Raw genomic sequence first — 115,343 nt, forward strand, 5'->3', positions numbered from 1 at the left:
ACTATTATCCGTTGCACCATCCCCTGTAACTAAACTATAAGTAAAGGTATTTCCTGTATCTGGGTCTGTGCTACTGAGATTACCAACCACTGTACCAATAACTTGATTTTCCGTAACTGTGCTATTAGAGAGTGTTAAGTCGGTAGGAGTTTCGTTAACGTTACTGACACCAATGGTTAATTGTTTCTCAAAGGATAACCCATCTTGGTCTGTTGTCCTCAGTCGAACGCTGTAACTGTTTTTAGTTTCAAAGTCAAATACAGAGTTGGTTTTGAGTTGATTATTGGTAATAGTGAATAAACTATTATCCGTTGCACCATCCCCTGTAACTAAACTATAAGTAAAGGTATTTCCTGTGTCTGGGTCTGTGGTGGTTAAATTACCGACTGTTGTTTGACCTTCATCAATTGTGGTGGTGTCAAGCGACAGGTCTGTGGGTGGGTTATTAAGAGTAGTAAATAGCTTAGTGATGAAAGCATCATCACCACCATTGTTAGTCTGCCCATCCAAGTCTCCTTCAGTATTACCACTGACATAGATTGCCCCATCACTACCTATGGTTAGGGATCTGGCAACGTCGTCAACGCCTGTTCCTAACAGCTTTGTCCAGACTTTGGTGCCATCAGCATTATATTTGGTGATGAAAGCATCATCACCACCATTGTTAGTCTGCCCGTCCAGGTTTCCTCTAGTATTACCACTGACATAGATTGCCCCATCACTACCTATGGTTAGGGATCTGGCAACGTCGTCACCGCCTGTTCCTAACAGCTTTGTCCAGACTTTGGTGCCATCAGCATTATATTTGGTGATGAAAGCATCATCACCACCATTATTAGTCTGCCCGTCCAGGTTTCCTCTAGTATTACCACTGACATAGATTGCCCCATCACTACCTATGGTTAGGGATCTGGCAACGTCGTCAACGCCTGTTCCTAACAGCTTTGTCCAGACTTTGGTGCCATCAGCATTATATTTGGTGATGAAAGCATCATCACCACCATTGTTAGTCTGCCCGTCCAGGTTTCCTCTAGTATTACCACTGACATAGATTGCCCCGTCACTACCTGTGGTTATGGATCTGGCAACGTCGTTATCGCTGGTTTCTAACAGCTTTGTCCAGACTTGACTCCCATCAGCATTATATTTAGTGACAAAAACATCGGTAATAATAGTAGTATTACTACTACTACTATTAATCAGTCCGGAAAGAATATCTATGGCAGAACCACTGGCAATATTACCACTGATATAAATAGACCCGTCACTACCTGTACTTAGGGCTGTGGCAATTTTGTTGTCAGTGGTCTCTAACTGCTTTGTCCAGATTTCGGTGCCATCGGCATTATACTTGGTAACGAAAGCATTAATAACACTGCTATTAGTCAGTAAGCCCAGGATGTCTATAGTAGAACCACTGATATAAATAGACCCGTCACTACCCGTACTTAGAGATGTAGCAACTTTGTTATCGGTGGTTCCTAACTGCTTTGTCCAGACTTGAGTGCCATCCGCATTATACTTGGTGATGAAAGCACTAACAACACTGCCATTAATCAATGCAGAGATTGGATCAGAAGCACTGATAGTATTAACACTGGCGTATATTGCCCCATCGCTGCCTGTAGTCAAGGCGGTGGCAATGTCGTTATCGCTGACTCCCAACAGCCTTGTCCAAGCTGTTGTGGCTGATAGTTCTACTGGGATTAACAGACCGGGTTGAGTAGCCATAATTCCTTTTGGTATAGAGTCTAAAATCAATTTTATGTGACAAACTTTTATCTATTTAGTATTTTTAGCTTCAAAGTAAAAATACTACTAATTTATGTTTTTATCAAGGCAAGCTGAAACAATCCTACCATTTTAAATAGGACTTACGCAAGTGTTACACTAAAAATCTATTGTAGGGGACATCAGATATCAACAATCCGTTTATTTGCCGGATTTGTGCGTTAGTCATGCACCTTACCAATGTGCCAGATGCGTAAGTCCTGTTGGTTTTTAATTTCTAATTTCTAATTTCTAATTTCTAATTCTCTTTTCCCTGTTCCCTGCTATAAATATAGTTTTTATATATTTTGATTTTTTGTCAATTATCGGGGAGTGAAGTTAATGAAGATATTAGTGCTGAGTTGGGAATTTCCACCCAGGATAGTCGGGGGAATTGCTCGTCACGTCGCTGAGTTGTACCCGGAACTGATCAAGTTAGGCCATGACATTCACCTCATTACCCCTGAATTTGGTCAAGCAGCCCTTTATGAAGTAGTGGAAGGGATTCATATTCATCGTGTCCATGTGGCTGCTAGTAACGATTTTTTTCACTGGGTGGTGAATTTAAATGAGAGTATGGGCGCTTATGGTGGTAAGTTGTTGAGGGAAAAGGGGCCATTTGATTTGATTCATGCCCATGATTGGTTAGTTGGTGATGCAGCGATCGCTCTTAAGTATATCTTTAAAATTCCCTTAATTGCCACCATTCACGCCACGGAACATGGACGTTACAATGGTATTCACAATGATACCCAACGCTATATTCATGATAAAGAATATGCACTGGCTGAAAATGCTTGGCGGGTAATCGTTTGTAGTGAATATATGCGTCGAGAAATCGGGCGATCGCTTTCTGTCCTTAGTGATAAAATTGACGTAATATATAATGGTATTCGCCCAGAAAAGAAACAACATGACAAAGATTTTCATCCTCAAGATTTTCGGCGACAATTTGCCAGAGATGATGAAAAAATTGTTTATTATCTTGGTCGCATGACCTACGAAAAAGGTGTACCTGTGTTACTTAATGCTGCTCCCAAGGTGCTTTGGGAAATGGGCGGTAATGTTAAATTTATCATAGTCGGTGGTGGTAATACTGAACATCTGAAACGTCAAGCTTGGGATTTAGGAATTTGGCACAAGTGTTACTTTACTGGGTTTCTCTCTGATGAATACTTAGATAGATTTCAAACTATCGCCGACTGTGCGGTTTTCCCCAGTCTTTATGAACCCTTTGGTATTGTTGCTTTGGAAAGTTTTGCCTCTCGCGTACCAGTCATAGTTTCCGATACTGGTGGTTTTCCTGAAGTAGTTCAACATACAAAAACGGGAATTACTACCTGGGTAAATGATCCTGACTCTGTAGCTTGGGGAATTTTAGAAGTTTTGAGAAACCCAGATTATTGTCAATGGTTAGTAAATAATGCCTATGCAGATTTAGAAACAAGATTTAGCTGGCCAAAATTAGGTAAGCAAACAGAAATGGTTTACGAAAGAACAGTCAAAGAACGAGGAGAAATTGTCTGGTAGTGATAAAAAACGGCATCAAACTCTAAATGAGAATTAAAGACTACTCTGATTATTAGCCGTAAAAAAACAGTACAAACCCTGTACGCTGGGAATTTAGCTCCTCAAATGCGAGAGTTAGAAATGATTGCTGTTTGCTTGACAAGATTTGAATATGACAAAAGCATTCCCAAATATATCGAGGCATTTGCAGAATGCAAAAAACAGCTTGTTGAGGGTGGTAAACCAAATTATCGGCCGTCTGACAGCACAGTTAAAGCAGTTCCTCAAGGATATCATTGCTGATCACCAAACTCCTGCCCCTGAACCTATTTATCAATTACCTAAATTAGCCGGTCCTGTTCATAACTTAGGTGGTGGTGGTACTGATGTTGATGATGCCATTCAATGGATGATTAATCAAGTCAGGGGAGGTAGTAACAGCGATATTAAAGTTAATGTTTTAGTGATTCGGGCTGCTGGTAAGGATGATTACAATCAGTTAATTTATTCCATGAAAGGTGTCAAATATGTAGAAACTCTCATCATTCGTAACCGCCAAGAAGCGAACAGAACGGATATTTTTGATAAAGTCAGAAATGCTGGAGTAATTTTCTTTGCTGGAGGTGATCAATGTGAATATATTCGTCACTGGAAAAACACTAAATTAGAAGTTGCTATCAAGTCAGTTTACGATAAAGGTGGTGCTATTGGTGGTACAAGTGCCGGCGCAATGATTCAAAGTGAATATGTTTATGATTCTTGCGCTTGTGTAGATAGCATTGAAACTTACGAAGCCCTTGATGACCCTTACAGAAATATTACCTTTACCTATAACTTTTTTCAGTGGAAGCATTTGCGAGGAACTATTATTGATACCCATTTTAATGAACGCAAAAGAATGGGGAGAATTATGGTTTTTATTGCTAGACAAATTCAAGATGGTGTATCTTCAACTGCTTTAGGGATAGCAATTAGTGAAGAAACTTCTGTATTGATTGATCAATATGGTATTGCTAAAGTTATGGGTAAAGGTGCAGCCTATTTTGTGTTAGGAGATCATCCCCCAGAAGTTTGTGAAAAAGGTACTCCTCTCACTTATCACGACTATAAAATTTGGCGAGTTTCTAGAGGTAACACTTTCGATTTAAATAAACTACCGTCACGAGGTTATTATCTCAGAAGTGTCAAGCGGGGAAGATTTGATTTAGATCCTTATTAGATATGAAGTTGCTAGTTATCTAGTTGAGGCTGGTAATGGGTAATGGGTAATGGGTAATTGGTGAGTAATTTTCTGTTTTCATCCTGTTCATCCTTTAATCTTGGATATCCTGATTATGACATTTTCCCTAACTAGCAACTTACGTTATTAGATATCAAGTAAATTTAGGTGTGTAAGTTAAAACGCACCTAATTTCTATATTGTATAATGCAAGAGGTTTTTAGCGATTTTACAGCAAGTAGCTTTGAGTGAGGTACACCTTGTGCGGGCAAGATGCCCGCACCACAAGAGTTTTATTATTAATATCTGTACTTTGTGAATATCGGAAACTGCTGTATATTTTTTTATATTTTTTTATATTTTTTACAGGGCTTGGTTTTTTCATGTCAACACATCTATTCATCATCGAGGTTTATTAGAATTACCTTGGATTTATTTGGGTAGTTTTTTAGCGAAATAGGTGGGAATTATGTTAAACAAATTTTTTCAGGTTCTTTCAGGGATTGAAACCAGCGCCGGCGATGATAAATCCCATCTACACAAGCAAAACCCGCCAGTACGGGTTGGAAATTTATCATTTATTTAGTCCACTTTCTGCGGACTTTGTTTGTGTAGCCGCGAATTCCATTCCCTGGGACTGGGACTATCTTCATCATTCTTTATTCTTTAAATAACGTAAGTTGCTAGTTAGGTAAATTGTCAAAATCAGGATATCCAGGATTAAAGGATGAACAGGATGAAAACCAGATATTTTATTACCAATTACCAATCACCAGCCCCAACTAGATAACTAGCAACTTGAGTTTGATACTCCCCATATACCTAATCTCCCAATCTCTGATTTTAATATTTACCTGTAAATATTCGTTCTGCAGGACCTGTCATGTAAATCCGGTTGTCAATTTCTGACCATTCAATTTCTAAGAGTCCACCCGGTAGTTCAATTGTGACAGTGTGATCGCATAAATCATTCAATACCCCTGCTACCAAGGATGCACAAGCACCTGTTCCACAAGCGAGGGTAATTCCTGCACCTCTTTCCCAGACTCGCATTTTCAAATAGTTACGATTTACTACTTGAATAAATTCAGTATTGGTTTTGTTAGGAAATACTGGATGCTGTTCAAATTGAGAACCAATGTTTTCTAAATTAATTGCAGCAACATCTTCCACAAATGTGATACAGTGGGGATTACCCATGCTGACGCAGGTAACATTCCAAATTTTCCCAGCTACTTGCAAGGGATGATTAATGACTTGAAGTTCATGAGATACTAAAGTTGTAGGAATTTTCCCCGCTAATAATGTAGGTTGACCCATATCTACTTTAACTTGACCACAATCTGTAAGTTGAGGTGTGATTACACCTGCTAAAGTATGAATATGATATTTATCTTTAGTCCGGTCAATACCTTCTAATTCTGTGATAAATGCGGCTAAACAGCGAATACCGTTCCCACACATTTCTGGTTCTGAACCGTCGGAGTTAAAAATCCGCATGGTGTAGTCAGTACCATTTTGTCCAGGAAGTGCGAAAATAATACCATCTGCCCCGATACCAAAATGACGGTCACACCACTGTACTGCTTTTTCTGGTGTCAGTACTGGTGTCAATGAGGAACGGTTATCAATGAGAATAAAATCATTACCGAGTCCGTGATACTTAGTAAATTCGATTGCCATTCTGCCTTCTGTAGATAATTTATCGGATATTCACTTATAATATATGCCTTATGTGAGTTGAGAAACAGGATGCTGTTCAAAAGTAAGAACATCAATAACAAAACGCTGATGCAGAAAAATCCGCAGAGTATGACTGGTCATTTTAGCGACAACATGGACGCAGAGACGGTCAACCTTCTTTCTCAGTAAAGGAAAGATCACAATAGTCTTAGATCATAGTCTTGGTCGCATAGGTGGGTATTTTTTAGTAGAAGAATTAGCTAAAATTTCACAAGTTTGTATTTATGATAGAGCCGGATAAAGACTTGATTATTAATTATAATATCCTGAAGATTATTGACTAACATTTGTCAATAATTACTTTTTTATTCATGTCCTTTACAGTTTAATACTTTTACTATGTCTACTCAACGCATAATTCAAATTATATACACAGATGGTGCTTGTACAGGTAATCCCGGCCCTGGCGGTTGGGGTACAGTAGTCTATTTTGATGATGGTTCAGTTCATGAAATGGGTGATTCATCCCAACATACCACTAATAATAAAATGGAAATGCAAGCGGCGATCGCGGCATTGGAATTTTTTAAATCATCTGGACAAACTCAACCTATTACCCTGTACACTGATAGTGAATATCTGATTAATTCTATTACTAAATGGATGCCAGGTTGGAAAAGGAAAGGCTGGAAAAAATCAGATGGTAATCCTGTCCAAAATCAAGACCTTTTGGAAATCCTTGATCAACTTAATAGCCGACTGATACAATGGCAACACGTCCGGGGACATTCTGGTAATATTGGTAATGAACGCTGTGATGCGATCGCTCGCTGCTTCGCTAACGGTAAAACCCCTAACCTCCAACAGTTATTCCCCAACTCTGTTTACGAAACTTTACCTAAAATCAGTGAAATGAGTGAATCACTAGTATCTGATTATCCGATCAACTCTACAATAATAATTAATCAAAATACACTGGAAAGCAGTTCATCTGTATCAGATATAACCATTATGGAACCTTCTACTGCCCCAACCGCGACTACAACCAACGAACAACCCATTGAAATCAGGGTTTCACAACTTCGTAACTTAGTGGAAACTTTGCGTATTGCGGACGAAATTGCCGAAAAAGGCTACCTAATCACCAGTTCAGAATTAGCAGACTTAATGAGTGTTCACTCTAGCGCCGTTACCAGCAGAGGTGATGAATGGCGCTGGCGAAATTGGATAGTTTCACGGGTAAGACGTGAAGGTAATCAAATTCTTTGGGAACTGGAACGTGGAGACAAAATAGAAACCGAAATAGAATGAACAATGAAGAGGGAATAGAGTCGCCAGTTTTTCGGTGTATACTTTTTTAAGTAAATTTTGTATCTCATTCAACAATACCCTGGCCAAATTAAAAAAGTCTTGATTCCTAGGTGGGGTTGAGGTTTGTTTAACCCCACCTCCAAAAAAATATTGATTCAGTTGTTGTTAAGTTCCTAACATTTGCAAATTGTGCAAAGTAGCATAAAATCCCTCTTGTTGCAACAATTCTTCATGACTACCCTGTTCAATCAATTCTCCCCGCTTCAACACAAAAATCCGGTCTACATTACGAATCGTAGACAAACGGTGAGCAATAATAATTGCTGTACGCCTTATCAGCAACTCATTTAAAGCCTCTTGAACTAAAGCCTCAGTCCCCACGTCCAAACTAGCTGTAGCTTCGTCTAGCACCAAAATTTCCGGGTTACGAATAGCAGCCCGCGCAAAGGCTAAAAGTTGTTTTTGACCACTAGAAATATTTGTCGCCCGTTCTCGCAATTGAGTATCATAACCCTGGGGTAGTTGATTAATAAACGCTGCGACATTGGTTTTCACCGCTGCTTGTTCAATTTCTGCAAAACTGTAATCATCACCTAAAGTAATGTTACTTTTCACATCACCCGCAAACAAAAACGCCTCCTGCAAAATTACTGTCATATAACTTCGCAGTTCCCTTTGGGGAATTTCGCGGATATCCACACCGTCAATTAGAATACGTCCTTGAGTTGGTTCATAAAGACGACACAACAAGCGAATAATCGAACTTTTCCCCGCACCTGTCGGACCGACTAAAGCGACTTTTTCCCCTGGGTAAATAGTAAAGTCTAAATTTTTAATCACATAATCATCATCATTATAAGCAAAGGAAACATTTTCAAACTTAATTTCCCCCAAGGGGGGAATAGGTGTAAAATCTTGAGTTTCTAACTTAGAGATGATCTGATCAATGTAACCAAATTCCAAATTTTTAATTGCACTTTCAGAACCTGGGTAATCTTTAATTTCAATGGGTTCATCTAAAATATCAATTACTCGTTCAATGGACGTAAAACCAGATTGAATCACGGTAAATTTTTCGGCAAAATTCCGCAAGGGTTCAAAGAATTGTTGGGCATATAAAATAAATGCTGATAAAATCCCAAAGGTGATTTGTTGATTTAACAATAACCCCCCACCTAACCATAATACCCCAGCAATAGCAATTAAAGCAACCCATTCTAGGGTGGCAGAAACCGCTGAATCAAACCAAATACTAGTATCTACTTCTTTAACATAACGTTGATTAGCAGCCCGAAATAACTCCAAATTAACTTTTTCTCGGCGGAATAATTGGACTACATTAATACCAACAATATTTTCTTGGAGTTGAGAATTGAGTCGAGAAAGTTCTTCTCTGCTTTTATAATTAGCTGCCCGATATTGCTGTTGAAAATAAATTATTAACCAAGTGACTGGGAAAAGAATAAATATCAACAAACAAGCAAGTTGCCATTGAATTGAAAACATCAATCCAACAATCACTACCATAGATAATAAATCAGAAATAATACCTATAGCCCCAGTGGAAAAAACATCTCCTAAACTTTCTACATCACTAGTAAGTCTAGTAATTAATTTACCTACGGGTGTACTATCAAAAAAACGTACAGCTAAAGATGTCACATGATCAAATAAATCCTCACGAATAGCCGCTGTGATTTTTTGTCCTAATTTCTGAACTAAATAACCTTGTACACCTATTAATACTAAGCGGGTAGCCGTTGCTATCAGTAACATCCCAATGAGAATATTTAAACCCTGCCATAGGGGCATATTTTGCAAAAATTGATATGTACTCGGTTCTTTGCGAATTAAAGAAACCGCTTGTCCGACTAACATGGGTTTAATAGCACTAGCAACAGCAATAGGAATTAGCAGTAACATAGATACCGCCAATAATTTGCCATAACGACGACCATAGGGTACTAAGCGCAAAAATAACCGCCAGTCATTTTCTCGAGGGCGGTATACCGTATCCGATTTAACTTGAGATGGGTAGATGCTCATAAATAGGAAATAGGGAATTGAAAACCGTTGAAACTTGCAAAAGTGAATTTATAACTGAATGCTAACTAATTTTTTTCAAAAATTAAACCATTGATTTCTTGACACTTGATCTCTGCGGCTTGATAGGCCAGCAAATATTCTTGGCCACCCAACATAACATCACCATAATAATCATAAGGCGCTTCACCATAAATAGGTAAAGGATCATCCTCTGGATAATCTTCCTGAGATTCTTCAATTACGGCTTTTAACTTCTTAACGCTGAGACTTTGAGCCGGAAAATAATAAAGTTCTTGGGGCTTTTTTTGGAGAAAAGGAAGTGTAGGATCAATAATCACATCATTAACTTCAATCCAACCATGTTCAACGGGTTTATATGGCTTACCCGCAAATACTAAAAAGCCTTGTACATACTTTGCCCCCTCAGTCACTAAAACCGCTTTATAAGCATTATCAAAAGGTTTTTTGGCTTTACTTTTGATCGTGTTTGCAACTTGATGAGACAGAGTTTCATCTAATACTTTATTCATTGGATAAATCCTCCTTTAATTATGCCGGCAATTATCTGTTAATTTTTGGTTTAGCATTAAGTAATTTTAGCAAATTTGGGATCATTTTTACTTTTTTTGGGTAAATTTAATATTTTATTTGTTGTTTCTGTCCCAGTTATTTCATATTCAGGAACAAAAACAGAAAAAACAGAAATTAGGGGTAATTCCTGGATTACCCCTATAATCAGGCCATTAGCCATATCCTAATAATAAATTCCCTGACCTTCAACAGGATATTTTAAAAGTATCATCAGGAATAAATAAACCTAATTTGAATTATTTTTATTTGGGTTTTTATTTGGGTTTTTATTGGGGGTTTTTTGTGGTGCAGGAGTTACCGCTGCTGGTTTAGAAACTTCTTGCTTGTAAAAGCGAACCACCTGCTGCACATAACCAGCCGTAAAGCCCTTATCGCAGCCAGTATAGTTACCAGTCATCCACCAACAAGCAACACCACGCACAGCAGCATTCTCATCGTTTTTAGTGGCTGCAAATTGCTTATTTAACTCACGGGTGGTGATACAAGAAACAACTTGACGGGCTACCTTGGGATCATTTTCAAACTGAGTTGGTGTTAATTCTTTTTTCAGACAATTTCTCGTCCAACCTTTGAGAGTGTCCGGTTTAACTTGCCATTCACTATAATATCCATCATTGCGCTTTTTCGTTTTCGGTGCAGCTAGTCGCAAAGCTTCTACCATGGCTGCGACTTGGGTATCAGAAGCAGGAGGTTTCGCTTGCGCTAAAGACGGTAAAAATCCCAAACCAATAATCATAGTGCTAAACATCAATGCTATCGGGTTTTTCTTCATGACTCAATTTCTGATTCAAAACATCAAAATATAGCATATAACAACAGTAGATAATTCAGTCAAGAATTTTCTTCACTCCGTGTCCTCTGTGTCTGGAGTGGTTAGTTCAAAAAAGAATTTTAAGGCTAAACCAGAGACAAAGAGAGAGTTTAAAAGTATCAATCATCTACAAATTTCTTTTCTGCTATTCTCAACTTAGCAGAACGAGAACGGGGGTTTTCTTTTATTTCCGCTTCCGTAGCCATAATTGGTTTTTTTGTTAAAATTCGCAAGAAGGGTAAGTTTCTTAAACCGTGTTTAACTATTCTATCTTCTAAGCTGTGAAAACTGATAATTGCTATTTTTCCACCGGGAATAAGGGCTGTTGGTGCTTTTTGTATTAAGGTTTCTAAGACATTTAATTCATCATTGACTGCTATTCGCAGGGCTTGGAAAACACGGGTGGCAGGGTGTATTCTTCCGTAGCGATATTTAGGAGGAACAGAGTAGGCGATCGCATTTGCTAATTCTGTAGTAGTATTAAATGGGCGATTTTCTACTATTCTTCTAGCTATTTTTCTGGAAAGTCTCTCTTCACCATATTTAAAGAAAATATCTGCCAATTCTTTCTCGTCCCATTCATTGATAATATCTCCAGCGGTGAGAGATTGTTGTTGGTTCATACGCATATCTAAATTAGCAGTATTTCTAAAACTAAAACCTCGTTCTGGATGATCTAAATGATAGGAACTTACTCCCAAATCTGCTAAAATTCCATGATAGGTATTTTCTAGAAATTGGTAATTTGCAAAATTGCTATGAATAAAATTCACTCTATTTCCAAATTCCGCTAAATTCTCTTTGGCTGCATTTAAAGCATCTAAATCTTGGTCAACGGCGGTAATTTTCACATCTTCAGCAGTTGCTAAGATTAAGCGACTGTGACCTCCACCACCAACGGTTAAATCTAAATAATGTCCACCAGGTTGGATATTTAAACCTGTGATTACTTCTTGACTGAGAACGGGAATATGGGAAAATGTAATTTCTTCTAAATTTAGGGGTGTTTGTAAATCTGATTTGCTCATTAATTTATTTGATTAATTTATGAAAATGTAACTGCTTTTTGCTTTTTAATGACAGAATGAAAATCAATTCCTTTCCAATCTTTAAATAGTTCCGCAATTTGTTCTAATGTGGTAAAATTGTCTGTAAAATATTCAAATTGGCAACGATCAAGATTGAGAAAAAAACTCAAAAAGCTACAATGATCTTTTACACCAAAACCAAGGGGACAATCAACACGCCAATTATCTATACTTGTGCCATATTCATGAATAACTTCGCATATTTTTTCAATCCTACCAGAATATTTTTGACATAATTCTAATAATTCAAGAGGATTTTTACCGATATCACAAAATAACTCTATTGCTTGATAGGTTAAATTGGTAAGACGATATTTAAAATCAATTAATGATTGACAAATATCTAAGGCTTCTAAAAATTTTTGTTCAGATGTTTTGTTCATTTTTGCTTATCTGCTTTAGTTATCATTTAGTTATCATTATAGACCAAGGGTATTTATTTTGAGCTATTTTATGAGCATCTAATTGATTCATACCTTGATTAATTACCAAATCTGATTCAAGAATTTCATGCTTTAGTAAAACCTCATCACTATCAATTTCTTCTCCTAGTGTCATTCTTTCCCAACTTTCAGCCATACGCAAATCAGGGATAAATTGATATTGTAACACTCCCCTACCAAAAGCATACTGTTTAGCTCGTTCAATATCCTCACAATTTAATTGATACCGATTGGCTATTTTGAGAATATCGTCTTTTGATTCTATAATTTTATCATAAGCTTTCATAGCTTCTTTGAGATATTTTTTCTCATATTGATTAAGATAAGACCATCTATCATTAAGAGAGATTTCACCATTTGCTTGATTGGGGTTAGATGCTGGAATATTAGACAATTTCTTAATCTTTATAGCTGAAAATGAACACCTTTTTTATTTCATTCTAACGGAAAACCGCCATATTTGTCAATGATTTGATCAATATGTTCCATAATCTTAATAGTCTCCGATATGATGGAAATAATATTTTGATAATGACTAATATCATCAAAATTTAATTGTCTTCCTTTTCTGTCTTTCAACCATTTTTGACAAACTTGATAACCACCAATATAAAAATTCCAGATTTGTTGCGGAACTTGATCAAAATACTGTTCAGCATTTATCCAGATTTGTTGATGATTTTCATGATATTTGACTTGTTCGACCATATCAGAACCAGGAATAGGATAGGTAGAAATTTCTGTTCCTGTTTCTTTCATTAAATGGTATTTGACTAGTTTATCACCTTTGATCACTAATTCCCAAAAAAGTGCAGCATTGGCGGTTAAAGGAACACGAGGAAAATCAATCTTTAAAAATTCGGCGTAACGTTGACGGTAAATAGGAGCATGAAAGATAGCGTAAATGTAATTAAAAATGTCCTCTGGTCCAAAGGTTTTAGTTTTATCTCCTTTTCCATCAGAAATAAATTCTAAATCTAGTTTTTGAGAAAATTGTGTAATAAATTCTGGGGATAAATTCGGTTTACGTTCATGAGAATGATTAATGACATTATTATCAAGAGTAGGCTTATTAGTTGGGTAAAGGTAAAGAGGAAAAATTTGATTACCCTCACGACTCGTAGTAGAAACAACACAAGATTCAGGAACGTGCATAGAAACCCAACAATGTCTATAACCTAAAGTTGCTTGTTGTCTTGAAGATAACAAACATAAATTATATTTTCTAAAAACATGATCGAGTAATTCTCGTCTAGGATAATCCATTGTCGCATAACTAAAATAACAGTAACGCCAATCAAAAGGACGATATAAACAAGTAATTATTTTAGCTTTCCATTGATTATCAGAACGAATTAATTTACGAGATTTATCTAATTGCCAATCTCGATTATCTTTGATATTATATTTATCAGCATATTCTTGATTAGATAAATTATTCTCTCGTAATTCCTGAATTTTTTTAGTCATACTTTCTTCATCAAAATCAATAGCAAAATGGTCTCTATGAGTTTGAAAACCTAAAACATTAACACTCATTATTTCGTTAATTTTCCACATTTGCTCATATTCACTTCTTAAATCAATATTTTGAGGCTTAAATAAATAAAATGGTGTATTTGGTGCTAATTGTTCCCAATTAGTAGAATTAATATCATTTTCCCCTAACCAATGATACTTACCACCAACTAACTCTTTATTTTCATAAACTTCTCTAGAACCCCATAAATCAGCATGATAAACTGTTGCTAATTGTTTCTGACTATTTTGTTCTTTATTTTGATATTTAATAAAAAATCCAATTGCTACCCCTTGCTGAATATCAAAAACATTTTGATCTGCTGAACCGTCAGGACAAACTTCTTTCTTCTTACTATTACCATGTAGATCTAAAACATAAATCTCATCAAAAGTTTCCATTAAACTTTGACGCATACCCCGAAAAGTGGGGTTATCTAAATAACCATGATTGGTAATAAAAGCTAAAATTCCGTAACCTGTTTTTTCAATTCTCCATTGACTAAACCGGATAAATTTTACATAATCATCATTTAACCATTTAGGATTTTTTTCACCTAAAGGTTTTCCGTCAACTTCAAAATAATTTCCTGTTTCACAATTATAAATACTATCTTCACCCTTCAAAAGATTTTTGATCCAATCACCTGTGTTTACAGAGTGTCCAGAATAAGGAGGATTTCCCAAAATTACCATAACTGGATTTTCTTGTTTAATAAGCTTTGCTGCTTCTGCTTCTTGTTTAATTCGATAACCAAAACTAACCATTTGATCTTCTAACTGAAAAGCCTCTTGTAAAGTATTAGTTAAATAAATCCTTAACCGTTCCTCAGAACTAAAATCATAACCCAATTCTTGCAACTGTAAAACTAATTTTATATGTGCTACAGTATAGGGAGCCATTAATAACTCAAAACCAAATAATCGCGGTAATAAATGTTGACTAACATAACTTGACCACATTCCCCTTTGATTTTTAAACTTATCATAAATAAAATCAATGACATTGTGAATAAAAGTTCCCGTTCCCACCGCAGGATCTAAAATCAAAACTTGATGGGTTTCGATAGTTCCCTCACCCTTGGGATTAGGAACTTTAATCTTTTTAGAATCTGCTAAACCCTTACTAATATTAAACTTATGTTTGAGAATATAATCTACACTTTTGACAATATAATTAACTACAGGTTCAGGAGTATAATAAACCCCTCTTGATTCTCGCATTTTAGGGTCATATTCCGCCAAAAACGTTTCATAAAAATGGACAACAGGGTCTTCTGTGCGAGTCCGTTTACCAAAATTTTTGAGAATTTCCGCCATTTCCGTTTGTTGGAGAATAAGCGCTAAATTATCTACAGCCCAACTAATTCTATCATCTAAATCAGGTCCGGCTATTTGTCCAAAAATACTTCTTAAAAATGGGTTAGTTTTCGGTAATTTAAACGCTGCTGTTTCCCGTGAAAAAGTCTGAACATTATCAGTATTACACCGCGCTGCAAATAAACCATAACAAATGGTTTGGGCGTACATATCCGCAAATTGTTCAACGGTTAAATCCTTAATTAATACTCGTTGAAATGATTCCAACTGTTCCCGTAAAGTTCCCCCTTTATCCACATCATGCAACGCTGTTTTAATAGCATCTCTCATCAATTGAGCTAAACTAGCCATACGTTTAGCTAAATCCTTGGGTGTCGTGATTTGGGGAACTTTAGCTAATAAAAATTGCTGCAAAAGTTGGTCAACTTCCTGCATTCCTTCCTGATCAACTTTGATTTTTTTGTTTTTATCAATAGTTCCCAAAGCAGCAGATAGTTTTAACTCTCCTTGGACATACCAACGAAACTCTAAATAATCAGTTAAAATCAAATTACCCAAAGCCTGAAAATAACGCCCCATTTGAGCAGTTTTTTCCGCTTTTTTCAGAGAAACACCAATATCTTTAGCCTCCATATAACCAACATCTAAAACACCATTTTTGATCACAAAATCCGGCGCACCACAAGCGATTCTTTTCGGTTCATTAATAGCTTGAATACCAGAATCTAAAGACTCCATTAACTTCTTCAAAGCTGGACGATAACTATGCTCAGTAGCATTTTGTCCATGATAAACTTGAGTAACTTCCTGAAAATAAACTTGCAAATACTTCATAACTGAATCATACCCCTTAAAAAACTCTGCTTCTCCAACTTTGCACCTCTGGGTGAGCTAAAAAAAATTAGCCATAGATAGCCATAGATACTAATTAGGGTAATTATAAATTAAATCTATCTTGCTAGGAGTCAAAAACCAGCAAAACTACCCAAATATTGATATAATTGTCAAGAACTCAATACCAATCATCATCTGATACATGAAAAAAGTCAAAACTCTTAATCCCCTATATATCAAGCTTCCCTATAATAATTGAAGTACAAGTTAATCTTAGCGGGTCAATTGACAACATCCACAACGGGAGAACAGCAAAATCTATGAGTAGAATAGAAACCCGCACCGAACCGATGGTGCTAAATATGGGTCCTCATCACCCATCAATGCACGGAGTTTTGCGCTTAATCATGACCTTAGATGGTGAAGATGTCGTTGACTGTGAACCAGTTATAGGCTATTTACACCGGGGGATGGAGAAAATTGCCGAAAACCGTTCTACAATCATGTATGTCCCCTACGTTAGCCGTTGGGACTACGCTGCGGGGATGTTTAATGAAGCGGTGACAGTCAACGCACCGGAAAAATTAGCGGGTATTACCGTACCCAAACGCGCCAGCTATATCCGTGTGATCATGCTGGAACTCAACCGCATTGCTAACCACCTCTTATGGTTTGGTCCATTCTTAGCTGACGTTGGCGCCCAAACACCCTTTTTCTACCAATTCCGGGAACGGGAAATGATTTATGATCTGTGGGAAGCCGCCACAGGCTACCGCATGGTTAATCATAACTATTTCCGTGTTGGTGGTGTGGCCGTTGACTTACCCTATGGTTGGGTAGATAAGTGTTTAGATTTTTGTGATTACTTTATCCCCAAAGTTGATGAGTATGAACGCTTAGTTACCAATAATCCCATTTTCCGCCGCCGTATTGAAGGTCTGGGAACTATTACCCGTGAAGAAGCTATTAATTGGGGGCTTTCTGGTCCGATGTTACGCGCTTCTGGGGTAAAATGGGATTTACGGAAGGTTGACCACTATGAATGTTACGATGATTTTGATTGGGATGTTCAGTGGGAAACTGTAGGCGATTGTCTTGCTCGTTACATGGTACGGATGCGAGAAATGCGCGAATCTGTAAAAATCATTCGCCAAGCTATTGCAGGATTACCCGGAGGACCCTACGAAAACCTGGAAGCGAAACGGTTAATGGCTGGAAAAAAATCTGAATGGGATGGTTTTGATTACCAGTTCGTGGCTAAAAAAGTTGCTCCTACTTTTAAAGTTCCTAAAGGTGAAATTTACTCCCGTGTTGAAAGTGGTAAGGGAGAATTGGGAATTTACCTAGTTGGTGATAATAATGTTTTCCCCTGGCGCTGGAAAATTCGCGCCGCAGATTTCAACAACCTACAAATTCTTCCCCATTTACTCCGAGGAATGAAGGTAGCGGATATTGTTGTTATTCTCGGTAGTATTGACGTAATTATGGGTTCTGTTGATAGATAATCAATAGGAAACAACCAAATTTAGTAGGGACGTTTCCTGGAACGTCTCTACATTTCTAATGTTTAAGTTGAAATTGTTGACTATGATTTTGGAATAAAGGACGAACAATTATATACCCAGCTGCAAAACCAGTAATCATAATTAATACAATGGTGATTAATAAATTCCAGCCGCTTAACTCCTTTGTATTAGACATGGTAGGACGAGAAAAGCGTACCTTTTTTTCTTCTATAAATACCCTTTGTGACCCTGTAGCATTAATATTCGTACCAGATACGGCTGCACCCTGGTGATGGTTTTGAGAATGTGTATTTTTTATGACTGCTTTTTTTTGGGGTTTAGTCTCTTGACGTGGAGGTGCTGCGGTAACTTTCGGCTTATTTATAGGCTTATTTGTAGGCTTATTTGTATATCTTACCTCATGGTTATTACTGATTGGAGGTTGAATTTGAGTTGAAGATTTGACTCGTTTATTAGGCTCAGGTGCTACGGGAAAACTAGGTGCTGAAGCATCAACTAACCTTTGTAGTTCTAAGCAAGACTCAATTACTTTGGTAATTTCTTGACGCAGTTGTTGATTTTCTTGGGCTAGTTTTTGATTGTGATTTGTGACTACATCCAACTTTGATTGTACTGCTTGTAACTCCACTGTCAATTCCCGATAAACATACAGAGGGACAGAGGGAGGGTAGCTGATAGGTGGTTGGCTATAGTTAGAAGCTGTAGATGTTTTCATGGATATTTTAGTATCAAAATCCGGTAATTAGAGTCCAACTAGAATAAGAATATAGTTATTTATGAGATTATGCCTAAGAATAATGTAAAATTACACAAAAGGCAAAAATTTCCAATTAACTAATTACAACTCCTAGTATGTTGCTAATTATATGTTATTAATAAAACTTATTTAAAACCGTCAATCAATTAGATAGAATATGTCCTATGTCCAATCAATTAAGCTTAGATTTTTCTAAAAGCATTGAATTACAGCAGTTTTCCATACCTGACGCGGAACTGATTCTTTATCCTTTTTGCTTCCCAAAACAGGAAAGTGATGTCATTTTCCAGACTTTATTAACGGAAGTTGAATGGCGACAAGATAAGATAAAATTATACGGTAAAGAGACCAATATACCTAGACTGACGGCATGGTATGGGGATCTCGGTAGATCTTATACATATTCAAATATTACCATGAATCCTATACCTTGGACACCTGTTTTATTTTCTATTAAGAATAGAGTTGAAGAAATAGTTAAAATATCCTTTAATAGTGTATTGATTAATCTTTATCGTTATGGTAAAGATGGTGTTGCATGGCATTCTGATGATGAACCAGAATTAGGGAAAAATCCAATTATTGCCTCTGTGAGTTTTGGGGGTGAAAGAAAATTTCAACTTCGACATAGATTTAACAAAGCATTAGAAAAAGTAGCATTTAATTTGACCCATGGTAGCTTGTTAATTATGAAAGGTAAAACCCAGGAATATTGGCAACATCAAATCCCTAAGACTGCAAAGCCTGTAATGGCGAGAATAAATCTCACCTTTAGGACTATAAAATGAATTTGTTTGCAGAATTTCTCACACACCACATATTTAGACTAAGTTCTTGATTTCTCTTTGTCCATGTATGGCCTCTACCTAAGACAAAAAAGATGTCGTTTATGATTGTAAATTCCTTAATGTTCTTTGCAAAAATTTACCCCATTCTGCGGCCAGGGGAACTTCTGTAAAAGGAACACAAATTGATTTAGAACTAGTTAATAAAAACTGCAATTCAATTTTTCTACCTTTTTGGGGAGGATTTTCTAGATCTACCGCATTACCATTCACTAAAAAGCGAATTTCCTTAACATCTAATAAAGAAAAAGTTTCTAATGCAATTGGTCCTTTAGTTGTTGGTTTTCCCCAAGTAATATAATTACCTTTTTGAGCTAATACAGCATAAATATCATATTTAGCTCGTTCAAATTCTTCAGCCCAAATCCGATAAGCTTCAAGTTTCTGATATTCCTGTGAACCTTGCCACGCTAACCAGAAAAATGCTACCAATAAAGGCAACCATAAAAGACCACGTTCCATATCTTGTATTTATCTGTGTTTATCTGTGTTTATCTGCGGTTAATTTTCATAACCGTATGCACCAAAACGAGAAACATTCCACCGTCACCTGTCAGCGACTATAGCCTAAATTTTCCCAAAAATACCATAATATAAGTTATTGTAGTGAACAAACTGACAAGAAGCGGTGATAAGCGGATATGAAAAAACTTATATTATTGTGCTTGTTCGTTGTGGGACTGACTACTGCGGTGTTTGGATTTCTACATTTTCAGGGACTTGCAGTTAAAGGTGAATTTGAGACAATTTTGCTGGATTTTCGGGAAGATATGGCAGAAAATGCCATTCAAAAGGATTTACAAGCGATCGCTCAACAATATCATGTTACACCTCAATTGGATAATAAATATTCAGCGGCGGATCATGTATATATTATCAAAGGCGATCGTCAAAGAATCACAGATTTAAAAAAATCCCCATTGGCCAAAGTTACGGAATTTATTGAACCCAATTACATTTACAAAACTGTACCGACAGGAAAATCCACCTGGTTGGGGGAAATTTTAGCACCAGAAAACGACAAAGAAGCAAATTCCTCTTTAATTGGTCCTAATGACCAGTATTATAGCAAACAGTGGAATTTGCACAAAATCGGTATAGAATCTGCTTGGACACGCACTAAAGGCGGTGGTATCACTGTTGCTGTCATTGATACTGGTATTACTAAAGTCCGTGATTTATATGAAACCAAATTTGTCAAAGGCTATGATTTTGTGAATGATACAGAACAAGCTAAAGACGATAATGGACATGGTACTCATGTCGCTGGTACAGTTGCCCAAGCTACTAATAACAGTTATGGTGTAGCTGGAGTAGCTTACGAAGCAAATCTTATGCCCCTAAAAGTATTAAATGCTGACGGTGCAGGGACAGTAGCCGATATTGCTGAAGCAATCAAATTTGCCGCTGATAATGGTGCAGATATAATTAATATGAGCTTAGGTGGTGGTGGAGAAAGCCAACTTATGGCCGAGGCGATTAATTACGCCCATAATAAAGGTGTAACTATTATAGCCGCCGCTGGGAATGAAAACACTAATGGCGTTAGTTATCCTGCCCGTTATCCTCATGTTATCGGTGTTGCGGCCTTTGGTCCTGACGGTGAAAGAGCATCTTATTCTAATTATGGTGCAGGTGTGGACATTTCCGCCCCTGGTGGTAGTGAAACTGGGACAATTCTCCAAGAAACTATTAACGAAGAAGGTGAGGGTCTATTTCTCGGACTACAAGGAACAAGTATGGCTTCTCCCCACGTTGCGGGTGTAGCTGCATTAATTAAAGCTTTGGGAATTAAAGAACCCAATGAAATTTTACAGGTTCTCCAGCAGTCAGCCAGAGTTATTCAAGATGATGGTTTAAACTATTATGGGGCTGGACAACTTAACGCCGAAGCAGCGGTTAAATTAGCTAGTGATGGTATAATTAGTGTTCCTGACTTTTTCCGGTGGTTGCGAGAAAACGGCTATCTAAATCCTGGTTTTTGGATAGATGGCGGTGCGATCGCTTTATTGCCTAAAATACTCATGGTGATAGGTTCTTATCTCCTGGCTTGGTTTTTACGGGTTTATTTTCCCTTCGCTTGGAGTTGGTCTTTATCTAGCGGTTTGATTTTTGGTAGTTCTGGCTTATTTTTCCTCAAAGGAATTTATATCTTTGACCTTCCCCAATGGCCTTTCCGGCTTTTAGGTAGTTCCATTCCCGAACTAGGAAACACTTTACAGGGAACAGACGCATTAAATCCTCTTTTTGCCAGTGTCTTAATTCCCTTTGTTTTGATAGCCTTATTTTTAGGACATCCTATTGGGAAATGGTTTGCTATTGGTTCAACTTTAGGCATAACAGCTTTCTTAACAGTTAGTGCTATTTATAGTCCTACTGTTTGGGGTTTAGCAAATAGCAACCTATCACGAATCTTCCTTCTTGTCAATGCCCTACTTTGTTATGGACTAGCCCGTTTAGCTGTGAAGAAGGACTGTTGACTGTTCCCTAAGCTCTAGTTAGTTCTTTGCTGTAAAGCTTTTTGTGCTTCTTCTCTGTCGTCAAAGTGGATTTTCTCAGTTCCCATAATTTGATAGTCTTCATGGCCTTTTCCGGCCAATAATACACCGTCTCCGGGTTGAGCTTGGAGAATTGCTGTATGAATTGCGGTAGCGCGATCGCTGATAACTATTGGTTGTAATATATCAGGAATACCTGCCAATATGTCCTGTAATATCTTTTCTGGATCTTCTGTGCGGGGATTATCTGATGTCACCACAACTAAATCAGCCAGTTCTGCCGCTATTTTACCCATTTTTGGACGTTTAGTGCGATCTCTGTCTCCACCACAACCAAACACACAAATCATTTTACCAGGAATAAACGGCCGAGCAGCTTTGAGCAAATTTTCCAGACTATCGGGAGTATGGGCATAATCCACAATCACGCTAATATCTTGTTGTGGATTAAGTACCCGTTCCATGCGTCCAGGAACGCCGGGAAACTCAGGAATGGTATTTGCTACCAAATCTAAATTTAACCCTAAATGGAGAGCCGCAGCGACCGCAGCCAAGAGATTTTCGAGATTATATTGACCAACTAAAGGGGAACTAAAAGCTGTATTTCCTTGAGGAGTATGTAAAATTCCACTGACACCATTTGGTTGATAATTTAAATCACTCATCCAAAAATTGGCGGTATTATTGTTAACGCTATAACTCCAAACCTGGTCGGATTTTGTGGACGTAATTAAGCGTTGACAGTAGGCATCATCGGCGTTAAGAATTGCTTTTCCTTGGAGATAGTCTGGACTAAATAGCAATGCTTTCGCGGCGAAATAGTCTTCCATATCCCTATGATAATCTAAATGGTCTTGAGTGAGATTAGTAAAGACTCCGACCTCAAAATCACAATTTAACACTCTACCCTGGGCTAAAGCGTGAGAACTAACTTCCATAACGACGGTTTCACAACCAGCATTAAGAGCATTGGCTAATTGCTGTTGTAAATCCACAGCAAAGGGAGTAGTATTCACAGATTTTTGTTCAAAACCAGGCCAACGGGTGTAAAGAGTGCCAATTAAAGCCGTCGGTAAACTAGATTTTGTGAGAAAATACTCAATTAAGTGGGTAGTGGTCGTTTTCCCGTTTGTCCCCGTTACACCCACCATTTTGAGTTTTTGTCCGGGATAACCATAAAAAGCTGCGGCTATTTGAGCGCAGGTTTTAGTCATATTATCGCTACTAATGACTAGAGAATTTGGTGAAGGGGGAGTTTTAAGAATTGCTGCGGAGGAAACAATGGCCGCTACCGCACCAGCAGCTAAAGCACTTGGCCAAAACTCCCCACCATCTACTCTAGTTCCTGGCATTCCCAAAAACAAATCTCCGGTCGTACAAGCATGAGAATTTGTTTTCAGCCCCTGAATATCAATATCCGGTATATTTACAGGAGTTCCAATTCCATCTACAGTCGCTAATAATTCCCGTAATTTCATCTGTACCAACCTCGCCACAAGCTTGTCTTGGGCTTATTTAAACATGATTTTGTAGTTTATGGGGAAATTTTATGATCAAGGTGTTTTCGTTTTACTTGATGCTTGACCAATTCTACCGCCAATTGGATTGCTGCTTTCATACTTGTTGCGTCAGCAATACCCTTTCCCGCAATATCAAAAGCTGTTCCGTGGTCTGGTGAAGTCCGTACATAAGGTAAACCAATGGTAGTATTTACAGCCCGATCAAAAGCCATTAATTTAACAGGAATTAAACCTTGGTCGTGATAAAGTGCTAAATAAGCATCAGCGGGATTTTTGACCTCACCATTTCCATACCAAGCCAGACCAGGTTTTACCCACATTGTATCTGGAGGTATTGGTCCTTCTAACTGATTTAGGGAGTTTTTGGCGCGGTGTTTTTGGCGTTCTGACTCCAACCAGGGAATTAACCAGTCTATTTCTTCCGTTCCCAATTGTCCCATTTCTCCACTGTGGGGATTTAAACCGGAGATCACAATTCTCCAATTTTTCAGCCCAAAATCATTTTCCAAACACTCTACCAGCAAATCTAGTTTTTTTGTTAATAATTCTGGCGTTAATGTATTGGCTACTTGACATAAGGGAATATGTGTGGTAGCAAGTAAAGTACGGAGTGTCCAACCGGTCAAGGGAGATTGTGCCACAAACAACATTCCAAACCGGTCTTTGGAGATATTAAAGCCAGCCCTAGCGGCTAAAAGTTCCGTTTGTCCCGGATAGTTGTAACCTGCGGCTTTCCAGGCTGATTTAGCGATAGGTCCTGTGACAATTCCATCAAATTCACCCGCCAAAGTTTGAGATATGGCATATTCCATATAAGCAAAACTCGCCGCACCACTGGCCGCATTACCCACACCCGTGACAATTTCACCAACAGTAGGTAGGTCAATAATAGACAAATCAGCGGGATTTGCCAAAATTAGATCATTATCAATATTTTTACTGATATTTTCATAAGTTATAGTTATTAAATTTTTGTTACCTACTACCGTCAGATCACAATTTTGGGTCACTTGTGGATCTGCTAAAGCCTTCAAAATTACTTCTGGTCCGATACCAGCCGGATCTCCTAGCGTTAATACCAACCGTGGGCGTTTATTTTCATTGGTCATGTTGGGTAATGGGTAATGGGTAATGGGTAATGGGTAATTGGTAATGGGTAATTGGTAATGGGTAATTGGTAATGGGTAATGGGTAATTGGTAATGGGTAATGGGTAATGGGTAATGGGTAATTGGTAATTGGTAATGGTAATAACTCTACCTCCTCAACTGTTCCCTGTCACCTGTAACCTGTCCCCTGTTCCCTGTAACCTGTCCCCTGTTCCCTGTAACCTGTCCCCTGTTCCCTGTAACCTGTCCCCTGTTCCCTGTAACCTGTCCCCTGTTCCCTGTTCCCTGTTCCCTGTTCCCTGTTCCCAAATTGGTTTAGAATAATTAAAAAGGTCTAACTCAATAAATAGTTCTAATAGACTGAGTTGAACCGACACACAGGAAAGATAAATCTAATCATCCACAAAGGAGAATTGCAGCAAATGAGCGGTGAAATGTTAAATGCAGCTATATTACCTTTTAGTCTCATCTTCGTAGGTTGGGCTATCGGTGCTTTGTTACTGAAAATTCAAGGTGCGGAAGAATAAAGCCAATTCAAGATATTTGTGAGATTATGGTGCGTTCGCAACGCACCCTACAAAACAAAAAATGTCAATCTTGAGTTTTCATTTTCCAACCTGGTTTGACTACCTGACGACTACGTGCAATTACTAAGGCATCATCGGCGATATCTTCTGTAACCGTTGAACCTGCGGCGATGTAGACATCATTCCCGATAGTAATAGGTGCAACTAGAACACTATTAGAACCGGTTTTGGTGCGATCGCCGATAATTGTTCTATGCTTATTCACACCGTCATAATTAGCAGTAATTGTCCCCGCACCGACATTTACCTGAGTTCCGGCGGTCGTATCACCTAAATATGAGAGATGTGACACATTAGTGCGATCGCCCAATTGAGTGTTTTTCAACTCGACAAAATTACCAATTCTACAACCTACACCCACATGAGCATGACCGCGTAAATGGGCATAGGGACCAATGCGGGTATTATTCTGAATAATACTATCCGTGACTACAGAATATAGGACAGTGACATTTTCACCCAAGTCGCTATTTTCAATTAAACTTCCCGGTCCAATGCGACTACCAGACTTAATTACCGTCTTCCCACGCAAATGGGTTTGAGGTTCAATAATCACATCTGGCTGTAATTCCACAGTTTCATCAATAGTAATACTAGCCGGGTTAATTAACGTCACACCTGCTAATAACCATTTTGCCTGAATGCGTCTTTGGAAAATATCATTAGCAGCCGCCAATTGTAATCTATCATTAATTCCCAAAATTTCTTGGTAATCTTGAACATCTACCGCCATTACCTTACCCACCTGAGTTACAGCATCAGTGAGGTAATATTCTTTTTGGGCATTATTAGCTTGTAAATGTGGTAAAATGTTAGCCAAATCTGGCCAACGAAAGCAGTAAATACCAGCATTTACTCGGTCATTTTCTCTTTGATTAGGAGTGCAATCTTTATCCTCAATTATTTTTTGGACAATACCTTCACTATCACGAAAAACCCTACCATAACCTTGAGGATTTGCCAATTGTGCAGTCAGAATAGTACAGGAATTATGATTTTCTTGGTGAGTTTGTAAGAGAGTTTTTAAAGTTTCAGTTCGCAACAAAGGGACATCACCATTTAAAATTAATAAATCCCCAGTATAATCTTGTAAATAGGGAAGTAATTGTTGGATAGCATGACCCGTACCTAATTGTACAGTTTGTTCCACAAACTCCACGCCATGAATGGAATCAATAGCCGTTTTTACTTCCTGAGACTGATAACCAACAATCACTAATTTGCGTGAAGGTGAAAGAGGTTCAGCACTTTCAATAACGCGTTCCACCAAAGATTTTCCACCCAAAGAATGTAAAACTTTAGGCAGATTAGATTTCATTCTTGTTCCTTTTCCTGCCGCGAGAATTGCTACAACAACCATAATTAACTATCAGTAAATTTGCGATAAATGCTTTTTTGATTTGCTCCCTTCCAGATGATAAGATGTTACGCAACTTGGGTTAATATTTTATAGCTTAGAATCCTTGCAGTAAGGCTTTTGGGCAAAAAAGTAAATGCGTAACATATCATATCAGTTAATCATGGGTATTGGAAGTTTCGTGAAGACCAAATTCCCCCCAGACCACAAATTTTCGATAATTTCTAATGGTATTCTATCAAATTCTTGTGAGGTAAGCATTTTGTCCACCCTAATTATGCAGATTAAATTATGACATATTTATAATACCCCATAAGATTATATAGCGATCCTACAGCAGTTTTCATCTATTTAAACCAGACTTTGATTACCTTCTTCCTTTGCGCCTTCCTTACTTTGCGCCTACCCTTCGGGATCTCTAAGAGAGATTGCGCGAAACAAAGACCGTGGTTCATTTCCCTGAAATTCGCTGTAAATAAGACGTGAATACCTCTTTTTTTTCTACCTCTGTGTCCTCTGTGTCCTAGTAGGTTCGTCCAAAAAATCCCTTTACAACCGACTGAGGATAGTTTTTAGGTAAATTTTGTATCTCATTCAACTGGATACCACCATATCAGTTACCGATTTTACCATTTTCTGATATTTTTCCTGCACTCACAGATAAAACCTGGGAATATTTTAACCATTGAGAATCAAAAGCACCTAAATGAGTAGTAGTAATCAAAGTTTGAAATCGGTCTTGAATAGCATCAAGTAATTGACCTTGACGAGATGGATCTAATTCAGCTAAAACATCATCTAATAATAACAAAGGTGGTTCATTAATCACTTCCTCAATTAATTGTAATTCGGCTAATTTCAAAGCTAACACTAAAGTTCTTTGTTGACCTTGAGAACCATATTTTCGCGCCGGAGTTTGATTAATAATTAATTCTATTTCATCGCGGTGTGGTCCAACTAAAGTTATGCCTCGATGTAATTCAGGAATCGCTCTTTGTTGTAGTTTAGCAAAAAAAGCAGCTTGTAATTCATGGGGAGAATTTCTTTCTAAAGGAACATTAGCAGCATATTTAATTTCTAGATTTTCTGATGCTCCACTAATACTATTATGCCATGCAGAAGCTAGAGGAGACAATCTTTGAATGGCTCTATCTCGTCTTAAAATTACCCTTGTCCCAGCGGTAACTAATTGTGCATTCCAGATAGCTAATTCTGATTGTAGAGACTTTTCTTGTGTATTGATATAGCGTTTTAAGAAAGCATTACGTTGGCGTAAAGTTTGGTTATATTGATGTAAAATATGGGCATAAACTGGTTCTAATTGAATTAATAATGTATCCAACCAATGACGACGACTATCGGGACTACCTCGTACTAATTCTAAATCTAAACTAGAAAATTCTACTGCATTGAGAACACCTAAAAAGTTCATTTGTTTGGGAATTATTTCCCCATTAATAGCGACAGTGCGACGGCCTTGACGACGGAGAGTGAGGGTTAAATCACTATTGCTATGAATCCTTTGTAAATTAGCACTAATTTGGGCTGTAGATTCACCTTCTTTAATTAAATCATGATCTCGTGCCATGCGGTGCGATCGCAATGTTGCTAATAATTCTACAGCTTCCAATAAATTTGATTTTCCTTGAGCATTATTACCCACCAAAATAGTTTTAGCAGCGGTAAATTCAACTTTTTGATTTTGATAATTACGAAATTGTTTCAGATGTAAAGTTTTTAAATACATATATATAACATATATAGAACTCCTATTTGATTTTTGATAGCTTGCGTCGCGTAGCTATACAAGACTCAGTAGGTATCAATTCTGTCTTTCTTCCTGTGTTCCCAGTTAAGAGTTCCCTATTCCCTGTAACCTGTAACCTATTCCCTGTTCCCTGTTCCCTCGTCATAACGACAATTTTTAACGCCAACCTACTTAAGGTACTGTTACCAAATCTAATTGGTACTTTTGAGAATCGCTGTCAATGCGTATAAATTCATTTTCCGGGTTATAGGTTTCAAATTTTCTCACATTGTCCTCTTTGTTGATAGCATTTTCTAAATAAGCTGAGGCTAATGTTGAAGTTACATAAATATTTCCATGTTGTTTGAATGCTTGTATTAGTTCAGATTCCTCTGGATAATCTTTGACTAAATGTTCCGCTAGAAATCCTTTTAAAATTATTCCTCTCAAGCCGGTTTTGTTGTATCCTGCCTTGGCGATCATCAATGATATATTATCAGAATTAAGATCAGGTAAATTATCGTAATCTTCAAAAAATGGGCAAAAAACTTTCATCAGATTTTTGACAGGATTTTTAACTTTTCCGTAATTGGGATCTTGTTGTTTTCTACGTTTTGATTCACCCATGATATCTATTTCCTACTATTTCCTAATTAATGTGAGAATTGTACACAAAATACAGATATTTATGATTAATATTCCTGTAGAGTATACAAAATTAAGGGATAAACAGGAATGAAAAAAACACAAATATCATCAAATGCTTGGTAATTTTCAAATCCTGTAAATCCTGATCTGGCTACGTTATCAGACAATTTACTTATTAAACATTTTTTTGGCCCCTAAAGCGGAAAAATAATTTCTCACCTTCAATCCAGACAAACATTAAAGCACTAAATGCAATACAAATTCCTAGTTCTTGTAAACTGAGTGCATGAGTACCAAAGAAACTTCGCAGGGGGGGAACATAAATTAACATTAATTGCAAAATTGTCGTCACAATTACCGCCCCCAATACAAAGATATTAGAGAAAGGATTCATTTCAATGGTAAGTCTATTATTAGAACGAATGGCGATCGCATGACCCATTTGTGCTAGACATAATGAGGTAAATACCATTGTTTTCCAAGTATCTTCATGTCCCTGATATCCAGGTGCGTGAGAATGTTGATAAGCCCACTGCATGAGAATAATGGTAATAATGGCGAAAACAATCCCAATGCGAATCATGTAAGCACCCAAACCCCTAGCAAAAATACTTTCACGGGGACTAAAGGGGGGACGCTGCATCACATCAGGTTCAGGGGGTTCTACAGCCAATGCTAAAGCTGGTAAACCGTCTGTAACCAAATTCATCCAGAGAATTTGCAAAGGACTCAAGGGAACACCGCCCAAACCTAACAAGGGTGCGGCCGCAATGGTGAGAACTTCACCAATATTACTACCAAGAATATACTTAATAAACCTGCGAATATTAGTATAAACAACTCTACCTTCCTTAGTGGCAGCGACTATAGTGGCAAAATTGTCATCTAGCAGGATCATGTCGCTGGCTTCCTTGCTCACATCTGTACCTGTGATGCCCATGGCAATGCCTATATCGGCTTGTTTGAGGGCGGGAGCATCATTCACGCCATCGCCCGTCATAGCCACAAATCGCCCACGACGTTGCAATGCTTGGACAATTCTTAATTTGTGTTCTGGGGAGACCCTGGCGTAAATACTCACTAAGTCTACCTGTGCTTCTAATTCCTGGTCACTTAGTAGTTGCAATTCCTTACCAGTAAGAACTCTATCACCTTTTTGGGCGATTCCTAAATCAATAGCGATCGCCTGGGCGGTTAATTGATGGTCGCCAGTGATCATTACCGGACGAATACCAGCGTGGCGACATTCTTCGACAGCAGCCCGCACTTCTGGCCGAGGCGCGTCTAACATTCCCACCAGTCCCAACCAAACTAAATCTACCTCAGAAGTGTCTTCTGAACCATCAGCAGGAACTTCCGTCAGGGGTTTATAAGCAAAACCTAAGACCCGCAAACCTTGACCCGCCATTTGGTCATTAGCTACTAGAATTTGGCTGCGTTGTTCGGCGTTGATAATAACCGCCCTATCACCTAAATGGATTTTTGTACACCTTTCCAGAGTTAATTCTGGTGAACCCTTGGTGAACATGAGATATTTTTCCGATTCGACAAAACCAGTAATAGCAGGGTCAATGGCTGTTAAGGAAGATTCGCCAGTAGCCACAGCTTCTATTTGACAAATCACACTCATGCGTTTTCGTTCAGAGGAAAAGGGAAATTCTGCCACACGAGGTAATTTACTATACCATTGGTCTTGCTCAATTCCTGCTTTTCCGGCCAAAGTAACTAAAGCCCCTTCCGTGGGGTCGCCTAAAATCGCCCATTGTCCTTGTTGTTGTTGCAAAACAGCATCATTACAAACAGCACAGGGAACAAGCAGGGCAGAAATTTCTGGAAATTCATCTAAACTGGCTTTTTTACCATGTAACTGAAAATCACCAATGGGGGTGTAACCTTCTCCAGTAACGCGAAAGGTAGAATTATTGGTGTATACCGACTGTACCACCATTTTATTTTGAGTCAGAGTTCCGGTTTTATCAGAACAAATAGTAGTTACAGAACCGAGTGTTTCTACTGCTGGGAGTTTGCGAATTAAAGCATTATGTTTGACCATGCGCTGAGTTCCCAAAGCCAGAGTAACGGTAATTACAGCCGGTAAACCTTCGGGAACTACCGCCACAGCCATACTTAAAGAAACTTCCACTAAATCTTGTAAATTTTTCCAGCCTCTTCCTTGAGTTAGATCATGGATAAGTCCACCACCAACTACTATGGCTACAAGAATTAAAGAACCGCTGACCAGGACATTACCCAGTTGGGTCATGCGTTGCTGTAGGGGTGTAGGTTCACCGTCCACAGACTGTAACATGGTGGCGATTTTACCTAATTCCGTAGTCATTCCCGTGTTAGTTACCAACACCTTAGCGCGGCCTTGGACAACTTCCGTACCTTGAAAAACTGAATTAAGGCGATCGCCTAAAGGTGCATCTTCTGGTAATGTGATTATAGCTTGCTTATTAACAGCCTCAGCTTCACCAGTTAAAGCAGACTCACGCACTTGTAAATTAGATTGTTCTATTAAGCGACCATCAGCGGCTATTTGCACTCCCGCTTCTAGTAGCATGATATCCCCTGGGACTAGATCCTTGGCTGCTATATCCCCCAGTTTACCGTCACGCAGGACTCGCACCGAGGGAGAAGATAGTTTTTTCAAGGCTGCTAGAGCTTTTTCAGCCCGGCTTTCTTGGACATAGCCCAAAATACCGTTCAGGATAACGATGGCCATAATGGCAATTGTATCCTTAAATGGCACTTCACCGGGTTTTAATGCCCCCCTAGACAAAGCCATCAAATCCAAAAAACCAGAAATGAAGGCAACTGCAATCAACATCAATAACATGATATTGGTAAACTGATCGAGGAGAATTTGCCAAGGGCTACGACCTCCATTTTCTTCTAGTTCATTTGTTCCATATTTTTGACGACGCTGTTCAACTTCTTGGGACGTTAAGCCGTTGTTTGCGTCACTATCTAGCATTTCTAGGGCTTTATCAACTGCCAAACCATGCCAGTGTTTGGTAGCTTCAGGTAAAGAATGAGCAGACATTGTGTAAGTTACAGGAAATGGTTGCAAAATTCGATCATAATTTAGTGATGTCAGAAAATGTGGAATTGGGTAATTGGGTAATTGGGTAATTGGGTAATTGGGTAATTGGGTAATGGGTAATTAGGAAAGATTCTCCCTTCCTCTTCGCTATTCCCCAGGACTTACGCGCAGGTTAGGAAATAATGAAATACGTATCTAAGCAAACGAAAGCAGCGCCAACGCAAAGCGTCCCTAGAAGGAGGGAAGATCATGAATAAGGGAGGCTTTGGGAGATATTTTGCGTAAGTCCTATTCCCTAAATAACAACTGACGTTAAAAAGTAATAATTTATGACTACTATGCTCAATAACACGAGTTTCCCACTACCCAGTTTGACAGTGAACCAAAATTTTGAACAGCAAAGAATTATCAGGCCAATTACTGCTGCTACCCTGCACGGGATTGCTTTTGCCGAAAATAGACTCATTGCTATTGATACAATTAAAGGTCATTTATTAGAAATTGACCCCCTCAGCGATAACAGCAAAATTATCAATCCCCACCAAGTCCGTGAATTTAAGGAAGTTACCGGATTGGCTATGTCGCAAGGTTATCTTTGGGTAACTCGTGGTAATAGTGTCTACTCTTGCAAATTCCCCTCTTTAGGTTTAGAACATTTTGTGACTTTACCCTATACCGCTGACGGCGTTGCTGTTTGGGAATCTACCGTTTATGTCAGTTGTCAAAGACTTGGCTATATTTTAATTTTTGACCGTGATACCCGCAGGGAAATCACTAAATTTTACGCCCCTGGTGTCGGCATAGAAAATTTAGCGGTGACAAAAGAAACTCTGTGGATATGCGATCGCACGGAACAAACTGTTTACTCTATGGATAGGGCAACCGGGGAAGTCCGTTTCAGTGTTCTTACTCCTTTTGATTCTCCAACAGGTATCGCTGTTTATGGACAGGATGAGACAGGTAAAGATCGTCTTTATGTGGCATACTCCAGTGAAGAACCTTACATCCGGGATAATCCTAATGCTGATCCCTGTTATGAGTTAACATACCGCGATCGCACATTCATTCATCCTCTACAATATCATTACCAGGAGGATAAACGCTACGCCCTTTCTAATGGTTATCTCATAGAAATGTCCTATCTTGAGGAAATTTCCCCCCTTGATGAGGTTTATTTAACTGATATAGAATGGCGTATTGCCCTACCCTCAGAAACGGAACGGCAAAAAGTTAAGCAAGTTGAAGCGATTGGCTTACCCTTCACAGAAGAAATCATTGACGGACAAAGGGTAGCCGTTTTTAAATTTGACACCCTCACTCCCGGAGAACGCCATATATTTGGCTGGAAAGCACTTGTGGAAGTATGGAGTATTAAATATCGCATTACTCCCAGAGACGTGGAAAAGTTACCAGAACTGTCACCAGAATTAAAAACTCGCTATCTGGTAGATGATGATGATTTAGCAATGGATACGGATATTGTTATCCGTGCGGCCAAGACAGCTATCGGTTCAGAAACTAACTTGTTACGGAAAATGTACAGTATCCGCAACTACGTCTATGATCAATTATCCTATGGTATTAAACCCCATATTGATTCGCCAGATGTGGTTTTAGAGCGTGGTGTTGGTTCCTGTGGAGAATATGTGGGTGTATTGCTGGCACTTTGTCGCTTGAATGGTATTCCTTGTCGCACTGTTGGTAGATACAAATGTCCAGTTTATGCTGAACATCAGGGAGTTCCCCTCCAACCCGATTTTAATCATGTTTGGTTAGAATTTTATATTCCCGGTATGGGTTGGTTGCCCATGGAATCTAATCCTGATGATCTCGAAGAAGGTGGACCCTATCCTACACGCTTTTTCATGGGTTTATGCTGGTATCATGTCGAAATTGGTAAAGGTATATCCTTTGAAACTTTAAGCCAGAATGGAGTCCGCTTGACTAAAGAAGATATTTCGCTGGGTGATTTAGCTATTAACCATATTCGGTTTACAATCCTGAAAGAATTACCGCCCTTTTAAGGTTATTTCTCCTTTCTTCCAGTCTCCAGACTGGAAGAGACTGGGAGTCCACCGGGAGATTCTCAGCTATCATGCTTATGCTCTGGGTGGGAATGCAAATCCAGGAAAATAGAGCAGGTAAGCTGTACTGCATTTAATTTGTATAATTATAGCGGGCAGGATGTCCACACCACAAAATTTGGCCATATTAGGATTGTACAATTTAGCTGCGTAACGGTTGACATTAGGACTGTTAAGTGAGAGAAATTACTTTGGGGATACTTGCAGCTTAGTGGCTGTTCCACAGCTTTGCGGCATATTTCCTGATAGTAAATAGTAATAATGATGCACGGGAGAGAGTGGTAATATGAGCAACCCTAGCAATTCCGGTAAGATAAAATTTGGTACTGATGGATGGCGCGGAATTATTGCTGATGATTTTACGTTTCCAAATGTGCGGAAAGTAACCAGGGCAATAGCTGGTTATTTGGAAACTGCTTATACTAAGGACAAACCAGTTTTAATCGCCTATGATACCAGGTTTTTAGCTGACGAGTTCGCCCAAACATCTGCCGCAGTTTTAGCAGATTTGGGTTGGAATGTACAAATTACTGACCGGGATTGTCCCACCCCAGTAATTGCCTACAATGCCCGTATTCTCAATTCCGCAGGGGCTTTGATGTTCACTGCTAGTCATAATCCTGCACCTTATTGTGGGATTAAATATATACCCGATTACGCGGGTCCTGCAACTCCAGAAATTACTGATACTATTGTCGCCAATATAGAAACGGCATCCGATGAATTACCTGGAAGTAACCCGTCTGGTACAATTTCTACTTTTGATCCCAAACCAGATTATTTGCATTTTATCTACACCTTGTTGGATGTGGAAAAAATTAAAAGTGCAAATTTAAAGGTCAAATATGATGCCCTTTATTCTACCTCCCGTGGTTATTTGGATGAAGTTTTGCAACACTGTGGTTGTCAATTAGAAAGTTTCCACACCTGGCGAGATGTGCTTTTTGGGGGTGGTATGCCTGAACCCAAAGGGGAACAGTTAGTTGAGTTGGTGGCCGCTGTTAAGGCTGATCATGCGGATTTGGGTTTGGCTACCGATGGTGATAGCGATCGCTTTGGTATCGTTGATGAACAAGGTAATGTCCTCACTCCCAATACAGTGTTGTTAGTCCTAGCACGACATTTGATTAAAAACAAGGGTAAAAGCGGTGCGATCGTTCGGACTGTGGCAACTACGCACTTATTAGATAATTTTGCGGCTAAGTATGGGCTGGAAATTTATGAAACTGCGGTGGGTTTTAAATACATTGGTGAGAAAATGCGGGAAACCGCCGTTTTGATTGGTGGGGAAGAATCCGGTGGTTTAAGTATCATTGGCCATATTCCTGAAAAAGATGGGGTTTTAGCAGATATGCTAGTGGCTGAAGCGATCGCTTATGAAGGTAAGCCTTTAAGTCAGTTGGTACAGGAAGCTATAGCCGAAGCGGATGGTCCTTTGTATAACAATCGCTTGGATTTACACCTCACAGAAGCTCATAAGATCGCTGTGATTAATAGTTACACTCAAAATCCCCCCTCAGAAGTGGCAGGAATTAAGGTCAAAGAGGTGGGAAGGAAAGATGGTATCAAACTCTATTTAGAAGAGGGTAGCTGGGTGTTACTGCGTCCTTCTGGTACAGAACCTTTGGTGAGGGTGTACATGGAAACTAACTCACCAGAAAAACTTAGTCAGATTGCTAAATTCATGGAAGGTGAAATTGCTAAGTTAGCATAGAACCCCACCCCTAACCCCTCCCCGCAAGCGAGGAGGGGGATGATATTTATTTAAAGATTTAAGTTATGATTTTGAAAATATTGGCCAATTTTTTAATATTACTAATTATAGCTGTTTGGGTAGTAGCGATCGCTCTCATTTCTGTCCAAAATGCTACTCCTGTATCTTTAAAGTTTTTGGTTTTTCAATCAATACAAATTCCCTTCGGGTTAATGTTAGCTTTTAGTGTGGCGGTCGGCTTGTTAGCTACAGCCGTTTTACAGCCTCTTTGGGAGTTGGGAGAATCTCAATCTGGAATAGATGAAGATGCCGAGTTTTTTGTTGATGACGAGGATTTTTAAAAGTTTCTCAATAAATAAGTAGGGCTTGCTGAATAAGTTATCTGTGAGGGCAGGGAACAGGGAACAGGGAACAGGGAACAGGGAACAGTTTTAACTGTCTGGATATCCTCTTGCCTGTCGGCAGACACGGCAATTTTCCAAATCCGACAAAGAAAAATGCACCTAGATAAATATTACTAAAAAATAGGGTATCTATTCTTTAGTGCTAAAATATTAGTAAAGTAAACAACTAACTAATTTAAAGTTATGGTTACTCAACCTCTAACCCTAAGTACATCAGAGGTCATCTACCCAGACAGTGATGGACAACCAATGGCTAATAATACAGAACAGTTTCGTTGGATATTAGTTATTCAACAAAATTTAGATTGGTTATTTGCAGATAAACCTGATGTTTTTGTGGCTGGTGATTTATTTTGGTATCCCATTGAAGGGAAAAATTATATAGTCAATGCACCAGACGTTATGGTTGTATTTGGACGACCAAAAAGTAAACGCGGTTCTTATTTACAATGGCAAGAAAATAATATTGCCCCCCAGGTAGTTTTTGAAATTCTTTCTCCTAGTAATTCCCAAACCGAAATGGAGAGGAAATTGATATTTTATGAAAGACATGGAGTAGAAGAATATTATATTTACAATCCTCAAAACAATCAGTTGAGAGGATGGTTAAAAACGGAAGATGGTTTAGATGTCATTTCGGAAATAGAAAATTGGGTTAGTCCCAGGTTAGGAATTAAGTTTGATTTATCAGGGGAAGAATTACAAATTTATCGTCCCGATGGTCATAAATTTTCTTCATATCTGGAAATTTCCCAACTTCTAGAACAGGAAAAACAACATGCTGAACAAGCAGAAACAGCATTAGCCGCAGAAAGGAGAAAAACGCAACTTTTAGCTGAAAAATTAAAGGCTTTAGGTGTGAATCCTGATGAACTAGAGTAATACTAAAAAACAAAAATAGTCGGTTAAAACCGACTTTTACTTTTAGTTATTCTGGATAGCGTTTTGATGTATGCAGTATTCGCAGAACTTCTACAGATTCACCTGATGTTTTTGTTGATAGGTTGATAGTGGGAAATACACGACATCAATATCAAGTAATTACAATATGGGAAGAAGACAGCAAAACACTTTTAAAGTCTCCTGCTTTATTACCTTTGGCAGTTTTAGCCAAGACAGATGAACCAAATAAGTTACTTCAGCAAGTTGCTTTAGAAATAGATAAAATAGAAGAACAAGCGCAACAAAATACTATAGCAGCTTGTGTGGAATTATTGGCTGGTTTAAAGTTTGAGAAACAGTTGATTAAACAATATTTTCGGGAGGAAACTATGGAAGAATCTGTGATTTATCAAGAGATTATTAACCGTGGGAAGTTAGAGCTTATTTCCCGTTTGTTGAAACGTCGTATTGGCGAGATTTCCGCAAAATTGGAGTCACAAATTAAAGAGTTATCTGGTGAAAAGTTAGATGAGCTTTCGGAAGCTATTTTGGATTTTTCACAACCTGATGATTTGGTAAATTGGATGGCGAATCAAAGTTAAAATATTTTCTCACGCAAAGAGGAAAAGATATTTTTTATGAGTCGGTTTTCACCGACTTTCGCTTTTAGACTCTTAATTTATTCCCTGGATATCAGAAATGTTTAATTTTGTTACGCTATCTTGTGCTATTTATACAAGATTATTGTATACTAAAAGCATAACTATTTAGTAAATCAGGCTACATTAAAAATGCAAGCATCAGAAACTAAGCTTAGGGAGATTATTCAAGGCGATAAACAATATATTGTACCTTTATTTCAACGTCCGTACAGTTGGAAAAAATCCCAGTGGGAAGCATTATGGAATGATATTTTAGAATTATGTAATACGGAAAATCCTCGTCCTCATTTTATGGGTTCTATTGTGACTATACCAGTTTCTGGATTGCCAGAAGGAGTCAGCAAATATTTATTAATTGATGGACAACAAAGATTAACTACTATTTTTATTCTGTTTTCGGCTTTGCGAGATCAAGTTAAAGATACTAATAAGCAATTAGCAGAAGAATTACATAATAAATTCCTTATTAATCAATATCAGCAAGATCCTGAAATTTATAAATTACAACCTACTCAAGTAGACAGACAATCATTTTATAGTTTGATCAATTCACTAGATAATTCAGTACATAATATTGATAAAAATGCCCCAATTATTAAACAATGCTATTTATTTTTTGATAGGAAAATTAGACAAAGTAATCTGGAATTTGGGAGAATAAAGCAAGTAATTTCTAGTTATTTATCTATTGTGAGCGTTGTTTTAAGCACAGAAGATAATCCTTATTTAGTCTTTGAAAGTCTCAATGCTAAGGGTGAACCTTTAACACAAGCTGATTTAATTCGTAACTATTTCTTCATGAGAATTAATACAGATAATCAAGACAATGCTTATAAAAAATATTGGCTACCAATGCAAGAAACTCTAAATGATAATGATAATTTAACAGAGTTTATCAGGCATTACTTAACAAAAGATGGTGTGGAAATTAAGAAAGATGAAGTTTATTTTGAAATTAAAGAAAGAATGAGTAAAAGTGAAGCTCTTTCTTATTTACAAAATTTATATAAATTTTCAGAATATTATGCAAAACTTTTACATCCAGTCAAAGAGGATAATTTAAAAATTCGTCGGTTTCTAGAAAGAGTCAACCGTTTAGAAATAGCTACTGTTTATCCTTTTTTACTTAATTGTTATCATGATTATGAAGAAAATAAACTTTCAGAAGCAGATTTTATTTCTGTTTTGCAGATTTTAGAAAATTTCATTATTCGCCGATTTGTTTGTAATGTTCAAACCAGGGGATTAAATAGAATCTTTTCTGTACTGTATTCTCAAGTTAGCAAAGCAAGTAATTTAGCTCATGCTGATTTTGTGGAAAGATTAAAACTAGATTTACAAAATCGTGATTATCCCAAAGATACAGAATTTCAGAAAAGTTTATTGGATGTTAAATTATACGGTACTGGACGTTCTAAAAAAGGTAAATTAATTTTAAAATCTATTGAAGAATCTTTTAATCATAAAGAACAGGTCATTTTGGATGGTCTGGAGATTGAACATATTATGCCACAAACTATAAATAAATGGTGGCAAGAACATTTAGGGGAACATTGGGGGATAACTCATGATTTACTACTTCATTCTTTGGGTAATTTAACTATTACAGCTTACAATGGTGAATTATATAATTTGGAATTTGTTGATAAAAAAGAAATATTGATTAATAGTCATTTAGAAATCAATAAATACTTTGAAAATCAAGAAACTTGGAAAAGAGAGGATATAGAAAAAAGAAGTTTAGATTTATCTGAGATAGTTTTACAAATTTGGCCTTACTTTGGTAATGAAAATCTTATCATTCCATCCAAAAGTAAATTAACTGGTACAACTCCCAAACAACTAAGAATTTTTGGTAAGGAATATCCTGTCAAAAGTTGGCGAGATGTTTTAGAAACAACTTTAAATGTGATCGCTGATTTAGAACCAGATACATTTAAAGATATTATGGAACAATTTCCCCGTTTTATTAGTAGAGATGGAAAAGAATTTCGGGATACAAGAAAATTAGAAAATGGTGTGTTCATTAATGTAAATTTATCAGCTAGGGATATTAATGCTTTTTGTATTAAAGCTATCGAAACCGCAGCACTTTCTACAGAAGAATGGGAAGTAGAAACCACAAGTTAATTTATGTTATGTATCATTTCCCAAAACCCTTATTTTCCTATTTTGTTCCTTAGCACCTTTGCATGAAACAAAAAAAGAGCGATATCTGATGTATGTAATTACCTGCATTTTACACAAAGACCAGATTCCAGATCATTAGTTTTCGCCAAACAACAATAACAGATTTTAAAATAGTCTGTATGTCCTTCTAAAATTTCCCCCGGATTACAATCATCTTCATAACGAGCTAGTTTGACAATTTCTTCAATCAGATTTTGCTTTTTTTCTTGATCCAAATGATCAAAACAATGCTCACGTCTTGTAAATTGTAATCACTTCATTTAACATATAACTTCCGCTATGATTTGACATAGAATTTACTCCTATTGAAAAACTGAGAATATCACATTTATTCTATTATAGTACAAAAATACTTGTAAATTCTGTAAACAATTTTTATAAATGTAAGTTTAGATACCATATATACTGTTACCCTAGCGATCGCGCACCGACAACCTTTAACTACAGTAAAATAATTACAAATCCCTATTCACAGCAGCTTAATTGACATTTTTAAATATGATATTCTGAACTTGATAAGGAAGAACTATCTCACAAACAGACAAAATAACTCTCCGCGCCTCTGCGTCTCTGCGTGAAAAAAAATCATAATTAAATTTATACGTATGCTAGTTTAGCAGTGCTATATGTTTGCTTATTATGCCCATTACCTTAAAAAATTTGTTAAAAACTTAAATAAAATTCCTGCAAAAAGATAAAAATATAATCCTAAACTATTTTTACTATTTCAATAAGCATTGAAATACTAAACAGAAGTATCAGATCATAATACATAAAGACAATTTAGAAAACAAAAACTAATTGTATAAAAAATATAAATAGAAAATTTTAAAAATTAACATCTCATGGTAAACTGATAAAACTATTTATAACAACGAAATTAATATGCCAGCCCCAGATACAACCCGTCGAATTACACCTAACACCATTCAGCAAGACATAGACTCCTATAACGGACTCACAGCCGTCATTGGTTATGCTACTGGTCGCGTAGAAGCTACACCAGAAGCATTACAGAAAGCATACACAGAAATGGTAACAAAACAACAAGAAGAAACCGAAAAACAAGCATTATTTAAAGCCGCCGCAGATGCAGCAAAACAAGCAGAATGGGAGTTCCATAAAGCCGTTCTAGCTATGAAAGAAGCAGTAAAAGGTCAATTTGGGTCAGATAGTGATGCAGCCCAAGCAGTAGGCTTTAAAAAAAAATCAGAACGGAAACGTCCCACCAAAAAGAAAATGGATTAAATGAACCACAAAGACGCAAAGGACGCAAAGCAACAAAAAAGAACAAAGATATAGGTAAAATATAAAACAAAATCTTATCTCAGTGCCTCTGCGTCTCTGCGTGAGAAAAAACTAAATCTTATATATCTAAAGATGCTTCTATTAACTTCACAGCGTTTTGCGTCACTGTCACCTTATTATGCGGTTTTTTCTTAAAAGTCAAACCAGCTTCACCCATATCAATCAAGATGGTATCACCAGAAATAAAAGTATTTTCCAGTAATTTGGTAGCCAGAGGATTTTCCACTTCTCGCTGAATTGACCGTTTTAACGGACGTGCGCCATAAACTGGGTCATATCCAGCTTCTACAAGATGATCACAAGCGGCTTGTGATATCTCAAAAGATATTTTTTGTTCTTTAAGTAGATTTTCCACCCGTTTAAGTTGAATACGAATGATATGCCGCATTTCTGAACGATTAAGAGTGTGGAAGAGAATAATATCATCAACGCGGTTGAGAAATTCGGGACGGAAGTGACTTCGTAAACCTTCCATGACTTTATTACGCATCAAATCATACTTAGAATCATCGCCGGCGACATCTAAAATATGTTCACTTCCAATGTTGCTAGTCATGACTATGACAGTATTTCGGAAATCTACAGCCCGTCCTTGGGAATCAGTAACTCTACCATCATCCAAGACTTGCAATAAAATATTAAATACATCGGGGTGGGCTTTTTCCACTTCATCCAACAGTACCACAGAATAAGGATGTCTGCGAATGGCTTCGGAAAGTTGTCCCCCTTCTTCATAACCAACGTATCCTGGAGGCGCTCCTACTAAACGGGAAACGGAATGCTTTTCCATGTATTCGGACATATCCAAACGCACCAAAGCATCCTCTGAATCAAAGAGAAATTGAGCTAAAGCGCGAGCCAGTTCAGTTTTACCCACGCCAGTTGGTCCCATAAACAAAAATGACCCAATAGGTCGAGAGGGGTCTTTCATCCCCGCACGGGCGCGGCGAATCGCCGCAGAGACGGCGGAAACGGCTTCTTCTTGACCAATTACCCTTTCATGTAAATGACTTTCTAATTTGAGTAATTTTTGTCTTTCCGATTCTAAAAGCCGATTTACGGGGATTCCTGTCCATTTTGCCACAATTTCGGCAATATCGGCTTCTGTGACTTGTTCCCGCAGCAGGGTAGAACCTTGGGTTTGAATTTCTGATAGTTGGGTTTCTTTGCTTTCCCGTTCTCTTTGTACGCCCTCTAATTTACCATACTTGAGTTGGGCGGCTTTATTTAAATCATAATCTCGTTCTGCTTGTTCAATTTGTACCCTTAGCGTATCCTCTTCTTTTTTTAAACCGCTAATAGCTTCTAATAACTGCTTTTCTCCTTGCCATTGTTGATTAAATACTTCCTGTTTAACTGTTAAACTGGCAATTTCTGCCTGAATTCGTTCTAATCGTTCTCTAGTTGGGGAAATACTCTGTTCTTCTCTCGATAATGACAGCTTTTCCATTTCTAGCTGCATTAATCTTCTATCAATGGTTTCTAATTCCGCTGGTTTGGATGTAATCTCCATTTTTAATTTCGCTGCGGCTTCGTCAACCAAGTCTATGGCTTTGTCTGGTAGAAATCTATCAGCAATATAACGCGCTGACAAGGTTGCGGCAGCCACTAAAGCAGAATCAGAAATTTTGACGTTATGATGCACTTCATAACGTTCTTTTAAACCCCGCAGAATAGAAATTGTATTTTCTACGGTTGGTTGATCTACATATACCTGTTGAAAACGTCTTTCTAATGCTGCGTCTTTTTCAATAAATTTGCGATATTCGTCTAAGGTAGTTGCACCAATACAACGTAGTTCACCACGGGCTAACATGGGTTTGAGTAAATTACCAGCATCCATAGATCCTTGTTGATTAGAACCAGCGCCGACAACGGTATGGAGTTCATCAATAAATAAAACTACTTGCCCATTTGATTCAGTAACTTCACGCAGAACATTTTTTAAACGGTCTTCAAATTCACCTCTATATTTGGCACCAGCAATCAAACTACCGATATCTAAAGAGATTAATTGGCGGTTTTTTAGAGATTCAGGAACGTCACCATTGACCATTCTTTGGGCTAAAGCTTCCGCGATCGCAGTTTTACCGACTCCTGGCTCACCAATTAATACAGGGTTATTTTTGCTACGACGAGATAACACCTGAATGACCCGGCGAATTTCATCATCTCTACCGATAACCGGATCTAATTTTCCGGCTTTGGCTTGTTCTGTCAAATCTCGTCCAAATCTTTTTAAAGCTTCATCAGGTACATCTGCTTCTGTTTTAGGAGATGATTTCACTTTTTGACTATTGCGAGCAGATTTAACCCCAAGTTCTACTTGAGCGATATCTATATTTAAGCTTTTAAATAAGCGTTTACCAATCCGTTCATCATCAGCAAAGGCCAAAATTATATGTCCTTCCGAGATTTCCTCCTCTTTCATTTTGGCTCTAATTTCATTAGCTTTATCCAGCAGCAAATCCAAATTACGCCCCAGGTAAAGTTGATCACTTTTTCCCACCTTCGGTTGACGCTGAGTAAAAGCCTCTAATTGTTGTTTAAATCGGACATGATCAACCTCCGCGCGGGTGAGAATGGCTGTAGCTAGGCTGGTTGGTTCTTCTAAAAGAGCAATAATTAAATGTTCAACTTCTAATTGTTGTTGTTTATAGGCGCGAACCACGTCTTGGGATTTGGTTACCGCTTCCCAGGCTGTATCAGTAAATTTATCAGGATCTGTAGGCTGCATCTTGAGAATTTTAGATGTTAGATTTTAGATTTGTGACTTAAGTTTAGAGGTCAAATGGGTAAAGGGTAAAGAAGTTATTGATCTTCCTACCCTCTACCTTAAATTATTCTGGAGTTTTTAACTGAATCAATTCAACTTTATAACCATCTGGGTCTTCGACAAAAGCAATTACCGTTGAACCATGTTTCATAGGTCCTGGTTCTCGAACAACTTTACCACCCAATTGGCCAATGGCTTCACAGGTAGCGTAAATATCATGCACACCTAAAGCGATATGACCATAGGCATTTCCTAAATCATACTTTTCTACGCCCCAATTGTGGGTGAGTTCTATGACTGAGTGGTCACTTTCTTCCCCATAACCGACAAAAGCCAGGGTAAACTCTCCCCCTGGGTAATCTTTGCGTCGGAGTAACTTCATTCCCAGGATATCACAGTAAAATTTCAAGGACTCGTCTAAATTACCTACTCGGAGCATGGTGTGTAGTAATCGCATATTTACCCTTTGTTCAATTCTTAATATTTTATATCTGATCAAGAATTTTCAGGAAACTTACGTTTAATTCTGTTTTGAATTGCCCAATTGTTAATAATTATGTATTAACTAATTTCAGCAACGGTTTGTGGTAGAATTGATTTTAATTTCAGATGGAAGAAATAATTATGATTTCATCACCTTTGATATTACATTTTCCCTCATCAATGCAAATGACAGATGAACAATTCTTTCAATTCTGTCAAGAAAACCGTGATTTACGCATTGAGAGAAATCAATTTGGAGAAATATCAATTATGTCACCCGCAGGTTCAGAAACAGGAAACCGTAACTTTAACTTAGCTGGACAATTATATGTGTGGTCAGAAAAAGATAACACAGGAATTTGTTTCGATTCTAGCACGGGATTTACACTTTCTACAGGTGCAAAACGTTCTCCTGATGCCGCTTGGATCAAATTAGAAAGATGGAATCAACTTACACCAAAACAGCAGAAAAAATTTGCACCTATTTGTCCTGATTTTGTCATTGAACTAAGGTCAGATTCTGATAATTTACAACCTTTAAAAGAGAAAATGCAGGAATATATGCAAGAACCAGAAATCCAATTAGGTTTATTAATTGATCGTAAAAATCGCCGAGTTTATATTTATCGTCCTGAAGAAAAAGAGGAATGTTTAGAAAATCCTGATACTGTGAATTGTGATCCTATTTTACCGGGATTTGTTTTGAATATGAGTAAAATTTGGTAAAGAAAATAATCAACAAAATAACAGGAAAAAAAGAACAGGAAATAATTATGCTTTCATCTCCTTTAATGTTGCAAATGCCATCATCAATGACAGATGATCAATTTTTTGAATTTTGTCAATTAAACCGTGATTTACGCATTGAGAGAAATAAATTTGGAGAAATATCAATTATGCCACCAGCAGGTTCAGAAAGGGGAAACCGAGAGTTTAATATTGCTGTACAGTTAGGAATTTGGTCAGAAAAAGATGGTACAGGAATTGGTTTTTCTTCCAGTACAGGCTTTACACTTTCTACAGGTGCAAAACGTTCTCCTGATGCTGCTTGGATAAAATTAGAAAGATGGAATCAACTTACACGAAAACAGCAGAAAAAATTTGCACCTATTTGTCCTGATTTTGTGATTGAATTAAGGTCAGATTCTGATCAATTGCAGCCTTTAAAAGATAAAATGAATGAATATATGCAAGAACCAGAAATCCAATTAGGTTTATTAATTGACCGTAAAAATAGCCGAGTTTATATTTATCGTCCTGGACAAATAGAAGAGTGTTTAGAAAATCCTGATACTGTGAATTGTGATCCTATTTTACCGGGATTTGTTTTGAATATGGGTAAAATTTGGTAGTGATAAAATCAATAATAATTGATATTTATAAGCTGTTTTATATTTAAAAACTTTGGTTGATATTATTTGATAATATTTGAAATAGAAAGCAAAAAAAACCTCCGAACTTCATAAAAAAACTCAGAGATTCCTGGCAATTATTACTTGTGAAAAAAGAAAAATAGTTAAGGTGCTGGATTAGGATAACGAGTGTGAATTGCATCTATTTCCTCTAAAACTTGTTTATCCAAAACTACATTCACACTATCTATATTTTCTTGCAATTGTTGTAAATTCGTTGCTCCAATAATTGTGCTTTTAACAAACCAGCGACTCTTCACAAAAGATATAGCTAATTGTGACGGTGTGAGATTATGCTTTTTAGCAATTTCTACATAAGCAATTATAGCTTCTTGAACATTAGGTTTTAGATAACGTTGTCCAAAACCTGGAAATAGAGATATTCTCGTATTTTCTATTGCTTGATTTTCTATGTACTTACCACTTAAAAAACCAAAAGCTAGAGGACTATAAGCCAGTAAACCAACATCTGTATAGCGAGAAACTTCTGCTAGACCTGTATCAAAGTTGCGATTTAGTAAATTGTAAGCATTTTGAATTGAAACAACTTGAGGTAATCCCAATTGGTTAGCAATGCGAATAAACTCACTTACTCCCCAAGGAGTCTCATTGCTTAAACCCAAATAGCGAATTTTTCCCGCTTGAATAATATCAGCAAATGCTGTTAACTGTTCAGCAATGGGAACTGTTTCCCGCTCAAATTCTGGATTATAAATTGTCTGTCCAAAGGTGGGAACATAACGATCTGGCCAGTGAATCTGATACAAATCTATGTAATCTGTTTGTAACCTCTGCAAACTATCATTTACTGCTTGTGAAATATTATCATAGTTAATTTTATTATTTCCACCTCTTAACCATGAAAAATGACGACCAGGACCTGATATTTTGGTAGCAACTATGATTTGATCTCGTTGCTGTTTCTGCAACCATTCACCAATATAAGTTTCTGTTTTTCCTTGAGTTTCTCCACGAGGAGGCACGGGATACATTTCCGCAGCATCTAGAAAATTTATCCCTTGATTAATAGCGTAATCTAGTTGTTGATGTGCATCCTCAATGGTATTTTGACTTCCATAGGTCATAGTTCCTAAACAAATTTCTGAAACTTTGAGGTCGCTTGCACCGAGTTGGTTGTATTTCATAATTTTTGAATAACTCCTATCAATTCTCAATTCTATTATGCTATCAAAATACAGTTTACCTCTCTAGGTGCAACCAGCGGTGAATTGTTTAATATTTTCTATCTCTGCGTCCTCCACGCCCCTGCGGTTGGTGTGTCTTAATCCAGAGCATCTTCATTATTCGATTTTATCCAAACAAATTCGCTTCTGTGGAATTAAAAGCATAATTAAATCTCCCCTGAGATCATGCAAACTCGGAAATCTTCTTTAATCTCAGGCAAAAAATTCTGTTATCGGCATAAGCTAACGATTGGGTTATTAGTAAACTGTAAAGGTTAAACCCACAGCGCACACCGAGAATTAAGGATAAATCAGAAATGACGAAATTTCTAGATACTGCTATTGAAGCCATTGTCGCCCGCGAAATCCTCGACTCACGGGGTAGACCAACCATCGAAGCCGAGGTACACTTAGCTAATGGCGCTATCGGACTGGCACAAGTTCCCAGCGGGGCTTCTACGGGGTCATTTGAGGCTCATGAATTGCGTGATGGTGATAAAAGCCGTTATGGGGGTAAAGGTGTACTCAAGGCGGTCCAGAATGCCAATGAGATACTAGCCCCTAAGTTACTAGGTTTGGATGCTCTCAACCAAGAAGCCCTAGATAAATTGATGATTTCCCTAGATGGTTCACCCAATAAGGCCAATTTGGGAGCAAATGCAATTTTGGGCATTTCCCTGGCTGCTGCAAAGGCTGGTGCGGAGTCTTTAGGTATTCCTCTCTATCGCTATTTAGGTGGACCTTTGGCGAATTTATTGCCTGTCCCCTTAATGAATGTGATCAATGGTGGAGCGCACGCAGCTAATAATGTAGACTTTCAAGAGTTTATGATTGTCCCCATTGGCGCTCCTTCTTTTAAGGAAGCTTTGCGTTGGGGTGCGGAAGTATTTGCTACCCTTAGCAAGGTGTTAGATGATCAAGGTTTGCTGACGGGTGTGGGTGATGAGGGTGGTTTTGCACCTAATCTAGAATCTAACCAAGTAGCTTTAGAATTGTTGGTAGCAGCGATTAAACAAGCTGGTTATAAGCCTGGGGAAGAAGTAGCCTTGGCTTTAGATGTGGCTGCTAGTGAATTTTACAAAAATGGCCAGTATGTTTATGATGGTAAACCCCATGCACCAACTGAGTTTATTGATTATTTAGCGGAATTAGTTGATCAATATCCTATTGTATCTATTGAAGATGGTTTACATGAGGAAGATTGGCAAAGTTGGCAATTACTGACTGAGAAATTAGGCTCAAAAGTACAATTGGTGGGTGATGATTTATTTGTTACCAATGCAATCCGCTTACAAAAGGGTATTGAACAAAAAGCAGGTAATTCGATTTTGATTAAATTGAATCAAATCGGTTCACTCACTGAAACTTTAGAAACCATTGATTTAGCGACTCGCAACGGTTTCCGCTCAGTAATTAGCCATCGGTCTGGGGAAACAGAAGATACAACTATTGCTGATTTAGCTGTAGCTACTCGCGCTGGTCAAATTAAAACCGGTTCTCTGTGTCGCAGTGAACGAGTAGCTAAGTACAATCGCTTACTGAGGATTGAACATGAATTGGGCGATCGCGCCATCTATGCTGGTACTATTGGTTTAGGACCAAAATAGGTGACAGGTGACAGGTGACAGTAAAAAGAACGTAAGAGGTTTAATAAATATCTTTCTGTTCCCTGTTCCCTGTTCCCTTGTCAATTGTCAATTGTCAATTGTCAGTTGTCAGTTGTCAGTTGTCAGTTGTAAAACGTGAATTACCAATTACCAATTACCAATTACCCATTACCCATTACCCATTACCCATTACCCATTACCCATTACCCATTACCCATTAAGGATAAAACCCAATTTTAGGTAGTCCCAAGGTTTCATCCCAGCCTAGCATGATGTTCATACATTGAATGGCTTGTCCGGCTTGACCTTTAATCAAGTTATCAATCGCTGACATAACAATCACTCGGCCGGTGCGGGGATCAACTTCTATGCCAATGTAGCAGGAATTACTTCCACACGCCCATTTAGTTTGGGGATAAGTGCCACTGTTACATATTTTTACCCAGGGAGAATTGCGATAAAAGGCGTTATAGATGGTAATTAAATCATCACGTACTAAACCGGGATCACGCATGGTAGCATAGACAGTGGCTAAAATTCCCCGCACCATGGGGATTAAATGGGGTGTAAATTGGATTGTCACCTCATGTCTAGCCAATTCGCTACAAATTTGCTCAATTTCTGGGGTGTGGCGGTGTCTAGCGACGTTATAAGCCCCCAGAGAGTTATCAGCTTCCGCTAACAGTAGGTTAACTTTGGCTTGTCTTCCGCCCCCGGATGTTCCAGATTTAGCATCAATAATGGCTGTTTCGGGAACTATTAAACCTTGTTTTAACAGGGGAGACAATGCTAGTAAACTAGCTGTAGGATAGCAACCAGGACAGCCGATTAAACTCGCTTCGGCAATGCGCGAGCGGTATAATTCTGGTAGACCATAAACTGCTGTTGCTGCTGTAGTGGAATCGCTTCTTTCTGTACCATACCAAGTAGTATAGGTTTTCAAATCACTAAAGCGATAATCGGCACTCAGATCAAGTACCTTACAACCTTTCTCTATAAGTTTAGGAGCAATTTGGCAAGCCAGTCCATTGGGTAAAGATAAAAATACCACTTGACAACGACTAGCAATGATGTCTGGTTCTACAGCTTCAATAGGTAATTCTACTATATTACCAAAATGTGGGTAAAGGTCAGCAAAGGATTTACCTGCACTGCTTTCACCACCTAAATAAACTAGTTCTACTTCAGGATGGTCCATTAGTAGTCGTACTAATTGTACTCCGCCATATCCTGACGCGCCAACAATTCCCACTGGTACGCGTCTTAAATTTACCATGATCTTAAATCCTTATCCACTTTTAGTTATCTATTATCAATCATCAGCAGTCAAGCTACTAGCTAATTACTGATGACTTGTTATTGAACTTTCGCTGCATTATATAGCAAGGAGTATCTTTTAGGGTACTTATAATCACAAATATCTTTGATCACTAATCACACTGATAGTGTGTAGATGATTGATAACGATAAATATTATATTTTTATAATATTTTTGACGTGACAGAAAATTCTCAACTGCAAAAGTTTGGCGAATATATTCGCACAATTAGAAAAACCCAAAATCTTTCCCAAGAACAGTTAGCAGAACTGTCAGGACTACATCGCAATTATATCGGTGGTGTTGAACGTGGTGAAAGAAATATTGCTTTGTTAAATATTATCCGTATTGCTCAGGCTTTGGGAATGTCACCCAGTGAATTATTAAAAGGCTTAGATTAAATGGTATCTCCTTATTTGGGTATTCCGGTTGAAAAATGGGCAGATAAAACTAAAGAACTGATAAAAGTAGTGATAATTGCTCAATTCTACTATTTTTATCTTGCAAAAAAGTTTCAATTCTATTAGCAGCAATATCACAATAATCTTGACGAACTTCAAAACCAATTACTAGACGATTTAAATCTAAAGCTACCATAGCAGTAGTACCTGAACCCAAAAATGGATCTAGGACAATTTCATTTTCATGGGAAGAGGCTGTAATTATTCTTTGAATAACAGCAGAGGGAAACTGTGCAGGGTGTGGTGTCCGTTCTTTTGATGATCTATTTTGTCCAGACGTAACTTTTGGAAATTCCCAAACATCAGTAGGATTTTTCCCTAAAGGATTAACTTTGATTTTTCCGTTCTTTTTTTGATTGGGATATTTGACATTAGGATCACGAATATCGTCAAGATTAAAAGTATAGGCTTCTGGATTTTTCACATACCATAAAAATTTCTCATTTCTAGGGGAAAAAAACTTACTTCCTGCGACACCAGCACCATAATTCCAAACAATTTCCTGGATTAAATAAAAAGGAATTTTATCCCAAAGCAAATAGGAAATAGGAATTGCTTTAGCACGATTTTTAATGGATAAATAACCTAAGTTTAGCCAAAAAGCTCCATCATATAAAGTCAGACGATAAACTTCTGTTATCCATTTTTTACACCAATTTATATAATCATCCAATGGTAATAAATTCTCATATTCTTTACCAATGTTATACGGTGGGCTGGTGACGGTTAGATTAATTGATTGATCTGGTAAAATTGCCATTGCCTCTAAACAATCTAAATTATAAATGAGACAATTACACGATTGAAAGTAGGGTTTACCTAGTAATTTACTGATATCCGTGAATTCCATAGCTTCATCCTCCATGTATATGGTACTCTAAACTGGCTATAGTATAGATGAACTATTTAATTGTCAAGTAACAGTTTGCTAATCCCGCAAAAGCTTTAATTCTGAGAAATAAGCTACAATATAGAATCAGAAATTGTTAGAAAAATTTACCTTGGTAGCTGGAAATTTCCTGTGTCACAGCCTCAGACCACTCAAACCTTTAAATTCGATTCTATTGAGTCCGCTTTATCTGATTTTAAAGCGGGTCGTGTCGTCGTTGTCGTAGATGACGAAAATCGAGAAAATGAAGGAGATTTAATTTGCGCCGCCCAATTTGCTACGCCTGATATGATTAACTTTATGGCTGTAGAAGCCAGAGGGTTGATTTGTCTAGCAATGACAGGCGATCGCTTGGATGAATTAGACTTACCATTAATGGTCAGTAAATTAACGGATACTAACCAAACCGCTTTTACCGTTAGTATTGATGCTGCTCCCCATTTAGGCGTAACCACAGGTATTTCCGCCGAAGACCGGGCCCGGACTATCCAAGTCACCCTCAACCCAGCCACAAAACCGGAGGAGTTACGCCGTCCTGGTCATATTTTCCCCCTGCGGGCTAGACCAGGGGGGGTACTGAAACGAGCCGGACATACAGAAGCCGCTGTAGATTTAGCCAGACTAGCGGGACTGTACCCAGCGGGAGTGATTTGTGAAATTCAAAATCCTGATGGTTCGATGGCACGTTTAAACCAGTTAGTGCAATATGCCCAAAATCACCACCTGAAAATTATCAGTATTGCTGATTTAATTAGTTATCGTCTGCAAAATGATCGCCTCATATATCGAGAAATTGTTACCAAACTACCCAGCGAGTTCGGTCAATTTGATATTTACGGCTACCGTCATACAGTAGATAATACAGATCACGTCGCCATTGTCAAGGGAGATCCAGCAAATTTCCAAGATCAACCTGTCATGGTGCGAATGCACTCGGAATGTTTAACCGGTGATGCTTTGGGTTCTTTGCGCTGCGACTGTCGGATGCAGTTACAAGCAGCATTAAAAATGATTGAAACCGCTGGTCAAGGTGTCGTTGTTTACCTGCGTCAAGAGGGACGGGGAATAGGCTTAATTAACAAATTAAAAGCCTACTCTTTACAGGATATGGGATTGGATACAGTGGAAGCAAATGAGCGGTTAGGATTCCCTGCTGATTTGCGTGATTATGGTATGGGGGCGCAAATTCTCATGGATTTGGGGATTAAAAAAATACGTCTTATTACCAACAACCCCCGAAAAATTGCTGGTCTCAAGGGTTATGGTTTAGAAATTATAGACCGTCTCCCGCTGTTAATTGAGTCCAATGATTACAATACCTATTACTTAGCTACCAAAGCTGAGAAATTGGGTCATATGTTGTTGCAAACTTATCTTGTCACAGTAGCGATACATTGGCAAGATGAACCGGAATCAATTACTAAACGCTATGAACGTTTGGAAAAGTTACGGTATTTATCAACCCGTCAACATTTATTATTACAGGAAGAAGCCCGTCCCCTGGGAATTGCTTTATTTGATCAACCATCTTTAACAGTGCATTTAGGTTTTGACCAAGCTAATATTGCTGAAGCTAATTGGTATCAGCAAAAAGGTCATCCTTACCTGCAAGCAATTTGCTTGATTTTAGATGAAATAGTCACTTTACCCTATGTTCAGAAAATGGAATTTCTGATTTCTAATGGTAGTGATCCGTTGAGTAATTTACAAGTACAGTTAGATAGACAAACTTTATCAGATGGTGTATTACCGTCATCTTTAAAAGATAATTTGCAGACTCAACACATTTACAGTTTTATTAAGTAGGATTTTCTAAATTTCTACGCCTTAATACCTTAACAATAGCTTTAGCTTAACAACTAGAGCTATTTTTTCATCCTACTGTCCGCACCCTATCGCTATCAAGAATAATTACTGTATGAGAAACTTCTATTATTGCTTAAATAATACATCTTAGCATAAAGCAGTTTTAATTATTGCATTCTCTCCGCGTCTCTGCGCCCCTGCGTGCATAAACAAGAATGTAACTTTATCTAATTCCATTTCCGTAAATTTTTATGAACCACTGCTAAATACCACATATAGTCATCAATTTTGTACTCGTCCGCAGCTTTGAGAATATATTCCCGTGCTAAGTCTAAATTATTCTCAGCTTCATAATATAAACCCAAATAAAGATGACTGTAAAACTTACCCTTTAACCCTGATAATTTTCCCACATTCAAAACATCATCTTTGGAACAATTACCAGCAAAAAAATCATATATAACTCCCATAATTTTCCGAGAATCATTTTTCACAGGTAATAGAGAATTACGTGCTTCTGTAACTCCAGATAATCTAGCCATACAAAGATAGCGCCAAACCGTTTCCTCCACATCTTGGGAATTGACAGTTAAATCAACTTCAAACTGTTTAGCACCCTGAGAAAATTGTTCAGCATAATAATAAGATAAACCCCGTTGCCAAAGATAAGGAGTAATGTGAAAATCTAAATTTTCCGCAGTATCAAAATCTTGAATTGATTCCTGAATTTTCCCTAACTTAAAATAGACCATACCTCGACGAATATAACCATGAGGATTATTTGGCTGACGATTAATAGTATGATTCCATTCCTTCAGTTCACCTTGTAAAGAATTAATAAAAAACATATTAATAAGTAATTTTCTGTCTCTGTGTTCTCTGTGTTCTGGCGTGGTTCGTTAAAAAAATTAACTCTACCCTGCGGTACTAGCTTATAATACACTTTGTACTTGCATATTCAAAGGGGAATAGATGACAATTAAGAGATTGTTGTTAATAGTGCTAACGCTGTTAGCTGTCATGTTGTCAGGTTTATCTTTATTAAGTAGCTGGCAGAAACCTCAATTCCAAAGTCGTCTAGAATTGTACCAGACTAACATAGTTTTACAAGCCCAAGCATGGCAACCAGAAGATAGTAGTGATCATAGCATTCAAACAATTCAGGAATCTATTATTGGCGAAAATCCCCTAGAAAGCGCGACAAAGCAATATCAAGAAGCTAGTGAATCTATCAAAACCAGTTTACAGGCAACTAAGAAGAAGTTAACAAAACTCCAATCTTTAGTAACTACTTCTATTTCCGCAGAAGAGAAAAGTTTACAAAACTTAATCCAGGAAGAGGAGAAATTGTTAGCGGAAGTAGACCTACGACTGGGAATTTTGCAAGCACAGGAACAAGAAACAGATAAAGCTATTAAAACCTGGAGTAATATACAGCAATACTCAGATATTAACCCCAAATATCCAGAAACTGCTGAAACATTAACCGGAATGTGGAGTAAACCCCCGCGTTTATTCCCCAAAGCTGAAAAACTGATTCAACAAAACCTCAATGGTTGGTTTCGGGATACAGCCTTAGTGCAATTATATAGACTTCAACAACGTCAAGAAGCGTTATCAGCTTTAGAAATTGCCCAACAAGAAGCCGCAACCCAAGCGGTGTTCAAATTAGGAATAATTGCGACTATTCCCAGCTTAACAGCTTTAATAGGGACAATTCTGCTCATTTTCTTATTGACTCAACGCTTACTCAAAGGTCGAGAATCCTTATTAGCTAGAAATGGTGATTTACTTTGGTCAACTCCTTGGAATTGGGAAATAATTATTCAGGTTTTTGTCCTTGGTTTCTTTTTAATGGGGCAATTATTTATACCAGAATTATTATCTATTTTGCCTATTCCCCGTGGTACAGGTAATGTAAGAGTTGAAGCTTTGAAAGTTTTAGTCAGTTATATGTTAGTTGCTTTAGGTTGTTTGTCAGTGCTGTATTTTTCTATAAAGCGTTTTTTCCCCCTTCCCCCCCACTGGTTTCGCTTTAATTTCTTTAGTAATTGGTTTTGGTGGGGAATAGGTGGATATTGTACAGCTTTACCCATTGTCGTCATAGTATCATTAATTAACCAAAAATTATGGCAAGGACAGGGAGGAAGTAACCCACTATTACAAATGGCGCTAGAAAGTCGAGATTATACAGCATTGGGGATATTTTTCTTTACCGCAGCCATAGCAGCACCGATTTTTGAAGAATTTCTATTTCGCGGTTTTTTATTACCATCTCTGACGCGCTATACTTCCGTATGGGGGGCAATTTTTACCAGCGCACTGTTATTTGCTGCTGCTCACCTCAGTTTATCAGAAATACTACCGTTGACAGCATTGGGAATAGTATTAGGAGTAGTTTACACGAGAACACGCAACTTATTAGCCTCCATGTTCCTCCATAGTCTTTGGAATAGCGGCACATTAATCAGTTTGTTTATTCTAGGTAGTAATAACTAAGTGAGTTGTCAGAGAATAGGTAAAGACAATTCATGAAGTTATCAATAATTCTTCGTAAGCTATGATGCGGCTAAATTGTACAATCCTAATATAGCTAAATCTTGTGGTGCGGGCATATTCCCCGCTTTAATTTACTTGAATGCAAAACAGCTTAGTCAGGGATACTATTAATTTTATATGCAGATGTACAGAATAATGATCACTCGTACAACTTCATCTTAATTTGGTATTAAGCATTAGGTGAAAACTAACTACTTGAGGATATAAAGGAATAAGAAATTAAGTCCTCAACTGTTTGTTTAAAAATCATCCGGATCTGACAAAAACAGATAGGTATAAAAATCTATATTTTTGGAGGAATACTTTTTTCAAGGTTAATCATTGTCCGGTATTGGTAAATGTGACATGATGCACAATATTTATTTTTTGCCAAATTTGCTATATTTTATGATTATTTGAATCATACAGGAGTCATGTTTAAAAAAGTAATTATCTAATTATCAATGATCAATTCCGTAAATTTTATAATTTAGACATGAAGGAGAATAGCTAAATATGACTAATATTAACCCCTCCTATGCTACCAAACAACTGTTAGCTGGTTATGCGGGAATTGTTTTCGGTGGTTTTGGTTTACATAAATTTATTCTTGGTTACACATCGGAAGGTTTTATTATGTTAGCAATTTCCGTTGTTGGTGGCTCTCTCACCTATGGATTTACATTAATAATAATGCAATTGGTTGGTTTGATTGAAGCTATGATTTACTTAAATAAACCCCCGGAAGAATTTATCAATACCTACTTTGTGAATAAACAAGCTTGGTTCTAGGATTTTTTATCAAGTAAATTGATATGCAAATTCTCAAATATAAACATAAGCACTTACTCATCCTGCTAATAATGAGTACGGGATATTTTAGCGTAGTATCAGATTGGGAAATAAATTATTTTTGGAAAAGCCTGATTTTGATGTTGCCATTACAGTTAACGGCTATAATTTACACTACCAGGACAAAACTATGATGTTTGGGATGAAGATATTTTGGGGATTTTTGTCGAGAAGTTAGGATCTAAAGAAACTTAATATTTTTTCCCTCGCCTGAAGTGCAGATTTTCGCCTAATCTCAAGGTAGAGACACTGGTTGTCAAGTGTCCAACCAAGAAGAGTGAATGTAAAAACCTATCATGCAACTAAATCAAAAAAACCAGTTCCCGGAATCTACTCCCTCCCAAAAAATACTAACTAGCGAGAAAATTATTTTAGACGTTGGGGGGATGAAGTGTGGTGGATGCGTTAATGCAGTAGAAAAACAGCTTATTCAGCATCTAGGGGTTAAAAGCGTCTGTGTCAACTTAACAACGGAGGTTGCAGTAGTAGAAATAGAACCCGGTGCTGTAGATGCAGATACACTAATTCAGAGGTTAACAGCCACAGGATTTCCCAGTCAACTACGTACAGCTAAAGGTGCTGGTGATCAATCTGCTGTTTCCCCCAACCCTGCCTCAAGACAGCGCCAAGAAATGCAGTCTATAATCAGACAGTTAGTAGTGGCTGGCTTGTTACTATTTTTATCAGGAATTGGCCATTTTGGTAATATTGGTGCAATTTTACCTATTTTAAATAACATCTGGTTTCATTGTGGACTAGCTACCATAGCAATTATTATCCCTGGTAGACCAATTTTAGTCGAAGGTTGGTTAGGTTGGCGACGGGGTGCGCCAAATATGAATACTCTCATTAGTTTGGGAACCCTTACAGCTTATATTGCCAGTTTAGTAGCGCTATTGTTTCCTCAAATGGGTTGGGAATGCTTTTTTGATGAACCAGTAATGATGCTAGGTTTTATTCTTTTGGGGAGAACCTTAGAAAAACAGGCTAGACTCCGCGCAGCTAAAGCATTTCGCCAATTATTAGCCCTTTCTCCGCAAACAGCCCGTTTAATTATTAACCCAGAACCAGAAAAATTAATTGCTGGTGCAAATATAATCGAAATTCCGGCAGAACAGGTGCGGGTAGGTGAATGGTTACAGGTGCTACCAGGTGATAAAATTCCCGTTGATGGTGAAGTTCGTTTTGGACAAACTACCATAGATGAATCAATGTTAACCGGGGAATCAGTACCCGTAATTAAACAACCAGGAGATATTGTCACTGGGGGAACTTTAAATCAGTCAGGAGCGATCGCTATTCAAGCCACCCGCACAGGTGATGATACTACTCTAGCCCAAATCGTGGCTTTAGTAGAAGCAGCCCAAACTCGTAAAGCTCCAGTGCAGAAATTAGCGGATACGGTGGCTGGTTATTTTACCTACGGTGTCTTAGCAGCGGCTTTTTTCACCTTTGGATTTTGGTATTTGTGGGGAACTCACTTATGGCCAGATATTACCATATCTGGGACAATGGAAATGGCTCACAATATGGGACATCATCCCCAGCATTTAGTCCCCCATACTGAGTATTATTCACTTTTAATTAGTTTAAAATTAGCGATCGCTGTCATGGTAGTTGCTTGTCCCTGTGCTTTAGGACTAGCTACCCCCACAGCTATTCTGGTGGGTACTGGTATAGGTGCTGAAAGGGGATTATTAATTAAAGGTGGTGATGTTTTAGAAAAAGTTCACAAATTAGACACTATAGTTTTTGATAAAACCGGAACTCTCACCACAGGTAAACCCACGGTGACAGATTGTATATCCATTACCGAATCAGCTTTAGAACTATCATTAATTCAACTAGCAGCGGCGGTAGAAAGCGGCACTTATCATCCCCTGGCTATAGCCATCCAAGAAGAAGCCAAACGCCAATATCTAACCATTCCCAATGCTGTAGACTTCCATACTGAACCTGGTATGGGTGTATCCGCTGTCGTGGAAGGTAAAAATGTGCTTTTAGGTAACTGGGAATGGTTTAATTATCACCAAATTGATATTAACGAAACAGCACAACAACAGGGAAATAAATTAGCCAAAGCGGGAAAAACTGTCATAGGTGTGGCTGTAGATGGCATTTTAACCGGATTAATTGCTGTGAGTGATACCCTCAGACCAGATGCTCAAACCGCAGTAGATAAATTACATCAGATGGGTTTGCGCGTGATGTTGCTTAGTGGTGATAGAATGGAAGCAGCCACAGCGATCGCTAAACAACTAGGAATAAACAACACCGATATCATAGCAGGTATCCCTCCCGCCCAAAAAGCTGCCATGATTCAATCTCTTCAGTCTGGGAAAAGCAAATCATTCGTCGCTATGGTCGGAGACGGTATTAATGATGCTCCAGCTTTATCACAGGCCGATGTAGGCATCGCTTTACATTCTGGCACAGATGTCGCCATGGAAACCGCTGAAATTATCTTAATGCGAAATTCCCTGACCGATGTTGTCAAAGCCATTCACCTCAGTCGAGCGACTTTTAATACTATTCGCCAAAATTTATTTTGGGCTTTTGCTTATAATACAATAGGTATTCCCTTAGCTGCTGGTGTACTATTACCTAGCTGGGGTTTTAATCTCAGTCCTTCCAGTGCAGCAGCACTAATGGCCTTTAGTTCTGTCAGTGTTGTCACAAATTCAATTTTTTTAAGGAGGTTGGCTCTAAACCGATAGCCACCATGGCCTAGTCACAATTGACGTTAAATTAAAAAATACCAAAATTCTCAAACTTTTCTAAAGGCTTCAATTCCCAGGTTTTCAGCGTAATTTCTCATCAAAAACAGGTAAAATGAAAATAGCGATTAGTGGTGCAACAGGATTTGTGGGTAGTCGGCTAGTAGAAAGACTATACACAGAAGGTCATAAAATAATTGTATTAACACGGAATGTCACATCTGCCCAAAAAGTCTTTCCGGCTTCAGCTTTTCCTAATTTAGAAATTATTGCCTATACCCCCACCGTATCAGGTCCGTGGCAAGATACTATAGTAGGTTGTGATGGAGTAGTGAATTTAGCAGGAGAACCCATTGCAGAAGAACGGTGGACACCAGAACGGAAACAGGAACTTCTCAACAGTCGCAAACTGAGTACAGAGAAAATTGTCGCAGCCATAACTAAAATGAATCCTCGACCAACTGTATTAGTTAATGCTTCTGCTATTGGTTACTACGGAACTAGCGAAACAGCAACCTTTGATGAAAATAGTCCCCCTGGTCAAGATTTTCTCTCCCAAGTGTGCAAAGAATGGGAAAAAGAAGCTGAGAAAGTTAAAGATATTGGTGTCCGTTTAGTAATTTTGCGTTTAGGCATTGTTTTAGGGAATGGTGGTGCTTTAGGGAAAATGATTACCCCTTTCAAACTCTTTGCTGGTGGACCCATTGGTAGTGGTCGTCAGTGGTTTTCCTGGATTCATTTAGATGATATTGTCAGTTTAATTATCCAAGCTTTAACCCAACCTACAATGAGCGGAGTATATAATGCTACTGCTCCCCATCCCGTCAGGATGACAGAATTAAGCACAACTATGGGTCAAGTGATGAATCGTCCTTCCTGGTTACCTGTGCCGGCTTTTGCTTTGGAAGCGATGTTAGGAGATGGGGCAAAAGTGGTATTAGAAGGGCAGCAAGTCTTACCCCAACGGACTTTAGCATCAGGTTTTCAGTATCAATATCCTAACTTACAACCAGCATTAACACAGATTCTTAAGTAATCGTAAGGTTACCAAAAAATTAACTAAAATGGAGGGAATTAATAAATTGATAGAATTTATATTGACACTTTTAATACTCTTAATGCGGAATAAATTTTAGAAATAGCTGCAAAAGCTTACAAAAACAATCCGATATCCCAGGGGAAATCAGCCTGTCTTTTGAATATTACTGATAACGACAAAACATTTACTAATGTTTTCGTGGCTAAAAATGGTGCAATTCGTACTTTTTATCCCGATGCTACTCCTGATTTTCAGGGTACATATAAGTGTAAGGTTTGAGTATGCTGATTATACAGCAACCTTATAAGTAACTGATTCAGCAAACCCTACATCTACAGGGCTTGCTGAAAAAATGGGAAAAGGCAAGAGATCAGGACTTCTTAGTTATTCAATAAAAATAAATATCACCAAATATGCCCAAAATCCCAAAATATATATGTACTATTGTCCTATTTCTCCCTTAATTTAAATGTCTGTGTCTTTGATTCCTTTACCTGGTCTACTGTTGATTAACCCCCTTCTCACCTATCACCTGATGTCTATTCATCCTCAGGTTCTAAATCCTCTACTGTCAGTTCTTGATGGGGAACAGCAGCAATAATTGCATCTATTACCTTAGATACTGGTAATATCTCTATACCAAGATCAGGAAATTTTGTGCCTTTGGGAACTATAGCTCTTTTAAATCCCAATTTTGCAGCTTCTTTTAACCGTAGTTCCATTTGGGAAACTGTTCGCACTTGTCCCCCTAATCCTACTTCTCCAATTAAGACTGTACCAGGGTCAACTATTCTATCACGAAAACTGGCAACTATCGCTACGGCAATTCCTAAATCTACTGCTGGTTCTTCTACGTTTAATCCCCCCGCAGAAGCAACGTAGGAATCTAATTTGGACATGGGTACTCCTACCCGTTTTTCCAATACGGCAAGTATCTGTACTAAGCGATTATAATCTATACCTGTACCTGCCCGACGGGGAGATGGGTAACTGGTAGGACTAACTAAAGCCTGTAATTCTACTACTATTGGTCTTGTTCCTTCACAAGCCACGACAATGGCCGTACCAGGGGCGGGATCATCACGGTTGCCTAAAAATAGCTCGGAAGGGTTCTCAACTTCCTTTAATCCTTGAGACACCATTTCAAATATACCAATTTCGTGGGTTGCTCCGAAACGATTTTTTACAGTTCTTAATAATCTGTGGGAAGCAAAGCGATCGCCTTCAAAGTATAATACCGTATCAACTAAATGTTCTAATACCCTCGGACCGGCGATCGTCCCTTCCTTAGTCACATGACCGACAATTAACATAGTAATATCCTCATGTTTTGCCACTTTCATCAAGGCTGCGGTACATTCCCTGACTTGAGTAACTGAACCTGGTGCTGATGTCAAAGCTGGTAAAAATACTGTTTGAATACTATCGATTACAGCTACATTCGGTTTTAGGGAATCTATTTCTCGCAAAATTTCCTCTAAATCCGTTTCTGGCAATACATACAAATCCGCGCCTATACTATCAGGATCTAGAGTTTTTTCAGTATTGTTAACTATTTCGCTATCATCTTCTGTAACTACAAGAGGCGGTTTGGACATTCCCAACCGAGAAGCACGCAATTTTACCTGTTGTCCTGATTCTTCTCCAGTGACGTAAAGAATGCGATATTTTAAAGCTAATTGATTAGATACTTGCAGTAGTAAAGTAGATTTACCAATACCAGGATCACCACCAATTAACACCATTGACCCAGGAACTATACCACCGCCTAAAACTCGATCTAATTCACCATAACCCGATTCCCAACGAGCAATTTGCCTATCACTAATTTGATCAAAAGTCAAGGCTGATCTAGCTTTAGCTGGTTTAGTGTTAGACCTAGCATTACCCTGGGTAGTGTGCCAATTTCCCACACCTCCCCGACTAGGTATATCTCCAATCAAAGAACTAATATTCTGTTCAACCAAAGAATCGTAAGTGTCACAATTTGAACATTTTCCGAACCATTGGGAAAATTCTGCTGCACAATTACTACAAATATAAATGGTTTTTGCCTTAGCCATACTGAAATTTCATCTAATAATCTTAATCTTTTCTTAATTCCTGAAAAAACGGAAAATTTAATAATAGGAATAGTTAGAACATTTCTGTCCTCAGTCAGGTACAAGGATAGGGAAGTTCACCGCAGATAAACGCAGATAAACGCGGATAAATCTGTACCTTGGTGGAGTAGGAAATGGTATATAGCTTTTTCCCAATCAATTGAGAGAATGATATCTTAATATTATGATATTAAAAATTAATCATGAAAAATTGTAGTTAAGGAGCATGACAAAACTTGGAAAGTCATAAAGAAAAAATCCTGGTGGTAGACGACGAAGCCAGTATTCGTCGGATTTTGGAAACACGCCTTTCCATGATTGGCTATGATGTGGTGACAGCGGGGGATGGTGAGGAAGCTTTAGAAATGTTTCGCAAGGCTGAACCCGATCTGGTAGTTTTAGATGTCATGATGCCAAAACTAGATGGTTATGGTGTTTGTCAAGAATTACGCAAAGAGTCTGATGTCCCCATTATTATGCTTACGGCCTTGGGAGATGTGGCAGACCGCATTACTGGGTTGGAATTGGGCGCTGATGATTATGTAGTCAAACCATTCTCACCCAAGGAATTAGAAGCCAGAATTCGTTCAGTTTTGCGACGGGTAGATAAAATAGGTGTAAATGGTATTCCTAGTTCTGGAGTGATTTATGTTAGCACTATCAGAATTGATACAAATAAGCGCCAAGTTTATAAAGGTGATGAGCGCATTCGCTTAACTGGTATGGAATTTAGCTTATTAGAATTGCTGGTAAGTCGTTCGGGTGAACCTTTTTCCCGTTCGGAAATTTTGCAGGAGGTATGGGGATATACTCCCGAACGCCATGTAGATACTCGTGTTGTGGATGTGCATATTTCCCGTTTACGGGCAAAATTAGAAGATGATCCTAGCAACCCAGAATTAATTATCACCGCTAGAGGGACTGGTTATCTTTTCCAGCGCATACTAGAACCAGGAGACGATTAGGGAGAGTGGGAGATTGGGGGAGATGATTTTTTCTAATACTCCGCACTCCACACTCTTGTACTTTTTTCTATTGTCTATCGTTGTATATTATTTCCCAGTTTAGTTTTGGGTGCTTAACTAATACCCCCGCATACCATAGGTTAACCTATTTGTCAATAGTATGTTTGTTCTCCCAGTCAGCTTACATAATTTCTGGAAAAATTTTGGACTAAACTTCTTTCAGAGATTGCTGCTAATTTGTAAAGTTTTGTATTTTTTTTCGGTATTGATTTCTGAAACAACTATGAATAAAGGGTTTTGGAAATCGTCTGGACAGACGGAGATAAAATTGACAATATAAACCCAATTATGAAATTCTCAAAAATTGTAGCAAATCGCCGAAAGTATTGCAAGCTCGTGACTAAATAAAAATAATTCTCAATTAATTGTTAAGAAAATCTAAACATAAATTATGATCAGTTATGAATATTAAAACTATTATCATTTTTTTATAAGTTTTAATTATAATTTGTTGTTAACGAAGAACCACTCAGTGATAATGGAAAAAATAATCTCAAAGTACACAAACAGAAAGTTATTAAGCAGGGTTATGTAAAATAATATCCATATTAACGTTAAAATATCTGTTGATCAATGACTAAATCTGATCCTAATCGAGTTTTGCGGCGTTTACCCTTAGTAGTTGGGGGTTTAGGTACTGTCTTGTTGTTAATAAATCGGTTGTTAACTCCACAACTAACAGATTCCCAAGCACGAGGAGATGTACTGGGAGTGATTTTAAGTGCGATATTAATTTTAACTGGTTTAATTTGGCAACAGGTACAACCCAGGACACCAGAGACAGTAGAATTAATTGGGGAAGAGGGATTCTTTTTAGCAGGAGATTTATCAGAGTCCGCGAAAACAGAATTGGCTTGGGCTTCACGTTTATTATTAACAAATACAGTGACGCGATCGCTAATAGTGTATTATCAAGGTAAGGTTTTATTGCGTCGCGGTATATTAGCTCCTAAATCGGAAGTAGTACCAGGAACAATCTTAAAAAGGGTATTAGAAACACAAAAGCCAATTTATCTAGTTGCTTTGTATGTCTATCCTGGTAAAATTGAATTTGATTATTTACCAGAAAACACACAAGGTGTGATTTGTCAACCAATTGGTAAAGAAGGGGTTTTAATTTTAGCTGCAAATGCTCCCCGCAGTTACACAAAACAAGATGAAAACTGGATTGCGGGAATTGCTGATAAACTAGCTGTTACTCTTGGAGGTTAGAGTTTTAGCGAAATAAATATAAAACAAAGCTCAACTCTACTTTGAGCGCGATATAATTCCACTACTTGTTTTTGTTTTTGGCGTTCTAAATCATCTTTTTTTACTTTTAGGACTTACCCAGGATTTACGGAATAAACGAACCACTCCAGGCATAGAGAACACAGAGAAATAAGGGCTTGAGGGATATTTTGCGTAAGTCCTGACTTTTTGAAAAAAATCAGTAAGATTAAAATGTGAGTGAAAAAGATAGTTTTTGGTAATAGTAGTGCGAAATCGTCAAATCAGTTACATTTCATTTACCTTGACTTTAATTGCGATGATTTGCTTTGGTAATTTCTGGCATAAATTATCAGATTTTCCCTGTAAAAATTGGGGATTTATGGTTAGCAAAACTACAAAATCTTATATCCATCCAGAGAAAGTTGTAGTTCGTCCTTGGTTAGGTGAACATAATGTATATGGTGTGTTCATGCTACCAAATAATTATTTACATGATCGTTTAATTAGAGTTAATTTACCAGTGAATCAAACCTTGTGCGGAGTTGTAGCAAATCGTAGTCAAACTATAGCTGGAATTAATGCTAAACCGGGACATTATTTAGTAAAAGCATATTTACAAACACGCACTGCAATTAGATTTACTCTCACAGGTAAAATCAATGATCTCAAAGAATTAAAAAATTGGCAATTAGGTTATGGTAAAAAAGAGAATTAATAGCCCTTTGGAGAACCATCACCGCGAGGATCGGCCGCTGCTTCTAGGGTATCATCTTCTGTAACTGTTATGGCGTTTGCGTTACCCCAAGGCGTGGTTTCCTTAATTTGATGTCCCCGTCGGCGTAAGTCTTCCCAGGTTAATACATCTAAACCCCATGGTTCGACTCGCAATTCATCTGGTAGCCACTGATGATGTATGCGGGGGGCAGAAACCGCAGCACCAACATCCATTTTGTATTCTAAAACATTCAAAATTATTTGCAATACTTGGGTAATAATTGTACTACCACCTGGCGCACCGATAGCCATTCGCAACCGATTATTTTCGGTGATAATGGTGGGTGTCATACTAGAAAGGGGTGTTTTTTTGGGTGCTATACTATTAGCTTCCTTACCCACCAAACCAAAGGCATTTGGTACTCCTGGTGCAATTGCAAAATCATCCATTTCATTATTTAAAACTATTCCTGTTCCTGGTGTGACAATTCCCGCGCCAAAACCTAAGTTAATTGTGAAGGTTAAACTGACGGCGTTTCTATCTGCGTCAACTACATTTAAATGACTCGTTTCTGTTGATTCATGATTTTTTAATGCTTTGATTCCTGGTTTTATTGCTGTTGATGGTGTCGCCATTTTCATGTTAATTTCCTGGCGACGTTTTTGGGCATAAGCTGGGCTAATAAGTTGAGAAATTGGAACTTTAACAAAATCAGGATCACCTAAATATTCGGCGCGATCGCTATAGGCTATTTTCATTATTTCTATGATTAAATGTATAGCATCGGGGTGATGCCATCCCCAAGACTTTAAGTCTGTGTCACCTATCATATTTAACATTTGTAATAAGTGAACTCCTCCAGATGATGGTGGTGACATAGAACATATTTTGCTTTTACGAAAGTTACCACATACAGGATTGCGCCAGATTGCTTGATATTGTTTTAGATCTTCAATAGTAATTAAACCGCCATTCTTCTTCATATCTGAGGCTATTATTTCAGCAATTTTTCCCCTATAGAAACTTTGAGGATTTTCAGAAATTGCTTCTAGAGTTTTAGCTAAATCAGTTTGAATTAATTTTTCTCCTGGTTGATAATATTCACCATTACGAGTAAATATTTTTTTAGCTGCGGGGTTTTTTAGTATTGCTTGTTTACGGTTTTCGTAAGCTGCTGAAGAACGCCAAGCAACCCTATCACTAATTATAAAACCATTTTTAGCCAGTGCAATTCCAGGTTTCATAACTTCTCGCCAAGGTAACTTACCATAACGACGATGAACTTCGTACATACCCGCTACAGTCCCCGGTGTTGCTACTGCTAAATAACCAGTAATACTCGCGCCAGGTCGCACTTTTCCCTCAGCATCTAAATACATATTTTTAGTAGCTTTAATGGGTGCGCGTTCTCGAAAATCTAAAGATTTAATTTCCCCCTTTTTTTGAGAATAAAAAAGTAAGAAACCACCGCCACCAATACCAGCAGAAAAAGGTTCAACTACAGAAATAGCGAAGGTTGTAGCTACTGCTGCATCTACCGCATTTCCGCCTTTTTTTAGCATTAAAAGTCCTGCTTCACTAGCTAAGGAATTTGCAGAAACTACCATACCTTTTTTGCTGCGGAGGGGTAGACTAATGGTAGCTGATACAGCTTGACTGGTGAGAATAGCAGCAAGGGAAATAAAGGAAATAATTATGTGTTTTGTTTTAGTGAGCATCGGCATTTTTAGGTTAAATTAGCTCCTGACAAAAACCTAAATTTTTAAAGATTTCTTAAAAATTTAGCCCGATCCTTGACACAGGTATTTTGAGCGTGATTAAATCCTCAGATTGAAAGCGCACAAACACTAGTTAAATGATAAAATACTAATGTACTAATGGTGGTAATGTTGTAGGTAAAACTTCAGCAGTTGCTTAGGAAACAACCGACAAGAGATCACTGACCACTTGAATTATTTTCCCGTGAGTTTGACTAATCCAATCCCACCAAAGTATAGACCTAAAACAGCACCGGCTAAAAGACTTTGAGTCAGAGGATCTGTAGAAGGTGTCAAAATTGCTCCTAAAATTACCGCTGTCATAATTACATAACGCCAGCCTTTTAACATGATCTGTGAAGAGACAATTCCCAGGTTGGCCAGCAGTAATTGAATAACTGGAACTTGAAATGCTAGTCCTGTGCTGAATAACAATAACAGCACAAATTCAAAATACTTGTCAATTGACCAAATTTGCTCAACAACATCAGCGCCGTAGTTAAGGAAGAATTGCAAAGCAGCAGGGATGAGTGCAATATACGCAAATACCAATCCAAATAGAAATAGTACGCTTGACCCCAGCACCACAGGAATGACTAAACGACGTTCACGGACTGTCAGACCAGGAAGTACAAACCGGATGATTTGATAAAGAATGAAAGGTGTAGTCAAGATGAAACCGCCATAAGCGGCAACTTTCATGGAGACAAAGAAAAACTCTCCCGGCGCTAATTGTAGAAATTTAACCCCATGAGCAGGAACTTCTAGTAACTTTACCAGGGGCTTGACCACGATAAAACAACCGACAATACCCACTACCACCACTAGGAGAGAATAGAAAATTCTTTGTCGCAACTCCTCTAGGTGGTCAAAAATAGACATTTCTACTTCCCCGGGTAATTCGTCTAGCGGGTTAATAGGGTTAATAGATGGTTCCGCTGATGCTTCTGAGTCTATATCGGGGGAACTTATGGTATCAACGTGTTGTGAGGAGGTCATGGGTAAGAACTGTGGGAAACATTTGTTAGACAATATTCGTTAACCTTAACCATTATAAGAGGATGTTGTAAAAGTATTTTACTGATAAGTATTAATACCACAAATCTACTAGCCTAACCCACTCAGTCCCCTCTTCTCTACAAGAAAATGCTGGTCTCAAAGCCTTTCCCTTTTCCCTTTTCAGGGAAAAGGGAGAGGTAGGAGAGAGGTCTGGAGGGAAGTTTAAAGTATATATTTTAACTTGTGCATTCATCCTCACTACATCACACGCAAACCCAAAATCATTAAATCCCGTTCCACTCCGTCTAAATCGGCAATTTTCGGTAAATTTCCCCAAGCTTGAAAACCAAACCAGGCAAATAATTTTAAACTAGGTTGATTATGGGCGAAAATAAAACCAACTAAAGTTTTTAAACCTAAATTGGGACTTTCCGTAATTGCTTTTTCCAAAAGTTGTTTTCCCAAACCCCGGCCTTGAAATTTTGGGGAAATGTAAATACTAATTTCTGCTGTGGAATAATAGGCAGGTCTACCGTAGAATGATTGAAAACTCAACCATCCAGCAATTACCCCATCCGTTTCAATTACCCACAGGGGACGTTGGGAGGGGACTCGTCCTTTAAACCAAGCTAAACGACTTTCTACAGACACAGGTTCTAAATCAGCGGTAGCCATACGGCTAGGAACAGCAGCATTGTAAATGGCTACAATAGCGGGTAAGTCGGTTTCTGTAGCATGACGGATGATCATTGCTGGTATTGGGGCAAAATTATTGATAAAATAAATATTTTCAAATAATACAGCTTTAAGAGGACATTACCAGATAATTTTTTTAAACCGGACTTTGTATAACTCGAACAATTTTCCTAATTGCTGTAAAAGCTCAAATCCCTATCCTGTGAAATATATCATATAACTTTATGCACCAAAATTCTATTTGCACAAACAACTACAACAAAACCACAAAAACAATTGCTCTGATCACGATAGCATTCTCTCTTACTGCTTGTAATTATATGGCAATTAGACCACAATCAAAAACCACCAACAAAGAACCCTTAAAAGTTGCTGTTCCTACTCATCAACTTAACCCCAAATCCCGACCACCAGCTAAGATGAAAAATCTAAATTTTACCACTCCTGCAAAATATCAAGGGAAGACAGTTTATCAAATCAAACCCAGAAACCAAGAGAAAGTAATTGCTTTAACTGTTGATGATGGTCCCTGGACAAAAACAACTTCAGCAATGTTAGATATCTTCAAACAAAATAATGTCAAAGTCACATTTTTCTGGGTAGGAAATGCTTTACAAGCTAACCCTGAAATTGCTAAACGAGTTGTAGCTGAAGGTCACGCTATCGGTAATCATACTTGGCATCACTGGTATCGGAATATGGATACAACCACAGCGAAAAGTGAAATTGAACGCACAAACGACCTCATTTACAAAACAACAGGCGTTAAAACATCTTTTTTCCGCCCTCCAGGGGGCTATTTAAACAACGGATTAGCCGCTTATGCCAAAAATCAACAAAACTCCGTTGTCCTCTGGTCTGTAACCTCAGCAGACACAGATCCTCATGCTAAACCCCAAGCCTTTGTTAAAAATGTTCTTAAAGGTGCAAAACCCGGAGCAATTGTGTTAATGCACGATGGTGGAGGTAATCGTGAAAGAACAGTTAAAGCTCTACCAGAAATTATCAGCGGACTAAAACAGCAAGGATACAGATTTGTAACAGTCCCTGAACTATTAGAAATGCAGTAATAATTATTCGTTACTATAACTCAATACTTGCTTATATACATATATAGGACTAATATTCCTTCTCCTCAATAAAATTTGTTTCTGTTTTGGACGATCACTTAATCTATTGAACATTTTTTTAAAGATACTACACTTATATTACTACTCTGTATATATCTGTAAGGAGAAAAATCATGCAAACTATGACACGCACCTCTACAACCGACATGGAAGTTACTAGCATTCGTCTAGAACGAGAACTCAAGAATAAACTTAAAGACCTGGCTGGTAATCAGGGATATCAGTCTCTAATTCGAGATATCCTGTGGAATTATATTCAGCAAAAATCTGGTGATTGGAAACCGCGGTTTTCTAAATCTGATATTCGTGCGAGTATTTGTGCTATAGCCGAACAAGAACAGCGTTGTGTCCTCACGGGTAAATTAATTGAACCCCAACAGTCAATGTTGTTAGGATTAACCAGAAATGGTGATATGCTTCCTATTAGCCTGGAAAGTTTATCTGGCTAGTCAGAAATTTAGCTTGAACAAAAATTCATTCCACACTCCTAATAGTGACTCTGGGATGAATTTTTGGGTGATAACAGTAGTATCCATCAGCACCACGGACAATCTAATTCATTTGATTGATTTATTTGGGTAAGTACGGATATCCAATTTACCCAACAATTTCAATTCATCAATAACCTTTTTACAGGACATTTCATCTGAGTCAGGTACACCATTATCTGACAAGATGTACCACAAGAGTTTTATCATTAATATCTGATCTGTACCCCATAATATCGGGAACTGCTATGTCAGTTATTAACAGCAGATAAAGAGGGGTTTATTCATGGATTTTATGATTCCGTAAAGCCTGACATAAATTTGGCATTAGAATATTGTAAGGAAAACCTATGAACTTTTACGATAAGTTGAATGGCGCGATCGCCCAAAATCAAAGTTTACTGTTTGTAGGACTAGATCCCAATCCAGAAATGCTCCCTGAGCGATATTCCCAGAAATCACATCCCAAAAGTATGATTGATAGTCTGTGGGATTGGTTGGAGTTTACTATCACCCAAACCAGTGATTTAGTATGTGCCTATAAACCCACTCTGGGATTTTACGCAGCTTTAGGTATTCCAGGATGGGAATTACTACAACGAACTTTAAAAGCTATCCCCCCCCACATTCCGATTATATTAGATGCCAAACATAGCGATCTCAATACTAGTACAATTTTCGCTAAAACTGTTTTTGAAGAATGGCGGATTGATGCGATTACATTGATCCCTTATGCGGGACAGGATCACGTAGCACCCTTTTTAGTTTATCCCGATAAAGCCGTTTTTATTTTGTGTACAACTTCTAATCCAGGTGCAGTGATTTTGCAGCAATACCCTACAGCGGAATCCCCTTTTTATTTACAAGTAGTCAAAGAAGCAAAAAATTGGGGAACACCTGAACAACTGGGTTTAGAAGTAGGAACTATTCAACCAGATATTTTAGCGAAAATTCGCAAAGAAGCACCAGAAAGAGTAATTTTAGCCCGCAGTATCTGGTCTGAAGGTGGTAATATTAAAAACTTACTATCAGCGGGATTAAATTATCATGGTGACGGGTTACTTCTTCCCGTTTCTCAAGATATGTTAGGAAGTGAAAATCTATCTACTCAACTGCAATCTTTAAGGGCGGAAATTAATCATCTCAGAACTGAAATTTCCCAGGAAAACTCCGTTTGTTCTGTCTGGTTTCCTGATGTTTGTTTGTTAAATCAACACCCACTTTTAGATTTGATTCTACAACTTTATGACATTGGTTGTATTATGTTTGGTGAATTTGTCCAAGCTTCTGGAGCTACTTTTCCCTATTATATAGACCTACGCAAAATCATTTCCAATCCCCAAATATTTCATCAGATAGTGATTGCTTATGCAGAGATTCTCAAAGACCTAACTTATGATAGAATAGCGGGTATTCCTTATGGTTCTTTACCTACGGCTACTGGATTATCATTACATCTAAATTCCCCGATGATTTTTCCCCGCAAAGAAGTAAAAGCACACGGAACCCGAAAAGTGATTGAAGGTAATTTTAATCCAGGAGAAATTGTTGTAATTGTTGACGATATTCTGATCAGTGGTAAAAGCGTCATGGAAGGAGCAGAAAAGTTAAAATATGCAGGATTAAATGTCAATGATATTGTCGTATTTATGGATCATGAGCAAGGGGTAAAAGACAGGTTGCGAGAAAATGGCTATCAAGCACACGCAGTTTTAACAATTTCTGAAATCACAGAAACTTTATATGCTGCTGGGCGCATTAGTGAGGGACAATTTAAAATTTTTGCTTGAACAAAACAGTCACCCAAAGCGACTGTGGGGTGTGGAGTCCTTGACATACCTCCTTGGATTAAAGTGGGAGGATTCCTTAACGCTTCATTGGGTTGTGCTATCGAAATAGTCTTATTGTTCTTAGACCTTCGCAGGACTTACGCAAAATATCTCTCAAACCCTGTTTTCTTCGTTCTCTTCGTTCCTATCCCTGACGGGACGCTCCGCGAACGTGGTTCATTATTCCGTGACTTGTGCGTAAGTCCTACTTCGTTTATAGTCTCCTAATGCCATAAGGCGACCATATCTGTTTTACTATAGCAATCCTACCCCAACCTTGAGAAAATACGTAGATAAAAATCCTTGTTTTATAAGCACTTTAGCCTTATTGAACTCTCACGTATCATTTAGGATTGCTATATAAAGCCGTCCTTCTATGACGGGGCTTGTATCCTATATTTTGGGTAACACAAGCTATCAGGAAACATTTCAGTATTAAGTCGGATGTAAAATATCCGCTTTATGGGTTATTTATAGGGAAACAGAATAAAAACCATGGAAACTGATTCTTCCACCCCCAATAACGACACTTTTCCTGAAGAAAACTTAGATACCAGTGAAGTAGCTATTCAGGTTGATAAATTATCAGACAGACAGCGCCAAATTAGCGCTAAAATCCAAATTCCCCAACCAGTGGAAAAAGTTTGGCAAATTCTCACGGACTATGAATCATTACCTGATTTTATTCCCAATCTCGCCAAAAGCACTCTTCTTGAACATCCCAATGGAGGTATTCGACTGGAACAAATTGGTAGAGCGAGTTTACTTAATTTTAAATTCTGTGCCCGTGTGGTTTTGGATTTAGAGGAATCATTTCCCAAATTAATCCAATTCAATATGGTAGAAGGAGATTTTAAAGGGTTTTCGGGTTTTTGGTGCTTAGAGCCTTGTTTCCTCAGTGAACAACAAGGTACTACTCTTTGCTACACCATCCAAGTTTGGCCGAAGCTGACTATGCCAATCTCAATTATTGAACGCCGTCTCAGTCAAGATCTGCAAGCCAACCTCTTAGCAATTCGTCAGCGCTCTCTAGAAACCATACTCTAACAAATTCTCTGGTTACAGGAACTACAAAAAAAGCAGAAAGAACAAAAGGATAGAAAAAGTTTTTTCTATCCCTTCTTCAGTACCCCCAAGGGAATTCGAATCCCTGTTACCTCCGTGAAAGGGAGGTGTCCTAGGCCTCTAGACGATGGGGGCTTGTTTTTCATCACTTTAAATAATATAGCGGATTTTTTTGAGGATGTCAATAGGTTGGGAAAAAATTTTTTTTAGCAGTCTGGGAAAGGGTTAGAGGCGCGAGCAGGGGAAATAAACTGCTTACCGTTGAATAAAATCTACTAAAATCTTAGTGAGATAACTTTGTGGGCAATGTTTTGATGATGAACGTCTCCAGATACTCTTGTTTACCAGTTTCCTTGCTATATGATTCTGTACAGAGGATTTTGAAATCTATGGCTCAAAATCTACAACATGGAAGCACCTTTTGAAATTACCATCCAGATGGTGATCACTGTTTTTGCAGGCATTAGCGCCCAGGTAATGGCTGCATATTTCAAGCTACCCAGCATTGTCTTACTACTGCTATTAGGCATTCTTTTGGGTAAAGACGGTGTGGGACTATTGCAACCGCATTTACTAGGGACGGGATTAGAAGTGATTGTTTCCCTAGCAACGGCAATCATTTTGTTTGAGGGTGGACTGAAATTAGATCGGCAAGAGTTGGGCAAGGTTTCCCTTAGTTTACAGTTACTTGTGACACTGGGAACAATGATCACTCTGTTGGGAGGTAGTCTGGCCGCTCACTGGTTGGGTGAATTTCCTTGGAATATAGCTTTTCTCTATGGGTCTATTGTTGTTGTTACTGGTCCAACTGTAATTGGTCCATTAATTCAACAAATTAATGTAGATAGACAAGTAGCAACACTATTAGAAGGAGAAGGGATTATCATTGATCCCGTAGGTGCTATTCTGGCCTATGTAGTCCTAGATACAATTTTAAACGGTGATACAGACCCGATTAATGCCATTATTGGTCTCCTCTTACGTTTCGGTGTAGGTGCGGGTATAGGTGGTATTGGTGGCTACTTAATGAGTTGGATCTTCAAACGTGCTAATTTCATCTCCTTTGAACTAAAAAATTTGGTTGTACTGGCAATCTTATGGGTATTATTCACCCTAGCGCAAATGATCCGCAGTGAGTCAGGAATTATGACTACAGTGGTGGCTGGTGCGGTATTTGCTAACTCTTCAGTTCCCGAAGAACGTTTATTGCGAAGTTTTAAAAATCAACTTACCATTCTCAGTGTTTCTGTTTTATTCATCCTCCTGGCGGCTGATTTATCTATTGCCAGTGTCTTGGCTTTGGGTTGGGGGAGTTTATTGACTGTTTTGGTGTTAATGTTTGTCGTGCGTCCCATTAATATCATTTTTTGTACTTGGAAAAGTGACTTAAATTGGCGACAAAAACTATTTTTAAGTTGGGTTGCACCCAGAGGCATAGTTTCCGCTTCTGTGGCCTCTTTGTTTGCCATTTTACTCACCCAACGCGGCATTAATGGTGGTGACTCAATTAAGGCTTTAGTGTTTTTAACAATTATTATGACAGTTTTTTGTCAAGGTTTAACCGCTGGCTGGTTGGTTAAATTGTTAAGAATTAGTTCTCAAGACGCAACCGGGGCGGTAATTGTGGGCTGTAATCCTTTAGGTTTATTAATTGCTCGCTTTTTTCAAGAACGAGGAGAAAGTGTGGTGATGATTGATACTGATCCAGAACGTTTAGCCCAAGCGGAAGCCCAAAATCTGCGGGTAATTGCTAGTAGTGCTTTGGACGGGGAAATACTCGAAGAGGCCGGAATTGCTTCAATGGGTACTTTTTTGGCAATTACAAGTAATGGTGAGGTAAATTTTGTTTTAGCACAACGGGCTGCTGAGGAATTTAATCCCCCCTGTGTTTTAGCTGCTTTTCCCCGTCACCCTCAAGGTTCTCCTGTGGTTAATAGTAAAGTTGATCAGGCTTTTGTTTCTGATTTACCAATAAAAACTTGGAATGAATATTTAAGCAATGGACAAGTTAAGTTAGGTGCAACTACATTAAATGTAGCAGAATTTGCATCTCAACAGGAACATATACAAGAAAAAATTCAGGATGGGATTTTAATACCTCTTTTGCTAGAACGGGAAGAACGTTTACAGGTAATGTCAGCTACCCAAGAATGGGAAATTGGCGATCGCATTATCTATCTATTATATGATTCCCGTCCTAATCTTTTAAAACTGCTCTCTGGTGCGAGTCAATCTACACCTTTAACGGTGGAAACATTAGCAGAAGTCGAAGAAGTCAGGATCAAAAATACTAATGTTTAAAGATTTCTGTAATTTAAATATCCATTATCTCTAATATTTGTAGAGACGTTCCATGGAACGTCTCTACATTATATAACGTCTGTACATTTGATTTTTTTTATTCCCATAATCTTCTTCCTGCTTTCCCTTGTAATCTTTCATGGGTATCTTTTAATAAGTTAGGAATATCTAAATTTTCTGGACATTTAGGTAAACAATCACCACATTCTGTACAACGGTTGGCTTTCATTCCTGGAAACCAATGACCGGCTTTTTCAAACATTCCATAACGATATTGTCCATAATCTGTCATATTGTAGGCTACGGCTAAATTTCTTAATCTTAAAACTTCGGGAATATGAATATTTTCGGGACAAGGTAAACAAGCATAACATTGACTACATTTATCAGTTAATAAAACATGATTTTGCTGAGTTTCTAATCTTTCTAAAATGGCAATTTCCGCTGTTGTTAATTCATTTTTATCAGCAAAAATTTCGGGAGATATTACTAATTCTTCTGGTTTTGCAGGTCCTATACTCAAGGTAGTAATGCGTTTGTCATTGAGTAGAAAACGATAATTAAAATCTAAGGGTGTGAATGGATGACACAGTTCTTTTAATGTTGGGGGAGGACTATATAATTTTCCCCCTTTATCAGCAGGAGAAATAATAAAAACTCCCATATCTTTCTCTATTGCTAATTCAATTGCGGCGGTATTACGTTGAAAAAAATAGTAATAATGGAGATTGACAAATTCAAAAAAATCTGTATTTATAGCGGCTAAAATTAGATCTAATGCACCATGGGTAGAAAACCCAATATGTCTAACTCTGCCATCATTTACAGCTTCTTGTACAGCCAGCATACAGCCGTTTTTTGATTGTACCCATTCTAAATGTTCCCACGTATTTAATCCATGAATTCCTAGACAATCTAAATAATCTAAATTTAACCGCTTTAAAGATTCATCAATATACAGACGCATGGTATCAGAATCTGCTGTAGGCGGAATTTTGGTAGTAATATAAAGTTGATGACGAGGTATTGATAAACCAGCCTTAATGGCTTTAGCTAAATATGCCTCACTGTCACCATAACCTCTAGCTGTTTCTAGATGATTAATTCCTAAAGATAAAGCTTTTTCAATGGTTTGCTGGACATTTTCGCTATCAGTTAAATAGCGCATTGTTCCCAAGGAAAAAACAGAAAGATGTAAGTTAGTTTTACCAAAACGACGATATTGCATGACTCCAATTTATTCGGTTAAATAAATCATAGCTGAGTTGAGGAAAGAATAGAGAAATAATAATTTTCTAATGTAGGGTGCGTTAGCGACAGCGTAACGCACTGTTAATAGATTTAATTTATTAATGTTGATTTGTTACGTTGCGTATGTGATCTAATGTAAATTAAATAATATTTTCGCGCTTCTAATGCACCATAGATACTATAACCGTGCGTTATCAACACAGTCCAGGAAAATTGGTAATTTATTTTTTTTAAGTCCCTAATTCTCCATAGTAACCAGCTTTAGTGATATACTCGTACAAGTGACTCAATAATGGCCTATAACGAGTTGTTTAAAACTTATTGTACGCAGATTTTTAACTGCTTTTTAATAGAATTATGACAGAAATACAGCCCAACTCTCAAAATCTTGAGGATACAGCTACAGAGTTATTAGTGAAGCTGAGACAAAAACAGGGTTCTTGGGTAGAATGGGGACAAGCCATCGCTTACTTGCAAAAAAATGGTTATAATCCTCAGACTATCTTTGAAGCAACAGGATTTGAACCAATTCAACAGAATCAGGTAATTGTTGGCTCTCAAGTTTATGCTTCTATGGAAAAATGTGGAGCATCAGCGGAAACATTAGCATATTACAAGCAAAAAAGCAGTGATGTGTTATATGAATTACGTGGACTCAATCAAGAAGACCGTGCCAGTACGGCTGATTTAACCTTTGAATACAAGCTTGATGCAGATGTAGTCAGAGATATAGCCAAAGCAGTTAAAGATTTCTCTTGGTTTCCTAATTTACCAGAAGGCTTCAGTAAACATCCGGGGGATGCTGTCGCTTATCAATCTTGGAAATTCGCTAAACAAAAATCTGACTTGTCCGAGCGATCGCGTTTAATAGCTAAGGGTTTACGCTTTGCCCATTCTGAAAGTGCTAGAAAGCAATTAGAACAACTATTAATGGATTTTAGCGTTGCGCCCAAAGTTGCTCCACCTATCCTCCCTTTTTACCGTCTTGAATCTGATGAAGACTTACCCCGGATTTTACCAGTCATAGGTGAGTTACCATTAACACAAGAAGACTTAAAAGCTGTACCATTGATTACGGAGATTGAACCATTTCGGATGGTCAAATTTGCGGGGGAACAAGCTTGGGTATCTTTACCAGGGTGGAAAGTGCTATTAAATGCCGAAGATCCCGTGGTAGTCATTGGTAATAGTGATATTTTTCCCAACCCTCATCAAAGCAAAATTGAACCAATTATGATTGTAATAGATCGCGCTCAAAGAGAATGGGATATTTCCAACTACTTTGTTTTTGATAATGGAGAGAGTATTGACTTCCAATGGTTTGAAACTGCACCAAAAATTCCCTTATTGGGAAAAATGATTGTTTTAGTTCGGCCAAAGAAAGTTCTAGATGAAGAATTTACCAAAGATGCTTGGCAAATTGATGAATAATTGATCAAGAAAGGTAATAGCTAGGCTAAAAAGCATCTAATTTATATAATTGGGCGGGCTAGAAGCCCACCCCACAAGACAATGACTAATGACCAATCATCTATTATTAAACTAAAAGAAAATATTGCCGAAATTAGGGCTAAATTGCGTCCAGGACAAACGCAAATGGCTGATTGGCAATCGGGTCCATTGGCCGTGGCTGCCGTTCCAGGAGCGGGAAAATCAACGGGAATGGCTGCGGCTGCGGCCATTGCTATTGCTCGTCAATATCAATATTATTTAAATACAGGTAATAAAGAATATAAACAGTTAGTAGTTGTTACCTTTACCCGTTCTGCGACTGCGAATATTAAATCTAAAATTCGGGAAAATTTAAAAAAATTATCTTTACCACAAACAGGATTTGCAGTTTATACTTTGCACGCTTTAGCTTTAATTATTGCTAGTCGTTATCCTGACTTATCGGGTTTACAGTTAGAAAATGCAACCTTAATTACACCAAATCAAAGTCATAGATTTATTCATGTAGCGGTAGAAAAATGGATTTTTAATCATCCCCAACTTTATCTTAAATTGCTTGCAGGACAAGAATTTGATGGAGAAGAAACGGAAAGATTACGTCGTCAGTCAGTCCTGAGAACAGAAGTATTACCAGATTTGGCTTATACTGTTATTCATGAGGCCAAAAGTTCAGGAATATTACCAGAAGATTTATTAAAATGGAGTCAAATAAATCCAGATAAATATGATATTTTAAGAGTAGCAGCGGGATTGTATACAGAATATCGAGAATTTATGAAATTACAGGATTTTATTGATTACGATGATATGATTTTAGCTGCTTTGAAAGTATTAGAAAATCCTAGCGCTCGTCGGATAGAACAAAATAAAGTTTTAGCTGTTTTTGAAGATGAAGCTCAAGATTCTAGTCCATTACAAACCAAGTTATTAGAAATACTAGCCAGTCAAGAAACATTAAATTTAATCAGAGTTGGTGATACTAATCAAGCCGTTAATTCTACTTTTACCCCTGCTGATCCAATTTATTTTCGGGAATTTTGTCAAGATTGTGAAAGTAAAAATAGACTAGCTAAAATGTCTCAAGCTGGTCGCAGTACACAAATAATTATTGATGCTGCTAACTTTGTTTTAGAATGGGTAAATCATCAGAACTTTGCTAAAAATAACAGCAGACAAACACCATTTATAAATCAGAAAATTTACCCTTTAGATATCAGTGACGGTAAACAAAACCCTGAACCAGTAGGAAGAGGATTAGAACTTTATACTCCCAAAGATATACATCATACAGTTGAATTAATTTCCCGAAGAGTAATTGAGTTATTTACAGAAAATCGTGAATCTTCCGCAGCGATATTAGTGCGGGAAAATCGTCAAGGAAGATGGTTAGCTACTGCTTTAGAACCAATATGTCAAGAGTATAAAATCAAACTTTATGATGTGGGAGAAAAAGAACGACGTTCTCATGTTCCTCAAGAGATTTTATCATTATTACAATTTTGCGATCGCCCTCATTCCGCTGATTATCTCAAAGCCACTTTAGATGTGCTTGTAGAACGTAAATTAATACCTAACCAAGATATTAACACCCTAGCTAGTGTTCCCGAAGAATTTTTATATCCAGGACCTTTAACCCCACCTCAAACAGAAATAGTTAAAAAAGCGGCTCATATTTGTCGGAGTTTACTCCGCGCTTATTTAGAATTACCTTTTTATCAAATAATTTCTTTTTTTGCTTTAACGTTAAAATATAACCAAGGAGAATTAGCTACTGCTGACAAACTTGCAGAACGGGTAAATCAGCAAATTTTTAGTAATAGTTCCATGGGAAAGATGATATCAACTTTAATTGAAATTGTCAGTTCCGAAAAATTTGAACCAGTAGAAACAGAAAATATTGAAGAACAATATACCCAAAAAGGACAATTAACAATTATCACTATGCACAAGGCCAAAGGGTTAGACTGGGATTATGTATTTTTGCCATTTCTCCATGAAAACTTAATTCCGGGAAGATTTTGGATTCCTCCCCAGTCCCAATTTTTAGGGGATTTTAGTTTATCAGAAGTCGCACGCGCTCAAATTCGCGCTCTCCTTCATCAAAAACCCATACCTGATATTCAGCAAGCTGGAGAAGAATCAAAATACCTGAAAATTGCAGAGGAATATCGTTTGCTTTATGTTGCTATGACGAGAGCAAAAAAACTTTTATGGATGTCTGCGGCTGAAAAAGCGCCTTTTACCTGGAATAAACCGGAGAATTTACAACCAACAACCCCTTGTCCAGTTTTTGCAGCTTTAAAACGCCAATTTATTCAAAATATCTGCAACAATTGACAATTGATAATTATTAATTAATAATTGATGATTATAGGAATAATATTTGATTTGTGATAGCTTCCGTGGCGTAGCCATACAAGACTCAGTAGGTATTAATTCTGTCTTTCTTCCTGTGTTCCCAGTTAAGAGTTCCCTGACCACACAAGTAAGTTCACAGAATCAAACCGGATTCCTATAGCAATCAATAACTAACAACGAAATTTTATGGTCGCAACTCCAAATTATAACTACATATCCCCCACAGAATATCTCCAAGGGGAAGAAAACAGTCCTATTAAGTATGAATACAGGGACGGAGAAGTCTACGCAATGGCAGGTGCTAGTAATACTCATGTAATTATTACTGGTAATGTCTTTGCTATACTGAGAAACCATCTGCGTGGAAGTGGTTGTCAAGCTTATATTTCCGATACAAAGGCACATATTGAGTCAATTAATACCTATTATTATCCTGATGTCATAGTTAGTTGTAACCAAAAAGACAAGGCTTTTCATAACTTTCTGCGTTATCCCTGTTTAATCATCGAAGTCTTATCCCCTACCACAGAAGCCTTTGATAGAGGTGATAAATTTGCTGACTACCGAAAATTAGCATCACTTCAGGAATATGTACTAGTGAGTCAAAACCGCATCAGTGTAGAAGTTTTTCGTCGTAATTCAGAAGGACAATGGGTACTTTATAGTTATGAACCTGGGAAAAATATTCATTTAGAAAGTATCAACTTTAACTGTCCTATAGCAGATGTGTATGAAGATGTAAATTTTGAAACTGCTGCTGGAGAAGATCTAATTGTTTAAATTTACGTCACTCTTGTGAATTAAAAAGGCAAAAATTCATCATTTTAATTGTTGACCACACCTTTTACAAAATTTAGCATCTGTATCATGAAAAGCTAAACCGCAACGTTCACAAATAGTTTCTACCTGATTTGCTGTTTTTACTAATCGTTTAATTAGATCTCCAATTTGCCAAGGAATCAGGGCTACTCCTGTTAAAATCATTAATACTGTCAATAAACGGCCTAATTCAGAAATGGGAATCACGTCACCGAATCCCACGGTTGTCATTGTCACAATTGAGAAATAAAAGGCATCTAAAAAAGTGTTAAAATTATGGGGATTAAGTGGATGTTCGACTTGATAAATTAACCCAGAGAAAACAAAGATTATGGCAAATAAAGTAAATAATATTCTGGCAAAAATGACACTATCTTGATTACTAATACTCCCAATTAAAAATTTTTTGTCAATAAATCTCAGTAATCGTAAGATACGAAACCAGCGTAATAAACGGATAAAACTAATATCTGCTAATCCGATCAAAGATGGTAGAATTGCCATTAAGTCAATAATTGCATAAAAACTCAGAATATACTTAACTCTATCTTTCGTACTCCATAAGCGCAATAAATATTCCGCAGCAAATATTATTAATATACAAGTATCTAATGCTCTTAATTCTAAGTGAGCATCTTCAGGAATACTATAGGTTTCTGCGACAAAAATCCCTGAAGATACTAACACTAATAAAGCGATAGTTAAATTAATTACTTTACCTATAGATGTTTCTATATCTGTTAGGTAAAACTCTACTTTTTCTCGATTTATCACCATTTTTAATCCAAAAAATTATGGGGAATAATTACAATTTTAAATTAAACAAAACTCTTAGTTAAGTTATTTAGTCATTTGTTATTTTTCCCCAATTACCCATTACCCATTACCCATTACCCATTACCCATTACCCATTACCCATTACCATTAAAACCTTAAACCCACACCTCCTTGTAAAGATAAAGCCGTACTACCACTATTACGATAAGCATCAAAGGCAATAATAGCATTACCAAAAATCACAGTATTACTATTAGGAACAACGTAATCAATTCCTGGTTGCAAAGCAAAGCTAATTTTATTACCTACAGGAGAAACTGCATCACTACTATTGATGACTAATCCAGCACCTAAATAAGCATCAGTTTGCCAGTTGAGAGGGATATCATAGGAAACAGTAGGTACTATTGCTGTTCCCTTCCCAATTAAGGCTTGAGTGCGGAAAGAAATGGGGGTTTCTAGCAACTTATAGCGAAAAGCCAACACTCCACCTAATTGACTATCCTCCGTAAATCCAACGGTAGGACCAATACCAACATAACTACCATAGGCTACTTGAGCTTGTGCGGGTTGAGAGTTGACAGCTAAACCCAAAGCTGTGACTACGGACATAAGCCCAAACCAATGCTGAATTTTTTTCATCACACCACTCCTAACAGAATCTAAATACTAAATTAATTCGTGATTATTTCTATTTATGGACAACGAGAATGTAGCCCACCTTTAGTACAAATTAAGGCTAACTGTTGAGGATCTAAATTTTTAGCTTTACTAAAATCTACTCCTTGAATTGAAGCATTTTGTGAACCCAGATCAGGCGTTTCTACAAATTTGTCTGACTCTTGTTTACCTGTAAACAGAATTGCACCTTGAAAATCCGCACCGTCTACATTTGCTCCCCGCAAATCGGCACGACTTAAATCAGCATTTCGCAAATTGGCGTTTTCTAAGTTAGCTGATTGCAAACTAGCACCAGTAAGTCGAGTAGCGCTGAGGTTAGCATCACTAAGATTAGCATAATCTAAATAGGCTTCGGATAAATCTGCACCTTGCCAATCAGTTTTAGTTAAATTTGCATAAGCTAATTGTGTACCGACGGCAGAAACACGAACTAAATGAGCCGCATATAAATTTGCTTCTGTTAAATTTGCATCGCTTAGATCTGCATTGGTTAAGCGAGAATTTTCTAAGAGTGCATTGCGTAAATCTGCACCTACTAACTGGGCGCTACTTAAATTAGCACCAAATAAGCGGGTATAGGATAAGTTGGCTTTGTTAAGATTGGCGCGACTTAAATCACTTTGATTCATCAAAATACGACTTAGATTGGCATCAGTAAAATTAGTTTGCTTTAACTGGGCGTTACTTAAATCTGCCATGGTATCATCGTAAGTATCCCAACGTCCATCTTCGCCTACACTACGGAAACGACTACCTTGGAAATTACCTTGGTTGAGATTTGCAGATTTCAAGACAATTCCTGATAAATCAATGTTGTTTAATACCAATTTGAATGAGGAATTTCCCCCAGATCCTTGAGAACCTAATTGAACATTGCTCAAGTCAATATTGTTAATTTTGCCACCATAGATAGCGAGAATTTTGTTGATTACCTGCTGGGTGAGAATTAACTGATTTTGTCTAAATTCCCAGTTTGAACTTTTTCCCATAGATTCTATTTCACCAACCAAAAACTGATTCACGCGCTTTAATTCTGGGATAGCTTTTAGACCTGTATTAGTTAAAGCTTGTTGAATAGTATCCAGAGTTTGGGGGTCTGTTTCTTTTACCAGTAAATCAACTAGTAATTTTATGGATTGTGTGTCATTCATGCTACCCAATGCTAAAACGGTTTTTTGACGCTCTTCATTGGTAACACCATTGTTGGGATTAAGTGCTTTAATGAGTTCGACAAACTTTTGGCTATTAGTTTGTTCGCTTCTGCGTTGGCTTTCTTGGGTTTGGATATAGATTTGTGTACCTATTAAAGTTGATAATACAGCAATCATACTAGTCAGCCCCACCAAAAACAAGCTGAAATTAGAATTGCTTCTCTGGGAAAGACTGGAAATAGATTGTTGACTAGAGGAACTATCTACATTATCCTCATGTATTTTTAGCTCTTCCCCAGGGTTACTGAAAGTGCTTTTAGCGTCTATTGTATAAGTCCGGGCTAATTGGTCATGGAAGGATCGAGGGTACTTTTGTCCAGGCCAACCTTTTGCTTCTGCTAGGATCATTAATATGGTTAAAGATGTAAACAGAGATAAGTTGGGAAAAATAAAGCTGTAGCGCCAGAGCAAATAAGCAGCGGAAACGGGTACAGTCCAGCGCCCTAATCCTTCTCTGACTACTATTGCACTTAATCCGGGGGCTGATCCTTCTGCATTAACCACCCGCACACCAAACCAACGTTTAGGAATGGTACTACCAGTCTGAGCTAATAAATACAATTGCCACCAGGAAAAGGTCGTGGGTAATAATACAGCTAAAGTCCAGAGAATATTGGTCGGCCAGGCTACATTACGAATACCATAATTTACGGGTAATGCCAGAGGTCTAGCGATCGCTTTTTCTGTGACTACTAGAATCGGATTCAATGGGACTCGTTGGATATCACTCCGGGAATTTACATATGCACCCAAAGCATAAGGAACTAACCCACTGGCAATAAAAAGGGTTATTTCCACCGTCCAAGCCGCAAAACGCCTAGTTGTTAGTAATGTGATATTGACTTTTTTCGGTTCTTCTGGTCGGCTAGATTGATTACTGCTTCTCCCCATAATTGGATTCGCCATTGGATAATTACCTATGAATTTGTTTTTATACTAGTGCCAGGGTGATTAAAACTTATTTCCCTTTTTTGTCAGCAACAAAAAATTTGTATCCAAGATACACTAACCCCGCCAAAACCGCCAAACTAATTACAGAAGCGACTAAAGCAAATACTGTTTGCAGTATCCAAACAGTTAAAAGCATGGCCACACCTGTAACTACTAGCTTTTTAATTGTTGATAAACTATTAAACCAAATTCTGCATCTTTCTAAATATACGTTCCATTTAAAGAAACTTGTGATAGGTGTCTGTGTCTTTGGTCCTTGGGTATTAACTCCAGCGGACTTGATTTCTGCTTCTAGATTTTGCAGACGACGCTGTAAGTCTTCTTCTGGTTGAAAGTTCATATCACAGGGAATGGGTAATAAGGTGGAAATTTAGGCGACTATCTACGTTTAATGATCATTGTATGTTCTCGTCCAACTGATAACCGCTATATTGATTATCACTAATACAATTTAACGTCCAATGATGTTTTTCTCAAAAAAGAAATATTCAGAAATTATGATTGGTACTTAGTTGCATTTATTTTAGAGCATTCTAGTCGGACAGATGTCCAGACTAGAAGTATTGACTAAGTTAGGAAAATAAAATTTACCTGTAACAACTGGGAATATTGACTTTCACGGGAACTTACGCAGATTTTTCTCCTTTCGACCAGTCAGTTCAGGATGTTTTAATTTTTTCCTATAGTAATTCTATTGAATTTGTCACTATCTGCATAATTACAATTATGTGCGTAGTTGCATAACAATAATTACCTTTTTACTCATTAGACATCTCCAATTAGTGAGAGAATAAAAAGTGGAAATCATCCCTGCTTTGTGTTGCTGACAAACCAAAGGAATCTTAAAAAATGTGCAAAAGAATTACTTTAATCTTATTATTGGTGTTGAGCTTCAGCATAATTAGTCCCAGTGTAGCTGAAGCTGCTGGACTTAAGAGCTTTGTAGATAGTGCTGATGGTTATCAGTTTAATTATCCTAATGGTTGGTTACAAGTGAAGGTTGCTGATGGACCTGATGTGGTATTTCACGATTTAATTGAAGTATCAGAAAATGTCTCTGTGATCATTAGTCCTGTTCCCGCTGGTAAAACTTTGTCAGAACTAGGAACACCCTCAGAAGTCGGTTATAAGTTGGGAAAAGCTGCTCTTGCTCCTGTTGATTCTGGCCGTACCGCTGAACTAATTAATGCGGCGCAAAGAGAAAGAAATGGTAAAATTTACTACTTTCTAGAATATGAAGTTAAACTTCCTAACGGACAAAAAAGACACAATATCTCTAGTGTAGCTGTAAGTCGTGGTAAGCTTTTTACCTTTAATGCGTCAGTACCACAGAAACGCTGGAAAAGAATACAACAGATGATTGATGAAGTTGTCAGTTCTTTTACTGTTTATTAATAATTAAAAATGGTGGTAATTGACAATTAACAATTATCAATTACCAAAAATTACTTATACAGAAATCTATGAAAATTCCGCAATTTGTACTTGCTTCTGCTTCCGTTGCGCGTCGTCGTTTACTACAAACTGTCGGTATTGACCCAATCATTTGCCCTAGTGATTTTGATGAGTCGCAAATACAACTCAATGAACCAGGGGAATTAGTACAAACTTTGGCCCAGTCTAAAGCGGAAACTGTAGTTTCTCAATTTCCATCAGCTTTGATCATGGGTTGTGATTCAGTTTTGGCAATTAATGGTAAAATCCATGGTAAACCAGCAGATGATCAGGAAGCGATCGCTCGTTGGCAAGTAATGCAAGGTAATTTTGGCGACTTGTATACAGGTCATGTGTTGATTGACACTGCACAAAATCGGCATATTGTCAGGTGTCAAGTTACTAGGGTGTATTTTGCTAAAATGAGCGATCGCGCGATTCAAGCCTATGTAAAAACAGGTGAACCCCTCAAATGCGCTGGAGCATTTGCTTTAGAAGGGTACGGGAGTTTATTTGTGGAAAAAATCGAGGGTTGTCATAGTAACGTCATTGGTTTAAGTTTACCCCTATTACGGAAAATGATCGGAGAATTAGGATATGAAGTGACAGATTTTTGGGGATAGTTGGGTAATTATTATTCCCAATTTTTCTCCGAGAAAATGTTAGAAAATAGAGACTACTATCTGAATATGAAATTAGTTTCGGAAAACAAAACATGAAACGAGATGAGGTAATAACAACCTTAGCAGCACATCGAGAAAAGTTGCAGGAATTGGGAGTAAAATCCCTTAATTTGTTTGGTTCAGTAGCGCGGGATGAAGCTCGTTTAGATAGCGATATAGACTTTTTAGTGGAGTTTAATCATCCGGGTGGGTTGTTTCAACTTTTGCGAGTGCAGTATTATTTAGAAGATATTTTGGGATGTCCTGTAGATTTGGGAACTGAGGATGCTTTGAGAGAACATTTGCGAAAACCTGTATTCAAGGATATCATTTGTGCCTTTTAGAGATTGGCGGCTTCGCGTTCAAGATATTGTCTTATCTATCAATGAAATTGAACAAAGGACAAGGGATATAACCTTTGAAGAATTTGCCAAAAATCAAACGATTGTCAAAGCTGTTCTCTATGATTTTGTCGTGATTGGAGAAGCTGCTAGAAATGTACCAAACGATATTCAGTTAAGCTATCCTCTTATACCTTGGCGTTTGATGGGAGGAATGCGAAATGTGGTAACTCACGAATATTTTCAAGTTGATTTGAGTAGGATTTGGGTAACTATTCAAAATGATTTATCCCCATTATTACCACAATTACAAAAAATACTGGAGAGAGAAATATCAAAAGAATAGTTGATCTGGTGCAGATAGTTGTAAACTAACAAATAAATTGTATTTGTCAAATAATTATGTCTTTTACTCCTTCCTTGCGCGAACAACAACATCCCCTAATTCGTCAACTAGCTGATTGTATTGAAGCAGTTTGGCATCAACACCTAGATTTATCACCATACCATTTACCTGCGGAGTTGGGATATGTGGAAGGTAGACTAGAGGGAGAAAAATTGATTATTGAAAATCGTTGTTATCAAACTCCCCAGTTTCGCAAAATGCACTTAGAACTGGCAAGAGTCGGTAATATGTTAGATATTCTTCATTGTGTGATGTTTCCCCGTCCAGAATATGATATACCCATGTTTGGCTGTGATTTAGTGGGAGGTAGAGGTCAAATTAGTGCCGCTATTGCTGATCTTTCTCCTGTAAATTTAGATCGGATTTTACCAGATGGTTATAATTCTCAACTCAGGGAATTAACTAAACCCAACTTTTCTCAACCTCGTGAATTACCAGAATGGGGAAATATCTTTTCTGATTTTTGTCTGTTTATTCGTCCTACTTCTTCCGCAGAAGAAATAAGTTTTTTATCTCAAGTCAAGTCGTTTCTAGAAATACATTGTACACAAGCAATTGCATCTACTCCAGTCACACCAGAAAAAGTACCTCAAATTATAGCTGGACAACACAACTACTGTACAAAACAACAACAAAATGATAAAACCCGGAGAGTTCTAGAAAAAGCTTTTGGTACAGAATGGGCAGAAAATTATATGACTACAGTTTTATTTGATTTACCCTAAGCATTCAGCATGATAAGGGAACAGGGAACAGGGAACAGGGAAGAGGTTTTGGGTAACTTTACTTTTCGTTACTTATGTCGGTTTTTTCCATTCACCTACTATTTAAGATTACTTCATAAATTTATAAATCATCTCTGATAGCCAAATACTTCCCATTACTACTCTATTACTCTAACTGTAAGTTGTGTTACGTTTTCTCTCAATCAATAAATGTAGAATTTGCATGAAGTGATCACCACTGATACTTCTCTGACGGGAAACTAAAGTTAATCACCCAAATTTCTAGTTATCTAATTTAAGCCGATAACTAGTAATTATGAATTGGTAAAATTATCATCTATTTACTGTGCTGTTGGATTTTTTATGTGTCTTGTAGATATTATATCTTCTTGAGATTTTCACAGAAAAGTAAAGGATTAAACAGATGTTTTAAAGAGTGCTAGTAATCTTAAAAAGACTTGCAAATTCTCCTCAATTAACCCTAACAATCAAAGTTTAAAACTTTAATTTATTAATTGAATAAATTAAGGTGAAAGTTGATAGAGATTAAGATGATCATCATGTAGTTTACCCAAAGTCAATCATACCAATTAAAGAATGGTTGTCAAAATCAAGCCATAAAAATGTGGATTTTCCATAGTCACTAAGTTAATCCATAAAGTGACTAATTCCCCTATAGCTAAGTTAATTTTTTTAGTTTCATCACCACAATTCAGATCAATAGGTAACATATCATGTCAACGGTGGATGAAAAATCGAAATTTAAGGTTGAACAACCTAAAGTTTGGTTAAGTGTTGCTGTAGCCTTACCAGTAGCATTAGCTGCCGGTTTACTAGCTACAACCAGAATGGAACAATTGAAAAAACTGACTTCTGCTGTATCTGTAGCACCAATTCCGAATACTATTAGCGCCATAGGACGTTTAGAACCAAAAGGAGAAATTATTAAACTCTCCGCTCCTGCAGGTTTATCAGGTAATTCACGAGTCCAACAACTTCTAGTTAAAGAAGGACAACGAGTACAACAAGGGCAGGTTGTGGCTATTTTAGATAACCGCGATACCAGTATGGCCGTAGTCGAAGAAGCCAAAGCCAAAATGCAAGAATCCCGCGCGAATTTAGCCCAGGTGCGTGCGGGTTCTCCTAAGGACGTTCAAGCCCAAAAATTCATTATTGCCCGATTACAAGCCCAATTGGCCGGGGAAAAGGAAGCTCAACAAGCCATGATTAGCAGAATTGCGGCTCAGTTAAGTGGTGAGAAAATTGCCCAAGAAGCCACAGTTACCCGTTTAGAGGCCGAATTATTGGGACAAAGGGAGTCTTTAAAAGCTACAGTTGAGCGCGTTAGAGCAGAACAACGTAATGCTCAAGTAGATTCTGGACGTTATGAATTTCTATACAAACAAGGTGCTATTTCTCAGCAAGAACGAGATAGAAGACAGTTAAATGCAGTAACAACTAATCAACAATTAATTGAAAGTCAAGCTAGTTTAAAACGGGCAATAGCTACTATAAAACAACAAATTTCTGAAGCTAGAGCCAATCAAGTAAAAACTCTAAATACTTTACAACAGCAGTTAATTGAAGCTACCGCTAACCGCAATAAAACTATAGCCACTTTACAAAGACAAATAGACGAAGAAAAGGAAAAATTAAATCGTCTATTAGTAGTTAGTCCAATAAATGTCCAAGTAGCTCAAGCTCAAGTTACTAATGCAATTGCCTTAATGAGAAAAGCTCAAGCAGAACTTCGGCAAAGTTATGTTAAAGCTCCTAGTTCCGGTGAAATATTAAAAATTCATACTAAATCAGGGGAAATGATGGGTGTAAATGGGATTGCGGAAATTGGACAAACCGATCAAATGTTTGTAGTTGCAGAAGTTCCTGAAGATAGTATTAGTAAAATTCGTTTAGGTCAAACTGCTACTATCTCCAGTGATAACGGTACATTTAATGGTCAATTAAAGGGTAAAGTTACGGAAATCGGGAGAAAAATTGGCAAGAAAGATGTTCTGAATAACGACCCGGCGGCAGATATTGATGCTAGAGTTGTAGAGGTAAAAATTGCTTTATCTCCAGAATTTAATCAGCAAGTTTCTGGTTTAACTAATGCTAAAGTTACGGTAGAAATTAATGCTAATTAACTTCCTATTTCTCTGAAAAATATTCAGGTTAAACTACTTAATTAATTGTTTCCAAAATCAAAAAAAGCTAAAAAATGGCAGGAAAAATACCTTTATCTTGGCTACAACTGACAAGAGAAAAAACTCGCCTAGCAGTAGCTTTGTCCGGTATTGCCTTTGCTGATATTTTAATGTTCATGCAATTAGGTTTCCGGGATGCACTCTATTATAGTAACGTCAGAATGCACAGCAGTTTAGCAGGTGATGTGATTTTAATTAATAATCAATCTAATGCTGTTTTATCAATGAAAAGTTTTTCCCAAAGAACTTTATATAAGGCGTTAGATTTACCCACAGTTAAATCAGTACATCCCATATATTTAGACTATACAAGCTGGAGAAATCCCGTTACAGGTCGCCCTCGCAGTATTTTGATTTTCGGCATAAATCCAGAGGTTAATTTGTTTAATTTACCTGGAGTAAATGAAAACTTAAATAAACTTAAACTTCCTGATGTGGTTTTATATGATCGTTCTTCTAGGGTAGAATATGGTCCGATTACTGATAGTTTTAATCAGGGCAAAATTGTCACGGCTGAAGTAAGAAGACGACAAGTTAAAGTCGGTGGATTATTTACTTTAGGGGCATCTTTTGGTGCAGATGGTAATTTAATTACTAGCGATCTTAACTTTTTGCGAATTTTTAATAATCGTCAACGGGGACTAATTGATATTGGGGTAATTAAGTTAAAACCTGGCGCAGATCCTAATCAAGTGGCTCAATATTTGCGAAGTTATTTACCTACAGGTATTAATGTTTTAACTAAGGAGGAATTTGTTGAATTTGAAAGAAATTATTGGGCAAGTAGTACGGCTATTGGTTTTATTTTTACATTAGGAACAATTATGGGTTTTATTGTGGGAACTGTCATTGTTTATCAGATTTTGTATACAGAAGTAACAGATCATTTATCTGAATATGCTACTCTCAAAGCCATAGGTTACACTCAAAATTATTTATTAACCGTGATTCTTCAAGAAGCTTTTTTATTAGCTGTTGTCGGTTATTTACCCGGCTTTGCTTGCGCTCTTGTTTTGTACAATGTTGCTAGAGACGCTACTCTTTTACCCATATTCATGAGTTATAATCGCGCTATTATGGTAATCATGTTAACTATTTTAATGTGCTTTATTTCAGGAATGATTGCTATTCGTAAATTGGGTTCTGCTGACCCAGCAGATATTTTTTAATAGGTAATACATAATAGGTATTTAACTTACATATTACCTAAAATTAAAACTCTTGTGGGGTGGTTATCTTGACCGCCCTGGTTATGCTTAAAGGTTTATCACCTTCATAGGGATAAACTTCCTGATTATTCCCTCTTCTTTATTCCATCTTTCTTGTTAACTCTTCTATTATGATCAACAAAAAACCCGTAATAACTATTAAAAACATTAATCACTACTATGGTAAAGGATCTCTAAGAAAACAGATTTTATTTGATATTAATCTGGAAATATATGCCGGAGAAATTGTCATTATGACCGGTCCATCAGGTTCAGGTAAAACAACATTATTGAGCTTAATTGGTGGTTTAAGATCGGTACAAGAAGGAAGTCTGAAATTTTTAGGTGAAGAACTCTGTGGCGCAAGTCAAAGTAAACTAGTAAAGATGCGTCGTCATATTGGTTATATTTTCCAAGCTCACAATTTATTGGGTTTTTTAACTGCTAGACAAAACGTGCAAATGGCTGTGGAATTAAATCATCGTATTTCCCAATCAGCAGCTATTTCTCAATCGGAAACTATGCTCAAATCTGTGGGTTTACAAGAACGTATTAATTATTACCCGGATAATTTATCAGGTGGACAAAAACAAAGAATAGCGATCGCTCGCGCTTTAGTCAATCATCCTCCTTTAGTATTGGCCGATGAACCAACAGCAGCATTAGACAAACAATCAGGACGTGATGTAGTAGAAATCATGCAGCGTTTGGCTAAAGATCAGGGAACTGCTATCTTACTTGTTACCCATGATAACCGGATTTTAGATATTGCTGATCGCATTGTGGAAATGGAAGATGGTCTTCTGACCCGTGATGCTCAAAATGTAGCTTTTAATCATGACTCTAAAATAAATAATCACAAGTCGTAACGTACTCCACACACTCCCTTGTACCTTGCGGCACGCTACGCGAACAGGTGAGTGTGGGCTTCTCGGTGACTCCTAATAATTGCTATAAAGTAATTGACACAACATTTTTCTTTATCTTCCATAAACTAGAATTAATGTCATAGTTTCCTCATGATTACAGAATCTACCTGGAATAGAAAGCTAGAAATATCAGTGTTTTTATAAACAATAATGAGTATTATTTGTAACGAGCAATCTTAGTAACACCGGGAAAAGTAGTTTGAGGAGATTTGTCCATAAAATTACTAACTCAGGACTTACGCAAAATATCTCTCAAACCCTCTTTTCTTCGTTCTCTTCGTTCCTATCCCTGACGGGACGCTCCGCGAACGTGGTTCATTATTCCGTGACTTGTGCGTAAGTCCTATAACTGTTGCTAAACCACTGCTTGAGATCTCATATATGAGATTAATATATTTAACATCAGAAATCTATAAGCTAATAATATACCATTTTTATATTTTGTTTGTTATTTTGTATTGGGGGGAACAGTTATTCCATGTAAAGCCCGTTTAAATGAAAATTAGTTCGACTACTTTACCGTTCCCCAAGTTCAGTGCAAATTACCAAGAGAATTTATCTTGTACATGGCATGGCCAAGGCAAATTTTCATCAATCTCATCTACGGAGGATTTACAACGATGCTGAAAACCAATAGTCAACCAATGATTATCTCTAGTTTTGTTAACCATGAGGAGCAAAACCGTCAAGCTAAAAATCAGTTTAATTTATTGCAAAAATTACGTCAATTTCTGGATGAAATCGAAATTGATAATCGTCAAGTTGCTAGATTGATTGCTAAACTTATTCCTGCCCAATGTCCCTTTGAGCGTGATATCGTGGTTTTTGGTCGCAAAATCGCCCACATTCCCCCTTTATGCAAATTGAACCCCCTGTATGACCAGTTTGTAGGCTTGCGTTTTCGTGCATTATGTTATTTAGTAGACAAGTGTGGAGAAGACATTGAATCTTACTGCTAAATACAACATTAAATAGGCCATGGAAATTAAAGTCGAACATCAACCAAGTCTTGCACATCTCCATCAGTTAGATGTATTTAATTGGCCAATTTGGGAAAAGGAAATATCTAAGTTTCCCTGGACTTACGATGATCAGGAAATTTGCTACTTTTTAGCAGGTAATGTCATTGTCACTCCTCATGGAGGACAAGCGGTACAAATGGGTAAGGGAGATTTAGTGACTTTTCCTGCTGGTATGTCTTGTGTCTGGGAAATTATCAGCGATGTCAAGAAACATTATCGCTTTGATTAATTGTAATTTATTTTTACTAATTTTGACGCAACCCAAATAATCAATATCTGAGAGATGGGAATTTGATATTTTTTAGCGGGTTGCTATGAAACTATTGTTCCTAAAATATCATCTACAAATAAATTATTTTCGGGGAATGCTGAAATTGATAATTTTTCCCCGCGACTTAGTATTTGAATATCCCTATAACCATTTTCACTAGGGTAGCGATAGACAGTAATTACTTGTTGATAAATATCAACTAACCAAACTTCAGTAATACCACTACTAGCATAGAGAGGAATTTTCACGTCTCTATCATATTCAATACTGCTATCTGCAACTTCAATTAATAAGAATATATCTTGGGGTTGGGGGTGTCCAGATTCATAAAAATCTGCGCGAGGTTTTAGTAATGCGATATCTGGTTCAGGTTCAGATAAGTTATTTAAGAGAATCGGATTTTGTACCCTAACAATTACTTTTATTCCCAGAATATTGCTGAATAAGCGATTAATTCTGTCAACGCAAGCTGCGTGTCTTCTACCAATTGGTGACATTTCTATAATTTCTCCATTAATCAGTTCTACTTTATCATTTTCTGACAAAATACCGGCTTCACTCATTTGATGGTATTGAGAAATAGTAAAGCGAAAATTTTTAACCTGTGGTTTTGCTAATTGTAAGGTCATAATTAACTTTCTCCTATAGGAATCTGGTTTGATTCTGTGAATTTACTTGTGTGGTCAGGGAACAGGGAACAGGGAACAGTAAAGACAGAATTGATACCTACTGAGTCTTGTATGGCTACGCAACGTAAGCTATCAAAAATCAAATAGGAGTCCTATATTTACCTTTATTTTTAAAATAGCAATAATATCCCCGACTTCTCAACTCAATTGATTATTTAGACTAAATTAGGCGGTTAGAAACCGGGTATACAGAGACAAAACCCACCTGTGTGGGTTTAGAAACCTGTTTATAAAAAATCGAAAAATACTTCAGGAACTAATCTTAATTCACCAGATTTAAACCGAGAAATATCTATCCATAATGCGCGATGTTGACGTTCTGGTGTTTCTGAAAAAGTTAAACTTTCGATGTGGTAAAATTTGGAATCTGCAAAATCACATTCATAAAGTTGAATGATTTCATGTCCTTGTTTACCGTTAAAAGTAAATAGGTTTTCGATACAACTTAGATAGCGAATATTGGTTAATTCGGCTTGAATTTCTTCTTGAAACTCTCTAATTAAAGCTATGCGACTAGTTTCACCAAATTCTACACCACCACCTAAGGCCCGATAAAAGATTGATTGTTTTGTAGGATCATATCCTTCAGAAACAAAGATTCTATTACCATCTCGAATTAGTGCTAAAACAATTACTCGAATTTGACCTTCTTTATTCATGATAGTAATTAATTGTAATTATCGTAGATTGAATCGGGGCGACTTTCACTATTTTCTATAGGCCAATCTGAATTTTCACCACCAATATATAGTTCTTCAATAGCGACATATTCTTGAGTTAGTTGTGTTAGTGCGTTAATCAGAATGTCTAAAGCGATCGCATCACTTGTTCCCAAATCAAACCAACAACGCATCCAATCTCCTTCATATTCAAATTCACCCATATTGTGCATCAAAGCCAGTAAGCTTTTATCATAGCCCTGTTCATCATAATTCATGTAGCTGATATCAATTCCTGTATCTTGTACTTGCAGATTTTCCGCATTAAATCCCCCCAATTTACCTAAATAAAACCAGGAAGTAAATACTTCTTCTACATATTTTTTTTCTTGTTGGGAGGGAATGGTGCTAAACTTCAACCAAATCCAGACATCAAAAGGATTAAACTCGCGGAATTGAATTTGCATTTTTGTAATGGGTAATTGGTAATTGGTAATTGGTAATAGGTAATAGGTAAGAAATTATTGCCAATGATTAATGACTAATAATTACTAACAGCTTGACTGCGTTCATATTCAATTTGTTTGACTAAATTAACAGGAAGTTGGGATTTTTTAGCTAATGCTTTGTCAAAATAAACTATTCCTTCCTTAATTAAATCCTGACTTTTTTCCCTTTTTCCTTTTTCCTGAAGAATTTGAGCTTTTAGATAGTAAATTTCTGGGTTGTCAGCAGTTGCTTTTAAAGCGCGGTTGACATAATCTAAAGCCTGAGAATATTGCTTCAAATCTCGATAGGCTAAAGCAATACCCCTATCTACTAAATAACCAGGTGACGCATTTTTTTGCAACCGTTCAATTGCATCATCTGGACTAGTAAAAGGCAAATTTACAGCTAACATTAAATCCATATAGCCGCGAATTAAGTTTAACTCTGGATCATTGGCAGAAATTTCTTCCGCTCTGTCAAAATATGTATATACTTTTCGTAAGCGACTAAAAGCAGGTTCAGCACCATTGATAGTCCCTTCTCTACCGAGAATTAGCGCCCCCTCCAAAAAATGACTGACAGCAATGTATAAATTACCACGTAATGGATCACTAGGAATAAGATCTTGTGCAGTTTCCAGAGTCTTTTGACTGTATTTTTCCAAACTAACCCAATCTTGATCTCTATAAGCTAAACCAGCCTGAATCATATAAATTAAGGGTTCATTGGGTTCGCTAGAAATAGCTGCTTGTAAGGAATTTTTAGCTTTTGGGTAATTTCCCTCTTGGAAAATCGCTTTAAAAACAGCTTCCGTATTATCACCAATTTTACGAGGTTTTTGAGTCCGAAATGGATCAGCAGAAAAGGAGGGATTTACAAATAGATTTAAAAGAATTGAAGTAGTAACAGTCACTTTTAAAAATATAGGAAATCGCCGAGATATGATGAAATGAGGAATTAAGAACTGTTTTAACATAGTCATCAAGGAAATAATTACGGTTGAAATTGTTTTATCTATTACCTAAAATACAAAACAGTGCATTATAAATTACGTCCATTGCCACCAAAATTTACCCTAACTTGGTAATCTTAACAGATGCTCTATCTTAGAAATCTAACTTATCATCCCACGGCTTGCCCCAAAGCAATTCTCCAAGCCATTAACTTAGAATTACCACCCCGGAAACTAGGTTTAATAATTGGACCTAGCGGTTCAGGGAAAAGCACCTTATTAGAAATTCTATCTGGACTAGCTGATCCTACCACTGGTGGGGTTTTTTGGCGAGAGCAGGGACTCATAGCTGAACAACTGCAACAATTAGCAGGTTTAGTATTTCAATTTCCAGAACGACACTTTTGCGGGGGGACAATTTTAGAAGAATTACGCTTAGGACATCCTGAACTGGGATTAGAAAAGGTTAAACAAGCATTAACAGAAGTGGGATTAGATAATTTATCTTTATCTGCTTCTCCTATTAATTTAAGCGGGGGACAACAAAGACGGTTAGCTTTAGCAGTCCAATTAATTCGTCAGCCGCATTTATTACTATTAGACGAACCTACAGCAGGTTTAGACTGGTCTATGCGTCGGCAACTGGTGAACTTATTAGCCAAACTGAAAAAAGATTGGACATTGTTAGTTGTAACACATGATGCCAGTGATATATTGCCAATAGCTGATTATTGTTGGACATTAGATCATGGTATTTTAAAATCAGTTGAGCCGACAACTTTGGGAAATAAAACACAAGAAGTAGTGACTAATTTACCGGGTGAGTATTAACTTTCTTCTTCCTTCTTCTTCCTGCTTCGCGTTCTTTGCGTCTTCGTGGTTCATTTAATTCATATTTTGTCAAGAAATAGGGAATTTAACCGCAGATAAATTTGAGATCAATGATCAAGTAAAAATCGGCTAAAATTAATGGGAAAAAGTGATTTTCAATAATGGATATAGAATCTTTATCTATCGCTAATTTGCCGAAAATGGCGGAAATATGGCAAAAAACGCTGAATTGGCAACCGACGAATCTACAAGAAAAGCAATTTCAACAACTTTATCAATTAATCATTGCCGGAAATCGCCAAATTAACTTAACTAGGATTACTGAACCTGAAGATTTTTGGGAGAAACATCTTTGGGATTCCTTGCGAGGAATTGCACCAAAACAAATATTTATTCCCGGTATTGACAGGGGAAAACGGATAATTGACATTGGTACAGGTGCAGGTTTTCCTGGTTTACCAATTGCTTTAATTTTTCCCAATTCTCAAGTTACACTTTTAGATTCTACAGGCAAGAAAATTGCTTTTGTTGAGGATATTTTATCAACGCTTGCTCTTAATAATGCGAAAACTTTACTTGGGAGAGCGGAAGAAGTTGGTCAACAATATCAACATAGACAATATTATGATTTAGCGGTGATTCGGGCTGTGGGAAATGTTTCTGTTTGTGCTGAATATAGTTTACCATTAGTCAGAAAAGGCGGTTTGGCGGTTATTTATCGAGGTACTTGGAGCGAAGCAGAAAATGAAAGTTTAGAAACTGCTGTTGAACAACTAGGTGGAGTAGTTGAATTAATTGAAGAATTTGCCACTCCTTTGAGTAATAGTATGCGTCATTGTCTGTATTTGCGAAAAGTGACTAACACACCAATTAGTTTTCCCCGTGGGGTTGGTATACCCAGTCAAAAACCAATTTAATCAGCGAATTTCTCGATTTTAGATTAGATTAGTGATTAGATATATAGCGTGAGAGCGTCAACGCCGCCAGCGATAATAAACTTAAAATCCCCAAATCCAAGTGTTAAATTTGTCTCAAAATGGTTGTTCTGTATGGGTTGCTTCTTCAACAGAAGGACTGCTGACACCAACTGCTGTTGCTCTTGGCAAATTTGATGGTGTTCATCTTGGTCATCAAAGAGTAATTCAGCCAGTATTACAGTTAGTATGGGGTGAAAGCGGGGAAAATTCAACCCCCCCAGCCCGAAAAAATCCGCGCCCTTACTCAACCGTTGTTACTTTTGATCCCCACCCCCATGAGTTTTTTACAGGACAACCCCGTGATTTGTTAACACCACTGGATGAAAAAGTGCAACAATTGCGATCGCTTGGGGTAGAACAATTGGTATTATTACCTTTTGATAGAGAACTGTCCGCTCTTTCCCCGGAGGAATTTGTGGATAAAATTCTGGTTCAACAACTCCAATGTCAACAAATTAGCGTTGGCCAAGATTTCTGTTTTGGCAAGAAGCGTATGGGTACAGCCCAGGATTTGCAAATACTCGCAGCTAAATACAATATACCCGTGACCATAGTTCCTATAAAAACTGATACAGACAGCTTATCCACAACAGATGATACTCGTATCAGTACATCCTTAATTAGGGAAAGTTTAGAAGTAGGTGATATTCCTAAAGCAAATCGTTTGCTGGGAAGACCTTATACTCTTACGGGTGAAGTAGTAACAGGTCAGAAATTAGGTAGAACTATCGGCTTTCCTACAGCGAATATCCAACTACCAAAGGATAAATTTTTACCTCGACATGGTGTTTATGCTGTGGAGGTGATCATTCATAATCAAACTCCAGATACAGACCCTATTCAGCAATTAGGGGTCATGAATATCGGGAACCGTCCCACGGTTAATGGTATAGATACTCGTGTGGAAGTACATTGTTTAAATTGGTCTGGTGATTTATACGGGAAAATTTTGGAGATACAGTTAGTAAGATTTTTGCGTCCTGAACAGAAATTTCCCTCTTTGGAAGCACTGAAAAATCAAATTCAACTTGATTGTACAGCAGCTCAAGCAATTTTTAATTCTTAATGATGGATGACAAGTGTTACGTGAGAATACTGTAAGAAAGGCTAAATTATCAACTTAAAACTAAATTCGTGGTTAAAAACTGTGTCTATATTTCCTCTGATACAATATAGGACATAAGACAAAAATTGACGCTTTAATACAAAATTTGGTATAATTTTTGTCTAGACATCAATTCGTCGGTTTAGTCTTGGTATCCTCACCTAACTCACATAAGCCCTATTTTTGAACATGAACAGCAAAATCTTCTGGAAGCTTAGTATAGCCATGAATTTATCGCTATTTATGGTTTTTTGTGATTTTTCAAAGTTCCAATTAATACCTACAGCAATAGCCCAGACAAATAATTCCTCGGTTTTAGGATGTTGGATTACTGCATATAGGACTGGTCAGGCAGTTAATACAATAACAATGGAAATCTATGGTGACAATACATGGGAATTAGTAACGCGAATGAAGTTCCCACCAAAAGCTAAGAGAAAAGACTTTGAATTCAGTACATCAGGTAATTGGTATATTCAAGGACTTCAGTTAGTAACTCAAGAAAAAGATAGGGGAACGAAAAGTATTTTTGTACAACCCGCTCCTAATACACTTGAAGTAATTTCAGGGGGTGGTCTTGTCTTTAACAGATGCAATTAATTAAGCAGTTTTAGGTATAAAACCTCTCAAACCCTCATTTATTCATGTACTTTGTGCTTAATTTGTTATATATTTCGTAACTCAATAGCAAATATTGTAACCGATTTTCTAGAAATTTTGGGTTCATCTCTGGTTTCAATACTTGTCGGTTCAAGAAATGCGGGTTAGGTTGAGTAATAGTGAAACATGACATAATCAATGATTTTGTTGGGTTTCGTTCCTCAACCCAACCTACCATAGAAGTAGATTAGTGTTAAAAATAGTGATTGAGACGGTTCTGGATTCTAAAATCCTTTTTACACTTCATAATTCCTTCTACATTTCCCCCCCAGGTACTACATGAGAGAAAAAATTGACGCTTTAACACAAAACTTAGCTCGTACCATCGTTGGAAAACATGAAGCTATCCGCTTGGTTATAGTAGCCTTACTTGGTGGTGGTCATGCTTTATTAGAAGATGTCCCTGGAGTCGGTAAAACCCTCTTGGCCAAGTCTCTAGCTCGTTCCGTAGATGGTAAGTTTCAACGGTTACAATGTACTCCTGACCTACTCCCTACAGACATCACTGGTACAAATATTTGGAATCCTAAAAGCGGTGAATTTACATTTCTCCCTGGTCCGATATTTGCTAATGTCCTACTAGCTGACGAAATCAACCGCGCTACACCCCGTACTCAGTCAGCTTTACTGGAAGTCATGGAAGAACATCAAGTCACAATTGATGGTGTTTCCCGTCCAGTTCCCCAGCCATTCTTTGTCATTGCTACCCAAAACCCCATTGAGTATCAAGGGACTTTTCCCCTCCCAGAAGCGCAAATGGACAGGTTTATGCTGTCTTTAAGTTTGGGATATCCTTCGGAATCTGAAGAAATGGAAATGCTACAAAATTTACAAGCAGGTTTCAAGGTTACTGATTTACAGCCCTGTATCACTTTAGAAGAAGTACAAGCATTACGTCAAGCTTGTTCCCAGGTTAAAGTAGCAACATCTTTACAACAATACATTTTAGAATTGGTGCGGACTACTAGACATGATGAAGAAATTACTCTTGGTGTTAGTCCCCGTGGTACGGTAGCGTTACAAAAAGCTGCTCAAGCTTTGGCTTTTATCTTAGGTAGAGAATATGCTCTTCCCGATGATATCAAGTTTCTTGCTCCCCACGTTCTTTGTCATCGTCTGATTCCTAGAGGGGGACGAAATGCTAAAACTATAGTTGAACGGTTATTGAGGTCTTTACCTATTCCTTAATATGTAATAGTAATATTATGGGAGGTTGTAAGTAAGTCGGAACCCTAAAACCGATGTATATAAAGATTCTTGTCTATGTTGTAGGGGGATAGGTTGTGGTTTCATGGTTAGTAATTTAGTGTGATTAAATGTCTTGTACTATCTGAATGCTAGTAAAAAAATAAGAACCTCACCTTATGTAGCCTGACAAAGAATCAAACCAAACCACCCTTTTTCATCTGTCCAAGTTTTCACAGTATTTAATCCCTTACTTTGTAATTGTTTTTCCATAGTTACTAAGTCAAACTTCCGGGAAATCTCTGTTAATATACTTTCTCCTTCTTCAAAAAATACCTTTAAATCCAAAACTTCTAAAGATACCCAATGACTTTTTTGACAATGTAAATACATTTCAATTTGATGATCAACTTGATTATAAATTGCTTGGTGTCTAAACAAATTGATATCAAAATTACCTTGAAAACGCCAATTCAAATGAGAAAGCATATTCAAATTAAAAGCAGCAGTCACTTCTTGACTATCGTTATAAGCAGCTTCTAAAATATCCTGGGGTTTTTGTAAATCAATACCCAATAAAAAGTAATCTCCTAGTTGTAAAGTGCGAGAAACTTGATTTAAGAAAATATCACATTCTTCTGGGTTAAAATTCCCTAAAGAACTTCCCAAGAAAAATAACATCCGTGATTGTAAATAATTCGATTCTAGATGAACTAAAGCCTGTTCATAAGTCCCTAATAGTCCATGAATAGAGAAATCAGGATACTTTTCTTGTAACTGTAAAACACTAGTCTTTAGAATACCTCCACTAACATCAATAGGAAGATATCTACAAGAGTTAGCAATTTTTTGATAAGCAGTTAATAAAGCTTGAGTTTTTGTAGAACTACCACTACCTAATTCTATCAACTCACAACAATTTGTAATTTCTGCAATTTCATCAGCATATTGTTGTAAAATCCAGGCTTCTGTACGAGTCGGATAATATTCTGGTAACTCACAAATCTTTTCAAATAATAGAGAACCAGGATCATCATAAAAATATTTGGGGGGTAAATTTTTCGGTTTTTCAGTTAACCCCTTAATGACATCTTTACCATCAATACTTAGCTCTTGATAATGATGATCTAAAACTGTTAAAGGTTGTGTAATCATTTGCTAAATCCTCTCTGTTTACTCTGCGACTCTGGGTGAAAAAAAGATATTTATTTAATCCAAACTTTCAGCAATTCTAAAACCGACGTGCTGATAAAAAAACGGACGAAACCAGTTACGATAACAAGCTAAAGCCATTGTACCATTCGTTGCCCAAGAACCACCCAACATCATAAAATGTTTATTATCAAAAAATGGTGCAGATTGATCTGGATAAAGATTATGGGTTTTAAATCCTGGTAAGGGGTAGAATCTACTAGACAACCATTCCCAAACATTACCCCGTAAGTCAGAAATACCAGATTGATTATTTTCTGAAAACATTCCTACAGGAGTTGGGGAAATAAATTGTAAGTTGAGATTGTAGTTATTTGATAACCGAGAATCTTCAGATATTTTCAGAGCTTGATTCCATTCTGCTTCTGTCATTAACCGAGTCTTCTTACCTTTCCACTGACAATAAGCCATTGCTTCATAATGGTTAACTTCTACAGGCCAATCTAAAGGTAAATCTATTTCATCAAATGTAGCACGATAACGATAGTTATTTTCTTGGACTATCCAGAACTTAGGATATTCTACATTGTAGAGTTGTTTCCACGTCCAAGATTCAGCATTCCAGTAATTAGAATTGTTGTAACCACCTGCTTGAACAAATTCTAAAAATTCTCCATTTGTAATTAGATATTGACTAGCTAAAAATGGTTTTACTTCAATCTCTAAATTACCATATTCACTATCCCACCCAAAAGTTAAATCATCTTCACTTTTTCCTAATTTGACGACACCACCGGGAATTTCTCGCATTTGATTATCAGGAATTTCTCCATTACTCGGTGCATAATTCCATCTTTGGGGACGTTGTAATTTATCAATTGGTAGTTGACGCAACAGCATCGAAGAGGTTTCCAGATGAATGCGACTATGTTCTATTCCCATTAATAAAGCCCAAATAGGATGTTGTTGATGAATGGGTAAATTTAGGGTAGTGTTGTTAATGATTGCTGTGATTTCTGACCTAGCTTTGTTTCGATATTCCCAGACTTTTTCAACATCAGGCCAGTTAAATCCTTGAATAGCTTCCTCTAGTTCTGCTGGTGTTTCTGGATCAACGCCAATTTCAAACAGAGTTTCATATTGGGGATTAATCCGATTTGTTAATAAACCGACCTGAATTAATTTATTGATATAAAAAACAGCCGAATGTCCAAGATAGAAAATTAATTTATTTCTTAAAGGATCGGGATTTAGATAAAAGGTTTCTTCCTTAATTACACTTTTCATTAAGGTTTCTTCCATTTCCCAGGAATTTTCAAAATATTTAAGTAGGATTGTGGAACTACAATTATCGAGTTGGGGAATATGGGTATCTGTCATTTTATTAGCCTTGGTAATTAATTCCTTGGTATAACTTGGATTAACTAAATTATTTTATCTGAGATTATGTTAACATAACTATGTTATGTTGTCTTCTCAGTATATAGATAAGTTCGTAAAAAAAGTTTACATATTCCGATTACAAAATGTATAATTGAAAGTTACGATTATATGCAATAGAAACGGGTAAAGGCATGAAAATCACCTCATAATTATGGATGTACAACAATTTGCTCAATTGACGATCAACGGTATTGCTGTAGGTAGCATTATTGCCCTAGCAGCCGTCGGACTGACTCTAACCTACGGAATTTTACGGTTATCTAATTTTGCCCATGGTGATTTTCTCACCTTGGGCGCTTATCTAACCCTGATGACCAATAGTACAGGTGTAAATATTTGGCTGTCAATGATTTTAGCAGCTTTGGGAACAGTAGGAGGAATGTTACTAGCAGAAAAATTACTGTGGTCAAAAATGCGGTCTATCCGTGCCACCTCCACAAGTCTGATCATTATCTCCATTGGGCTGGCTTTATTCCTCCGCAACGGCATTATTTTTATCTGGGGAGGTAAAAACCAAAATTATAATCTACCTGTGATATCAGCTTTAGAATTTGGTACATTAAGAGTACCGCAAAATCAATTATTGGTACTGGGATTAGCTATTTTAGCCATTTTATCCCTTCACTACCTACTACAAAATACCAAAGTTGGTAAAGCCATGCGGGCAGTGGCTGACGATTTAGATTTAGCTAGAGTATCGGGTATTAATGTTGATAGAGTAATTCTTTGGACTTGGGTAATTGCTGGTACATTCACTTCCCTGGGAGGTAGTATGTACGGGCTAATTACAGCCGTGCGTCCAAATATGGGTTGGTTTTTGATTTTACCCCTATTCGCTTCTGTAATTTTGGGCGGAATTGGCAATCCTTACGGAGCGATCGCCGCAGCCTTTATAATTGGTATTGCCCAAGAAGTTAGCACCCCTTGGCTAGGTTCACAGTATAAACAAGGTGTAGCCCTATTAATCATGATTTTGGTGCTGCTGATTCGTCCCAAGGGTTTATTCAAAGGCACAATTTAAGCAGCACCAGCCTACTTCTAACTATTCAATAATGTGGAAGTAGTAAGCTGCTACCAAAAAGTTAACAGCCAAAAGTAATAAAGCCCAACCAGTACGGAAAGCGTAGGAAGGTTTAGCAGCAGGTTTTCCTTTAGCAGTCATAAGCGGTTCTCCTAATTTTGTGGCTTTTTAAGAAATAGCAAACTCACGCGCCAATTTTGCAAATTCTTTAAAAATATTTTTGTAAGGTTGGTCAGTTGTCAGTTGTCAGTTGTCAGTTGTTGGTAGGAAAAATCTTCTCCTCTGCACCCCTGTCCCCTGTCCCCTGTAACCTGTCCCCTGTTCCCTGTTCCCTGTCCCCTTATTCCTCCCCAGCGTGGTAGGAACTGCGAACCAACGGACCGGAACGGACATGATTAAAACCCATTTCCTTGGCTATATCACCTAATTCTGTAAATTCCTCCGGTGTCCAATATTTTTGGACTGGGAGATGATCTAAAGAAGGACGCATATATTGACCAATGGTTAAGCGATCGCACTTTACAGAGCGCAAATCCCTCATTGTCTCAATTAATTCATCTATTGTTTCTCCGTGACCCACCATCACACCCGACTTCGTAGGAATCTGATCATTAAATTCTTTAACTGTCGCTAATACAGCCAAGGAGCGGTCATATTTTGCCCCTCGACGCACGGTTGGGGTTAACCTGCGGACTGTTTCCACATTATGGTTAAAACAAGCCGGTTCAGCTTGAATAATCATCTCTAGGCTATGACGTTGGCCAGCTAGACCTCCACTACCCCAAAAATCCGATGTTAACACTTCAATTTGAGTTGCTGGGTTCAGGTCACGGATAGTTTCCATAGTCTTGACAAAATGACCTGCTCCCCCATCAGCTAAATCATCACGGGCTACAGCAGTTAACACCACATACCGCAATCCTAAAAGCTGTACTGATTCTGCTACTTTTTGGGGTTCTTGCTCATCCAAAGCCATGGGGGCATGACCTTTATCTACTTGACAAAAAGCACAGGATCTGGTGCAGGTCGGACCCATTAATAAAAAAGTCGCTGTTTTTTGAGCATAGCATTCGCCCCGATTTGGACAACGTCCCTCTTCACAAATCGTGTGAATTTGACGCTGCTTAATGATCCGCTGGACAGTAGATATCTCACTAGCTTTGCCCAGAGGACGACGCAACCAGCTAGGTATAGTTATAATTTCTGACTTGATATCAACCTTTTGTTGAGAATTCATATTAATCAATGAGAATTCATATTAATCAAATTGTCACCTTTATCAAACAGAAAATTAAATAGTTTTATGCTTCGTAATTATTATTACATTGGCAATTAACCAAAATAGGACTTACGCAAGTGTCACACCAATGTAGAGACGTTCCATGGAACGTCTCTACAATCTTTACCTCCAGAGATCTATTGAAGATCAGCTTTATTACCCATTATCCACTATTTACAAATAACCTAAAATTGCTGTGGCTCTTGATTGGTAATAACACTAACTTGTGTACTGACAGCCTTTGCTGCTTGTAACATAGGAGTGTTAGTAACAGAATTATTAGCCAAAGTAAACAAGGGATTAGATAAAATTCCAGAGATAGTAGTAGCTATCAAAGTTACTATCAAACCGACTTGTAAAGGTCTAAGCCCTGGTAAATCCCAACGCACTTGGGGATAATTTTTGACTACCTCGGACATTTCTTGAGGTTCTTTGACCACCATCATCTTAACTACACGAATGTAGTAATAGATAGAAACCACACTAGTAATTAAACCGAGCAGAACTAACCAGTAAAGACCAGCTTGCCAACCTGCCCAAAATAGGTAAATTTTCCCAAAAAATCCGGCTAATGGGGGAATACCACCCAAAGACAACAGGGAAATACTCAAACCCAGTGTGAGAAGAGGATCTTTTTGATACAAACCTGAGTATTCGGCAATTTGGTCTGTTCCCGTGCGGAGAGAGAATAATATCACACAAGTAAAGCCGCACAGGTTCATAAACAGGTATACCAATAGATAGAAAATCATACTGGAATAACCGGCATCAGTTCCCGCAATTAAGCCAATCATCACAAACCCAGCTTGGGCAATAGATGAATAAGCCAACATCCGTTTCATGCTAGTTTGGGCTAGGGCGACAACGTTACCCAATACCATACTTAGGACAGCTAAAGCGGTAAAAACAAATCTCCACTCATCAGCTACAATCGGGAAGACAGTAGTTAATAAGCGGATAGCCAGAGCAAACCCGGCTGCTTTAGAACCGACGGATAAAAAAGCGATTACAGGGGTAGGTGCGCCTTCATAAACGTCTGGTGTCCATTGGTGAAAAGGTGCAGCGGAAATTTTAAAGCCAATACCCGCAATTACGAAAACTAGAGCAATTACTAAACCCAGAGACTGACCAACATTCGCTGTGGCGATACCCTGAGCGATCGCACTTAATTCCGTTTGTCCACCAGATAAACCATATAAGAGGGAGACACCATACAAAAATACTGCTGTACTAGAAGCACCAATTAACAGGTATTTCAACGCCGCTTCATTGGAACGGGAATCACGTTTTGTATAACCTGTCAACAAATAAGAGGAAATACTCAAGGCTTCTAGAGAGATGAAAATCATCACCAACTCATTAGCGCCGGATAAAAACATTCCTCCCAAAGTCGCAGTCATCAAAATAGCGATAAATTCGGCTAAAGCCGTACCACTTTGTTCGACATAGCGAATTGACATTAATATTGTCACCAACGCCGATAGAGCGATGATACCACGAAAGACAATACTCAGGTCATCACCATTAAAACTACCAGTAAAGGCAATGGGGGTAGTTGTATCCCATTGAAAGTATAGAGCAATTATTGCCGCTGTTAAACCGAGCGTAGCTAGATATCCAATCCAGCGAGCAGAGCTACGCCCCAAAATCAAATCAACAATCAAAACCCCCAGAAGGGTAATCATGACGATTCCCTCTGGTAAAATCGTTCCCGCATTTAACTGGGATGCAAAATTAGCAAAATCCATGAGATGTATAGGTTTTAGCGATTAGCTGACACAAGTTTATTCTATCTATAGTTTTTAACTAAAATTGCATTGATCTTTCTATCTTTAACAGTTGATAATTCTTATATTTGATTTTAGCTAACCGGATATTCCTGTAAGCATAGCTTAAAGCACTTTATCTGCCAGCCTTTAAAACTTGTTCAGCTGTCAGTTGGAAATTTGGGAATGTCGGGGAAGTAATGGGTTGATTGCCTCGAATTTGCTGAATTTCATACTCTCCTTTGACTAACGTACAAATGGAAAGGGTAGGTTGTTTCGGTTTCCCAATATGTCGAGTCCCACCTAGACCCGCATAATCCGCAATCCAATATTCAGGAATACCTAGAATTGCGTAGTCTTCGACTTTACGCGCATAATCGTTTTGCCAGTTGCTACTAACTACTTCCATCACAAATTTAATCGAACTGCCCAGCGTGAGGATTGATTGGTCATTCCAAAGTAGTTCTTTCGCAAGTTCATTGCGATCAATAACCATAACATCAGGTCGAAATGCTGTCATACCCAAGTTAGAAGGACGTAGTAATCCTCGCTGAAGGACAAACCAATTTAAACTTATTGCATCAATTTGGGCGCAAATTTTTGTGGTAGTAAAAGCTGAAACTTCTTCATGGTAGCCCGTTGGTTCTAAATCAAACACCTCTCCATCAATCAATTCGTAGCGGTTACTGTCACCATAACGGACGATAAAATCGCCAAAACTTAGTAACTGCTGTTGTATTGGTATTTCGGTTGCAATGGTCATAGGTCAACTTAGCCCCATCAATATCATCACTCTAGCATTTTCGCTAAATCCATGCACTCCGAATTAAAAAGGCTAACGTAAAGTTCACCTTGATAATAAGAGGAGATGGCGATCGCCCTAAATTTTTCAAAAAAACAGTAACAGTAGGATGTATGATGTTAATTAATTTTGGCAGGGAATATTGTTTGGTGGAAATGTTGGGTTTCCTTTCGTCAACCCAACCTACAAGATCGGCGATTGCACTAAAGTAAACTGGGGATATTTTCGGATTTTTAGTCATCTTTAGATGACTTTTGCTATTAGACAGGGAATTCATTCCCTGGCGGTTTGTGGATTTTGCGTAAGAAAGCTATAACAGTTTAAGCAATCAAACTGAAATTACTACTAGTGAGAGTGATATCAGGATTACCTAAACGGGCAAATTCAAACACTGTTCCCGTACCCAAAATACTGCCATCTTGGTTATAGAATATACTTCCCGTACCTTGACTAAACACAATACGAGCGTTACTAGCATTGACAAATTCATCATCACTAACAACTGCAAAGTCAGTTAAAGCCTGTCCTGGAAGGTTAGTAATGGCATTAAATGTAGCTTTACTTAATACAATCTGGTCTAGTCCCGCTTCAAATTCGCTAATGTAATCAACGCCTAAGCTGGTACTAAAAACACTATCGCTTTGAAACAGATATTGATCATTACCAACTCCTCCCGTCAAGATATCATCACCAAGTCCTCCCCAGAGACTATCATTACCGGTGCCACCGTTGAGAATATCATTACCTGCTCCTCCCCAGAGGGTATCATTTCCTCCTAACCCTTGCAGTTGGTCATTGCCATCACCACCATTTAAGGTATTATTTAGAGCATTACCCGTGAGACGATCATTTCCTGTGCCACCTGTAGCATTTTCAATCACATTATTAGCAGAGAGAATGAGTTTAAGGTTGCTATTAACTATTTGCGATGTATTGATACCCAAATTCACATTTACAGCAGCAGTCGTCCCCGTAAAGTCAAGATTATCAATACCCCCTGTTGTTTTTTCCGTAATTGTGTCCGTTCCCAAAGCTGTATTTGCTAGGAAACGATAAGTATCATTTCCATCAAGACCGGTCAGGGTATTGTTGGCGCTATTACCTTGGAAAACGTTATTATTGGCATTACCTGTACCGTTGATAGCCGTTGTTCCGGTTAAAGTCAAGTTTTCCACGCCACCGGGCAGAGTAGTAGTCACAGAAGCACTGAGGGTATCGGTGATCGTTGTGGTAGTAGTTATTGCTGTGCCAAGGGTAGCATTGGTGGCGGTAGTCAAGTTGAGAGTAAAGGTTTCATTAGCTTCATTCAGAGAATCATTGAGAATGGGAATATTGATCACTTGACTGGTAACACCAGGGTTAAAGGTGAGAGTTCCGCTGGTGCTGGTATAGTCTGATCCTGCTATGGCTGTACCGTTAGCAGTGGCATATTGGACGGTAATAGTTTGGGTGCTAGTGCTGGAAAGAGTAACGGTATAACGAACGTTTTGAGGGTTGGTGTTACCTTCAACTATGGTCTGGTTAGCACTGAGGTTAAGATTAGGCAATAAGTCATCATTAGTAATAGTTCCTGTGACAGCAGCAGTTGTCCCAATGTTGTAACCTGTTCCTGTTGCCAATGTTAAAGCCACAGTTTCATTACTTTCAACAATGGTATCGGCTGTAGGGTCTATGGTTAAAGTGGCTGTACTTGCACCCGCAGCAAAGGTGATGGTTTTTCCTGTTCCTGGTGTTGCTCCTGTATAGTCGCTACTGTCGGCTGTGCCAGTGATACCATAGTTGACTGTTAAGGCACTGGTTGTGCTTCCTGTACGAGTGAAAGTGTAAATGAGGTTGGCTGTACCGTCTTCTAGAACGCTACTAGGAGATACTGCTAGGGTGACGCTGGGGAAATCATCATTAGTAATAGTTCCCGTGACAGCAGTGGTTGTACTAATGGTGTAACCTGTACCTGTAGCTAGAGTTAAAGCCACAGTTTCATCACTTTCAACGGTGGTATCTGCTGTGGGGTCTATTGTGAGGGTGGCTGTACTTGCACCGGCTGCAAAGGTGATGGTTTTTCCTGTTCCGGGTGTTGCACCTGTATAGTCGCTAGTATTAGCTGTACCAGTGATGCCATAGTTGACTGTTAAGGCACTAGTTGTCGCTCCTGTACGAGTAAAAGTGTAAACCAGATTGGTTGTACCGTCTTCTGTAACGTTACTGGGTGATACTGCTAGGGTGATATTAGGTAACTCTGAGGTTCCTTTAGATAAAGTGTTATATCTTGTCAGTACCTCGTCTGCTGTTAATACGCTATTATACAAACCGATTAAAGATACGTTACCAGCAGAATGCTCTCCGTCAGTTTCTGTGTCGTCTACAAACAAATACAAATCTCCATTAGGACTCAGATCCGCTAAACCATTAGTATCATTAAAAGACAAAACTTCACTGCCATTGAGATAGATAATTGTAGTGTTGTTACTGGCACGGCTGAAAACTATATGATTATATCCAGATGCCAATGTTCCCACTGCGGCGGTTTCGCTATAAAATTGCAAAGAATTATCTAGGACGTATAATCCTGTGTCGCTAACACGATCAGAAAAATCTATGATTTTGCGATAACCTGTAGTAGCATCAAAACTGAAAACCAGTTCTATGGAGTAGTTGTTAATAGGGATATTCGGATCATTTAGTAAAAGTCCTGAATTGCTTGCAAATCTGTACACGGACTTGCCAGCTTGACCAAATACTGTATCATTTGTGTCAGTCCCCAGAGTGTCCACAGGGTCTAAAATCGGTGAAGAATTAATACTACTGACAAAATTGGTATCCCATGAATAAGTAGGATTAATTACGCTATTCTGTTCTACCTGAATATTTTGCCCATTTACCGTAATCGTCGCGTGATCATCCTCAGCCTTCAAAGCCTGTAAAGTTGTAGTATCCAGACTGTTACCCTGTACCAAAGCAGCAAAAATCGCCCCTTCATCTCCAGCACTATCACTGAGATTGATATGAGCATCTACAAAATGCCCAATTTCCTCTAACAAAACTGCACTAATAGCTTCTGCTGTAGAAGTGGTGAGAAAATTAGCTGATAAATAAATCTGATTATTGCTACTGGCATAAGCCCCATTGGCATTGCCAAGAATGCTACTATCTAAAATCTCAATTTGCGGAAGTTGACTAAAATCACCAGATAGCCACTGTAAACGCAGAATTTCCGCACCGCTACGGTTGTATTGTGTACCAAAAGCTGTATCAAATAAATTCCAGAAGTTGTCTAAATCGGCAAAGGTGCTGAGTTGGTTATATGTCAGCGTCAGGGCAGAGTTGAGCAAGGTATTCATGGATTTGATGATTTATTCCTATGGAAATAATGTGACACAAATACTTACAACTGTCAATTTCTACATTCATACTACAAGTTATAATCAAGTTGTAAGCTATTATGCACCTCAAGTTTATTTCCCCAATTTTCAACAACTGTGAATCCTGTACTATTAAATTTCTGGGGTATTTTACAAACTATAGTCGCCAACTATGCGCTAGATAGGTTAAAGATGGAAATAACTGACAATTGACTCTCAAAGGTTGCTTTTCTCATGCTCAAAACAATCACCAGACTTGAATTTGAGAAAATTCCCCCGCTGTTGGGCAGTTTGTGTAAGTATACAATCACTACTTAGGCGTGATATTTCGTCTTGACATTTCGCAAAAATTAACCCAACTTGACTATTTAGCTGCATAGCTATTATTTATTTTAAATTTCCATGTCAACTCTCGTTATTGTCGAATCTCCCACAAAAGCTCGCACTATTCGCAACTACCTACCAAATGATTATCGGGTAGAAGCTTCCATGGGTCATGTTCGTGACCTTCCCCAGTCGGCCAGCGAAATTCCCGCAGCCGTCAAAGGGGAAAAATGGGCGCAGCTTGGGGTAAATGTAGAAGCCGATTTTGAACCGATTTATGTAGTCCCCAAAGATAAAAAGAAAATTGTTACTCAGTTAAAAGAAGCCCTCAAGGGCGTAACTGAACTGATTCTAGCCACTGACGAAGACCGGGAAGGGGAAAGTATTAGTTGGCATTTATACCAATTGCTCAAGCCAAAAGTGCCGACAAAGCGCATGGTGTTTCATGAAATCACTAAGGAAGCAATTCAAAAAGCTTTGAAAGACTGCCGTACCATTGATGAGCAGTTAGTCCGCGCTCAAGAAACCCGGCGCATTTTAGACCGATTAGTAGGATATACTTTATCTCCGCTACTATGGAAAAAAATTGCCTGGGGATTATCCGCTGGTAGAGTACAATCTGTAGCAGTACGCTTATTAGTGACTAAGGAACGTCAACGCCGAGCTTTTCATGAAGGGACATATTGGGATTTAAAGGCTAGTCTAGAGCAGGAAAAAAGTCCTTTTAGCGCGGTTCTGGTGACTCTTGGCGGTACGAAAGTTGCCACAGGCAGCGATTTTGACTCTACAACTGGTAGGATTACCGCAGGTCGCAATGTGGTCTTACTCAATGAAGAGGAAGCGGAAGCCCTAAAAGCCCGTTTAGAAGGGAAAACTTGGACAGTGACGGATATGGAAGAACGTCCTGTCACCCGCAAACCCGCGCCACCGTTTACCACTTCCACATTACAACAAGAATCTAACCGCAAATTGCGGTTGTCAGCACGGGATACAATGCGGGTAGCTCAGAATTTGTATGAGCAAGGGTATATTACCTATATGCGGACGGATTCTGTGCATTTATCTGATCAAGCGATATCCGCCGCCCGCGCTTGTGTAGAACAAAAATACGGTAAACAATATCTGAGTCCCCAACCTAGACAATACACAACTAAATCTAAGGGCGCACAAGAAGCCCATGAAGCGATTCGTCCCGCCGGTAGCAGTTTCCGCACCCCCCAAGAAACCGGGTTGACTGGACGGGAATTTTCTGTATATGATTTGATTTGGAAGCGCACTGTTGCTTCACAGATGGCTGATTCTCGCCAAACTCAAATTACTGTACAAATACAAGTTGAAGATGCTGGTTTTCGTTCTTCTGGTAAGCGCATAGATTTTGCGGGCTACCTTCGCGCCTATGTTGAAGGTTCGGATGATCCTGATGCTGCTTTAGAAGATCAAGAGGTAATTTTACCCGCTTTGAAAGTTGGAGATCATCCTCAATGTCATGAACTGGAAACCGTCAGCCATGAAACCCAACCTCCAGCCCGGTATACAGAAGCAACTCTAGTGAAAACTTTAGAAAGTGAAGGTATTGGTCGTCCTAGTACCTACGCCAGCATTATTGGTACGATAATTGATAAAGATTATGCCCAATTGGTGAATAATGCCCTAATTCCCACTTTTACGGCTTTTGCTGTGACTGATTTGCTGGAAAAACATTTTCCAGATATTGTTGATCCTAGTTTTACTTCTAAAATGGAGCAAACCCTAGATGAAATTTCCACGGGTGAGGCTCAGTGGCTACCCTACTTAAAGGAATTTTATCTTGGTGAGCAAGGTTTAGAAACTTTGGTTAGGGAACAAGAAAGCGAAATTGACGCTAGTAAAGCTAGAACTGTAGAATTAGAAAATTTAGATGCTAAAGTCCGTATTGGTAAATATGGTCCTTACATTGAAGTTACCAATGGGGAGGAAGTATTTACCGCTTCTATCCCTAAAAACCTGACTCCGGCTGATCTTAACCCTAAACAGGTGGAAATCCTGCTGAAACAAAAAACCGCAGGACCTGACCAATTTGGTCGTCACCCGGAAACTGGCGAACCAATTTATATTAAACTGGGTACTTATGGTCCCTATATTCAATTAGGCGATAAAAGCGAGGAAAACCCTAAACCCAAACAAGCTTCTTTACTCAAAGGTGTGACCCCTGAAACTCTCACCCTAGAAATGGCTGTCGGTTTACTGTCTCTACCCCGTGCTTTGGGAACTCACCCAGAAACCGGTGGTAAAGTCCAAGCTAGTTTGGGACGGTTTGGACCCTATGTAGTTCATGACCAGGGGAAGGAAGGGAAAGATTACCGTTCCCTAAAATCTACCGATGATGTCTTGACAATTACCCTAAATCGTGCATTGGAATTACTCGCAGAACCAAAAAAAGGACGTTCTGCAACTAAGAGTAAGTCTAAAGAAGCTTTACGGGAGTTGGGGACACATCCAGAAGATGATGCACCAGTTAGTATCTATGATGGTCCCTATGGTC

At 37.9% G+C, this 115,343-nt stretch carries 96 protein-coding genes and 1 tRNA gene (1 of these 97 running past the window's edge); 52 read left to right on the top strand and 45 right to left on the bottom strand.

The genetic code is table 11. From position 1 onward, the window contains the following. On the bottom strand, positions 1-1,731 hold a 1,731-nt coding region (locus H6G25_RS01120; protein ID WP_199319619.1), incomplete at its 3' end, for a hypothetical protein. A 381-nt stretch (positions 1,732-2,112) separates the two neighbouring features. Between H6G25_RS01120 and H6G25_RS01125 the strand changes: the two genes are divergently transcribed. Then, entirely contained in the window at positions 2,113-3,300 is a 1,188-nt protein-coding gene (locus H6G25_RS01125) for a glycosyltransferase family 4 protein (protein ID WP_190390918.1), read from the top strand. Positions 3,301-3,451: 151 nt separating this feature from the next. Beyond that, on the top strand, positions 3,452-4,498 hold the full coding sequence (locus tag H6G25_RS01130; RefSeq protein ID WP_190390919.1) for a Type 1 glutamine amidotransferase-like domain-containing protein: 1,047 nt from the start codon (positions 3,452-3,454) through the stop codon (positions 4,496-4,498). Positions 4,499-5,341: 843 nt separating this feature from the next. On the opposite strand, the gene dapF is transcribed toward H6G25_RS01130, so the two are convergent. Then, positions 5,342-6,181, bottom strand: a complete 840-nt coding sequence (dapF, locus tag H6G25_RS01135; protein ID WP_190390920.1) for a diaminopimelate epimerase — start codon at positions 6,179-6,181, stop codon at positions 5,342-5,344. Between the two features lie 399 nt (positions 6,182-6,580). On the opposite strand from dapF, the gene rnhA reads away from it, so the two are divergent. Beyond that, positions 6,581-7,492 carry a ribonuclease HI gene (gene rnhA / locus H6G25_RS01140; RefSeq protein ID WP_190390921.1) on the top strand — a complete coding sequence of 304 codons (912 nt, stop codon included), beginning with the start codon at positions 6,581-6,583 and terminating at the stop codon, positions 7,490-7,492. 165 nt (positions 7,493-7,657) lie between these two features. Here the strand turns inward: rnhA and H6G25_RS01145 are convergent, their stop codons facing one another. The 7 genes from H6G25_RS01145 to H6G25_RS01175 all read right to left on the bottom strand — a co-directional run bounded on the left by H6G25_RS01145 (position 7,658) and on the right by H6G25_RS01175 (position 16,143). Further along, positions 7,658-9,538 carry an ABC transporter ATP-binding protein gene (locus H6G25_RS01145; protein ID WP_190390922.1) on the bottom strand — a complete coding sequence of 627 codons (1,881 nt, stop codon included), beginning with the start codon at positions 9,536-9,538 and terminating at the stop codon, positions 7,658-7,660. 65 nt (positions 9,539-9,603) lie between these two features. Next, complete coding sequence (locus H6G25_RS01150; protein ID WP_190390923.1) at positions 9,604-10,068, bottom strand: hypothetical protein; 465 nt, start codon at positions 10,066-10,068, stop codon at positions 9,604-9,606. Positions 10,069-10,355: 287 nt separating this feature from the next. After that, positions 10,356-10,901 (bottom strand): hypothetical protein, encoded by a 546-nt coding sequence (locus H6G25_RS01155; RefSeq protein WP_190390924.1) that lies wholly within the window; start codon positions 10,899-10,901, stop codon positions 10,356-10,358. A gap of 158 nt (positions 10,902-11,059) precedes the next feature. Next, complete coding sequence (rsmH, locus tag H6G25_RS01160; RefSeq protein WP_190390925.1) at positions 11,060-11,968, bottom strand: 16S rRNA (cytosine(1402)-N(4))-methyltransferase RsmH; 909 nt, start codon at positions 11,966-11,968, stop codon at positions 11,060-11,062. A 17-nt stretch (positions 11,969-11,985) separates the two neighbouring features. Continuing rightward, positions 11,986-12,411, bottom strand: coding sequence for a hypothetical protein (locus tag H6G25_RS01165; RefSeq protein ID WP_190390926.1), 426 nt, complete (start codon positions 12,409-12,411; stop codon positions 11,986-11,988). Between the two features lie 22 nt (positions 12,412-12,433). After that, positions 12,434-12,865, bottom strand: a complete 432-nt coding sequence (locus H6G25_RS01170; protein ID WP_199290986.1) for a hypothetical protein — start codon at positions 12,863-12,865, stop codon at positions 12,434-12,436. A gap of 41 nt (positions 12,866-12,906) precedes the next feature. Continuing rightward, complete coding sequence (locus H6G25_RS01175) at positions 12,907-16,143, bottom strand: type ISP restriction/modification enzyme (RefSeq protein WP_190390927.1); 3,237 nt, start codon at positions 16,141-16,143, stop codon at positions 12,907-12,909. Positions 16,144-16,463: 320 nt separating this feature from the next. Between H6G25_RS01175 and H6G25_RS01180 the strand changes: the two genes are divergently transcribed. Continuing rightward, complete coding sequence (locus tag H6G25_RS01180) at positions 16,464-17,648, top strand: NAD(P)H-quinone oxidoreductase subunit H (RefSeq protein ID WP_028083481.1); 1,185 nt, start codon at positions 16,464-16,466, stop codon at positions 17,646-17,648. Between the two features lie 55 nt (positions 17,649-17,703). Here H6G25_RS01180 and H6G25_RS01185 read toward each other — a convergent pair whose 3' ends face one another. Further along, positions 17,704-18,384 carry a hypothetical protein gene (locus H6G25_RS01185; protein WP_190390928.1) on the bottom strand — a complete coding sequence of 227 codons (681 nt, stop codon included), beginning with the start codon at positions 18,382-18,384 and terminating at the stop codon, positions 17,704-17,706. Between the two features lie 206 nt (positions 18,385-18,590). Here H6G25_RS01185 and H6G25_RS01190 point away from each other — a divergent pair, with 206 nt between their 5' ends. Then, a complete protein-coding gene (locus H6G25_RS01190; RefSeq protein ID WP_190390929.1) occupies positions 18,591-19,214 on the top strand; it encodes an alpha-ketoglutarate-dependent dioxygenase AlkB in 624 nt (207 codons plus the stop codon). Positions 19,215-19,313: 99 nt separating this feature from the next. Here the strand turns inward: H6G25_RS01190 and H6G25_RS01195 are convergent, their stop codons facing one another. Then, positions 19,314-19,733 (bottom strand): hypothetical protein, encoded by a 420-nt coding sequence (locus tag H6G25_RS01195; protein ID WP_190390930.1) that lies wholly within the window; start codon positions 19,731-19,733, stop codon positions 19,314-19,316. 179 nt (positions 19,734-19,912) lie between these two features. Here H6G25_RS01195 and H6G25_RS01200 point away from each other — a divergent pair, with 179 nt between their 5' ends. Beyond that, on the top strand, positions 19,913-21,751 hold the full coding sequence (locus H6G25_RS01200; RefSeq protein WP_190390931.1) for a S8 family peptidase: 1,839 nt from the start codon (positions 19,913-19,915) through the stop codon (positions 21,749-21,751). Positions 21,752-21,765: 14 nt separating this feature from the next. On the opposite strand, the gene H6G25_RS01205 is transcribed toward H6G25_RS01200, so the two are convergent. Then, entirely contained in the window at positions 21,766-23,247 is a 1,482-nt protein-coding gene (locus tag H6G25_RS01205) for a UDP-N-acetylmuramoyl-L-alanyl-D-glutamate--2,6-diaminopimelate ligase (protein WP_190390932.1), read from the bottom strand. Between the two features lie 56 nt (positions 23,248-23,303). Then, the gene (gene pdxA, locus H6G25_RS01210; protein ID WP_190390933.1) at positions 23,304-24,398 is read right to left on the bottom strand and encodes a 4-hydroxythreonine-4-phosphate dehydrogenase PdxA; all 1,095 of its coding nucleotides are present in this window, start codon (positions 24,396-24,398) and stop codon (positions 23,304-23,306) included. Positions 24,399-24,819: 421 nt separating this feature from the next. Here pdxA and H6G25_RS01215 point away from each other — a divergent pair, with 421 nt between their 5' ends. After that, on the top strand, positions 24,820-24,924 hold the full coding sequence (locus tag H6G25_RS01215) for a PetM family cytochrome b6-f complex subunit 7 (protein WP_190390934.1): 105 nt from the start codon (positions 24,820-24,822) through the stop codon (positions 24,922-24,924). A gap of 64 nt (positions 24,925-24,988) precedes the next feature. Here H6G25_RS01215 and glmU read toward each other — a convergent pair whose 3' ends face one another. From glmU to H6G25_RS01235, 4 genes are all read right to left on the bottom strand, one after another. Further along, entirely contained in the window at positions 24,989-26,344 is a 1,356-nt protein-coding gene (gene glmU, locus H6G25_RS01220) for a bifunctional UDP-N-acetylglucosamine diphosphorylase/glucosamine-1-phosphate N-acetyltransferase GlmU (protein WP_190390935.1), read from the bottom strand. A 610-nt stretch (positions 26,345-26,954) separates the two neighbouring features. Further along, positions 26,955-28,088: a DNA replication/repair protein RecF gene (gene recF / locus H6G25_RS01225; protein ID WP_190390936.1), complete on the bottom strand. Its 1,134-nt coding sequence runs from the start codon at positions 28,086-28,088 to the stop codon at positions 26,955-26,957. Between the two features lie 192 nt (positions 28,089-28,280). After that, entirely contained in the window at positions 28,281-28,715 is a 435-nt protein-coding gene (locus H6G25_RS01230) for a hypothetical protein (protein ID WP_190390937.1), read from the bottom strand. 196 nt (positions 28,716-28,911) lie between these two features. Next, entirely contained in the window at positions 28,912-31,782 is a 2,871-nt protein-coding gene (locus tag H6G25_RS01235) for a cation-translocating P-type ATPase (protein ID WP_190390938.1), read from the bottom strand. A 338-nt stretch (positions 31,783-32,120) separates the two neighbouring features. On the opposite strand from H6G25_RS01235, the gene H6G25_RS01240 reads away from it, so the two are divergent. The 7 genes from H6G25_RS01240 to H6G25_RS01270 all read left to right on the top strand — a co-directional run bounded on the left by H6G25_RS01240 (position 32,121) and on the right by H6G25_RS01270 (position 40,966). Next, positions 32,121-33,806, top strand: a complete 1,686-nt coding sequence (locus H6G25_RS01240; RefSeq protein WP_190391085.1) for a transglutaminase domain-containing protein — start codon at positions 32,121-32,123, stop codon at positions 33,804-33,806. Positions 33,807-34,152: 346 nt separating this feature from the next. Then, entirely contained in the window at positions 34,153-35,580 is a 1,428-nt protein-coding gene (locus H6G25_RS01245; RefSeq protein ID WP_190390939.1) for a phosphoglucomutase/phosphomannomutase family protein, read from the top strand. A 65-nt stretch (positions 35,581-35,645) separates the two neighbouring features. Beyond that, on the top strand, positions 35,646-35,921 hold the full coding sequence (locus tag H6G25_RS01250; protein WP_190390940.1) for a lipopolysaccharide assembly protein LapA domain-containing protein: 276 nt from the start codon (positions 35,646-35,648) through the stop codon (positions 35,919-35,921). A 246-nt stretch (positions 35,922-36,167) separates the two neighbouring features. Further along, complete coding sequence (locus tag H6G25_RS01255; RefSeq protein WP_190390941.1) at positions 36,168-36,866, top strand: Uma2 family endonuclease; 699 nt, start codon at positions 36,168-36,170, stop codon at positions 36,864-36,866. A 128-nt stretch (positions 36,867-36,994) separates the two neighbouring features. Further along, on the top strand, positions 36,995-37,468 hold the full coding sequence (locus tag H6G25_RS21615) for a DUF4351 domain-containing protein (RefSeq protein ID WP_347239137.1): 474 nt from the start codon (positions 36,995-36,997) through the stop codon (positions 37,466-37,468). Positions 37,469-37,657: 189 nt separating this feature from the next. Then, positions 37,658-39,658 carry a DUF262 domain-containing protein gene (locus tag H6G25_RS01265; protein ID WP_190390942.1) on the top strand — a complete coding sequence of 667 codons (2,001 nt, stop codon included), beginning with the start codon at positions 37,658-37,660 and terminating at the stop codon, positions 39,656-39,658. 945 nt (positions 39,659-40,603) lie between these two features. After that, on the top strand, positions 40,604-40,966 hold the full coding sequence (locus H6G25_RS01270) for a hypothetical protein (protein WP_028090685.1): 363 nt from the start codon (positions 40,604-40,606) through the stop codon (positions 40,964-40,966). 118 nt (positions 40,967-41,084) lie between these two features. Here the strand turns inward: H6G25_RS01270 and clpB are convergent, their stop codons facing one another. Continuing rightward, entirely contained in the window at positions 41,085-43,763 is a 2,679-nt protein-coding gene (gene clpB, locus H6G25_RS01275) for an ATP-dependent chaperone ClpB (RefSeq protein WP_190390943.1), read from the bottom strand. A gap of 103 nt (positions 43,764-43,866) precedes the next feature. Then, the gene (gloA, locus tag H6G25_RS01280; protein ID WP_190390944.1) at positions 43,867-44,259 is read right to left on the bottom strand and encodes a lactoylglutathione lyase; all 393 of its coding nucleotides are present in this window, start codon (positions 44,257-44,259) and stop codon (positions 43,867-43,869) included. 167 nt (positions 44,260-44,426) lie between these two features. Between gloA and H6G25_RS01285 the strand changes: the two genes are divergently transcribed. Further along, positions 44,427-45,011: a Uma2 family endonuclease gene (locus H6G25_RS01285; RefSeq protein WP_190390945.1), complete on the top strand. Its 585-nt coding sequence runs from the start codon at positions 44,427-44,429 to the stop codon at positions 45,009-45,011. A 47-nt stretch (positions 45,012-45,058) separates the two neighbouring features. Next, entirely contained in the window at positions 45,059-45,637 is a 579-nt protein-coding gene (locus H6G25_RS01290; RefSeq protein WP_190390946.1) for a Uma2 family endonuclease, read from the top strand. A gap of 164 nt (positions 45,638-45,801) precedes the next feature. On the opposite strand, the gene H6G25_RS01295 is transcribed toward H6G25_RS01290, so the two are convergent. After that, positions 45,802-46,842: an NADP(H)-dependent aldo-keto reductase gene (locus H6G25_RS01295; protein ID WP_190390947.1), complete on the bottom strand. Its 1,041-nt coding sequence runs from the start codon at positions 46,840-46,842 to the stop codon at positions 45,802-45,804. A gap of 356 nt (positions 46,843-47,198) precedes the next feature. On the opposite strand from H6G25_RS01295, the gene eno reads away from it, so the two are divergent. Further along, the gene (gene eno / locus H6G25_RS01300) at positions 47,199-48,488 is read left to right on the top strand and encodes a phosphopyruvate hydratase (RefSeq protein WP_190390948.1); all 1,290 of its coding nucleotides are present in this window, start codon (positions 47,199-47,201) and stop codon (positions 48,486-48,488) included. 217 nt (positions 48,489-48,705) lie between these two features. On the opposite strand, the gene argC is transcribed toward eno, so the two are convergent. Further along, on the bottom strand, positions 48,706-49,764 hold the full coding sequence (gene argC, locus H6G25_RS01310; protein WP_190390950.1) for an N-acetyl-gamma-glutamyl-phosphate reductase: 1,059 nt from the start codon (positions 49,762-49,764) through the stop codon (positions 48,706-48,708). A 221-nt stretch (positions 49,765-49,985) separates the two neighbouring features. Between argC and H6G25_RS01315 the strand changes: the two genes are divergently transcribed. After that, complete coding sequence (locus H6G25_RS01315) at positions 49,986-50,207, top strand: helix-turn-helix transcriptional regulator (RefSeq protein ID WP_028089643.1); 222 nt, start codon at positions 49,986-49,988, stop codon at positions 50,205-50,207. A 49-nt stretch (positions 50,208-50,256) separates the two neighbouring features. Here the strand turns inward: H6G25_RS01315 and H6G25_RS01320 are convergent, their stop codons facing one another. After that, positions 50,257-51,117 carry a site-specific DNA-methyltransferase gene (locus H6G25_RS01320; protein ID WP_190390951.1) on the bottom strand — a complete coding sequence of 287 codons (861 nt, stop codon included), beginning with the start codon at positions 51,115-51,117 and terminating at the stop codon, positions 50,257-50,259. A 171-nt stretch (positions 51,118-51,288) separates the two neighbouring features. Between H6G25_RS01320 and ribBA the strand changes: the two genes are divergently transcribed. Continuing rightward, positions 51,289-52,962, top strand: a complete 1,674-nt coding sequence (ribBA, locus tag H6G25_RS01325) for a bifunctional 3,4-dihydroxy-2-butanone-4-phosphate synthase/GTP cyclohydrolase II (RefSeq protein ID WP_190390952.1) — start codon at positions 51,289-51,291, stop codon at positions 52,960-52,962. A gap of 227 nt (positions 52,963-53,189) precedes the next feature. Here the strand turns inward: ribBA and H6G25_RS01330 are convergent, their stop codons facing one another. Next, complete coding sequence (locus H6G25_RS01330; RefSeq protein ID WP_190390953.1) at positions 53,190-53,810, bottom strand: hypothetical protein; 621 nt, start codon at positions 53,808-53,810, stop codon at positions 53,190-53,192. A 124-nt stretch (positions 53,811-53,934) separates the two neighbouring features. Here H6G25_RS01330 and H6G25_RS01335 point away from each other — a divergent pair, with 124 nt between their 5' ends. The 5 genes from H6G25_RS01335 to H6G25_RS21450 all read left to right on the top strand — a co-directional run bounded on the left by H6G25_RS01335 (position 53,935) and on the right by H6G25_RS21450 (position 60,387). Then, positions 53,935-55,461, top strand: coding sequence for a type II CAAX endopeptidase family protein (locus tag H6G25_RS01335; RefSeq protein WP_190390954.1), 1,527 nt, complete (start codon positions 53,935-53,937; stop codon positions 55,459-55,461). 555 nt (positions 55,462-56,016) lie between these two features. Beyond that, complete coding sequence (locus H6G25_RS01340; protein WP_028083011.1) at positions 56,017-56,292, top strand: NINE protein; 276 nt, start codon at positions 56,017-56,019, stop codon at positions 56,290-56,292. Positions 56,293-56,648: 356 nt separating this feature from the next. Continuing rightward, positions 56,649-59,069, top strand: a complete 2,421-nt coding sequence (locus H6G25_RS01345; RefSeq protein WP_190390955.1) for a heavy metal translocating P-type ATPase — start codon at positions 56,649-56,651, stop codon at positions 59,067-59,069. A gap of 115 nt (positions 59,070-59,184) precedes the next feature. Then, a complete protein-coding gene (locus H6G25_RS01350; RefSeq protein WP_190390956.1) occupies positions 59,185-60,105 on the top strand; it encodes a TIGR01777 family oxidoreductase in 921 nt (306 codons plus the stop codon). 102 nt (positions 60,106-60,207) lie between these two features. Then, the gene (locus tag H6G25_RS21450) at positions 60,208-60,387 is read left to right on the top strand and encodes an EndoU domain-containing protein (RefSeq protein ID WP_347239140.1); all 180 of its coding nucleotides are present in this window, start codon (positions 60,208-60,210) and stop codon (positions 60,385-60,387) included. A gap of 260 nt (positions 60,388-60,647) precedes the next feature. Here H6G25_RS21450 and radA read toward each other — a convergent pair whose 3' ends face one another. Then, a complete protein-coding gene (gene radA / locus H6G25_RS01355; protein WP_190390957.1) occupies positions 60,648-62,171 on the bottom strand; it encodes a DNA repair protein RadA in 1,524 nt (507 codons plus the stop codon). A 275-nt stretch (positions 62,172-62,446) separates the two neighbouring features. Between radA and rpaB the strand changes: the two genes are divergently transcribed. The 3 genes from rpaB (at position 62,447) to H6G25_RS01370 (ending at position 65,162) form a co-directional block, all read left to right on the top strand. Then, the gene (rpaB, locus tag H6G25_RS01360) at positions 62,447-63,175 is read left to right on the top strand and encodes a response regulator transcription factor RpaB (protein ID WP_190390958.1); all 729 of its coding nucleotides are present in this window, start codon (positions 62,447-62,449) and stop codon (positions 63,173-63,175) included. Positions 63,176-63,808: 633 nt separating this feature from the next. Continuing rightward, a complete protein-coding gene (locus tag H6G25_RS01365) occupies positions 63,809-64,447 on the top strand; it encodes a cofactor assembly of complex C subunit B (RefSeq protein ID WP_190390959.1) in 639 nt (212 codons plus the stop codon). 265 nt (positions 64,448-64,712) lie between these two features. Continuing rightward, complete coding sequence (locus H6G25_RS01370; protein WP_190390960.1) at positions 64,713-65,162, top strand: hypothetical protein; 450 nt, start codon at positions 64,713-64,715, stop codon at positions 65,160-65,162. Here the strand turns inward: H6G25_RS01370 and ggt are convergent. The 3 genes from ggt to H6G25_RS01385 all read right to left on the bottom strand — a co-directional run bounded on the left by ggt (position 65,159) and on the right by H6G25_RS01385 (position 68,668). Next, positions 65,159-66,886 carry a gamma-glutamyltransferase gene (gene ggt, locus H6G25_RS01375; RefSeq protein ID WP_190390961.1) on the bottom strand — a complete coding sequence of 576 codons (1,728 nt, stop codon included), beginning with the start codon at positions 66,884-66,886 and terminating at the stop codon, positions 65,159-65,161. The two genes, H6G25_RS01370 and ggt, sit on opposite strands and share 4 nt — an antisense overlap. A gap of 228 nt (positions 66,887-67,114) precedes the next feature. Beyond that, positions 67,115-67,918, bottom strand: a complete 804-nt coding sequence (gene tatC / locus H6G25_RS01380; RefSeq protein WP_190390962.1) for a twin-arginine translocase subunit TatC — start codon at positions 67,916-67,918, stop codon at positions 67,115-67,117. A gap of 258 nt (positions 67,919-68,176) precedes the next feature. Continuing rightward, positions 68,177-68,668 carry a GNAT family N-acetyltransferase gene (locus tag H6G25_RS01385; RefSeq protein ID WP_190390963.1) on the bottom strand — a complete coding sequence of 164 codons (492 nt, stop codon included), beginning with the start codon at positions 68,666-68,668 and terminating at the stop codon, positions 68,177-68,179. Positions 68,669-68,838: 170 nt separating this feature from the next. Between H6G25_RS01385 and H6G25_RS01390 the strand changes: the two genes are divergently transcribed. From H6G25_RS01390 to H6G25_RS01405, 4 genes are all read left to right on the top strand, one after another. After that, on the top strand, positions 68,839-69,684 hold the full coding sequence (locus tag H6G25_RS01390; RefSeq protein WP_190390964.1) for a polysaccharide deacetylase family protein: 846 nt from the start codon (positions 68,839-68,841) through the stop codon (positions 69,682-69,684). Between the two features lie 173 nt (positions 69,685-69,857). Beyond that, a complete protein-coding gene (locus H6G25_RS01395) occupies positions 69,858-70,193 on the top strand; it encodes a ribbon-helix-helix domain-containing protein (RefSeq protein ID WP_190390965.1) in 336 nt (111 codons plus the stop codon). 389 nt (positions 70,194-70,582) lie between these two features. Further along, a complete protein-coding gene (locus H6G25_RS01400) occupies positions 70,583-72,022 on the top strand; it encodes a bifunctional orotidine-5'-phosphate decarboxylase/orotate phosphoribosyltransferase (RefSeq protein WP_190390966.1) in 1,440 nt (479 codons plus the stop codon). Positions 72,023-72,556: 534 nt separating this feature from the next. Beyond that, the gene (locus H6G25_RS01405) at positions 72,557-73,108 is read left to right on the top strand and encodes an SRPBCC family protein (protein ID WP_190390967.1); all 552 of its coding nucleotides are present in this window, start codon (positions 72,557-72,559) and stop codon (positions 73,106-73,108) included. Positions 73,109-73,188: 80 nt separating this feature from the next. Here H6G25_RS01405 and H6G25_RS01410 read toward each other — a convergent pair. After that, positions 73,189-73,261: transfer RNA gene (locus H6G25_RS01410), tRNA-Glu, on the bottom strand. Positions 73,262-73,534: 273 nt separating this feature from the next. On the opposite strand from H6G25_RS01410, the gene H6G25_RS01415 reads away from it, so the two are divergent. Then, the gene (locus H6G25_RS01415) at positions 73,535-75,427 is read left to right on the top strand and encodes a cation:proton antiporter (RefSeq protein WP_190390968.1); all 1,893 of its coding nucleotides are present in this window, start codon (positions 73,535-73,537) and stop codon (positions 75,425-75,427) included. A 97-nt stretch (positions 75,428-75,524) separates the two neighbouring features. On the opposite strand, the gene H6G25_RS01420 is transcribed toward H6G25_RS01415, so the two are convergent. Then, positions 75,525-76,655: an aldo/keto reductase gene (locus H6G25_RS01420; protein WP_190390969.1), complete on the bottom strand. Its 1,131-nt coding sequence runs from the start codon at positions 76,653-76,655 to the stop codon at positions 75,525-75,527. A gap of 380 nt (positions 76,656-77,035) precedes the next feature. On the opposite strand from H6G25_RS01420, the gene H6G25_RS01425 reads away from it, so the two are divergent. The 3 genes from H6G25_RS01425 (at position 77,036) to H6G25_RS01435 (ending at position 81,268) form a co-directional block, all read left to right on the top strand. Then, positions 77,036-78,109, top strand: a complete 1,074-nt coding sequence (locus H6G25_RS01425) for a RuBisCO accumulation factor 1 (protein WP_190390970.1) — start codon at positions 77,036-77,038, stop codon at positions 78,107-78,109. 81 nt (positions 78,110-78,190) lie between these two features. Next, positions 78,191-80,467, top strand: a complete 2,277-nt coding sequence (locus H6G25_RS01430) for an ATP-dependent helicase (protein WP_190390971.1) — start codon at positions 78,191-78,193, stop codon at positions 80,465-80,467. Positions 80,468-80,674: 207 nt separating this feature from the next. Next, positions 80,675-81,268, top strand: a complete 594-nt coding sequence (locus tag H6G25_RS01435; protein WP_190390972.1) for a Uma2 family endonuclease — start codon at positions 80,675-80,677, stop codon at positions 81,266-81,268. A 39-nt stretch (positions 81,269-81,307) separates the two neighbouring features. On the opposite strand, the gene H6G25_RS01440 is transcribed toward H6G25_RS01435, so the two are convergent. The 4 genes from H6G25_RS01440 to H6G25_RS01455 form a co-directional block, all read right to left on the bottom strand. Then, entirely contained in the window at positions 81,308-82,084 is a 777-nt protein-coding gene (locus H6G25_RS01440; protein WP_190390973.1) for an ion transporter, read from the bottom strand. A 147-nt stretch (positions 82,085-82,231) separates the two neighbouring features. Next, positions 82,232-82,726, bottom strand: coding sequence for a hypothetical protein (locus H6G25_RS01445; protein WP_190390974.1), 495 nt, complete (start codon positions 82,724-82,726; stop codon positions 82,232-82,234). Between the two features lie 53 nt (positions 82,727-82,779). Beyond that, on the bottom strand, positions 82,780-84,882 hold the full coding sequence (locus tag H6G25_RS01450; protein WP_190390975.1) for a pentapeptide repeat-containing protein: 2,103 nt from the start codon (positions 84,880-84,882) through the stop codon (positions 82,780-82,782). A 52-nt stretch (positions 84,883-84,934) separates the two neighbouring features. Continuing rightward, positions 84,935-85,267 carry a hypothetical protein gene (locus H6G25_RS01455; protein ID WP_190390976.1) on the bottom strand — a complete coding sequence of 111 codons (333 nt, stop codon included), beginning with the start codon at positions 85,265-85,267 and terminating at the stop codon, positions 84,935-84,937. Between the two features lie 509 nt (positions 85,268-85,776). On the opposite strand from H6G25_RS01455, the gene psbP reads away from it, so the two are divergent. From psbP to H6G25_RS01480, 5 genes are all read left to right on the top strand, one after another. Then, a complete protein-coding gene (gene psbP / locus H6G25_RS01460; RefSeq protein WP_190390977.1) occupies positions 85,777-86,322 on the top strand; it encodes a photosystem II reaction center PsbP in 546 nt (181 codons plus the stop codon). A 68-nt stretch (positions 86,323-86,390) separates the two neighbouring features. Continuing rightward, the gene (locus H6G25_RS01465; protein ID WP_190390978.1) at positions 86,391-86,984 is read left to right on the top strand and encodes a nucleoside triphosphate pyrophosphatase; all 594 of its coding nucleotides are present in this window, start codon (positions 86,391-86,393) and stop codon (positions 86,982-86,984) included. Between the two features lie 92 nt (positions 86,985-87,076). Next, positions 87,077-87,367, top strand: coding sequence for a nucleotidyltransferase (locus H6G25_RS01470; RefSeq protein ID WP_028089886.1), 291 nt, complete (start codon positions 87,077-87,079; stop codon positions 87,365-87,367). Beyond that, positions 87,357-87,710 carry a DUF86 domain-containing protein gene (locus H6G25_RS01475; RefSeq protein ID WP_190390979.1) on the top strand — a complete coding sequence of 118 codons (354 nt, stop codon included), beginning with the start codon at positions 87,357-87,359 and terminating at the stop codon, positions 87,708-87,710. Before H6G25_RS01470 ends, H6G25_RS01475 begins: the two co-directional genes overlap by 11 nt. A gap of 56 nt (positions 87,711-87,766) precedes the next feature. Then, complete coding sequence (locus H6G25_RS01480) at positions 87,767-88,495, top strand: phycocyanobilin:ferredoxin oxidoreductase (protein WP_190390980.1); 729 nt, start codon at positions 87,767-87,769, stop codon at positions 88,493-88,495. Positions 88,496-89,085: 590 nt separating this feature from the next. Here H6G25_RS01480 and H6G25_RS01485 read toward each other — a convergent pair. Beyond that, a complete protein-coding gene (locus tag H6G25_RS01485; protein ID WP_190390981.1) occupies positions 89,086-89,226 on the bottom strand; it encodes a hypothetical protein in 141 nt (46 codons plus the stop codon). A gap of 3 nt (positions 89,227-89,229) precedes the next feature. On the opposite strand from H6G25_RS01485, the gene H6G25_RS01490 reads away from it, so the two are divergent. From H6G25_RS01490 to H6G25_RS01510, 5 genes are all read left to right on the top strand, one after another. Next, the gene (locus tag H6G25_RS01490; RefSeq protein WP_190390982.1) at positions 89,230-90,639 is read left to right on the top strand and encodes an HlyD family efflux transporter periplasmic adaptor subunit; all 1,410 of its coding nucleotides are present in this window, start codon (positions 89,230-89,232) and stop codon (positions 90,637-90,639) included. A gap of 74 nt (positions 90,640-90,713) precedes the next feature. Further along, a complete protein-coding gene (gene devC, locus H6G25_RS01495; protein ID WP_190390983.1) occupies positions 90,714-91,868 on the top strand; it encodes an ABC transporter permease DevC in 1,155 nt (384 codons plus the stop codon). Positions 91,869-92,038: 170 nt separating this feature from the next. Further along, positions 92,039-92,776, top strand: a complete 738-nt coding sequence (locus H6G25_RS01500) for a DevA family ABC transporter ATP-binding protein (protein ID WP_190390984.1) — start codon at positions 92,039-92,041, stop codon at positions 92,774-92,776. A gap of 680 nt (positions 92,777-93,456) precedes the next feature. Then, positions 93,457-93,795, top strand: a complete 339-nt coding sequence (locus H6G25_RS01505) for a Mo-dependent nitrogenase C-terminal domain-containing protein (RefSeq protein WP_190390985.1) — start codon at positions 93,457-93,459, stop codon at positions 93,793-93,795. Positions 93,796-93,814: 19 nt separating this feature from the next. Then, a complete protein-coding gene (locus H6G25_RS01510) occupies positions 93,815-94,087 on the top strand; it encodes a cupin domain-containing protein (RefSeq protein ID WP_190390986.1) in 273 nt (90 codons plus the stop codon). A gap of 83 nt (positions 94,088-94,170) precedes the next feature. On the opposite strand, the gene H6G25_RS01515 is transcribed toward H6G25_RS01510, so the two are convergent. The 4 genes from H6G25_RS01515 to H6G25_RS01530 form a co-directional block, all read right to left on the bottom strand. Further along, positions 94,171-94,758 (bottom strand): Uma2 family endonuclease, encoded by a 588-nt coding sequence (locus H6G25_RS01515; RefSeq protein ID WP_190390987.1) that lies wholly within the window; start codon positions 94,756-94,758, stop codon positions 94,171-94,173. Positions 94,759-95,045: 287 nt separating this feature from the next. After that, positions 95,046-95,477 (bottom strand): NUDIX domain-containing protein, encoded by a 432-nt coding sequence (locus H6G25_RS01520; protein ID WP_028083090.1) that lies wholly within the window; start codon positions 95,475-95,477, stop codon positions 95,046-95,048. An 8-nt stretch (positions 95,478-95,485) separates the two neighbouring features. Further along, a complete protein-coding gene (locus H6G25_RS01525) occupies positions 95,486-95,944 on the bottom strand; it encodes a DUF3531 family protein (RefSeq protein ID WP_190390988.1) in 459 nt (152 codons plus the stop codon). A gap of 74 nt (positions 95,945-96,018) precedes the next feature. After that, positions 96,019-96,942, bottom strand: a complete 924-nt coding sequence (locus H6G25_RS01530; RefSeq protein WP_190390989.1) for a Sll0314/Alr1548 family TPR repeat-containing protein — start codon at positions 96,940-96,942, stop codon at positions 96,019-96,021. Between the two features lie 120 nt (positions 96,943-97,062). On the opposite strand from H6G25_RS01530, the gene H6G25_RS01535 reads away from it, so the two are divergent. The 5 genes from H6G25_RS01535 (at position 97,063) to H6G25_RS01555 (ending at position 101,679) form a co-directional block, all read left to right on the top strand. Then, the gene (locus tag H6G25_RS01535; protein WP_190390990.1) at positions 97,063-97,749 is read left to right on the top strand and encodes an energy-coupling factor ABC transporter ATP-binding protein; all 687 of its coding nucleotides are present in this window, start codon (positions 97,063-97,065) and stop codon (positions 97,747-97,749) included. Positions 97,750-97,931: 182 nt separating this feature from the next. After that, a complete protein-coding gene (gene rsmG, locus H6G25_RS01540; protein WP_190391087.1) occupies positions 97,932-98,666 on the top strand; it encodes a 16S rRNA (guanine(527)-N(7))-methyltransferase RsmG in 735 nt (244 codons plus the stop codon). 100 nt (positions 98,667-98,766) lie between these two features. After that, entirely contained in the window at positions 98,767-99,792 is a 1,026-nt protein-coding gene (locus H6G25_RS01545; protein ID WP_190390991.1) for a bifunctional riboflavin kinase/FAD synthetase, read from the top strand. A 264-nt stretch (positions 99,793-100,056) separates the two neighbouring features. Continuing rightward, complete coding sequence (locus tag H6G25_RS01550) at positions 100,057-100,431, top strand: hypothetical protein (RefSeq protein WP_190390992.1); 375 nt, start codon at positions 100,057-100,059, stop codon at positions 100,429-100,431. A 339-nt stretch (positions 100,432-100,770) separates the two neighbouring features. Further along, positions 100,771-101,679 (top strand): MoxR family ATPase, encoded by a 909-nt coding sequence (locus tag H6G25_RS01555; protein ID WP_190390993.1) that lies wholly within the window; start codon positions 100,771-100,773, stop codon positions 101,677-101,679. Between the two features lie 174 nt (positions 101,680-101,853). Here H6G25_RS01555 and egtD read toward each other — a convergent pair whose 3' ends face one another. Together egtD and ovoA are read right to left on the bottom strand one after the other, a co-directional pair. After that, positions 101,854-102,831: an L-histidine N(alpha)-methyltransferase gene (gene egtD, locus H6G25_RS01560; protein ID WP_190390994.1), complete on the bottom strand. Its 978-nt coding sequence runs from the start codon at positions 102,829-102,831 to the stop codon at positions 101,854-101,856. A 54-nt stretch (positions 102,832-102,885) separates the two neighbouring features. Then, the gene (gene ovoA / locus H6G25_RS01565; RefSeq protein WP_190390995.1) at positions 102,886-104,208 is read right to left on the bottom strand and encodes a 5-histidylcysteine sulfoxide synthase; all 1,323 of its coding nucleotides are present in this window, start codon (positions 104,206-104,208) and stop codon (positions 102,886-102,888) included. A gap of 214 nt (positions 104,209-104,422) precedes the next feature. Here ovoA and H6G25_RS01570 point away from each other — a divergent pair, with 214 nt between their 5' ends. Then, entirely contained in the window at positions 104,423-105,292 is an 870-nt protein-coding gene (locus H6G25_RS01570; protein ID WP_190390996.1) for a branched-chain amino acid ABC transporter permease, read from the top strand. Between the two features lie 21 nt (positions 105,293-105,313). Here the strand turns inward: H6G25_RS01570 and H6G25_RS01575 are convergent, their stop codons facing one another. The 5 genes from H6G25_RS01575 to H6G25_RS21455 all read right to left on the bottom strand — a co-directional run bounded on the left by H6G25_RS01575 (position 105,314) and on the right by H6G25_RS21455 (position 112,477). Then, the gene (locus H6G25_RS01575; protein WP_028083170.1) at positions 105,314-105,433 is read right to left on the bottom strand and encodes a photosystem I protein PsaX; all 120 of its coding nucleotides are present in this window, start codon (positions 105,431-105,433) and stop codon (positions 105,314-105,316) included. Positions 105,434-105,632: 199 nt separating this feature from the next. Next, positions 105,633-106,529, bottom strand: a complete 897-nt coding sequence (lipA, locus tag H6G25_RS01580; RefSeq protein ID WP_190390997.1) for a lipoyl synthase — start codon at positions 106,527-106,529, stop codon at positions 105,633-105,635. Between the two features lie 227 nt (positions 106,530-106,756). Continuing rightward, the gene (locus H6G25_RS01585; RefSeq protein ID WP_190390998.1) at positions 106,757-108,319 is read right to left on the bottom strand and encodes an NAD(P)H-quinone oxidoreductase subunit N; all 1,563 of its coding nucleotides are present in this window, start codon (positions 108,317-108,319) and stop codon (positions 106,757-106,759) included. A gap of 154 nt (positions 108,320-108,473) precedes the next feature. Next, positions 108,474-109,100, bottom strand: coding sequence for a Uma2 family endonuclease (locus tag H6G25_RS01590; RefSeq protein WP_190390999.1), 627 nt, complete (start codon positions 109,098-109,100; stop codon positions 108,474-108,476). A gap of 359 nt (positions 109,101-109,459) precedes the next feature. After that, complete coding sequence (locus tag H6G25_RS21455; protein WP_277881623.1) at positions 109,460-112,477, bottom strand: Calx-beta domain-containing protein; 3,018 nt, start codon at positions 112,475-112,477, stop codon at positions 109,460-109,462. A gap of 423 nt (positions 112,478-112,900) precedes the next feature. Here H6G25_RS21455 and topA point away from each other — a divergent pair, with 423 nt between their 5' ends. After that, positions 112,901-115,343 carry the 5' portion of a type I DNA topoisomerase gene (gene topA / locus H6G25_RS01605; protein WP_190391000.1) on the top strand. 170 nt of this gene lie beyond the right edge of the window, so the window shows 2,443 of its 2,613 coding nt (coding positions 1-2,443); the start codon lies at positions 112,901-112,903; its stop codon lies off the right edge, out of view.

Origin of the sequence: Dolichospermum sp. FACHB-1091, from assembly GCF_014697585.1 — a bacterium.
Taxonomy (GTDB): Bacteria; Cyanobacteriota; Cyanobacteriia; order Cyanobacteriales; family Nostocaceae; genus Dolichospermum.

Coding starts and splice junctions, on each gene's coding strand:
- H6G25_RS01535 (WP_190390990.1), top strand. CDS start 97,063: ATGCTCTATCTTAGAAATCTAACTTATCATCCCACGGCTTGCCCCAAA.
- H6G25_RS01365 (WP_190390959.1), top strand. CDS start 63,809: ATGACTAAATCTGATCCTAATCGAGTTTTGCGGCGTTTACCCTTAGTA.
- argC (WP_190390950.1), bottom strand. CDS start 49,764: ATGGTAAATTTAAGACGCGTACCAGTGGGAATTGTTGGCGCGTCAGGA.
- H6G25_RS01505 (WP_190390985.1), top strand. CDS start 93,457: ATGCTGAAAACCAATAGTCAACCAATGATTATCTCTAGTTTTGTTAAC.
- H6G25_RS01445 (WP_190390974.1), bottom strand. CDS start 82,726: ATGAAAAAAATTCAGCATTGGTTTGGGCTTATGTCCGTAGTCACAGCT.
- H6G25_RS01425 (WP_190390970.1), top strand. CDS start 77,036: ATGACAGAAATACAGCCCAACTCTCAAAATCTTGAGGATACAGCTACA.
- H6G25_RS01585 (WP_190390998.1), bottom strand. CDS start 108,319: ATGGATTTTGCTAATTTTGCATCCCAGTTAAATGCGGGAACGATTTTA.
- H6G25_RS01400 (WP_190390966.1), top strand. CDS start 70,583: ATGAACTTTTACGATAAGTTGAATGGCGCGATCGCCCAAAATCAAAGT.
- ggt (WP_190390961.1), bottom strand. CDS start 66,886: ATGCCGATGCTCACTAAAACAAAACACATAATTATTTCCTTTATTTCC.
- H6G25_RS01470 (WP_028089886.1), top strand. CDS start 87,077: ATGAAACGAGATGAGGTAATAACAACCTTAGCAGCACATCGAGAAAAG.
- H6G25_RS01215 (WP_190390934.1), top strand. CDS start 24,820: ATGAGCGGTGAAATGTTAAATGCAGCTATATTACCTTTTAGTCTCATC.
- H6G25_RS01420 (WP_190390969.1), bottom strand. CDS start 76,655: ATGCAATATCGTCGTTTTGGTAAAACTAACTTACATCTTTCTGTTTTT.
- H6G25_RS01250 (WP_190390940.1), top strand. CDS start 35,646: ATGATTTTGAAAATATTGGCCAATTTTTTAATATTACTAATTATAGCT.
- H6G25_RS01245 (WP_190390939.1), top strand. CDS start 34,153: ATGAGCAACCCTAGCAATTCCGGTAAGATAAAATTTGGTACTGATGGA.
- H6G25_RS21455 (WP_277881623.1), bottom strand. CDS start 112,477: ATGAATACCTTGCTCAACTCTGCCCTGACGCTGACATATAACCAACTC.
- H6G25_RS01285 (WP_190390945.1), top strand. CDS start 44,427: ATGATTTCATCACCTTTGATATTACATTTTCCCTCATCAATGCAAATG.
- H6G25_RS01455 (WP_190390976.1), bottom strand. CDS start 85,267: ATGAACTTTCAACCAGAAGAAGACTTACAGCGTCGTCTGCAAAATCTA.
- eno (WP_190390948.1), top strand. CDS start 47,199: ATGACGAAATTTCTAGATACTGCTATTGAAGCCATTGTCGCCCGCGAA.
- glmU (WP_190390935.1), bottom strand. CDS start 26,344: ATGGTTGTTGTAGCAATTCTCGCGGCAGGAAAAGGAACAAGAATGAAA.
- H6G25_RS01490 (WP_190390982.1), top strand. CDS start 89,230: ATGTCAACGGTGGATGAAAAATCGAAATTTAAGGTTGAACAACCTAAA.
- H6G25_RS01530 (WP_190390989.1), bottom strand. CDS start 96,942: ATGTTAAAACAGTTCTTAATTCCTCATTTCATCATATCTCGGCGATTT.
- H6G25_RS01385 (WP_190390963.1), bottom strand. CDS start 68,668: ATGATCATCCGTCATGCTACAGAAACCGACTTACCCGCTATTGTAGCC.
- pdxA (WP_190390933.1), bottom strand. CDS start 24,398: ATGACCAATGAAAATAAACGCCCACGGTTGGTATTAACGCTAGGAGAT.
- devC (WP_190390983.1), top strand. CDS start 90,714: ATGGCAGGAAAAATACCTTTATCTTGGCTACAACTGACAAGAGAAAAA.
- H6G25_RS01145 (WP_190390922.1), bottom strand. CDS start 9,538: ATGAGCATCTACCCATCTCAAGTTAAATCGGATACGGTATACCGCCCT.
- gloA (WP_190390944.1), bottom strand. CDS start 44,259: ATGCGATTACTACACACCATGCTCCGAGTAGGTAATTTAGACGAGTCC.
- tatC (WP_190390962.1), bottom strand. CDS start 67,918: ATGACCTCCTCACAACACGTTGATACCATAAGTTCCCCCGATATAGAC.
- H6G25_RS01255 (WP_190390941.1), top strand. CDS start 36,168: ATGGTTACTCAACCTCTAACCCTAAGTACATCAGAGGTCATCTACCCA.
- H6G25_RS01290 (WP_190390946.1), top strand. CDS start 45,059: ATGCTTTCATCTCCTTTAATGTTGCAAATGCCATCATCAATGACAGAT.
- H6G25_RS01575 (WP_028083170.1), bottom strand. CDS start 105,433: ATGACTGCTAAAGGAAAACCTGCTGCTAAACCTTCCTACGCTTTCCGT.
- H6G25_RS01550 (WP_190390992.1), top strand. CDS start 100,057: ATGAATTTATCGCTATTTATGGTTTTTTGTGATTTTTCAAAGTTCCAA.
- H6G25_RS01340 (WP_028083011.1), top strand. CDS start 56,017: ATGACTAATATTAACCCCTCCTATGCTACCAAACAACTGTTAGCTGGT.
- H6G25_RS01185 (WP_190390928.1), bottom strand. CDS start 18,384: ATGAAAACATCTACAGCTTCTAACTATAGCCAACCACCTATCAGCTAC.
- H6G25_RS01450 (WP_190390975.1), bottom strand. CDS start 84,882: ATGGCGAATCCAATTATGGGGAGAAGCAGTAATCAATCTAGCCGACCA.
- H6G25_RS01525 (WP_190390988.1), bottom strand. CDS start 95,944: ATGCAAATTCAATTCCGCGAGTTTAATCCTTTTGATGTCTGGATTTGG.
- H6G25_RS01555 (WP_190390993.1), top strand. CDS start 100,771: ATGAGAGAAAAAATTGACGCTTTAACACAAAACTTAGCTCGTACCATC.
- egtD (WP_190390994.1), bottom strand. CDS start 102,831: ATGATTACACAACCTTTAACAGTTTTAGATCATCATTATCAAGAGCTA.
- lipA (WP_190390997.1), bottom strand. CDS start 106,529: ATGAATTCTCAACAAAAGGTTGATATCAAGTCAGAAATTATAACTATA.
- H6G25_RS01590 (WP_190390999.1), bottom strand. CDS start 109,100: ATGACCATTGCAACCGAAATACCAATACAACAGCAGTTACTAAGTTTT.
- H6G25_RS01405 (WP_190390967.1), top strand. CDS start 72,557: ATGGAAACTGATTCTTCCACCCCCAATAACGACACTTTTCCTGAAGAA.
- dapF (WP_190390920.1), bottom strand. CDS start 6,181: ATGGCAATCGAATTTACTAAGTATCACGGACTCGGTAATGATTTTATT.
- H6G25_RS01130 (WP_190390919.1), top strand. CDS start 3,452: ATGACAAAAGCATTCCCAAATATATCGAGGCATTTGCAGAATGCAAAA.
- rnhA (WP_190390921.1), top strand. CDS start 6,581: ATGTCTACTCAACGCATAATTCAAATTATATACACAGATGGTGCTTGT.
- H6G25_RS01235 (WP_190390938.1), bottom strand. CDS start 31,782: ATGTCTGCTCATTCTTTACCTGAAGCTACCAAACACTGGCATGGTTTG.
- psbP (WP_190390977.1), top strand. CDS start 85,777: ATGTGCAAAAGAATTACTTTAATCTTATTATTGGTGTTGAGCTTCAGC.
- H6G25_RS01510 (WP_190390986.1), top strand. CDS start 93,815: ATGGAAATTAAAGTCGAACATCAACCAAGTCTTGCACATCTCCATCAG.
- H6G25_RS01570 (WP_190390996.1), top strand. CDS start 104,423: ATGGATGTACAACAATTTGCTCAATTGACGATCAACGGTATTGCTGTA.
- H6G25_RS01175 (WP_190390927.1), bottom strand. CDS start 16,143: ATGAAGTATTTGCAAGTTTATTTTCAGGAAGTTACTCAAGTTTATCAT.
- radA (WP_190390957.1), bottom strand. CDS start 62,171: ATGGCTAAGGCAAAAACCATTTATATTTGTAGTAATTGTGCAGCAGAA.
- H6G25_RS01295 (WP_190390947.1), bottom strand. CDS start 46,842: ATGAAATACAACCAACTCGGTGCAAGCGACCTCAAAGTTTCAGAAATT.
- H6G25_RS01165 (WP_190390926.1), bottom strand. CDS start 12,411: ATGAACAAAACATCTGAACAAAAATTTTTAGAAGCCTTAGATATTTGT.
- H6G25_RS01345 (WP_190390955.1), top strand. CDS start 56,649: ATGCAACTAAATCAAAAAAACCAGTTCCCGGAATCTACTCCCTCCCAA.
- H6G25_RS01415 (WP_190390968.1), top strand. CDS start 73,535: ATGGAAGCACCTTTTGAAATTACCATCCAGATGGTGATCACTGTTTTT.
- H6G25_RS01440 (WP_190390973.1), bottom strand. CDS start 82,084: ATGGTGATAAATCGAGAAAAAGTAGAGTTTTACCTAACAGATATAGAA.
- H6G25_RS01230 (WP_190390937.1), bottom strand. CDS start 28,715: ATGGGTGAATCAAAACGTAGAAAACAACAAGATCCCAATTACGGAAAA.
- H6G25_RS01180 (WP_028083481.1), top strand. CDS start 16,464: ATGAGTAGAATAGAAACCCGCACCGAACCGATGGTGCTAAATATGGGT.
- rsmH (WP_190390925.1), bottom strand. CDS start 11,968: ATGAGCAAATCAGATTTACAAACACCCCTAAATTTAGAAGAAATTACA.
- recF (WP_190390936.1), bottom strand. CDS start 28,088: ATGTATTTAAAAACTTTACATCTGAAACAATTTCGTAATTATCAAAAT.
- H6G25_RS01150 (WP_190390923.1), bottom strand. CDS start 10,068: ATGAATAAAGTATTAGATGAAACTCTGTCTCATCAAGTTGCAAACACG.
- H6G25_RS01265 (WP_190390942.1), top strand. CDS start 37,658: ATGCAAGCATCAGAAACTAAGCTTAGGGAGATTATTCAAGGCGATAAA.
- H6G25_RS01320 (WP_190390951.1), bottom strand. CDS start 51,117: ATGGAATTCACGGATATCAGTAAATTACTAGGTAAACCCTACTTTCAA.
- H6G25_RS01350 (WP_190390956.1), top strand. CDS start 59,185: ATGAAAATAGCGATTAGTGGTGCAACAGGATTTGTGGGTAGTCGGCTA.
- clpB (WP_190390943.1), bottom strand. CDS start 43,763: ATGCAGCCTACAGATCCTGATAAATTTACTGATACAGCCTGGGAAGCG.
- H6G25_RS01240 (WP_190391085.1), top strand. CDS start 32,121: ATGCTCAATAACACGAGTTTCCCACTACCCAGTTTGACAGTGAACCAA.
- H6G25_RS01330 (WP_190390953.1), bottom strand. CDS start 53,810: ATGTTTTTTATTAATTCTTTACAAGGTGAACTGAAGGAATGGAATCAT.
- H6G25_RS01515 (WP_190390987.1), bottom strand. CDS start 94,758: ATGACCTTACAATTAGCAAAACCACAGGTTAAAAATTTTCGCTTTACT.
- H6G25_RS01520 (WP_028083090.1), bottom strand. CDS start 95,477: ATGAATAAAGAAGGTCAAATTCGAGTAATTGTTTTAGCACTAATTCGA.
- H6G25_RS01435 (WP_190390972.1), top strand. CDS start 80,675: ATGGTCGCAACTCCAAATTATAACTACATATCCCCCACAGAATATCTC.
- H6G25_RS01195 (WP_190390930.1), bottom strand. CDS start 19,733: ATGGAACGTGGTCTTTTATGGTTGCCTTTATTGGTAGCATTTTTCTGG.
- H6G25_RS01485 (WP_190390981.1), bottom strand. CDS start 89,226: ATGTTACCTATTGATCTGAATTGTGGTGATGAAACTAAAAAAATTAAC.
- H6G25_RS01190 (WP_190390929.1), top strand. CDS start 18,591: ATGTCCAATCAATTAAGCTTAGATTTTTCTAAAAGCATTGAATTACAG.
- H6G25_RS01335 (WP_190390954.1), top strand. CDS start 53,935: ATGACAATTAAGAGATTGTTGTTAATAGTGCTAACGCTGTTAGCTGTC.
- ovoA (WP_190390995.1), bottom strand. CDS start 104,208: ATGACAGATACCCATATTCCCCAACTCGATAATTGTAGTTCCACAATC.
- H6G25_RS01205 (WP_190390932.1), bottom strand. CDS start 23,247: ATGAAATTACGGGAATTATTAGCGACTGTAGATGGAATTGGAACTCCT.
- H6G25_RS01200 (WP_190390931.1), top strand. CDS start 19,913: ATGAAAAAACTTATATTATTGTGCTTGTTCGTTGTGGGACTGACTACT.
- H6G25_RS01465 (WP_190390978.1), top strand. CDS start 86,391: ATGAAAATTCCGCAATTTGTACTTGCTTCTGCTTCCGTTGCGCGTCGT.
- H6G25_RS01500 (WP_190390984.1), top strand. CDS start 92,039: ATGATCAACAAAAAACCCGTAATAACTATTAAAAACATTAATCACTAC.
- H6G25_RS01155 (WP_190390924.1), bottom strand. CDS start 10,901: ATGAAGAAAAACCCGATAGCATTGATGTTTAGCACTATGATTATTGGT.
- H6G25_RS01125 (WP_190390918.1), top strand. CDS start 2,113: ATGAAGATATTAGTGCTGAGTTGGGAATTTCCACCCAGGATAGTCGGG.
- H6G25_RS01480 (WP_190390980.1), top strand. CDS start 87,767: ATGTCTTTTACTCCTTCCTTGCGCGAACAACAACATCCCCTAATTCGT.
- H6G25_RS01390 (WP_190390964.1), top strand. CDS start 68,839: ATGCACCAAAATTCTATTTGCACAAACAACTACAACAAAACCACAAAA.
- H6G25_RS01430 (WP_190390971.1), top strand. CDS start 78,191: ATGACTAATGACCAATCATCTATTATTAAACTAAAAGAAAATATTGCC.
- H6G25_RS01395 (WP_190390965.1), top strand. CDS start 69,858: ATGCAAACTATGACACGCACCTCTACAACCGACATGGAAGTTACTAGC.
- H6G25_RS01270 (WP_028090685.1), top strand. CDS start 40,604: ATGCCAGCCCCAGATACAACCCGTCGAATTACACCTAACACCATTCAG.